This window comes from Mumia sp. zg.B21, assembly GCF_019550855.1.
Lineage (GTDB): Bacteria > Actinomycetota > Actinomycetes > Propionibacteriales > Nocardioidaceae > Mumia.
Genome location: NZ_JAHWCJ010000001.1, coordinates 1 through 107905 on the forward strand (window position 1 = coordinate 1; position 107905 = coordinate 107905).

General features: G+C 70.4%; 120 protein-coding genes, 1 tRNA gene, 1 other RNA gene, 1 pseudogene and 1 riboswitch (1 of these 124 cut by a window edge). Of the genes and pseudogenes, 72 read left to right on the forward strand and 51 right to left on the reverse strand.

Features of this window, described 5'->3' with window-relative positions; genetic code table 11:
• Nucleotides 1-106: 106 nt before the first annotated feature.
• The 6 genes from KV100_RS00005 to KV100_RS19960 all read left to right on the forward strand — a co-directional run bounded on the left by KV100_RS00005 (nt 107) and on the right by KV100_RS19960 (nt 7274).
• Nucleotides 107-1108, forward strand: a complete 1002-nt coding sequence (locus KV100_RS00005) for a tetratricopeptide repeat protein (RefSeq protein ID WP_255561085.1) — start codon at nt 107-109, stop codon at nt 1106-1108.
• 87 nt (nt 1109-1195) lie between these two features.
• Nucleotides 1196-2917, forward strand: coding sequence for a sulfatase-like hydrolase/transferase (locus KV100_RS00010; RefSeq protein WP_220340869.1), 1722 nt, complete (start codon nt 1196-1198; stop codon nt 2915-2917).
• A gap of 69 nt (nt 2918-2986) precedes the next feature.
• Entirely contained in the window at nt 2987-4102 is a 1116-nt protein-coding gene (prfB, locus tag KV100_RS00015) for a peptide chain release factor 2 (RefSeq protein ID WP_220340871.1), read from the forward strand.
• Between the two features lie 19 nt (nt 4103-4121).
• Complete coding sequence (gene ftsE, locus KV100_RS00020; protein ID WP_220340873.1) at nt 4122-4811, forward strand: cell division ATP-binding protein FtsE; 690 nt, start codon at nt 4122-4124, stop codon at nt 4809-4811.
• Nucleotides 4812-4820: 9 nt separating this feature from the next.
• Nucleotides 4821-5741, forward strand: a complete 921-nt coding sequence (gene ftsX / locus KV100_RS00025) for a permease-like cell division protein FtsX (protein ID WP_220340874.1) — start codon at nt 4821-4823, stop codon at nt 5739-5741.
• Nucleotides 5742-5858: 117 nt separating this feature from the next.
• On the forward strand, nt 5859-7274 hold the full coding sequence (locus tag KV100_RS19960; RefSeq protein ID WP_220340876.1) for a M23 family metallopeptidase: 1416 nt from the start codon (nt 5859-5861) through the stop codon (nt 7272-7274).
• Between the two features lie 19 nt (nt 7275-7293).
• Here KV100_RS19960 and KV100_RS00035 read toward each other — a convergent pair whose 3' ends face one another.
• Nucleotides 7294-8706 carry an MFS transporter gene (locus tag KV100_RS00035; protein WP_220340877.1) on the reverse strand — a complete coding sequence of 471 codons (1413 nt, stop codon included), beginning with the start codon at nt 8704-8706 and terminating at the stop codon, nt 7294-7296.
• An 88-nt stretch (nt 8707-8794) separates the two neighbouring features.
• Here KV100_RS00035 and smpB point away from each other — a divergent pair, with 88 nt between their 5' ends.
• From smpB to ssrA, 3 genes are all read left to right on the forward strand, one after another.
• Entirely contained in the window at nt 8795-9274 is a 480-nt protein-coding gene (smpB, locus tag KV100_RS00040) for an SsrA-binding protein SmpB (protein WP_220340878.1), read from the forward strand.
• A complete protein-coding gene (locus tag KV100_RS00045) occupies nt 9271-10176 on the forward strand; it encodes an amidohydrolase family protein (RefSeq protein WP_220340879.1) in 906 nt (301 codons plus the stop codon). The genes smpB and KV100_RS00045 overlap by 4 nt, the downstream gene beginning before the upstream one ends.
• A 109-nt stretch (nt 10177-10285) precedes the next feature.
• Nucleotides 10286-10657: a transfer-messenger RNA gene (gene ssrA / locus KV100_RS00050) on the forward strand.
• 121 nt (nt 10658-10778) lie between these two features.
• Here ssrA and KV100_RS00055 read toward each other — a convergent pair.
• From KV100_RS00055 to KV100_RS00075, 5 genes are all read right to left on the reverse strand, one after another.
• Nucleotides 10779-12419: an APC family permease gene (locus KV100_RS00055; RefSeq protein ID WP_220340880.1), complete on the reverse strand. Its 1641-nt coding sequence runs from the start codon at nt 12417-12419 to the stop codon at nt 10779-10781.
• A gap of 231 nt (nt 12420-12650) precedes the next feature.
• Nucleotides 12651-12821, reverse strand: a complete 171-nt coding sequence (locus KV100_RS00060; RefSeq protein WP_220340881.1) for a hypothetical protein — start codon at nt 12819-12821, stop codon at nt 12651-12653.
• Nucleotides 12822-12834: 13 nt separating this feature from the next.
• Complete coding sequence (locus tag KV100_RS00065; protein WP_220340882.1) at nt 12835-13131, reverse strand: WhiB family transcriptional regulator; 297 nt, start codon at nt 13129-13131, stop codon at nt 12835-12837.
• Nucleotides 13132-13201: 70 nt separating this feature from the next.
• Nucleotides 13202-13363 carry a hypothetical protein gene (locus KV100_RS00070; protein ID WP_220340883.1) on the reverse strand — a complete coding sequence of 54 codons (162 nt, stop codon included), beginning with the start codon at nt 13361-13363 and terminating at the stop codon, nt 13202-13204.
• Nucleotides 13360-13632 carry a hypothetical protein gene (locus KV100_RS00075; RefSeq protein WP_220340884.1) on the reverse strand — a complete coding sequence of 91 codons (273 nt, stop codon included), beginning with the start codon at nt 13630-13632 and terminating at the stop codon, nt 13360-13362. The genes KV100_RS00070 and KV100_RS00075 overlap by 4 nt, the downstream gene beginning before the upstream one ends.
• Nucleotides 13633-13855: 223 nt before the next feature.
• On the opposite strand from KV100_RS00075, the gene KV100_RS00080 reads away from it, so the two are divergent.
• Complete coding sequence (locus KV100_RS00080) at nt 13856-14776, forward strand: MerR family transcriptional regulator (protein ID WP_220340885.1); 921 nt, start codon at nt 13856-13858, stop codon at nt 14774-14776.
• 38 nt (nt 14777-14814) lie between these two features.
• Here the strand turns inward: KV100_RS00080 and KV100_RS00085 are convergent, their stop codons facing one another.
• On the reverse strand, nt 14815-16239 hold the full coding sequence (locus KV100_RS00085; protein WP_220340886.1) for an MFS transporter: 1425 nt from the start codon (nt 16237-16239) through the stop codon (nt 14815-14817).
• 116 nt (nt 16240-16355) lie between these two features.
• On the opposite strand from KV100_RS00085, the gene KV100_RS00090 reads away from it, so the two are divergent.
• Nucleotides 16356-16616, forward strand: coding sequence for a hypothetical protein (locus KV100_RS00090; RefSeq protein WP_220340887.1), 261 nt, complete (start codon nt 16356-16358; stop codon nt 16614-16616).
• Between the two features lies 1 nt (nt 16617).
• Here KV100_RS00090 and KV100_RS00095 read toward each other — a convergent pair whose 3' ends face one another.
• Nucleotides 16618-16944: a TraR/DksA C4-type zinc finger protein gene (locus tag KV100_RS00095; protein WP_301022589.1), complete on the reverse strand. Its 327-nt coding sequence runs from the start codon at nt 16942-16944 to the stop codon at nt 16618-16620.
• Nucleotides 16945-17049: 105 nt separating this feature from the next.
• Between KV100_RS00095 and poxB the strand changes: the two genes are divergently transcribed.
• Nucleotides 17050-18783, forward strand: a complete 1734-nt coding sequence (gene poxB / locus KV100_RS00100) for a ubiquinone-dependent pyruvate dehydrogenase (protein ID WP_220340888.1) — start codon at nt 17050-17052, stop codon at nt 18781-18783.
• A 16-nt stretch (nt 18784-18799) separates the two neighbouring features.
• Here poxB and KV100_RS00105 read toward each other — a convergent pair whose 3' ends face one another.
• Nucleotides 18800-20014 carry a glycoside hydrolase family 3 N-terminal domain-containing protein gene (locus tag KV100_RS00105; RefSeq protein ID WP_220340889.1) on the reverse strand — a complete coding sequence of 405 codons (1215 nt, stop codon included), beginning with the start codon at nt 20012-20014 and terminating at the stop codon, nt 18800-18802.
• Nucleotides 20015-20142: 128 nt separating this feature from the next.
• Between KV100_RS00105 and KV100_RS00110 the strand changes: the two genes are divergently transcribed.
• From KV100_RS00110 to KV100_RS00145, 8 genes are all read left to right on the forward strand, one after another.
• A complete protein-coding gene (locus KV100_RS00110; protein WP_220340890.1) occupies nt 20143-21711 on the forward strand; it encodes a diguanylate cyclase in 1569 nt (522 codons plus the stop codon).
• Nucleotides 21712-21823: 112 nt separating this feature from the next.
• Nucleotides 21824-22513 carry an NUDIX domain-containing protein gene (locus tag KV100_RS00115; protein WP_220340891.1) on the forward strand — a complete coding sequence of 230 codons (690 nt, stop codon included), beginning with the start codon at nt 21824-21826 and terminating at the stop codon, nt 22511-22513.
• Between the two features lie 68 nt (nt 22514-22581).
• Nucleotides 22582-23853 (forward strand): quinolinate synthase NadA, encoded by a 1272-nt coding sequence (nadA, locus tag KV100_RS00120; RefSeq protein ID WP_220340892.1) that lies wholly within the window; start codon nt 22582-22584, stop codon nt 23851-23853.
• A complete protein-coding gene (gene nadB / locus KV100_RS00125) occupies nt 23850-25430 on the forward strand; it encodes an L-aspartate oxidase (protein WP_220340893.1) in 1581 nt (526 codons plus the stop codon). Before nadA ends, nadB begins: the two co-directional genes overlap by 4 nt.
• Entirely contained in the window at nt 25424-26278 is an 855-nt protein-coding gene (gene nadC, locus KV100_RS00130; protein WP_220340894.1) for a carboxylating nicotinate-nucleotide diphosphorylase, read from the forward strand. Before nadB ends, nadC begins: the two co-directional genes overlap by 7 nt.
• Before the next feature lies 1 nt (nt 26279).
• Entirely contained in the window at nt 26280-27434 is a 1155-nt protein-coding gene (locus KV100_RS00135; RefSeq protein ID WP_220340895.1) for a cysteine desulfurase family protein, read from the forward strand.
• A 339-nt stretch (nt 27435-27773) separates the two neighbouring features.
• Nucleotides 27774-27929: riboswitch (cyclic di-AMP (ydaO/yuaA leader) on the forward strand.
• Entirely contained in the window at nt 27914-28504 is a 591-nt protein-coding gene (locus KV100_RS00140) for a C40 family peptidase (protein WP_220340896.1), read from the forward strand. (Overlaps the previous riboswitch by 16 nt.)
• Before the next feature lie 68 nt (nt 28505-28572).
• Nucleotides 28573-29610: a DUF3048 domain-containing protein gene (locus KV100_RS00145; RefSeq protein ID WP_220340897.1), complete on the forward strand. Its 1038-nt coding sequence runs from the start codon at nt 28573-28575 to the stop codon at nt 29608-29610.
• A gap of 154 nt (nt 29611-29764) precedes the next feature.
• Here the strand turns inward: KV100_RS00145 and KV100_RS00150 are convergent, their stop codons facing one another.
• A complete protein-coding gene (locus tag KV100_RS00150) occupies nt 29765-30532 on the reverse strand; it encodes a MerR family transcriptional regulator (protein WP_220340898.1) in 768 nt (255 codons plus the stop codon).
• 112 nt (nt 30533-30644) lie between these two features.
• Here KV100_RS00150 and KV100_RS00155 point away from each other — a divergent pair, with 112 nt between their 5' ends.
• From KV100_RS00155 to KV100_RS00175, 5 genes are read left to right on the forward strand one after another with little or no spacing between them, the layout of a single operon-like run.
• Nucleotides 30645-31235 (forward strand): YqgE/AlgH family protein, encoded by a 591-nt coding sequence (locus KV100_RS00155; RefSeq protein WP_220340899.1) that lies wholly within the window; start codon nt 30645-30647, stop codon nt 31233-31235.
• Between the two features lie 40 nt (nt 31236-31275).
• Nucleotides 31276-31539: a DUF3039 domain-containing protein gene (locus tag KV100_RS00160; RefSeq protein ID WP_220340900.1), complete on the forward strand. Its 264-nt coding sequence runs from the start codon at nt 31276-31278 to the stop codon at nt 31537-31539.
• Complete coding sequence (locus KV100_RS00165; protein ID WP_255565929.1) at nt 31532-32557, forward strand: zinc metalloprotease; 1026 nt, start codon at nt 31532-31534, stop codon at nt 32555-32557. Before KV100_RS00160 ends, KV100_RS00165 begins: the two co-directional genes overlap by 8 nt.
• Nucleotides 32557-34371, forward strand: coding sequence for a DEAD/DEAH box helicase (locus KV100_RS00170; protein WP_220340902.1), 1815 nt, complete (start codon nt 32557-32559; stop codon nt 34369-34371). Before KV100_RS00165 ends, KV100_RS00170 begins: the two co-directional genes overlap by 1 nt.
• A 17-nt stretch (nt 34372-34388) precedes the next feature.
• The gene (locus KV100_RS00175) at nt 34389-35849 is read left to right on the forward strand and encodes a M1 family metallopeptidase (protein WP_220340903.1); all 1461 of its coding nucleotides are present in this window, start codon (nt 34389-34391) and stop codon (nt 35847-35849) included.
• Here the strand turns inward: KV100_RS00175 and KV100_RS00180 are convergent.
• From KV100_RS00180 to KV100_RS00190, 3 genes are read right to left on the reverse strand one after another with little or no spacing between them, the layout of a single operon-like run.
• Nucleotides 35792-36403, reverse strand: coding sequence for a carboxymuconolactone decarboxylase family protein (locus tag KV100_RS00180; protein ID WP_220340904.1), 612 nt, complete (start codon nt 36401-36403; stop codon nt 35792-35794). The genes KV100_RS00175 and KV100_RS00180 overlap by 58 nt on opposite strands.
• Nucleotides 36400-37284 carry an SDR family NAD(P)-dependent oxidoreductase gene (locus tag KV100_RS00185; protein ID WP_220340905.1) on the reverse strand — a complete coding sequence of 295 codons (885 nt, stop codon included), beginning with the start codon at nt 37282-37284 and terminating at the stop codon, nt 36400-36402. The genes KV100_RS00180 and KV100_RS00185 overlap by 4 nt, the downstream gene beginning before the upstream one ends.
• 7 nt (nt 37285-37291) lie before the next feature.
• Nucleotides 37292-37789: an Lrp/AsnC family transcriptional regulator gene (locus KV100_RS00190; protein ID WP_220340906.1), complete on the reverse strand. Its 498-nt coding sequence runs from the start codon at nt 37787-37789 to the stop codon at nt 37292-37294.
• Between the two features lie 21 nt (nt 37790-37810).
• On the opposite strand from KV100_RS00190, the gene KV100_RS00195 reads away from it, so the two are divergent.
• Genes KV100_RS00195 through KV100_RS00205 form a run of 3 tightly spaced genes read left to right on the forward strand, consistent with a single transcriptional unit; the run spans nt 37811 to nt 40684 of the window.
• Entirely contained in the window at nt 37811-39187 is a 1377-nt protein-coding gene (locus tag KV100_RS00195; protein ID WP_220340907.1) for an FAD-binding oxidoreductase, read from the forward strand.
• A 10-nt stretch (nt 39188-39197) separates the two neighbouring features.
• Nucleotides 39198-40202, forward strand: coding sequence for an alpha/beta hydrolase (locus tag KV100_RS00200; RefSeq protein WP_220340908.1), 1005 nt, complete (start codon nt 39198-39200; stop codon nt 40200-40202).
• 35 nt (nt 40203-40237) lie between these two features.
• On the forward strand, nt 40238-40684 hold the full coding sequence (locus tag KV100_RS00205) for a hypothetical protein (protein WP_220340909.1): 447 nt from the start codon (nt 40238-40240) through the stop codon (nt 40682-40684).
• Here KV100_RS00205 and KV100_RS00210 read toward each other — a convergent pair.
• The gene (locus KV100_RS00210) at nt 40659-41549 is read right to left on the reverse strand and encodes a hypothetical protein (protein ID WP_220340910.1); all 891 of its coding nucleotides are present in this window, start codon (nt 41547-41549) and stop codon (nt 40659-40661) included. The genes KV100_RS00205 and KV100_RS00210 overlap by 26 nt on opposite strands.
• A 53-nt stretch (nt 41550-41602) precedes the next feature.
• Between KV100_RS00210 and KV100_RS00215 the strand changes: the two genes are divergently transcribed.
• Entirely contained in the window at nt 41603-42490 is an 888-nt protein-coding gene (locus tag KV100_RS00215) for an oxygenase MpaB family protein (RefSeq protein WP_220340911.1), read from the forward strand.
• Nucleotides 42483-43079, forward strand: coding sequence for a DapH/DapD/GlmU-related protein (locus KV100_RS00220; protein WP_220340912.1), 597 nt, complete (start codon nt 42483-42485; stop codon nt 43077-43079). Before KV100_RS00215 ends, KV100_RS00220 begins: the two co-directional genes overlap by 8 nt.
• 3 nt (nt 43080-43082) lie before the next feature.
• On the opposite strand, the gene KV100_RS00225 is transcribed toward KV100_RS00220, so the two are convergent.
• Entirely contained in the window at nt 43083-43634 is a 552-nt protein-coding gene (locus KV100_RS00225; RefSeq protein ID WP_220340913.1) for an isochorismatase family protein, read from the reverse strand.
• Nucleotides 43631-44950 (reverse strand): nicotinate phosphoribosyltransferase, encoded by a 1320-nt coding sequence (locus KV100_RS00230; RefSeq protein WP_220340914.1) that lies wholly within the window; start codon nt 44948-44950, stop codon nt 43631-43633. Before KV100_RS00230 ends, KV100_RS00225 begins: the two co-directional genes overlap by 4 nt.
• A gap of 81 nt (nt 44951-45031) precedes the next feature.
• Here KV100_RS00230 and clpS point away from each other — a divergent pair, with 81 nt between their 5' ends.
• The 6 genes from clpS (at nt 45032) to KV100_RS00260 (ending at nt 48262) form a co-directional block, all read left to right on the forward strand.
• Nucleotides 45032-45337 carry an ATP-dependent Clp protease adapter ClpS gene (gene clpS / locus KV100_RS00235; protein ID WP_220340915.1) on the forward strand — a complete coding sequence of 102 codons (306 nt, stop codon included), beginning with the start codon at nt 45032-45034 and terminating at the stop codon, nt 45335-45337.
• A 16-nt stretch (nt 45338-45353) separates the two neighbouring features.
• Nucleotides 45354-45935: a DUF2017 domain-containing protein gene (locus KV100_RS00240; RefSeq protein WP_220340916.1), complete on the forward strand. Its 582-nt coding sequence runs from the start codon at nt 45354-45356 to the stop codon at nt 45933-45935.
• Between the two features lie 33 nt (nt 45936-45968).
• Nucleotides 45969-46415, forward strand: coding sequence for a 2'-5' RNA ligase family protein (locus tag KV100_RS00245; RefSeq protein ID WP_220340917.1), 447 nt, complete (start codon nt 45969-45971; stop codon nt 46413-46415).
• A 93-nt stretch (nt 46416-46508) separates the two neighbouring features.
• Nucleotides 46509-47003 (forward strand): M67 family metallopeptidase, encoded by a 495-nt coding sequence (locus KV100_RS00250; RefSeq protein ID WP_308291312.1) that lies wholly within the window; start codon nt 46509-46511, stop codon nt 47001-47003.
• Nucleotides 47004-47009: 6 nt separating this feature from the next.
• Nucleotides 47010-47288: a MoaD/ThiS family protein gene (locus KV100_RS00255; RefSeq protein ID WP_220340919.1), complete on the forward strand. Its 279-nt coding sequence runs from the start codon at nt 47010-47012 to the stop codon at nt 47286-47288.
• A gap of 26 nt (nt 47289-47314) precedes the next feature.
• Nucleotides 47315-48262 carry a PLP-dependent cysteine synthase family protein gene (locus KV100_RS00260; protein ID WP_220340920.1) on the forward strand — a complete coding sequence of 316 codons (948 nt, stop codon included), beginning with the start codon at nt 47315-47317 and terminating at the stop codon, nt 48260-48262.
• Nucleotides 48263-48294: 32 nt separating this feature from the next.
• Here KV100_RS00260 and KV100_RS00265 read toward each other — a convergent pair whose 3' ends face one another.
• A complete protein-coding gene (locus KV100_RS00265) occupies nt 48295-48798 on the reverse strand; it encodes a DinB family protein (RefSeq protein WP_220340921.1) in 504 nt (167 codons plus the stop codon).
• Nucleotides 48799-48823: 25 nt separating this feature from the next.
• Nucleotides 48824-49195, reverse strand: a complete 372-nt coding sequence (locus tag KV100_RS00270) for a DUF4267 domain-containing protein (protein ID WP_220340922.1) — start codon at nt 49193-49195, stop codon at nt 48824-48826.
• A gap of 84 nt (nt 49196-49279) precedes the next feature.
• Between KV100_RS00270 and KV100_RS00275 the strand changes: the two genes are divergently transcribed.
• From KV100_RS00275 to rdgB, 5 genes are all read left to right on the forward strand, one after another.
• A complete protein-coding gene (locus KV100_RS00275) occupies nt 49280-49864 on the forward strand; it encodes a TetR/AcrR family transcriptional regulator (RefSeq protein WP_220340923.1) in 585 nt (194 codons plus the stop codon).
• An 86-nt stretch (nt 49865-49950) separates the two neighbouring features.
• A complete protein-coding gene (gene murI, locus KV100_RS00280; RefSeq protein ID WP_220340924.1) occupies nt 49951-50754 on the forward strand; it encodes a glutamate racemase in 804 nt (267 codons plus the stop codon).
• On the forward strand, nt 50751-51512 hold the full coding sequence (locus tag KV100_RS00285) for an MBL fold metallo-hydrolase (RefSeq protein WP_220340925.1): 762 nt from the start codon (nt 50751-50753) through the stop codon (nt 51510-51512). Before murI ends, KV100_RS00285 begins: the two co-directional genes overlap by 4 nt.
• An 18-nt stretch (nt 51513-51530) precedes the next feature.
• Nucleotides 51531-52268 (forward strand): ribonuclease PH, encoded by a 738-nt coding sequence (gene rph / locus KV100_RS00290; protein WP_220340926.1) that lies wholly within the window; start codon nt 51531-51533, stop codon nt 52266-52268.
• Nucleotides 52265-52888 carry an RdgB/HAM1 family non-canonical purine NTP pyrophosphatase gene (gene rdgB, locus KV100_RS00295; protein ID WP_220340927.1) on the forward strand — a complete coding sequence of 208 codons (624 nt, stop codon included), beginning with the start codon at nt 52265-52267 and terminating at the stop codon, nt 52886-52888. Before rph ends, rdgB begins: the two co-directional genes overlap by 4 nt.
• Before the next feature lie 45 nt (nt 52889-52933).
• On the opposite strand, the gene KV100_RS00300 is transcribed toward rdgB, so the two are convergent.
• The 5 genes from KV100_RS00300 to KV100_RS00320 all read right to left on the reverse strand — a co-directional run bounded on the left by KV100_RS00300 (nt 52934) and on the right by KV100_RS00320 (nt 58880).
• Nucleotides 52934-53893 carry an ABC transporter permease gene (locus KV100_RS00300; protein WP_220340928.1) on the reverse strand — a complete coding sequence of 320 codons (960 nt, stop codon included), beginning with the start codon at nt 53891-53893 and terminating at the stop codon, nt 52934-52936.
• The gene (locus KV100_RS00305; protein ID WP_220340929.1) at nt 53890-54834 is read right to left on the reverse strand and encodes an ABC transporter permease; all 945 of its coding nucleotides are present in this window, start codon (nt 54832-54834) and stop codon (nt 53890-53892) included. The genes KV100_RS00300 and KV100_RS00305 overlap by 4 nt, the downstream gene beginning before the upstream one ends.
• Nucleotides 54834-55973, reverse strand: coding sequence for an ABC transporter ATP-binding protein (locus KV100_RS00310; protein ID WP_220340930.1), 1140 nt, complete (start codon nt 55971-55973; stop codon nt 54834-54836). The genes KV100_RS00305 and KV100_RS00310 overlap by 1 nt, the downstream gene beginning before the upstream one ends.
• Nucleotides 55970-57001 carry an ABC transporter ATP-binding protein gene (locus KV100_RS00315; protein ID WP_220340931.1) on the reverse strand — a complete coding sequence of 344 codons (1032 nt, stop codon included), beginning with the start codon at nt 56999-57001 and terminating at the stop codon, nt 55970-55972. Before KV100_RS00315 ends, KV100_RS00310 begins: the two co-directional genes overlap by 4 nt.
• A gap of 85 nt (nt 57002-57086) precedes the next feature.
• The gene (locus KV100_RS00320) at nt 57087-58880 is read right to left on the reverse strand and encodes an ABC transporter substrate-binding protein (protein ID WP_220340932.1); all 1794 of its coding nucleotides are present in this window, start codon (nt 58878-58880) and stop codon (nt 57087-57089) included.
• 251 nt (nt 58881-59131) lie between these two features.
• Between KV100_RS00320 and KV100_RS00325 the strand changes: the two genes are divergently transcribed.
• The 3 genes from KV100_RS00325 to KV100_RS00335 are packed head-to-tail and all read left to right on the forward strand — an operon-like array spanning nt 59132 to nt 61782.
• Entirely contained in the window at nt 59132-59818 is a 687-nt protein-coding gene (locus KV100_RS00325; RefSeq protein WP_220340933.1) for a response regulator transcription factor, read from the forward strand.
• A 9-nt stretch (nt 59819-59827) separates the two neighbouring features.
• Nucleotides 59828-61228, forward strand: a complete 1401-nt coding sequence (locus tag KV100_RS00330) for a sensor histidine kinase KdpD (protein ID WP_220340934.1) — start codon at nt 59828-59830, stop codon at nt 61226-61228.
• On the forward strand, nt 61225-61782 hold the full coding sequence (locus KV100_RS00335; RefSeq protein ID WP_220340935.1) for a GerMN domain-containing protein: 558 nt from the start codon (nt 61225-61227) through the stop codon (nt 61780-61782). The genes KV100_RS00330 and KV100_RS00335 overlap by 4 nt, the downstream gene beginning before the upstream one ends.
• 19 nt (nt 61783-61801) lie before the next feature.
• Here the strand turns inward: KV100_RS00335 and KV100_RS00340 are convergent, their stop codons facing one another.
• Nucleotides 61802-62266: a tRNA (cytidine(34)-2'-O)-methyltransferase gene (locus KV100_RS00340; protein WP_220340936.1), complete on the reverse strand. Its 465-nt coding sequence runs from the start codon at nt 62264-62266 to the stop codon at nt 61802-61804.
• A 53-nt stretch (nt 62267-62319) separates the two neighbouring features.
• Between KV100_RS00340 and KV100_RS00345 the strand changes: the two genes are divergently transcribed.
• Both KV100_RS00345 and KV100_RS00350 read left to right on the forward strand, forming a co-directional pair.
• A complete protein-coding gene (locus KV100_RS00345) occupies nt 62320-63180 on the forward strand; it encodes a helix-turn-helix domain-containing protein (protein WP_220340937.1) in 861 nt (286 codons plus the stop codon).
• A gap of 5 nt (nt 63181-63185) precedes the next feature.
• Nucleotides 63186-63626, forward strand: coding sequence for a VOC family protein (locus KV100_RS00350; protein ID WP_220340938.1), 441 nt, complete (start codon nt 63186-63188; stop codon nt 63624-63626).
• Nucleotides 63627-63658: 32 nt separating this feature from the next.
• On the opposite strand, the gene KV100_RS00355 is transcribed toward KV100_RS00350, so the two are convergent.
• Nucleotides 63659-63740, reverse strand: a tRNA-Leu gene (locus tag KV100_RS00355).
• A 38-nt stretch (nt 63741-63778) separates the two neighbouring features.
• On the reverse strand, nt 63779-64249 hold the full coding sequence (bcp, locus tag KV100_RS00360; RefSeq protein ID WP_220340939.1) for a thioredoxin-dependent thiol peroxidase: 471 nt from the start codon (nt 64247-64249) through the stop codon (nt 63779-63781).
• A 64-nt stretch (nt 64250-64313) separates the two neighbouring features.
• On the opposite strand from bcp, the gene KV100_RS00365 reads away from it, so the two are divergent.
• The 3 genes from KV100_RS00365 to KV100_RS00375 all read left to right on the forward strand — a co-directional run bounded on the left by KV100_RS00365 (nt 64314) and on the right by KV100_RS00375 (nt 66057).
• A complete protein-coding gene (locus tag KV100_RS00365; protein WP_308291313.1) occupies nt 64314-64598 on the forward strand; it encodes a DUF3618 domain-containing protein in 285 nt (94 codons plus the stop codon).
• Entirely contained in the window at nt 64599-64919 is a 321-nt protein-coding gene (locus KV100_RS00370; protein WP_220340941.1) for a co-chaperone GroES, read from the forward strand.
• A gap of 112 nt (nt 64920-65031) precedes the next feature.
• Nucleotides 65032-66057 (forward strand): aromatic acid exporter family protein, encoded by a 1026-nt coding sequence (locus tag KV100_RS00375; protein ID WP_220340942.1) that lies wholly within the window; start codon nt 65032-65034, stop codon nt 66055-66057.
• On the opposite strand, the gene KV100_RS00380 is transcribed toward KV100_RS00375, so the two are convergent.
• Entirely contained in the window at nt 66058-67059 is a 1002-nt protein-coding gene (locus KV100_RS00380; protein WP_220340943.1) for an L-lactate dehydrogenase, read from the reverse strand. It abuts the gene before it with no gap.
• A gap of 95 nt (nt 67060-67154) precedes the next feature.
• On the opposite strand from KV100_RS00380, the gene KV100_RS00385 reads away from it, so the two are divergent.
• Entirely contained in the window at nt 67155-67373 is a 219-nt protein-coding gene (locus KV100_RS00385; RefSeq protein ID WP_220340944.1) for a hypothetical protein, read from the forward strand.
• Nucleotides 67374-67417: 44 nt separating this feature from the next.
• On the opposite strand, the gene KV100_RS00390 is transcribed toward KV100_RS00385, so the two are convergent.
• On the reverse strand, nt 67418-68275 hold the full coding sequence (locus KV100_RS00390) for a phosphotransferase family protein (protein WP_220340945.1): 858 nt from the start codon (nt 68273-68275) through the stop codon (nt 67418-67420).
• Nucleotides 68276-68462: 187 nt separating this feature from the next.
• Here KV100_RS00390 and KV100_RS00395 point away from each other — a divergent pair, with 187 nt between their 5' ends.
• Both KV100_RS00395 and KV100_RS00400 read left to right on the forward strand, forming a co-directional pair.
• Nucleotides 68463-69008: a YtxH domain-containing protein gene (locus KV100_RS00395; protein WP_220340946.1), complete on the forward strand. Its 546-nt coding sequence runs from the start codon at nt 68463-68465 to the stop codon at nt 69006-69008.
• Nucleotides 69005-70084, forward strand: a complete 1080-nt coding sequence (locus tag KV100_RS00400; RefSeq protein ID WP_220340947.1) for a YihY/virulence factor BrkB family protein — start codon at nt 69005-69007, stop codon at nt 70082-70084. Before KV100_RS00395 ends, KV100_RS00400 begins: the two co-directional genes overlap by 4 nt.
• A gap of 8 nt (nt 70085-70092) precedes the next feature.
• On the opposite strand, the gene KV100_RS00405 is transcribed toward KV100_RS00400, so the two are convergent.
• The gene (locus KV100_RS00405) at nt 70093-70770 is read right to left on the reverse strand and encodes a helix-turn-helix domain-containing protein (protein ID WP_220340948.1); all 678 of its coding nucleotides are present in this window, start codon (nt 70768-70770) and stop codon (nt 70093-70095) included.
• A 93-nt stretch (nt 70771-70863) separates the two neighbouring features.
• On the opposite strand from KV100_RS00405, the gene KV100_RS00410 reads away from it, so the two are divergent.
• On the forward strand, nt 70864-71703 hold the full coding sequence (locus KV100_RS00410; RefSeq protein WP_220340949.1) for a class I SAM-dependent methyltransferase: 840 nt from the start codon (nt 70864-70866) through the stop codon (nt 71701-71703).
• Between the two features lie 13 nt (nt 71704-71716).
• Here KV100_RS00410 and KV100_RS00415 read toward each other — a convergent pair whose 3' ends face one another.
• The 9 genes from KV100_RS00415 to KV100_RS00455 all read right to left on the reverse strand — a co-directional run bounded on the left by KV100_RS00415 (nt 71717) and on the right by KV100_RS00455 (nt 80103).
• Nucleotides 71717-72844: an endonuclease/exonuclease/phosphatase family protein gene (locus KV100_RS00415; RefSeq protein WP_220340950.1), complete on the reverse strand. Its 1128-nt coding sequence runs from the start codon at nt 72842-72844 to the stop codon at nt 71717-71719.
• A 63-nt stretch (nt 72845-72907) separates the two neighbouring features.
• On the reverse strand, nt 72908-74257 hold the full coding sequence (gene gdhA / locus KV100_RS00420) for an NADP-specific glutamate dehydrogenase (RefSeq protein ID WP_374106983.1): 1350 nt from the start codon (nt 74255-74257) through the stop codon (nt 72908-72910).
• A gap of 59 nt (nt 74258-74316) precedes the next feature.
• Nucleotides 74317-75294, reverse strand: a complete 978-nt coding sequence (locus KV100_RS00425) for an endonuclease/exonuclease/phosphatase family protein (protein WP_220340951.1) — start codon at nt 75292-75294, stop codon at nt 74317-74319.
• Between the two features lie 36 nt (nt 75295-75330).
• Nucleotides 75331-75921 (reverse strand): hypothetical protein, encoded by a 591-nt coding sequence (locus KV100_RS00430; RefSeq protein WP_255565876.1) that lies wholly within the window; start codon nt 75919-75921, stop codon nt 75331-75333.
• Nucleotides 75922-75934: 13 nt separating this feature from the next.
• A complete protein-coding gene (locus tag KV100_RS00435) occupies nt 75935-77083 on the reverse strand; it encodes a zinc-dependent alcohol dehydrogenase (RefSeq protein WP_220340952.1) in 1149 nt (382 codons plus the stop codon).
• A gap of 21 nt (nt 77084-77104) precedes the next feature.
• Nucleotides 77105-77584 carry a hypothetical protein gene (locus KV100_RS20300; protein WP_220340953.1) on the reverse strand — a complete coding sequence of 160 codons (480 nt, stop codon included), beginning with the start codon at nt 77582-77584 and terminating at the stop codon, nt 77105-77107.
• Between the two features lie 149 nt (nt 77585-77733).
• Entirely contained in the window at nt 77734-78222 is a 489-nt protein-coding gene (locus tag KV100_RS00445; RefSeq protein WP_220340954.1) for a GNAT family N-acetyltransferase, read from the reverse strand.
• 30 nt (nt 78223-78252) lie between these two features.
• Entirely contained in the window at nt 78253-78843 is a 591-nt protein-coding gene (gene mug / locus KV100_RS00450; protein ID WP_220340955.1) for a G/U mismatch-specific DNA glycosylase, read from the reverse strand.
• A 45-nt stretch (nt 78844-78888) separates the two neighbouring features.
• Nucleotides 78889-80103 (reverse strand): oxygenase MpaB family protein, encoded by a 1215-nt coding sequence (locus tag KV100_RS00455; RefSeq protein ID WP_220340956.1) that lies wholly within the window; start codon nt 80101-80103, stop codon nt 78889-78891.
• Between the two features lie 62 nt (nt 80104-80165).
• On the opposite strand from KV100_RS00455, the gene KV100_RS00460 reads away from it, so the two are divergent.
• Together KV100_RS00460 and KV100_RS00465 are read left to right on the forward strand one after the other, a co-directional pair.
• On the forward strand, nt 80166-80828 hold the full coding sequence (locus KV100_RS00460) for a TetR/AcrR family transcriptional regulator (protein ID WP_220340957.1): 663 nt from the start codon (nt 80166-80168) through the stop codon (nt 80826-80828).
• A gap of 53 nt (nt 80829-80881) precedes the next feature.
• Entirely contained in the window at nt 80882-81361 is a 480-nt protein-coding gene (locus tag KV100_RS00465) for a hypothetical protein (RefSeq protein ID WP_220340958.1), read from the forward strand.
• A 27-nt stretch (nt 81362-81388) separates the two neighbouring features.
• Here KV100_RS00465 and KV100_RS00470 read toward each other — a convergent pair whose 3' ends face one another.
• Complete coding sequence (locus KV100_RS00470; RefSeq protein ID WP_220340959.1) at nt 81389-83209, reverse strand: glycoside hydrolase family 15 protein; 1821 nt, start codon at nt 83207-83209, stop codon at nt 81389-81391.
• Between the two features lie 88 nt (nt 83210-83297).
• On the opposite strand from KV100_RS00470, the pseudogene KV100_RS19225 reads away from it, so the two are divergent.
• The 4 genes and pseudogenes from KV100_RS19225 to KV100_RS00485 form a co-directional block, all read left to right on the forward strand.
• Nucleotides 83298-83533, forward strand: a pseudogene (locus KV100_RS19225) (FAD-dependent monooxygenase); the annotation flags it as partial.
• A 118-nt stretch (nt 83534-83651) separates the two neighbouring features.
• Complete coding sequence (locus KV100_RS19230; RefSeq protein WP_255566101.1) at nt 83652-84119, forward strand: hypothetical protein; 468 nt, start codon at nt 83652-83654, stop codon at nt 84117-84119.
• A 4-nt stretch (nt 84120-84123) separates the two neighbouring features.
• On the forward strand, nt 84124-84603 hold the full coding sequence (locus tag KV100_RS00480; protein WP_301021995.1) for a GNAT family N-acetyltransferase: 480 nt from the start codon (nt 84124-84126) through the stop codon (nt 84601-84603).
• A gap of 58 nt (nt 84604-84661) precedes the next feature.
• On the forward strand, nt 84662-85642 hold the full coding sequence (locus tag KV100_RS00485; RefSeq protein WP_220340960.1) for a hypothetical protein: 981 nt from the start codon (nt 84662-84664) through the stop codon (nt 85640-85642).
• A 1-nt stretch (nt 85643) separates the two neighbouring features.
• On the opposite strand, the gene KV100_RS00490 is transcribed toward KV100_RS00485, so the two are convergent.
• Complete coding sequence (locus KV100_RS00490) at nt 85644-87431, reverse strand: thiamine pyrophosphate-requiring protein (RefSeq protein ID WP_220340961.1); 1788 nt, start codon at nt 87429-87431, stop codon at nt 85644-85646.
• A 143-nt stretch (nt 87432-87574) separates the two neighbouring features.
• On the opposite strand from KV100_RS00490, the gene KV100_RS00495 reads away from it, so the two are divergent.
• A complete protein-coding gene (locus tag KV100_RS00495) occupies nt 87575-88135 on the forward strand; it encodes a hemerythrin domain-containing protein (protein WP_220340962.1) in 561 nt (186 codons plus the stop codon).
• A gap of 27 nt (nt 88136-88162) precedes the next feature.
• Here KV100_RS00495 and KV100_RS00500 read toward each other — a convergent pair whose 3' ends face one another.
• The 6 genes from KV100_RS00500 to KV100_RS00525 form a co-directional block, all read right to left on the reverse strand.
• Entirely contained in the window at nt 88163-88654 is a 492-nt protein-coding gene (locus tag KV100_RS00500) for a DUF4383 domain-containing protein (protein WP_255565878.1), read from the reverse strand.
• 123 nt (nt 88655-88777) lie between these two features.
• On the reverse strand, nt 88778-89869 hold the full coding sequence (locus KV100_RS00505) for a phosphotriesterase (protein WP_220340963.1): 1092 nt from the start codon (nt 89867-89869) through the stop codon (nt 88778-88780).
• The gene (locus KV100_RS00510) at nt 89866-90885 is read right to left on the reverse strand and encodes a DctP family TRAP transporter solute-binding subunit (RefSeq protein WP_220340964.1); all 1020 of its coding nucleotides are present in this window, start codon (nt 90883-90885) and stop codon (nt 89866-89868) included. The genes KV100_RS00505 and KV100_RS00510 overlap by 4 nt, the downstream gene beginning before the upstream one ends.
• Nucleotides 90882-91823 (reverse strand): shikimate dehydrogenase, encoded by a 942-nt coding sequence (locus tag KV100_RS00515; protein WP_220340965.1) that lies wholly within the window; start codon nt 91821-91823, stop codon nt 90882-90884. The genes KV100_RS00510 and KV100_RS00515 overlap by 4 nt, the downstream gene beginning before the upstream one ends.
• Complete coding sequence (locus KV100_RS00520; RefSeq protein WP_220340966.1) at nt 91820-93094, reverse strand: TRAP transporter large permease; 1275 nt, start codon at nt 93092-93094, stop codon at nt 91820-91822. The genes KV100_RS00515 and KV100_RS00520 overlap by 4 nt, the downstream gene beginning before the upstream one ends.
• Entirely contained in the window at nt 93091-93666 is a 576-nt protein-coding gene (locus KV100_RS00525) for a TRAP transporter small permease (protein ID WP_220340967.1), read from the reverse strand. Before KV100_RS00525 ends, KV100_RS00520 begins: the two co-directional genes overlap by 4 nt.
• Nucleotides 93667-93743: 77 nt before the next feature.
• Between KV100_RS00525 and KV100_RS00530 the strand changes: the two genes are divergently transcribed.
• Complete coding sequence (locus tag KV100_RS00530) at nt 93744-94739, forward strand: LacI family DNA-binding transcriptional regulator (RefSeq protein ID WP_220340968.1); 996 nt, start codon at nt 93744-93746, stop codon at nt 94737-94739.
• A gap of 10 nt (nt 94740-94749) precedes the next feature.
• On the opposite strand, the gene KV100_RS00535 is transcribed toward KV100_RS00530, so the two are convergent.
• Entirely contained in the window at nt 94750-96549 is a 1800-nt protein-coding gene (locus KV100_RS00535) for a sugar phosphate isomerase/epimerase and 4-hydroxyphenylpyruvate domain-containing protein (RefSeq protein WP_220340969.1), read from the reverse strand.
• A 45-nt stretch (nt 96550-96594) separates the two neighbouring features.
• Here KV100_RS00535 and KV100_RS00540 point away from each other — a divergent pair, with 45 nt between their 5' ends.
• From KV100_RS00540 to KV100_RS00550, 3 genes are all read left to right on the forward strand, one after another.
• Nucleotides 96595-97242, forward strand: coding sequence for a TetR/AcrR family transcriptional regulator (locus tag KV100_RS00540; RefSeq protein ID WP_220340970.1), 648 nt, complete (start codon nt 96595-96597; stop codon nt 97240-97242).
• 108 nt (nt 97243-97350) lie between these two features.
• Nucleotides 97351-98334, forward strand: coding sequence for a TIGR03557 family F420-dependent LLM class oxidoreductase (locus KV100_RS00545; RefSeq protein WP_308291314.1), 984 nt, complete (start codon nt 97351-97353; stop codon nt 98332-98334).
• Nucleotides 98335-98535: 201 nt separating this feature from the next.
• The gene (locus KV100_RS00550) at nt 98536-99162 is read left to right on the forward strand and encodes a methyltransferase domain-containing protein (protein WP_220340971.1); all 627 of its coding nucleotides are present in this window, start codon (nt 98536-98538) and stop codon (nt 99160-99162) included.
• A 27-nt stretch (nt 99163-99189) separates the two neighbouring features.
• On the opposite strand, the gene KV100_RS00555 is transcribed toward KV100_RS00550, so the two are convergent.
• Together KV100_RS00555 and KV100_RS00560 are read right to left on the reverse strand one after the other, a co-directional pair.
• Nucleotides 99190-99618: an organic hydroperoxide resistance protein gene (locus KV100_RS00555; RefSeq protein ID WP_220342440.1), complete on the reverse strand. Its 429-nt coding sequence runs from the start codon at nt 99616-99618 to the stop codon at nt 99190-99192.
• Complete coding sequence (locus KV100_RS00560) at nt 99609-100055, reverse strand: MarR family winged helix-turn-helix transcriptional regulator (protein WP_220340972.1); 447 nt, start codon at nt 100053-100055, stop codon at nt 99609-99611. The genes KV100_RS00555 and KV100_RS00560 overlap by 10 nt, the downstream gene beginning before the upstream one ends.
• Before the next feature lie 114 nt (nt 100056-100169).
• Here KV100_RS00560 and KV100_RS00565 point away from each other — a divergent pair, with 114 nt between their 5' ends.
• The 4 genes from KV100_RS00565 to KV100_RS00580 all read left to right on the forward strand — a co-directional run bounded on the left by KV100_RS00565 (nt 100170) and on the right by KV100_RS00580 (nt 103807).
• On the forward strand, nt 100170-101756 hold the full coding sequence (locus KV100_RS00565) for a Na+/H+ antiporter (RefSeq protein ID WP_220340973.1): 1587 nt from the start codon (nt 100170-100172) through the stop codon (nt 101754-101756).
• Nucleotides 101757-101838: 82 nt separating this feature from the next.
• Nucleotides 101839-102396 carry a hypothetical protein gene (locus tag KV100_RS00570; protein WP_220340974.1) on the forward strand — a complete coding sequence of 186 codons (558 nt, stop codon included), beginning with the start codon at nt 101839-101841 and terminating at the stop codon, nt 102394-102396.
• 234 nt (nt 102397-102630) lie between these two features.
• Nucleotides 102631-103221 (forward strand): dienelactone hydrolase family protein, encoded by a 591-nt coding sequence (locus KV100_RS00575; RefSeq protein ID WP_220340975.1) that lies wholly within the window; start codon nt 102631-102633, stop codon nt 103219-103221.
• A 94-nt stretch (nt 103222-103315) separates the two neighbouring features.
• Nucleotides 103316-103807 carry an FBP domain-containing protein gene (locus KV100_RS00580; RefSeq protein ID WP_220340976.1) on the forward strand — a complete coding sequence of 164 codons (492 nt, stop codon included), beginning with the start codon at nt 103316-103318 and terminating at the stop codon, nt 103805-103807.
• On the opposite strand, the gene KV100_RS00585 is transcribed toward KV100_RS00580, so the two are convergent.
• The gene (locus KV100_RS00585) at nt 103804-104412 is read right to left on the reverse strand and encodes an MBL fold metallo-hydrolase (protein WP_220340977.1); all 609 of its coding nucleotides are present in this window, start codon (nt 104410-104412) and stop codon (nt 103804-103806) included. The genes KV100_RS00580 and KV100_RS00585 overlap by 4 nt on opposite strands.
• The gene (locus KV100_RS00590; protein ID WP_220340978.1) at nt 104412-105524 is read right to left on the reverse strand and encodes an S-(hydroxymethyl)mycothiol dehydrogenase; all 1113 of its coding nucleotides are present in this window, start codon (nt 105522-105524) and stop codon (nt 104412-104414) included. Before KV100_RS00590 ends, KV100_RS00585 begins: the two co-directional genes overlap by 1 nt.
• A gap of 126 nt (nt 105525-105650) precedes the next feature.
• On the opposite strand from KV100_RS00590, the gene KV100_RS00595 reads away from it, so the two are divergent.
• From KV100_RS00595 to KV100_RS00610, 4 genes are all read left to right on the forward strand, one after another.
• On the forward strand, nt 105651-105995 hold the full coding sequence (locus tag KV100_RS00595) for a helix-turn-helix transcriptional regulator (RefSeq protein WP_220340979.1): 345 nt from the start codon (nt 105651-105653) through the stop codon (nt 105993-105995).
• The gene (locus tag KV100_RS00600; RefSeq protein WP_220340980.1) at nt 105992-106456 is read left to right on the forward strand and encodes an SRPBCC domain-containing protein; all 465 of its coding nucleotides are present in this window, start codon (nt 105992-105994) and stop codon (nt 106454-106456) included. Before KV100_RS00595 ends, KV100_RS00600 begins: the two co-directional genes overlap by 4 nt.
• Nucleotides 106457-106505: 49 nt before the next feature.
• Nucleotides 106506-107258, forward strand: coding sequence for a DinB family protein (locus KV100_RS00605; protein WP_220340981.1), 753 nt, complete (start codon nt 106506-106508; stop codon nt 107256-107258).
• Nucleotides 107259-107328: 70 nt separating this feature from the next.
• A protein-coding gene (locus KV100_RS00610) for an SDR family NAD(P)-dependent oxidoreductase (protein ID WP_220340982.1) crosses the window boundary here: on the forward strand, nt 107329-107905 show its 5' portion. The gene runs 191 nt beyond the window's last position; only the first 577 of its 768 coding nucleotides appear in the window; its start codon is at nt 107329-107331; its stop codon lies beyond the right edge, outside the window.

Sequence of the window (107905 nt, forward strand, 5' to 3'; positions counted from 1 at the left end):
CCCCCCCCCCCCCCCACGACCCATTTGTGCGTCCGGAGCGCGGAGATCCCGCGCCCGGGTGCAGAGATGAGCGAGACTGAGCGCAGACAGCGCGGAAGGAATCACGATGAGCGAGCGTGGCAACCGGGGCGGTCAGGACCGAGGAGGCCAGGGGCGCAGCGGTCAGGGCCGCGGCGGCCAGGGCGGAAGCGGTCAGGGTGGCAGCGGCCGGGGCCGTGGCGGCCCGGGGAGCGACCAGAGCCGTGGCGGCGGTCAGGGCGACCGGCGGGGTGGCCCGTCGAGCCGTGGCACTGGTCCCCAGCGTTCGGGTGGGCGGCCGGGCGGATCTGCCGGCGGCTCTCGCGGACCGCGCCGTGACGACGACCGCTCACGTCCCCCTCGCGACGGCGACCGCTCGCGTCCGCGCCGTGACGACGACCGGCAGAGTGCTCCGCGCCGGGTCGAAGGCCCACCGATCCCGGACGGCGTCCACCCCGACCAGCTCGACAAGAGCATCCGTCGGCTCCTGACGTCGCTCACCCCTGGCAAGGCAGACTCGGTCGCGTCCCACCTCGTGGCCGCTGGCATCCTGATCGACGAGGATCCTGACCTGGCCTACAAGCATGCACGCGCTGCTCGTGAGCTCGCGCCCCGGATCGGCGTGATCCGCGAGGCTGCCGGCGAGACGGCGTACGCGGCCGGCCGGTGGGCCGACGCCCTCGCGGAGCTGCGCGCCGCGAAGCGGATGACGGGTGGCTACGACCACATCGCCCTCATCGCCGACGCCGAGCGTGCGCTTGGCCGTCCTGACCGGGCGCTACGGGTCATCGCCGATGCGCGCGAGAAGATCACGGACATCGACGTGCGGGTCGAGGCCGCGATCGTCGCCGCCGGTGCGCGTCGTGACCTGGGCCAGGTCGACGCGGCCATCGCCCTCCTGCAGCAGGAGCCGCTCCACAACTCGAGCCCCACGACGTGGCTGGCTCGCCTTCGCTACGCGTACGCGGATGCGCTCGCGGAAGCCGGCCGTACGCAGGACGCTCTGGAGTGGTTCCACCGTGCGCTCGGGGCTGATCCGCAGCACACCACGGACGCCCAGGAACGGATCGCGGCGCTCGAAAAGGCCTGACCTGGGGCGACACGCCGACCGGGGGGCACGCGGTCGGGCATCGTCGTACACTCGTGCCTCCGCCCTTTTGCTCGAGGAGGATCCTGCGTGCGTTTCACAGTCAGGCGTGTGGTCGTCGCCGCGGTTGCGGCGACGGTCGTGGTCGGCGCCGGTGTGGTCGGCGTCACCGCCGTCCACAACCCGCTCCCTGTCTCGGCCGACGCCGGAAAAGCCTCCGCCGCAGCCGGAGGCGCGGTGGGGTCCTCTGCCGGGACGACCGTCCCTGCGGGGACGGCGCGCTACCGGCCGAACGTCGTCGCGATCGTCGCCGATGACCTCGACTCCTCGCTCGTGAAGTACATGCCCAACGTCAAGAAGCTCCAGGCGCGTGGCGCCGACTTCAGGCGGCACTTCGTCGTCGACTCGTTGTGCTGCTCGTCGCGTGCTTCGTTCCTGACAGGGATGTACCCGCACAACTCGAAGGTCTTCAACAACGTGCCTGGCGGTGACCCGACCAACCCGGTCGGTGGCTATGCGGCCTGGGCGAAGGCCAAGAACGACACCAAGACGTTCGCCTACGCGATCACCCGACCGAACGCCGGCTATCGCACCGGGTTCTTCGGCAAGTACATCAATCGCTATCCGGGCACCCCCGGGACCGCGCCGCCACCGGGCTGGCACACGTTCAACGCGCTGACCGCCAACATGTACGCGATGTGGAACTACACGATGACCTCGGTGACCCGCAACCGCGCCGGCGACCGGGTCCTGACCAATCGCCGCTTCGGCACCAAGAACAGCGAGTACTCGACCGACGTCCTGCGTCGTATGGCGGTGCGACACCTGCAGGGCGCCGAGCGTCAGAACGCGCCGTTCTTCGTCGAGATCGCCCCGACGGGCGTGCACCACCGCAACGGCAATCCGGCGCGCAAGGGTGATGCCAAGTATCCGCCGGCGGCGCGTGACCTGCCCCGTACCGGCAAGAAGGCCAAGAAGAACCCGCGCCTGCGCCACGGCGACTGCGGTCCGGTCCGCTGCGACAGGATCGACGTCAGCAAGCACCCCAGCTTCAACGCCAGCCGTGGGACCTCACGCCCGCGCTACGCCGACGGCCGGATCGGGCCGTCCTTCGGCCAGACCAAGAAGCTCAACCGCAAGCAGGTCAAGAAGATGCGGAAGCACTACCGCAACCGCGTCCGGATGGCCCAGTCGGTCGACGACCTCGTGGGCGCCGTCATGCGGACGGTCGGCCCTGACACCTACATCGTCTTCACCAGCGACAACGGCTACCACCTCGGCCACCGGCGGCTCAACCCCGGCAAGTCGAGCGCGTACGACACCGACATCCGTGTCCCGCTCGTGATCGCCGGCCCGGGCGTCGTCCGTGGGCCTCGATACCAGGTCGTGCAGAACATCGACGTGGCGCCGACGTTGGAGCAGATCGCCGGGATCAAACCGTCGGCCGTCCGTGACGGGCGCTCGCTGATGTCGATCCTGCGCAATCCCCGTGCCACAGGGTCGCGGTACGCGTTCATCGAGCACACCCGGCCGCCCAAGACGGCCGACGACCCCGACGGTGAGGGCCTGACCGGGGCGATCCCGTCGTACATCGCCGTCCGGTCCGCCGATACCCTCCTGGTCCGCTACGACACGCAGGACGGCGCCGAGGCCGGCCACACGTACGAGTACTACCGCGGCCTCTCGCGCGCGGGTGCCTGGGAGCGGTTCAACCTGTTCCGGCCGAGCGATCCCGTGGTGCAGGAGCTCCAGCGGCGGCTCGAGGCGTACGAGGACTGCAAGGGCGCAGGCTGTGTCGCGCTGACACGCTGAGCCCTGCTTGGGCCCGCCGCGCTCGCCCTCGGATCATCGGGCCAGGGTCCGGCGGGTAGGCTCGTTGTCGTGGCAGGACGAGATCTCGACGCAGCAATCAAGTCCCTCGACGCGACGATGACGTCGATCGAGGCCGTTCTCGACCTCGACACGATGAGGGCAGAGATCGCCGAGCTCCAGGAGAAGGTGTCCGCACCCGACCTGTGGGACGACCAGGCGCACGCCCAAGAGGTCACCGGGCGGCTGTCGGTCCTGCAGGCCGAGACCGAGCGGGTCATCAGCCTCCGGCAGCGCATCGACGACGTGAGGGTGCTCGTCGAGCTCGGCCGCGAGGCTGACGACGCCGACGTCCTCTCCGAGGCCGACGTCGAGCTCGAGCGGATCGAGAAGGCTGTCGAGGCGCTCGAGGTCCGCACTCTGCTGTCGGGGGAGTACGACGCCCGCGACGCCCTCGTCACGATCCGCTCCGGCGCCGGTGGCGTCGACGCCGCCGACTTCGCCGAGATGCTGCAGCGGATGTACATCCGCTGGGCCGAGCGCCACAAGTACACCGTCCAGGTCTACGACACCTCGTACGCAGAGGAGGCGGGCCTCAAGTCCACGACCTTCGCTGTCAAGGCGCCGTACGCCTACGGGACGCTCTCGGTCGAGTCGGGCACGCACCGGCTCGTCCGGATCAGCCCCTTCGACAACCAGGGGCGACGTCAGACGTCCTTTGCCGCGGTCGAGGTCGTCCCCGTTCTCGAGCAGACCGACCAGATCGACATCCCCGAGGACGAGATCCGCGTCGACGTCTATCGCTCGTCGGGGCCCGGCGGCCAGAGCGTGAACACGACCGACTCCGCCGTCCGGCTGACCCACATCCCGACCGGCACGGTCGTGAGCTGCCAGAACGAGAAGAGCCAGCTCCAGAACAAGGCCAGCGCCATGGTCATCCTGAAGGCCAAGCTGCTCGCGCTCAAGAAGGCGGAGGAGCGCGCCCACCTCGACGAGCTGCGCGGTGACGTCCACGCCTCGTGGGGCGACCAGATGCGGTCGTACGTCCTCAACCCGTACCAGATGGTGAAGGATCTGCGGACCGACTACGAGACGGGCAACACCCAGGCGGTCTTCGACGGCGAGATCGACGGGTTCGTCGAGGCCGGTATCCGGTGGCGGCGTGGCGCTGAGGGAAGCACTCCGTAGCCTTGCGTACACTCGCACGGTGATCCGCTTCGAGAATGTCAGCAAGACCTATCCGGGGCAGCCGCGACCGGCCCTGGAGAAGATCAGCCTCGAGATCGAAAAGGGCGAGTTCGTCTTCCTCGTCGGCCAGTCGGGCTCGGGCAAGTCGACGTTCCTCCGCATGATCCTTCGCGAGACCCGTCCCTCGACCGGCCGCGTCTACGTCGCCGGCAAGGAGATCAACCGCCTCGCCAACTGGAAGGTCCCCAAGCTGCGGCGCCAGCTCGGCACCGTCTTCCAGGACTTCCGCCTGCTGCCCAACAAGACGGTCTCGGAGAACGTCGCGTTCGCGCTCCAGGTGATCGGCAAGCCCCGCTCGGAGATCCGGCGCGTCGTGCCGGAGACCCTGGAGCTCGTGGGCCTGGAGGGCAAGGGCGAGCGCATGCCCGACGAGCTGTCCGGCGGTGAGCAGCAGCGCGTCGCGATCGCGCGCGCGTTCGTGAACCGACCGATGATCCTGATCGCCGACGAGCCGACCGGCAACCTGGACCCGGTCACGTCGGTGGGCATCATGAAGCTGCTCGACCGGATCAACCGCACCGACACCACCGTCCTGATGGCGACGCACGACGCGGGGATCGTGGACCAGATGCGCAAGCGGGTCATCGAGCTCAGCGGTGGCGTGCTGGTCCGTGACCAGTCGCGCGGCGCCTACGACTACGAGAACTGACGAGGACCGATGGCACTGGGAAGCATCTTCTCCGAGCTCACGACAGGGCTGCGGCGCAACTTCTCGATGACGGTCTCGTTGGTCGTCACGATGAGCGTGTCGCTGGTCCTCGCCTCTCTGGGGCTCCTCCTGCAGGCGCAGGCCGACCGTACGGAGAAGTACTTCGGCGACCGGCTCCAGATCCAGGTCAACCTCTGCACGCAGAACTCCTCCGCGGAGACGTGCGTCGGCGGGCGGGCGACCGAGGAGCAGGAGCAGGCGGTCGCGGCTGCGCTCGACGGCAACCCCGAGGTGCGCTCCGTCGAGCGCTGGAGCCCCGAGCGCAACTACGAGCAGGCGCAGGAGTGGCTCGGCCAGAACGAGGAGGACCGCAAGCAGCTCGAGGCGCTGGGCCCGGAGTCGTTCGGCACGTCCTACATGGTGACGCTGCGCAACCCCAACCAGTTCGAAGGGGTCCAGAGCCAGATCAGCGGCATGGACGGCGTCAACTCGGTGGTCAGCATGCGCGACCTCCTCGCCCCGCTCTTCGAGGTGCTCTCCAAGCTCCGGTGGGCCGCGCTCGGGACGTCCTTGCTCCTGATCGTCGCCGCCGTCCTCCAGGTCTCCAACACGATCCGGATGACCGCGTACGCCCGTCGTCGCGAGATCGGCATCATGCGCCTCGTCGGTGCGTCGTCCTGGCACATCCAGCTGCCCTTCCTCCTGGAGTCGCTGGTCGCCGCGGTGATCTCGGCCGTGCTGGCGTGCGCCGGCCTGGCGGCGTTCATGCACTTCGTCGTGTACGGGTTCCTCCGTGACCGGCTCGCCGGTCTCACCACCTGGGTGCGCTGGGAGGAGGCGCTCACGGTCATGGGATACACGACCGTGCTGGCGCTGCTGCTGGCCCTGGTGCCGACGGTCGTGATGACGCGCCGCTACCTGAAGGTCTAACCGAGTCGTTGGTCTCGACCAACGGTTGCGGCACGCCCGGGCGCGTCGAAATGCGCGGAAGGTCCCGAATGACGGGCTAGCGTCACCCACGGAACTTCCCCGACCAGAGGCAGGCCCGTGGTGCGACTCGTCATTCCCCGGCGTGCCGGCACGCGCGTCCGCACCGCCCTCGTGCTCTGCCTGCTGATCGCGCTGACCGGAGCGGCTGCGAGCCCGACGCTGGGTGACGACAAGGACGACCTCAAGAACCGCCGCAACCAGGTCCAGTCGGAGATCTCGGGAGCCCAGGCCGAGCTCGACCAGTCGAGCGCCCAGCTCGCCGCCGCGACCCGGACGCTGCAGAGCTCTCAGGTGAGCCTGTCGTCGGCGCAGACGTCCCTGGCGACCACGCGGGTCCAGCTCGCGGCGGCCCAGGCACGTGATGCCGCGATGCAGGCAGCGCTCCTCAAGGCGCAGGCCGAGCTGGTCGTCGCCAAGAAGGACGCGAAGAGGGGACGCCGGAGCCAGCGCCGGGCCTCCCGTGTGGTCGAGCGGATGACCGTCGAGTCCCTGCAGGGAGGGTCGCCCAGCCTGCGGGCGTTCTCTGCCCTGGTCAACGGCGTCGATCCGGCGGCGTACGGCAAGCAGGTCAGCCTCGACCAGGCCGTCACCGACGCCCGCCTCGCCAAGGTTGACACGCTCGAGGCGACCAGCATCGTCCTCGACCTGCACCGCGAGAAGGTCCAGAAGCTTCGCGACGAGGTCAAGGTCAAGCGCGAGGAGGCAGCCGAGAACCTCGCGACGCAGCAGCGGCTCGAGAAGGATGCGCGCGAGCAGGAGGCCGAGGTCGCCCAGCTCGTCCGGGCCAACGCGGTCGCCCAGACCACCGCGCAGCAGGCCCGATCCTCTGACGCCGCCCAGCTCGCCGCCCTGGAGTCCGAACGCTCCTCGATCTCGGGGAGGCTGAAGGCGATCGCTGCCGCGGAGCGCGCCGCACTGGCCCGGGCGGAGGCGCGCGAGCGGGCGCGGCAGCGCAAGGAGGCACAGAAGAAGCGCGACGGCTCCGGCCGTGGTGGGAATGGCGGCGGCTCGGCGTCCGGCAACTCCGGCAACTCCGGTGGCGGCGGTGGCGGCGGCGGTGGTGGCGGCTCGTCCTCGGGCAACCCCCTCTCGTACCCCGTGAGCGCCCCCATCACGTCCTCGTACGGCATGCGCTTCCACCCGGTCCTGCACTACTGGAAGCTGCACGACGGGACCGACTTCGGCGCTGCCTGCGGGACGCCTGTGAGAGCGGCGGCCGCGGGGCGGGTCGTGGACCGCTACTTCAACGCCGGTTATGGCAACCGCGTGATCATCGCCCACGGTCAGAACCGCGGCTACAGCGTCGCCACGACGTACAACCACCTGTCGCGGTTCTCGGCGCGGCCCGGCGAGCGCGTCCAGCGTGGAGAGGTCATCGGCTATGTCGGGTCGACGGGCTACTCGACCGGGTGCCACCTGCACTTCATGGTGCTGCTGGACGGTGACACCACCAATCCCATGAAGTGGCTCTGACGGCGGGGGCGGTTCTCGATCAGCGCCGCCGGCGACGGTCGGTGAGCAGATCGACGAGCCCGAGGACCAGCGCGCCGACGACGAAGGCCACCGTGGTCCGCAGGGCGAGGGTCATCGACGCCACGTAGTCGCCGTCGGTGCTCTCGAGCTGGCTGAAGAACTGCGCGAGCACCAGCGCGACCCCGATCGCGCTGCCGACGCGCTGCGCCGTCTGGAGCATGCCGCCCCCGGCACCGGCGTGACGGACGTCGACCTCCGACAACGTGATCGTGACGTTGGGGGAGATCACCAGCCCACCGCCGAAGCCGGCGACGACCAGCGGCAGGGCCAGCCACAGGCCGACGCGGTCGTCGAGGTGGGGGACGAGCAGGTCGACGCCGACCAGCCCGACGATGACGAGGACGAGGCCGCTCACCACGAGCGCTCGGCCGTACTGGTTGACGAGCCGACCACCCAGCCACGCCGCCACCGCCGCGCCCAGCGCGAACGGCATCTGGGTGAGACCGGCCTCGAAGGCGGTGTAGCCGAGGCCGTTCTGCAGATACAGGGTGAGGACCAGGAAGATCGAGGTGAAGCCGGCGAAGTAGAGGGTGCCGAGCCCGAGACCGAGCATGTACGAACGGATCCGTACGAGCGAGAGGTCGACCAGCGTCGCCCGGCCGGAGCGGGCCCACCAGCGCTCCCACGCGGCGAACGCGACGAGCAGCGCGAGGGCGACGCCGACGATCCACCACGGGCGCGAGGAGAGCGCCTCGCCCCGCGCCCCGTCCACCAAAGGCAGCAGCACGAGGAAGGTGGCTCCGCCGAAGAGGAGGACACCGACCGGGTCGAGCGACTCCCGTGGCCCGGGCTCGGACCGGGGGAGCCAGCGCAGGGCGAGGACCAACGCCACGATGCCGACCGGGACGTTGACGAAGAACACGTACCGCCACCCGTGCTCGGCGCCGCCGAGGGTGACGAGCGCGCCGCCGAGAAGAGGGCCGACCGCGGTCGAGATGCCGACCGTCGCACCGAACAGTCCGAACGCGCGGGCCCGTTCGTCGCCGCGGAACATGGTCTGGATGAACCCCGAGACCTGCGGGTTGATCAGACCGCCCCCGACCCCCTGGAGGATCCGGGCCGCCGCCAACCACGCGGGATCGGACGCCGCTCCCGCCAGCGCGCTCGACGTGGTGAAGACGACCAGGCCGATGCAGAAGACCACCTTCCGGCTCAGTGCGTCACCCAACCGCCCCGCCGGGACGAGCACGATGCCGAACGCGAGCGAGTAGCCGGCGACGATCAGCTGGATCTGTGAGTCCGACGCCTCGAGCCCGCTGCGGATCGACGGCAGCGCGACGTTGACGATGCTGACATCGAGCAACGTCATGAATCCGGCGGTCAGGCACACCACGAGTGCGCCCCAGCGTGTGTCCCGAGGTGCGTCCGTCACCGTCCGAAGGTACGCCGTCACGGGCCGGTACGCGGATCGATCACCTCCCTCCCGTGAAACTGGTCGACGACGCTGGGAGAATGGTCAGATGGCCAAGGACACCGGCATCAAGCTGATCGCGCAGAACCGCAAGGCGCGGCACGACTACCACCTCGACGCCACGTACGAGGCGGGCATGGTCTTGTCCGGGACCGAGGTCAAGTCCTTGCGTGAGGGGCGGGCCAACCTCACCGACGGCTGGGCGGACATCGAGGGCGGCGAGGTGTGGCTCCACGGGGTGCACATCCCCGAGTACGCCCAGGGCACCTGGACCAACCACACCGCTCGCCGCAAGCGCAAGCTGTTGCTGCACCGCCGTGAGATCGAGAAGATCGAGAAGGCCGTGTCGACGCCGGGCGTGACGCTCGTGCCCCTCTCGCTCTACTTCTCCTCCGGGCGGGCCAAGGTCGAGATCGCGGTGGCACGGGGCAAGAAGGCGTGGGACAAGCGCCAGGCGATCGCCGAGCGCCAGGCCACGCGCGAGGTGCAGGCCGAGGTGGGGCGCCGGGTGAAGGGCATGCCGGGATGACCTTGGCGGGGATCGCCTCTGCCGGCGAAGACCTGCGGGACGAGAACCTGCCTGCTCTGGCGGAGGCACTGGGGATCCCGGGGTTCTTCGACGTGCACGTGCACTTCCTCCCGCCGCGGGTGATGGACAAGGTCTGGTCCTACTTCGACTCCGTCGGACCGCTGACCGGCCGGCCGTGGCCGATCCGCTACCGCCAGCCCGTCGACGAGCGCGTCGAGCAGCTCGGCCGGATGGGCGTCCTCCGCTACTCGGCTCTCCCGTACGCGCACAAGCCGGGGATCTCCGAGTTCCTGAACGACTGGGCCGCGGGCTTCGCCGACAACTTCGGCAACGCGCTGCGGTCCGCGACGTTCTATCCCGAGCCTGAGGCCGGGTCGTACGTCCGACGCTCGATCACCGACGGCGTCGAGATCTTCAAGACCCACCTGCAGGTCGGCGACTTCGACCCGACCGACCCGTACCTCGACCCGGTCTGGGGCGCGATCGCCGATGCTCAGGTGCCGGTCGTCGTGCACGCGGGATCCGGGCCGGCGCCTGGGACCTACACCGGGCCTGAGCTGATCGGCCGGGTCCTCGCCGCGTACCCCACCCTGCCGATGATCGTCGCCCACATGGGGATCCCCGAGTACGAGGACTTCCTCGGGCTGGCCGAGCGCTACGTCAACGTCCGTCTCGACACGACGATGGTGTTCACCGACTTCACCGAGGAGACCGCTCCGTACCCGCGTGACCTGCTGCCTCGGTTGCGCGATCTCCAGCCCAAGGTGCTGCTCGGGACCGACTTCCCGAACATCCCGTACGCCTATGCGCACCAGGTGGAGGCGCTCGCACGACTCGACCTGGGGGACGCGTGGCTGCGCGACGTCCTGTGGCACAACGGCCTGCGGCTGTTCGACGCCTGAGGTGACCTGTGGAATACCGGTCGTCGCTGCAAGGTTGGACCAGGTATCGTGGTCGTGCGCGAGCGGTTCAGAGCCGGTCGCGTGGCGTCACAGTTGACAACATCACAGCGGGGCTGATCGGTTTCGACTTTGGTCGTACGTAGCAGGAGAAGCGAGCCGAGAATCCAGGGTCATCTCGTAAACGTTCCTTGGAAACCAATAAGTGCCAATTCTAAGCGCACTGACTTCGCCCTCGCCGCCTGAGGCGAGCTAGGTGAAGGGTCGGCCTGGGAACGCCTCCGTCCCAGTCACCGGCCTCAGCTAGGAGGCTTGCTCTGTTAGTCCGGTCGCGGGACTGACAGGGGACATCAACAGCGACTGAGCCTGTCGACGACGCGTCTGCTCGAGCGTCGGGGCTGAGAAAACGACATAGCAGTCTGCGCTCGGAGAAGTCCTGGTTCTGCGCTGAAGGACGCGGGTTCGATTCCCGCCAGCTCCACCACATGCAGTCCCCGCACCACGAGGCGCTCCCGGCCACCGGCCGGGAGCGCCTCTGTGTTTTCTCTCAGGCTGTCTGCAGCGCGGCGTCATGTGTCCCCGCGGATCCCACCGCCCCCCATGCGTCATTCATGCAGACCAGCCGCGTCACGCCCCGAGTCTCCGGTCCGGACCTCGCGGACGGTGGCGACCGCTGCGGCTGCCTCGGCGGCGGGCAGCGCCGAGCGTACGCCCCACTCGAAGAACGCCAGCGCGAACAAGGCGACGGCGACCATGTCGACACCGGACGGCAGCAGCTCACGGCCCCCGCCGAACCTCCCGACGAAGGTCAGGGCCAGCAGCCCGACGTAGTAGGGACCGAGCCACACGAGCGAGCGCAGCGCCAGGGCTCGCCTCAGCTCGGGGTCCCGGACCATGCGCCACGCCAGCACGGCGATGCCGACCGCGATCGGGATCGTCACCTTGATCATCGTGTCCCACCCGGTCCAGTAGACGATCAGGCTGACCACGACGAAGGCGACGCGTGCGAGCACGGGCAGCCCGCGGAGGCGGAACGGCCGTACGCGGTCAGGCACCTGGCGACGCAGCGCGACGACGGTCACCGGGCCGAGCGACATCGACAGCACGATGGCGCCGGAGTTGAAGGCGAGCAGCTCCGACCAGCCGTCACGGAAGACGAGCAGCAGCAGGAGCCCGGCCGCGAGGTTGAGGACCATCGCACGCAGCGGGACGCCGTGACGCGAGAAGACCGACACGGTCCGTGGAAAGAGGCCGTTCTGTGCCACCGCCACTGCGAGCCGGCCGGTGGAAGCCGTGGAGACCAGACCTGCGCCGAACGGCCCGAGCACCGCGTCGGCCAGGACGAGCTTGGCGAGCACGGCCATGCCGAGGCCGGTGAGCAGTGCGGCGAGCGGGCCGTTCGCCCCACCGCTATCGAGGCCGGCCCAGCCACGATCGAGGTCCCCTGGGTCGACCGCGCCGACGAAGCCGACCTGGAGGGCGGTGAAGAGCGCGGTGCAGATGAGGATGCCTCCTACGAGTGCTACCGGGATGGTCCGCTGCGGCCGCCGTGCCTCGCCCGCGAGGTCGAGCGCGTGTCGGAAGCCGAGGAACGCAAAGACGACGCCACCCGTGGTGAGGGCCCCGAGGACTCCGGCCACGCCCTCGGGAGCGAAGCCGGTCTCGCGGATCGGCGCGGACGAGAACTGAGTGAGGAGAGCAACGGTGACGGCCACCGGGATGAGCAGCTTCACCCAGGTCAGCGCGGTGTTGACCCGGGTGAAGAGCGCCACCCCGTACGCGTTGAGGGCCGTGAAGGCCACCAGGACGACGGCTGCGGCCGCGATGCCCGGGAGGCTGAGCGGACTCTCGCCGCCCGAGGAGGTCTCAGCGACGAAGAGCCAGTCGAAGGCCGCCTCGTTGCTGGCGTACTCGAGCATCGCCTGGGTCTCGATCGGCGCCGCGGTCACGTACCCCACCCAAGCGACCCAACCGATCGCGATGCCGACGCCTTGTCCGTGACTGAAGGTGGGAAGGAGCCCGAGGCCCCCGACGACCGGCAGCATGGCAGAGACCTCGGCGAAGACGAGCACCACCGTGATCAGCATCAGGCTCGCGATCGGCCACGCGATGATGGAAGCGGGTCCGGCCTGCTGGGCAGCGAACAGCGGGGCGAACAGGATGCCGGATCCGACCACGCCGCCGACGACGACGAAGGTCAGGCCGAGCGGGCCGACGGAGCGGCTGGGAGCGTGCGGCGCAACCATCACAGTCGACGGTATCCATGGCCCGCCACCTCGGCACGCTCACTGTCGTGCCGCCGACCACGCTCGACGGGCCCGATTCGGTGAGGAAATCGGGAATCCTCGGCGGAAAACCCCGATCTCCTCACCGAATCGCGGGTGAGGGGGCGGGGCGGGGCGGGGCGGGGCGGGGGCCCCGGACGTACGAAAGTCTCCGACCGGATGGACGGAGACCCTTCGTACGGGGTGCTGCTCTTAGTCGGAGTCGGTCCCGTCCTGCGGGGGGACCGGGTCGATCCGCCAGGTGACACCGCTCGTCAGGGTGGTGACGACCTCGGTGACGGCGCGGTGCTCAGGATCGCGCGGTTGTCCTGAGGTCGAGGCCTTCACCTCGTCCTGAACGCCCTTGCTGCGGAAGACCCCCATGTGTCGGACGTTATCAGCTGGCGCGGCGCTCGGTGCCGGTCTCGACCAGGGCGTTGCGCTCGCCGGTGTTGAGGCCGCCCCACACACCGAAGGGCTCCCGGACGCGCAGTGCGTGGTTGAGGCACTCGTTGACCACCGGGCAGACGGCGCAGTACGCCTTGGCCTTGGCCTCACGGTCGTGGCGCTTCTTGCCACGCTCGTGCTCGGGGCTGAAGAAGATGGACGTGTCGGCGCCGTTGCATGCGCCCTGGAACTGCCACTCGTACTCGTCCATCAGGGGCATCGGGAGGCGGGAGATACTGCTGCTCATGTCTACTGCTCCTCAATCGTGCTGGTCTTATGTGGTGCCAAGTCGTGCGCGGTCGTGGTGACCGGATGTCTCATGTCGGGGTGGGTGCGAACCAGTCGTTGTTGATCGTTCGCACCGAGATCGTGCTGCGTGCGGCGTGCGCGGGGGAGAGGTCGGCCTCGGCGAACCGCCCGATCAGACGGTCGATCGTCAGGCGACCCTGGAGCCAGGGGCGGGACAGCGACGTGGTCATGCCGCGTCATCGATCAGGCCGGCGGCGGCGGCGAGCTCGTCGCGAGAGAGCCGCCCAACCTGCTCGATCCAGGTGGTGTCATCGGCGGCGTGCGTCCGTGCTGCGGCGCGATGCGTCGCACGGATGACACTGCCGGCGGATGCCACTCCGGTCATTCCCTGGAGGAGCTCCTCCTGCAGGGCGAGCAAGGACCGGTGTCGCGGCAGGGACAGCACCGTGGTGATGCTGCGACCACGGCGGACCCGTACGGTCTGCTCGTTCGTCCTCACGGTGACTCCTTGCTCTCGGCGGGAGCCAAAACGTAGCACGCGAAGTTGTTCACCTGTCAAATCCCTGAACCAATTTTCTTGGTCAGAATCGCTGTAGATCCAGCGATCGGCCTCCGAAGCGTCCACGTTCAACCAGTTCAAGCCTGACGAATCGTGAGCAGGTTTATACTCTGTCGCAGACGCCGCCCGACTAGAGAGGCACCGGATGGCACCCTCTGAAGGCATGAGCGTGCGCGATGTCGCCGTACGCCTCGGCGTGCCGGCGGCGACCCTGCGCACGTGGGAGCGCCGCTACGGACTTGCTCCCTCAGGCCGCAGCGCGGGTGGGCACCGTCGCTACTCCGAGGAGGACGTCGGCCGGCTGGCCGTCGTGGCGCGGCTGGTCGCGGACGGCATGTCCCCCCAGCTCGCGGTCGCGGCCGTACGCGCCGACCCGCACGTGTCTCCGATGGGCCTCGGTCGGGCGCAGGAGCAGATCAGCGGCGAGCTCGTGTCGGTCCTCCTGGCGGCGGCCGCCCGCGGTGACACCGCGGCGATCCGTCGGCACGTGTCGCGCGCGGTGACCCAGCGCGGGGTCGCGCGCGCGTGGGACGAGGTCCTCGTCCCACTGCTCCAGGCGGTGGGCGAGCGCTGGCGGGACCCGGCGTTCGGGATCGCCGGCGAGCACCTGACGACCGAGATCGTCATGACGACCCTGCACGGTGCGACTGCCCGGGCCGAGCAGCGCACTCGCGGGTCGGCCGATGGAGAAGTCCTTCTCGCCTGCGCTGAGGAGGAGCAGCACTCGCTGCCGGTCGCCGCCCTCGAGGCCGCGCTCGCCGAGGCGGGGACGGCGAGCCGATCGCTCGGGGGACGGGTTCCTCTCCCGGCGATGGTGGACGAGCTGGTCAGGTCCCGGCCCAAGGTCGCGTTCGTGTGGGCCTCGATGCGTCGTCCCGACCCCAGCCTCCTCCTCTCGCTCCAGGAGTCGGCGCTGTCGCCGGTCCTCGTCCTGATCGGCGGTCCGGGCTGGGCCAAGGTCACGCCGCCCGAGCCTCGGGGAGGTGTGGTCTTCGAGCCGGTCGCGGACCTCCCGAGCGCGGTCGAGAGGATCGTCGTCGCCGTCCGCTCGTGGCAGGGCGCGCTGGTCGACGACGAGATCTGACCCCGGGCGCATCAGACGTCGGGCACAGCAGACGTCGGCTACCTGATCGACGCGGTCGGCCGTGCCTCGACCCGCGAGGCGGCCGCCGCGCCGCACAGCGCGAGCGCGGCCGCAGTGGCGAGGATCCCGGCCAGGACCGCGCCGGGCAGGGGCGTCCCCACGATCGCGATCGCCGCCCCTGCGACCGCGATCAGCATCGACTGGGAGATCGTCGCCGCGAGCATGGACGCGGCCGTGAGCCGGCCCTGCTCGTCCTCCGGAGCGAGCGCGAGGAGATGGGTCGTGAGCGTCGGGGAGCCGACACCCATGCCGATGCCGGCAGCAGCCCACAGTGCGAGCCCTGCCCAGACGGGGAGCCGGTCGATCGCGACCATGGCCGGACCGAGGATGCCAAGGCAGATGAGCGCGAACGATGCCCGCACGCGTCCGGTCACGGTCGTCCGACGCTGGACCGCGGACGTGCCGTTCACCTGGGAGCCCAGGGCCCACGACAGCCCCGTGATCGTGAGGCTGCTCGCCGCGGCTGCCGGTCCCAGCCCGTGGACTGAGGTCAGCATGAGCGGGATGAAGGCGCCGGCGCCGGCGAAGGACGCCGCCCGAAGGCCCTGGCTCGCGACCATGGCGGGCAGTCCGGCGGCGAACCGGGCGGTGCCACGAGGGAGCACGCGCCGTGCGCCGATCAGGATCAGCGCGAGTCCCGCGCCCACGGCGACACCTCCGACGATCGCCGTCGACCCGCTGTGTGCGCTGTGTTCGAGGCCCGGGCCGCCCAGCGTCAGGGCAGCCAGACCGGCGGACACCACGGCAGCCGAGACCAGGATCTGACGCGTGTCCGGGGGTGCCGTCGACGGCTCCGCGGCGTCCGCACCTCGAAGTGTCCGCAAGGACGGCCGCAGGGCGAGTGCGGCCGGCACCGTGAGGGCGATCGCGACCAGGAAGACGGACCGCCATCCGACCAGGTCGGCGAGCACCCCGGCGATCAACGGCCCGATCAGCGAAGGGACGATCCACGCGGTCGCCATGGCCGCGAACATCTTCGGACGAAGGCTCCTCGGGAGCACGCGGGCGACCAGTACGGTGAGGGCGACGTCGAGGAGCGCCTCGGCCACCCCCGTGCCGACACGTCCGACGAGCAGCACGGTCATTCCCGGCGCGGCTCCCATCACGAGCTGGGAGAACGTGAAGACGAGCAGGCCGGTCGCCAGCGCGGGAGTCGGCCCGCGCCGATCGCACCAGAGGCCCGCAGCGACCGTCGCGACGACCGAGGAGATCAGTGGTGCAGCGGCAGCCGCGCCGAAGAGCGCCATCCCGTCGAGGTGGCCGGCCACGGTGGGCAGGATCGCGACCGTCGCGCGGTTCTCGAACGCGCCGAGAGTGACGAGCGCGAGCGCTCCGACGACGAACGGCAGGCAGCGGGGATCCCACAGGCTCGAGGGAGTGTCCGAGCGGACGGAGGCAGGCATGAGCGAGATCGTCACACCTCAAGTTCACTGGAGGTCAAGCCACGGGACCGAGGCACAGCCTTGTCACCCGTACGGGTCGTCGGTACGGTCACGTCGACCCCTACTCGAGGAGAAGCATGTCCAAGCTCGCCCCGCTCGCCGGAACGCTGATCGCCGCCACCGGCGCCGCCCACTTCGTCACCCCGCAGACCTTCGCGTCGATCAACGAGGCGGCGTTCCCGGAGAACACCGGCGAGTGGATCAAGCGCAACGGAGCCACCGAGGTGGCGCTCGGGCTCGGACTGCTCTCGCGCCGCACCCGCAAGCTCGCCACCGTCGGGCTGGTCGCCTACACGGCGTTCCTAGGCAGCCGCGTCGCCGCCCACCGCGCCGGCTGAGTCAGGCGCACCCGACGCACGTGCGTGCGGCCGGTCGTACGGCGAGCCGTTCGGCCGGGATCGGTCGCCCGCAGCGCTCGCACACCCCGTAGGTTCCGGCGGCGGCACGACCGAGTGCGGCGGTGAGCTGCTCACGCTCGGCCTCGTGACGAGCAATCAGCGCGGACATCTGCTCGCGTTCCCACGCGATCGTCGAGCCCTCGGGGTCGTGCTCGTCGTCGGCGTTGGAGGACTCCGAGGCCGCCACGATCGCCGCATGGTCACGGCGCAGCGCGGCCAGCAGCTCCTCCAGGCGCTCGAGACGCTCGACGATCGCGGTGGTGTCCACGAGCAAGCTCAACGACACCGGCAGGGTCGATCATTCCTGCCGGTCCACCCGGGCGATGTGACGATGGCCAGAGTCGGAGCACGGCCGCCGAACCGGGGAGTGACGATGCCGAGCACAGCAGAGGTGATGATCGAGACGGTCAAGGCCGCAGGTGTCAAGCGGGTGTACGGCCTGCCCGGCGACTCGCTCAACGCCTTCACCGACGCGCTGCGCAAGGACGGAACGCTCGAGTGGGTGCACGTCCGGCACGAGGAGGTGGCCGCGCTGGCTGCCGCTGCGGAGGCGCACCTGACCGACGAGGTCGCCGTCGTGGCCGCGAGCTGCGGGCCCGGCAACCTCCACCTCATCAACGGTCTGTACGACGCCCAGCGCAGCCGGGTGCCTGTCGTCGCCATCGCCTCCCACATCCCGAGCTCGGAGATCGGCAGCGGCTACTTCCAGGAGACCCATCCTCAGCAGCTTTTCCAGGAGTGCTCCGTCTACTGCGAGATGGCAGGGACGCCCGAGCAGCTGCCACGGATCCTCGAGATCGCGTTCCGTACAGCCGTGGCCGAGCGAGGCGTCGCGGTCGTCGTGGTGCCGAGCGACGTGATGCTGGCCGAGGCCTCAGGGCGCCGTCCTCCGTCGACGATCCAGGCGAGCCGCGCTGTCGTCGTCCCGGCCCATACCGACCTGCTGCGCGCTGTCGCCCTGCTCGACGCCGCCGAGCGGGTGACGATCCTCGCCGGCGCGGGGTGCGCCGGGGCTCACGGCGAGCTGGTCGGTGTCGCGGAGGTGCTCAAGGCTCCGATCGTGCACACGATGCGCGGCAAGGAGTACGTCGAGCACGACAACCCGTACGACGTCGGGATGACCGGGCTGCTGGGCTTCTCCTCCGGGTACCGCGCGATGGAGGCGTGCGACGTGCTGCTCATGCTCGGCACCGACTTCCCCTACCCGCAGTTCTTCCCCGAGCACGCGGCGGTGATCCAGGTCGACGTGCGCGGTGCACAGCTCGGGAAGCGGACGCCGATCGATCTCGGGCTGGTCGGCGACGTCGGTGAGACCCTGCGCGTGCTGACCCCGCTGCTCGACCCGCGCAGCGACGACGGCCACCTGATGAAGATGCTCGCGCACTATGCCCGGAGCCGCAAGGAACTCGACGAGCTCGCCGGCCCGGGGGGTGACGGGCCGTTGCACCCGCAGTACGTCGCGCGGACGGTCTCCGAGATGGCCAGCGCCGACGCGGTCTTCACCTGCGACGTCGGCACGCCGGTGATCTGGGCGGCGCGCTACCTGGAGATGAACGGGCAGCGGTCGATCGTCGGGTCGTTCACCCACGGGACCATGGCGAACGCCCTGGGGCACGCGATCGGCGCCCAGGCGGCGTACCCGGGCCGGCAGGTGGTCGCCCTCTGCGGTGACGGAGGGCTGTCGATGCTCCTGGGCGACCTGATCACGCTCGTCCAGCAGGAGCTCCCGGTGAAGATCGTGGTCCTCAACAACGCGTCCCTGGCCTTCGTGGAGCTGGAGATGAAGGCGGCCGGCATCGTGAACTTCGGCACCGGTCTCACCAACCCGAGCTTTGCCGCGATCGCGCGGGCGATGGGCATGCACGGCGAGCGGGTCGACCAGCCGAACCGGCTGCCGCACGCGATCTCCGAGGCGTTCGAAGCGCCCGGACCGGCCGTCGTGGAGGTGATGGTGGCCCGTCAGGAGCTGGCCATCCCCCCGACGGTCACCGCCTCGCAGGCGAAGGGCTTCACGCTCTACGCACTCAGGACCGTGCTCTCCGGTCGGGGTGACGAGGTGGTCGACCTGGCCCGGACGAACGTCTTCGGGCGGCGGCGCGACCGCTGAGCACCTGAGGGCGGCCTCAGCGGGCGGCGTGGTCGCGCTTGAGCGCGACCACCCTCGCGGCCGCCTCCTCGACCCGGGCCCGGAAGGCCGGGTCCTGGCGGGCCCGCGCGAGCACTGCCGCAGTCATCTCGGGCATCTGCGCCGGATCGATCGCGAGCACGAGGTCGCCACCGGCGCGGAGGAAGTCGACGGCGCGCTCGGCAGGCGTGCGGTCCTTGACCTGCTGCGCCGCGGAGAGGTCGTCGGACATCACCACGCCGTCGAACCCCATCCGCTCACGGAGCAGCCCGGTCACGATGGGTCGGGAGAACGCTGCCGGCTCGTGCGGGTCGATGCGGTCGAACGTCGCGGTCGCCATCATCACGACACGCGCTCCAGCGGCGATCGCGTCCTCGAACGGCCGCAGGTACGGGTCGGTCGCCGTCGTCTGCGAGTCGTGCACGTCGTCGCTGGTGTCGGTGTTGGCGGTCACCCGGCCGAGGCCGGGGAAGTGCTTCACGGTGCCGATCACGCCCGCGTCCTCCATCCCGCCGAGGAACGCGAGGCCCTTGCTGGAGACGGCCTGCGGCGTGAATCCGTACTGCCGGTCGAACGCGCCGATCGGAGCGTTCTTGGGGGCGAACGCAGCGCTCGGCACCGTGTCGAGGACGGGGGCGAGGTTGAGGTCCACGCCGGCTGCCCGCAGCTCGCGCCCCCAGGTCGTCGCCCGGCTCCGCAGGGTCGCTGCAGACCATCCGCCCTGCGAGACCGCACTCGGCAGGTCGGTGAACCCCCGACCGCGCAGCACCTGGACCTGGTCGCCCTCCTGGTCGGTCGCGACGAGGAGGGGCACCGAGCCCGTGCTGTCTGACCCGACTTCGTCGCGCAGCGTGCGTACCACGCGGGCGGTCGTCGCGACCCCGTCGTCGCTACGGCCGCGCAGCATGACGTTGCCCACGTGGTGGTCGCGGATCGAGTCGAGGGTGGCGCTCTCCGCATCCGACGGGGACGTGCCGGTCATGAAAACCTGCCCGACGACCTGAGGCAGGGTGAGTCCGGTCACGGCGGGCGGGCGGGGTGCCGACGGGCTGGGCGCCGACGGGCTGGGCTCGGAGGGTGCACTCGTGGCGGGCGTGGTCGTCGTCGCCGAGGCCTCGGCCGCGGGCCGGGGTGCCGACTCGCCGCACGCCGGAAGGATGAGGACCGCGGCCAGCGCGAGCGCGAGACGGCGCGTCACGAGGGTTGCGCTCATGCGGCCCAGGGTAGTCGGCCACGTCGTGCCGTCCGACCCGGCCGTGAACCCGCGATGCAGTTCACTGAAAGCAGGCATCGAATCGGACGATAGCGGCCATAATGGCGTGTACTCGGGGAAGGAGCGCGATGACCTCATCGATCACGTCGTCGCATGCGGCACGCCTCACCACCGCGCTGGGGGCGATCAGGGCCGGAGACAACGACTCCGCCGTCGCCGCGATGAAGACCCTGCTCCGTGACCTCGGGCACGATCCGTCTGAGCTGCGCGCAGCGGCGGAGTACGTGCTCGTGATCGCTGCCGTCGAGTCCGGGGCCTGCGGGCAGGCCTCGCGGGCGGCAGCCGCCTGCCAGGCTGTCGGTCTGGCGCTCGACGAGCCCGGCTGGGTGGCGATCGGCTGTGCCACGCGTGCGATCGCGGTGCTCCAGGACGACCGCCCCGCCGATGCGGTGAAGGACCTCGTACGTGCCGAGTACGAGTTGCGCGACTCGCGCCGGGACGACCTGCGCGGGTGGGCTCACACCCACCTCGGCCAGGCCTACGAGAAGTTCGGCCTGTTCGAGCTCGCGGTGCCGCACTACGAGGCGGCGATGGCCATCGAGGACCGCCTCCTCGACCTCGCGGGCTCCCGCGCGATCGACGCGCGCAACCTCGCCTCGGTGAACTACCACTGGGCCAAGGAGCTCGACATGCTGATGGAGCCCGACCTCGAGTCCGAGGTCGAGCGGCGTCGCGTGGAGGTCGTGCGTTGGGCCGAGCGCTCGCTGACGCTCGCCGACTCCGAGCACGTCGAGGGCTCGGTCTTCCCACTGGCCCGGTATCTGCGCGCGGCAGCCGGCTGGCCCACGGACCCCGCTCGGTGGATCGGTGAGCTCCACGTGTGCCGGAGCAACCTCAGCGAGGCCCACGTGGGCTTCGAGATGGAGGCGACGGCACTCCTGGCGGTGGCCTATGTCGAGGTGGGGGAGATCGCCCAGGCCCAGCGCGAGGCGCGCAGGGCGCTGATCCGGCTCGACGGGATCGACGACCTGAACGTTCAGCGCTACGTCCGGTGGGCGACGTTGCGGGTCGCCGACGCGATGGGCTATCCGTCCGCGGGGGCGGGTCTCGGTTATGGACGGAGCGTGTCGTGGGCGTGGCGCCAGCAGCACCGCAGCGACCTCGAGATGATGCGTGCGGCGATCGCCGGGTACGAACGCTCGCGGGCGCACGACGCCGCTGTGCAGGCAGCGCGCGAGGACGCGCTCACCGGTCTGGGCAACCGTCGTGCCTTCGACGAGTGGATCGCCGACGCGTCGGTGTCGAGCAGGGAGGTCTGCGTGGTTCTCGTCGACATCGACCGGCTCAAACAGCTCAACGACACCTACGGCCACGCCGTCGGTGACGACGCGCTCAAGACGGTGGGCGAGCTGATCCGTACCAACACCCGGAGCGAGGACCGGGCGGCCCGGCTGGGTGGTGACGAGTTTGCCATCGTGCTCTCCTCTCCCGATCCCGTCGAGGCCCAGCTGGTCATGGACCGTCTCCAGCTCGCCGCGCGGGTCGTCTCGCTGAAGCCATGGGTCGAACAGGCCGGCATCGGCCTGAGCATGGGCCTCGCGACGTGCAGCGAAGGGCTCTCCTCCGAGGCCCTGTACGCGGTGGCGGACGCGCGGATGTACGAGGACAAGCGTCGCCGTTCCGGCGCGGTCGCCTGAGCCGTTCCGGCGCGGTCACGCATGCCGGGGTAGCCAGTAAAGGTGATGATGACTATTATGTGTTCAGGTCACCCAGACCTTTACTGGTGACTCGACAGCGAGGGGGGACCGGATGTCCGGGATCGAGATCGCGGTCTCCACGGTGATCTTCGCGCTGCGGCACGATGACCGGACCGACCGCACCTCGTTGTGGATGCCTCTCGTGCGCCGCGTCAAAGATCCGTACAAGGGCAGCTGGGCGCTCCCCGGCGGTCCGGTCCACGAGGACGAGGACCTGTCCGACACCGCGCGCCGGACGCTGGTCGAGACGACGGCGCTCAGCCCGAAGTACCTCGAGCAGCTCTACACGTTCGGCCACGTCGCGCGCGCTCCGCAGCCGGTGCCCGGTCCCCGGGTCATCTCCGTCGTCTACTGGGCGCTCGTGCGTCCCGAGGAGGCGGAGCGCGGCATCGAGGACGACAACGTCTCGTGGCGACCCGCCGACGAGCCCCCCGAGCTCGCCTTCGACCACTCGACGATCGTCGAGTACGCGCTCTGGCGGCTGCGGACCAAGATGGAGTACTCACGGATCGCCCAGGCATTCCTCGGTGAGACGTTCACGCTGGCCGAGCTGCGCCACGTTTACGAGGTGGTGCTCCAGCGCACCCTCGACCCCGCCAACTTCCGCCGCCAGGTCGAGGCGAGCGGCGCCGTCGAGCCGACGGGGGACTACCTCGTCGGCGGCCGCCACCGACCCCCGAGGCTCTATCGACATCGCGAGGCGAGCGACCTCGCGGACAACGGACCCCTGACCCGGCCGTGACCACCACAGTCCCGTCGTACGACACCTCTCGCCGGCCGGTGCCGGCTCCTTCCAGGAAGGCCCCCACCATGTCCTCTGTCGACACCGTCGTCCGAAGCGCACCAGGCGCCACCTGCGACCCGAGCCTGGCCGACGGCCCGTGGACCGTGGACCTCGCACCACCCTCGTACGGGCCTGGCGCCTCCATGGGCGACGTGATCCCCGCGGCGGCGCCCCGCCAGGGCGTCCTCCCGGCGGCCTACACGCAGATGTCCGCCGACGAGCTCGACGCCCGCATCCGCGCCGCCAAGGACGCCCTCGGCGACCGGCTGGTCGTCCTCGGCCACTTCTACCAGCGTGACGAGGTCGTCCGGCACGCCGACTTCGTGGGCGACTCCTTCCAGCTCGCGAACGCCGCGCTGACCCGCCCCGACGCCGAGGCGATCGTGTTCTGCGGGGTCCACTTCATGGCCGAGACCGCCGACATCCTCTCCGGTCCGCAGCAGGCCGTGATCCTCCCGAACCTCGCGGCCGGGTGCTCGATGGCCGACATGGCCGACATCGACTCCGTCGAGCAGGCGTGGGCCGAGCTCGAGGCGGTCTACGGGACCGAGCCCGACGCCGACGGCAGGCTCCCGGTGATCCCGGTGACCTACATGAACTCCTCGGCGGCCCTCAAGGGCTTCTGCGGCGACCGCGGCGGCATCGTGTGCACGTCGTCCAACGCCGAGACCGTGCTGCGGTGGGCGTTCGAGCGAGCGCAGCGGGTGCTCTTCTTCCCCGACCAGCACCTCGGTCGCAACACGGCGAAGGCGATGGGCGTGAGCCTCGACGCCATGCCCATGTGGAACCCGCGCAAGCCGCTCGGCGGCAACGACGAGCAGACGCTGCGGGACGCGAAGGTTCTGCTGTGGCACGGCTTCTGCTCGGTGCACAAGCGGTTCACCGTCGCTCAGATCGAGAGTGCGCGCGCAGCGCACCCGGACGTCCGCGTGGTCGTGCACCCGGAGTGCCCCATGCCGGTCGTCGACGCCGCCGACGAGGCAGGCTCCACCGACTACATCCGCAAGGCGGTGGAGTCTGCGCCGGCTGGGACGACGTTCGCGATCGGGACGGAGATCAACCTCGTCCAGCGGCTCGCCGTCGAGCACCCCGAGCACACGATCTTCTGCCTCGACCCGGTCGTGTGCCCCTGCTCCACGATGTACCGGATCCACCCCGGCTACCTCGCCTGGGTGCTCGACGGGCTCCTCGAAGGACGGGTCGAGAACCAGATCCAGGTCGACCCGCAGGTCGCCGACGGTGCCCGCGTCGCGCTCGAGCGCATGCTGGCCGCCCGCCCGCCGGAGCGGGCAGCATGACGAGCCGTGCTCGGCCCCGACGCCTCCGGGTGGTCGTGGTCGGCAGCGGGATCGCGGGGATGACGACCGCCGTCGAGGCGAGCGTTCACCACGACGTCGTCCTTCTCACCAAGGGAGCGCTGGGCGAGGCGACGACCCGGTACGCGCAGGGCGGGATCGCGGTCGTCCTCGACGCTACGGCGCGAGCGGGCGTCGAGGACTCCGTCGCGGCGCACGTCGCGGACACGGTGACCGCAGGTGCCGGACTGGTCGACCGTGCGTCGGCCGAGGTGGTGTGCGGTGAGGGACCCGACGCGGTCGCGGCGCTCATCCGGTGGGGCACCCGGTTCGACCGGCAGGACGGGCGACTCGCGCTCGGCCTGGAGGCGGCACACTCGGCGCCGCGGATCCTGCACGCCGACGGCGACGCGACCGGGGCCGAGATCGTCCGTGCGCTGTCCGCGAAGGTGCAGACGGGCGCGCTCGCCGTGCACGACCACGCCATGGTCACCGACCTCAGCCTCCGCGACGGCGCGGTCGTGGGCCTCACCTGGGTCGGCGCCCCGAGCGGGCGCCCCCGGACGCTCGAGGCGGATGCCGTGGTCCTCGCGACCGGGGGAGCCGGACAGCTCTACGCGCACACCACCAACCCCGTCGGCTCCACCGGTGACGGCCTGGCCCTCGCCCTGCGTGCGGGAGCGGTGGCGACGGACGTGGAGATGTACCAGTTCCACCCGACCCGCCTGGCCGTGCCCGGCGGGGGACTGATCTCGGAGGCCGTCCGGGGGGAGGGAGCCGTGCTCCGCGATCAGGCGGGGCGGCGGTTCATGCGTGACGTCCACCGCGACGCCGAGCTGGCACCGCGCGACGTCGTGGCCCGTGAGATCGCTCGGGTCATGCACGAGCAGGGCGGTGAGCCGGTCCTGCTCGATGCCACCGCCCTCGGTGCGGAGTTCCTCGCCCGACGCTTCCCGGGCCTCGACGCGCGCTGCCGCGCCCATGGGCTGCGCTGGGACGAGGGACCGATCCCCGTCACGCCCGCCGCGCACTACTTCATGGGCGGCATCCGGGCCGACCTCGACGGGCGCACGAGCGTCCCCGGGTTGTACGCCGTCGGCGAGGCCGCGTGCACGGGCCTGCACGGCGCGAACCGTCTCGCCTCCAACTCGCTCCTCGAGGGCGCGGTGACCGCACGGCGTTGCGTGTCCGCGCTCCAGGAGCCCGGAGCGGCCGCGTGGGACGGTGAGCCCACCCCGTACGCCGCCGAGCCCGTCGGAGTGACGACCGGTGGGCCCACCGCAGGCGCCCTGAACCGGGACGAGCTGCAGACGACGATGTGGGCCGCCGCGGGACTCGTCCGCGACGGCGACACCCTCCAGGCGGCCGCCGACGCCATCGCCGGGTGGTCCCCGACCGTCGACGGGACCACGGCGGCGTACGAGGACGCCAACCTGCTGGAGGTTGCGCGGGTGGTGGTGACGGCGGCGCTGGCCCGGGAGGAGTCGCGCGGCGCCCACTTCCGGTCCGACCGTCCCGACCGTGACCCCGCCTTCGACCGCCACCTGTCGTGGGTGCGGAAGGGAACGCTCACATGCTGACCGACACGCTCATCAGGTCCGGGGTGCAGGCAGCACTCCAGGAGGACTCGCCGTGGGGAGACCTCACGGGGGAGGTGCTGGTCCCGGCGGAGGCGGTCGCCACCGCGCGCATGGTGGCCCGGGAGGCCGGAGTGCTCTCCGGCGGGCGGGTCGTCGACGTGGCCTTCACGACCGTCGACCCCGCCATCTCGGTCCGGCTCGAGCGGGCAGACGGTGACGCGCTCGAGCCGGGGACGGTCGTCGCGACCGTGGTAGGTCCCGCCCGGGGCGTCCTTCGCGCCGAGCGCGTCGCGCTGAACTTCGTCCAGCGGATGTCCGGCATCGCCACACAGACGCGCGCGTACGTCGAGGCCGTCGCCGGGACGGGTGTGCGCATCGTCGACACCCGCAAGACGACGCCGGGGCTTCGGGCGTTCGAGCGGTACGCCGTGCGGTGCGGCGGCGGGCACAACCACCGGTTCTCGCTGTCGGACGCCGTGATGGCCAAGGACAACCACCTCGCTGTCCTCGGCGACGACCCGGAGCGCATCACCTCGGCGCTGCGAGCCGCGCGAGAGGCGCTCCCGCACACGGTGCACCTCGAGGTCGAGGTCGACCGCCTGGACCAGCTCGATGCCGTCCTCGCGGCCGGTGTCGACACCGTGATGCTCGACAACTTCACGCTCGAGGACCTCCGTACCGGTGTCGAGAAGGTCGCCGGGCGGGCGCTGGTGGAGGCCAGCGGCGGCATCACGCTCCCTCGGGTCGGTGAGATCGCGCTGACCGGGGTCGACCTGATCTCGGTGGGGGCCCTCACGCACAGCGTCGCCGCGCTCGACCTGGGGCTCGACGTCGAGGTGGCGGTCTAGGGTGCGCTACCTCGACACGGCCGCGACCACGCCGGTTCGCCGCGAGGTGCTGGAGGCGATGTGGCCCTTCCTCACCGGCGAGTTCGGCAACCCGTCGAGCCGCCACGGTCTCGGAGACGTCGCGTCCCGGGCGCTGGAGCGCGCACGCGCGGACGTCGCCGCCGCGCTCGGTGCCCGGCCGGCGGAGATCGTGCTCACCTCCGGTGGGACGGAGGCCGACAACCTCGCGGTGAAGGGACTGGCACTGGCGAACCCGCGTGGGCGCCACCTCGTGACCACCCGGATCGAGCACCCTGCCGTGCTGGAGGCGTGCGACCACCTGGTCAGACTGCACGGGTTCCGGAGAGACCTGCTCGACGTCGACGGTGACGGCGTCGTCGACCTGACGCAGGCGGAACGACTGATCGGCGCCGAGACCACGCTGGTGTCGGTCATGCTCGCGAACAACGAGGTCGGGACGGTCCAGCCGGTCGCCGAGGTCGCCGCCCTGGCACGCGCACGGGGGGCGCTCGTGCACACCGATGCCGTCCAGGCCGTCGGGTCCGTCGTCGTGGATCCCGCGCAGCTCGGCGTCGACGCCCTCTCGCTCAGCGGCCACAAGGTGGGTGCGCCGAAGGGGAGCGGGGCCCTGTGGGTCCGCCGAGGCGTGCCCTTGGAGCCGCTGATCCACGGGGGCGGCCAGGAGCGTGGACTCCGGTCGGGCACCGAGAACGTCGCCGCCGCCGTCGGTCTCGCCGCGGCGATCACGTCGGCGGTGGGGTCCACGCCCGGGGGACCGCGTCCGCGAGGTCCGGTCGACGCCCTGGCCGCGGCCCGCGACGCGTTCGTGCGCGACGTGCTCTCCAATGTCGCGGGCGCCTTCCTCACCGGCCATCCGCGCCGTCGGCTTCCCGGTCACGCGTCGTTCTGCTTCCCGGGCACGTCGGGGGAGGCGGTGCTCCTGGGGCTGGAGCAGGATCACGGCATCGCGTGCTCCAGCGGCTCGGCGTGCGCCGCGGGCTCCGACGAGCCCTCGGAGGTCCTCTTGGCGCTCGGGATCGATCCCGAGGTGGCGCGTACGGCGGTGCGGTTCACGGCCGCGTCGCCGGCGGACTTCGAGGGTGCCGCCGGGGCCGTCGTCACCGCGGTGCGAGCCGTCCGGTCGCTCGCCGGCTGACCGTCGCCGGCGCGCCCGCGGGTGCGGTGGACCCTTGCATCCGCGCAGAGCCTTGTTATGGTCCTGGGACAAGACCGGTCAAAATATGACAAGGGTCACATAGCCCCTCTTCGATCACTGCGACGGCAGGGCAGGTGACCTGGACGAGCGTCCAAACCTCGTCCGTGGTGACGTCTGGTGTTTTGAGCGGGTCCATCGACGTGTCTATGGTGGCCCGCGGCCTGACAACAGGCCCCACAACCCCCCATAACGGGCATGACCGGGACGCGACCGGGTCCTGCCGGACAACTGAACATCGTGTGTGGGAAACGCCCAATCCTGCCCGCCTGCACACGCCCCCATCATCGACCGTCACCGACGGGCAGGAGCGGAGGAACCAACTCTGCACGAAGTCCTTCGGGTCATGCGTGCTCGGGGTGAAGCCCTAAGACAGGGCGGGGCCATCCTTCGGCCCTAATCCGACAGCTCACTTCGCAGGCGTGGAAGGGACCACGCTCATCATGCTCGCGACCCCCCGGACGCAGCGCCTCATGGCTCTGCCGATCGCTCTCTCCGCTGCCTTCGCGATGGTCGTCACGACCGCCAACGAGGCCAGCGCAGCCCCCGCCTCCACGTCCACGAGCACGGCCGCCGCGAAGACCGCGACCGCCCAGAAGCTCGCCGCCGCGAAGGCCACCAAGAAGGCCAAGCGCGTCGTCGCCAAGAAGCGTCGCGCCGGTCGCATCGTCAAGGCCTCCCGCGTCGCCGCGCGCCAGAAGGGTGACCCGTACCGCTACGGCGCGTCCGGCCCCCGCGCGTTCGACTGCTCCGGCCTCACCTCCTACTCGTTCCGCAAGGCAGGCATGAAGCTGCCGCGGACCGCGAACTCGCAGTACCGGCACGTCCGCAAGATCAAGAAGCGCAACATCCGCAAGGGCGACCTCGTCTTCTTCGGTGGGTCCCGCAAGTACCACGTGGGCATCTACTGGGGGAAGGGTCGCATCCTCCACGCGCCGTACTCCGGCAGCCGCGTGAAGGTCGAGCGGATCTGGACCCGCGGCTGGTCCGCAGGCACCATGCGTCTGCGCTGACAGCGACACCACCACGAAGAGCAGGGCCGGTGCCTCCTGAGGTACCGGCCCTGCTCCACCATGGGAGCATGCACGTGAGCCAGAAGCCCCGTACCGCGTTGCGCGCCACCCTCGTCGCGACCGCACTCGTCCTCGCGGCGGCGTGCTCGGGTGGTGACGAGCCGAAGACCCCGGAGAAGCCGACGCCGACCAGCGCCGACGCCGCGCGCAAGGCGGCGACCCTGAACCGCGCCAACCCGTTCACCGGCGAGGCGGCGGCCAAGGGTCTGCCCGATCACCCCGCCTTCCTGGTGAAGGTCGAGAACACCGCCGCCGGAGCCCCGCAGTACGGGTTGTCGCAGGCTGATCTCGTCGTCGAGGAGCTGGTCGAGGGTGGTCTGACGAGGCTGGCGGCGTTCTTCTACTCGCAGACGCCGACCAAGGTCGGGCACGTCCGCTCGACCCGGACCACCGACATCGCCCTCGTCAAGCCGACCGGTGGGCAGCTGATCGCCTCGGGCGGCGCGAAGGTGACCATCCGCAAGATCAAGGCCGCTGGTGTGAAGCTCTACAGCGAGGACACCGGCAACCTCACGCTCGCCATCGACCGGGGCAAGAAGGCCCCGTACGACCGGCTGCTGAACCTTGCCGCCTACGCCGACCAGCACCGGTCCGCGAAGGCCGCCGTGCCGCGGCCGTACCTGCCGTTCGGCGCGAGCCCGACGCCGGGCTCGACGAAGGCGACGTCGTTCGACGTCCGCTTCTCCCGCAGCTCCGCGACGCGGTGGCAGCTCGGTTCCGGCGGCGCGTACCGCCGGGTCAACGGCCACGCCCAGAAGGGCAAGGACTTCAAGCCGGACACCGTCCTCGTGCTCTTCACCCGACAGGTCGACGCGGGCTACCGCGACCCGGCCGGGTATCCCGTCCCCGAGACGGTGCTCAAGGGGGGCGGCCGGGCTGTCGTCCTCAACGGCGGCACGATGCTGAACGCCCGCTGGAGCAAGAAGAGCGCTGCGGCGCCGATCCAGCTGACTGCCGGGGGCAAGCCGGTCACGCTCGAGCGGGGCAAGGTCTTCGTCGAGCTCGTGCCGGCTGGCGCCGGTGGCGTGACGGTCCGGTCCCGCTGACGCGAGGAAGGTCACAGCAGGCGGCCTCGGTTCGGCGCGCGCGCTCCCCTACGATCGGCACCAGGGTTTCGGCCCCACCCGGCGGGTCCCTCCCTCCAGCGTCGGGTGGGGCCGTTCTCCGCCTCCGGGGGAGCCGTCTGTGGAGACGCCGGCGTCAGGCCTCGGGAGCGGGTCGCTGGTCGCCGAGCGCCGCGAGCTCCTCGCCCAGGGCGTCGTCGATCGCGTGCGCCAGCTCGTCGCGGAACACCGCGACGACCGCCTGCGCGGCGACCGGCAGCAGGTTGGCGATGGAGGTCACGACCTCCTGCCACTGGTCGTCGGGCATGCCGGCGCCGACGAACGGCTGCCAGATGTCGCGACGCACGCGGCCCACGAGGTCGTCGGCGACCGTGCGCAACGGCCCCGACAGCGCCGGGAGCAGCTCGAGCACCGTCTCCGGGGCCAGGCCGAGCGAGATGGCGGCGGCTCCGGCCCGCACCACCTCGGGACGGTTCACCTCGAGAGTGTCGTCGTCGACGATGGTGGCCAGGCCGCGGTCCACGAGCTTCTGGGCGAGGTCGGTGTCGCGGTCGATGCCTGCCATCGCCGAGAGCCGGTCGCGTGACATGAGCTCGCTCTCGGGCTCGCGGGCCAGCGGCGAGTCGAGCACCGTGATCAGGTCGAGTGCGTAGTCGGCCGTCGTGGAGGTCTTGTCCTGCAGCGCCTTCTCGACGGCCTGCAGCGTGTAACCGCGGTCGAGGAGGCTGCGGACGAGCTGGAGCTGCTTGACGTGGGAGCGCGTGTAGTAGCCGGTGCGTCCCTCCAGCCGCGGCGGTGCGAGCAGTCCACGACTGGCGTACGCGCGGACGTTGCGCACGGTCATCCCGACGCGTGCCGCGAGCTCGTCGACGGTGAGCTCGTCCTCGTTGGCGGTGTCGGCCATCTCGTCCTTCGTGTCGGGTTCGCGGTCCGGTCATCCTACGGCCTGGGTACCCGCGCGAGAGGGCGCCACGGCGTACGCTGAAAGCCGATGAGGCGCCGAGCGAGGAGGGGCGATGACCGACCAGGAACCCGCCGGCATCTCGCCGCGTCACCGGTCGTGCCGAGGCCGTCTTCTCGTGGCCACTCCGCTGCTCGTGGGCGGGCCGTTCTTCCGCGCGGTCGTCGCGGTGCTCGACCACGACGCCGGGGGAGCGCTCGGCGTGATCCTCAACCAGCCGCTGGACGCCACGGTCGCCGAGGTCCTGCCGGAGTGGTCGACACTCGTGTCCAGCCCGACCGCCCTCTTCTCCGGTGGTCCCGTCTCGCCCGACTCGGCCCTCGCGCTCGGCGTCCTGCGGTCGGGTGACCGGCCGCCGACCGGCTGGCGCGAGATGTACGACCGCGTGGGACTGATCGACCTCGACCTGCCGGCCCACGGCGTCGAGCCGGGGCTGCGTGGGATGCGGGTCTTCGCCGGGTACGCGGGGTGGAGCCCGGGGCAGGTGGAGGAGGAGATCGCCGAGGGTTCGTGGGTGGTGGTGGACGCGTTCGACGAGGACCTTCTCTCGTCCAATCCCGAGGCGTTGTGGCGTCAGGTGCTCCGCCGTCAACGCAGCGATCTCGCAATGCTCTCGACCTATCCGGACGATCCCCAGCTCAACTGACCGGCTAGGGGGACGGTTCTTTCTGGCATAGACTGAAGGGGTGTCGACCACCTTCAGTCCCGGATCCCAGACGTCGTCGGACGTGCGCACGCAGCCGCGCCTCGACGACGGCGATCACGAGCGCTACTCGCACTACGTGCCCAAGGGCAAGCTCACCGAGGCGATGATCGAGGGCACGCCCGTCGTCGCCCTGTGCGGCAAGGTGTGGGTGCCGAGCCGTGACCCGCAGCGCTTCCCCGTGTGCCCGGAGTGCAAGGAGATCTGGGAGTCCCTGAAGGCAGGCGGCTCCGGTGACGATGAGTGATCGGCCGCGGCGGCGGCCGCGCTCGTATGCCCTGGGGGCGGTGCTCATCGGCACCGCCCTCGTCGCGAGCATCGCGGCGCTGACGGGTGCCTCGGCGGTCGTGCCGGCATCCGCAGCGCCCGCCTCGGCACGGCCTGCGGCTGCCGCGACCGACTGCACTGCCGACGAGACGCTCGGCGCACGGACGCTCAACGGTCTCGACGGTGTCGTGCGGGCGCCCGAGCCCTCGCACGCGACGGTCGAGGCGTACGAGCGCGACCTCGCCCGTCGCGTCGGCGCGGTGGGCGCCGCGAGCGACCGGCGCAGCGCGCAGGGCGATGGCCCCCGGCGGATCAAGATCCGTGTGTACGCCCACGTCATCAAGCCGTCCTCCACGAGCAAGACCGTCAGCCGCGCCAAGGTGCGGCGCCAGATCAAGGTGATGAACCGCGCCTTCGCGGGCAAGCAGTGGCGCGACGCGCGCAGCACCCGCTTCCGGTTCGTGCTCAAGAAGACCGACTACACGGTCAACCGCGCGTGGTACAACGCCGGGCTCGGCTCGCGTGAGTCCCGGGCGATGCGCAAGGCGCTGCACCGCGGCAAGAAGCGCGATCTCAACCTCTACATCGCGGCGCCGACCGAGCGGGGCGACCTGCAGGTCCTCGGCTACGCGACGTTCCCGCAGCGCCCCAAGAGCAAGCTCGCGACCGACGGTGTCGTGATCCACCGTGACTCGATGCCGGGCGGACGCTTCCGCGGCTACAACAAGGGCGACACCGCCGTGCACGAGACCGGGCACTGGCTCGGGCTCTACCACACCTTCCAGGGCGGCTGCGGCAAAAAGAACGACCGCGTGCACGACACCCCTCGCGAGCGGATCCCGAGCTTCGAGTGCCCACGGGGACGCGACACCTGTCCGTCTCCGGGGGAGGATCCGATCCACAACTTCATGGACTACTCCTACGACCGGTGCATGCACCACTTCACGCCCGGTCAGATCGAACGCATGCGCAAGCTCTGGCGGGTGTATCGCCGCTGATGTCCGGGGCCGCGCATCTCTCACCGGCCTATCCCGACCGCGCAGCCTGGGGCACCGCTCCCAAGCTGCGCGCGTGGCAGGCCGACGCTCTCTCCCGCTACGCCGAACGCAACCCGCGTGACTTCCTGGCGGTCGCGACCCCGGGAGCCGGCAAGACGACCTTCGCGCTGACGGTCGCCGCCCAGCTCCTCGAGCGCCGCATCGTCGAACGCATCGTGGTCGTCGCGCCGACCGACCACCTCAAGACGCAGTGGGCGGAGGCCGGTGCACGCGCGGGCATCCCGCTCGACCCGTCGTTCAGCGGACGCGGTGGCGCGATGGCCTCCGACTTCAAGGGCTTCGCCCTCACCTACGCCGGGGTGGCGACCAACCCCACCGCGTACCGGCTGCGCACCGAGCGCTTCCGCACGTTGGTGATCCTCGACGAGGTGCACCACGCCGGCGACGCCCTCTCGTGGGGTGATGCGGTCCGGGAGGCGTTCGAGCCCGCGACGCGCCGGCTGGCGCTGACCGGCACCCCGTTCCGGTCCGACACCAACCCCATCCCGTTCGTCACCTACGCTCCCGGCGACGACGGCATCGGCCGGAGCGTGGCCGACTACTCGTACGGCTATGCGGAGGCGCTCGCCGACGGCGTGGTCCGCCCTGTCCTGTTCATGGCGTACTCCGGTGACCTTCGGTGGCGTACGCGCGCCGGCGACGAGGTCGCGGCGCGGATGGGCGAGCCGATGACGAAGGACCTCACCGCGCAGGCGCTCCGTACGGCGCTCGACCCGGCCGGCTCATGGATCCCGTCGGTGCTCGGCGCGGCAGACACCCGGCTGTCCGAGGTCCGGCGCCACGTGCCCGACGCAGGCGGGCTCGTGATCGCGAGCGACCAGAACACCGCACGGGCCTACGCCAAGATCCTCCGCGAGGTGACCGGTGACGGACCCGCTCTCGTGCTCTCGGACGAGAAGGAGGCCAGCGCGCGGATCAGCGCGTTCGCCGAGTCCGACGAGCGGTGGATGGTCGCGGTCCGGATGGTCAGCGAAGGCGTCGACGTGCCACGGCTGTCGGTCGGCGTCTATGCGACCAGGACGTCCACCCCGCTGTTCTTCGCCCAGGCGGTCGGTCGCTTCGTCCGTGCCCGCAAGCGGGGCGAGACGGCGACCGTGTTCGTCCCGAGCGTCCCCCGTGTCCTCGGGCTCGCCTCCGACCTCGAGGTGCAGCGCGACCACGTGCTCGGTCGCGCCGGCGGTGACGACGACGATCCGTTGGCTCTCGACGACGAGCTGATCGCGGCCGCCCAGGCGACCCAGTCCACCGCCGATCTCGAGCCGTTCGAGTTCAAGGCTCTCGGCAGCGAGGCGTCGTTCGACCGCGTGCTCTACGACGGTGGCGAGTTCGGACACGAAGGCGAGGTCGCGACCGGGTCGGAGGAGGAGATGGACTTCCTCGGGATCCCCGGCCTGCTCGAGCCCGACCAGGTGCGAGAGCTGCTTCGCCACGCGCGGACCCGGCGCACCCAACGGGGTGTCGCAGCCGCAGCCGAGCGGGGGGAGCCCGCCGACTCCCAGGCGGGGGCGACCGGCGCTCCTGGGCCGGCGACGCGGCCCGACGAGCCGAGCACGCACCAGATGCGTGCGCTGCTGCGGCGCGAGCTCAACGGACTCGTCGGCGCGTGGCACCACCGCACGGGTCAGCCCCACGGTGTCGTGCACAACCGGCTGCGCGAGGAGTGCGGGGGACCTACGGCAGCGAGCGCGTCGGTCGACGACCTGCGGGCGCGCATCGACAAGATCCGCGAATGGGCCGGTCGACCGACCTCTTGACGTCGTAGTGTCACAGCATGCGTCTCGCCGTCGCGATCGCCTCTGCCACCCTGCTCGCCGGGCTGCTGCCCGGTGCACCAGGTGCGGCCACCGCGGCTGAGGCGGGCGAGGCCGGCACCAACACCGCGGTGCGTGCGGGCATGGCGGCCGCACCGGGCGTCGGTCGGCCGGGAGCCGGCGACGCATACTTTCCGGGCCACGGCAACGGCGGCTACGACGTACGGCACTACCAGGTCACCGCCGCGTACCAGCCTGCCGAGAAGCGTCTCGTCGGACGCACCCGCCTGCGGGCGGTGGCGAGCCAGCGGCTCCGGCGCTTCAACCTCGATCTCGTCCTCGCCGCCTCGTCGGTACGGGTCGGCGGGCGCCCCGCGCGGTTCAGCCAGCGCGGCAGGGAGCTGGTCGTCACCCCGCGCCGGGCGATCCGCAAGGGCGATCGCTTCGTGGTGTCCGTCGCGTACGCCGGCCGGCCCGCGAGCATCAGCCGCCGCGGTGCCCGGCCTTTCGTCACGACGCGGGCGGGCGCGATCGTCGTCGGCCAGCCCGAGGCCGCCCCGTGGTGGTTCGCGAGCAACGACCACCCGAGCGACAAGGCGACGTACGACATCCGCCTCCGGGTCCCGCGCGGCCGGGAGGCGATCAGCGTCGGCAGGCTCGCGGGACGCAAGCGCGTCGGTGACCTCGTGCAGTGGCGGTGGGTGATGCGGCGGCCGATGGCGACCTACCTCGCGTTCGCGGCCTGGGGTGACTTCCGTGTCGTCCGCGGTCGGGCCGGTGGTGTCCGCTATCTCTACGCCTACGACCGTGCGCTCAGCGCCGGCGTGCGCCGGCGGGCGGTGCGCTCGCTGCGCCGTACGCCCGAGGTGACGCGGTTCCTCGCGCGCCACCTCGGCCCCTATCCGTACGGCGACCACGGTGGCGTAGTCACGAAGGCCGACCTCGGCTTCGCGCTGGAGACGCAGACCCGCCCCGTCTACGACGCCGCCTTCTTCCGCCGTGGGGCGGGCCTGCAGCCCGGCCAGAACACCTCGGTCGTCGCGCACGAGGTCGCTCACCAGTGGTTCGGCGACTCGGTCTCGCTGCGCCGGTGGCGTGACATCTGGCTCAACGAAGGGCTCGCGACCTACCTCGAGTGGATGTGGGACGAGTCGCAGGGACTCGGGTCGGTCCGGAGCGAGTTCGACTACTGGTACGACCATGGCGGCCGAGCGTTCTGGCGGCTGCCCGTCGGCAACCCGGGACGGGACCGGATGTTCGACAACCGGGTCTACGTGCGAGGCGCGATGACGATCCACGCGCTGCGGCGCGAGATCGGCGACGCGGCGTTCTTCGCGCTGCTGCGGCGGTGGGTCGGCGAGCGCCGTGACGGCCACGGGACCACTGCGCAGTTCGAGCGGCTCGCCGAGGACGTCAGCGGGCGTCAGCTCGACGGGGTCTTCGACGCCTGGTTGTTCCGGCGGTCGCGCCCGTTGCTCTGAGCGTGAGCCGGGGCGGCGGGCTCGTCCAAGGGCACGCGCAACGTGTGCAGCGTCGTCGCGAGCCCGTCGTACTGGCACACGAGCATGACGATCTCGACCAGGCTGCGGGGTGGGAAGCGCGCTGCCAAGGACTCCCACGTGCTGTCGTCGACGTCACGCGTGAGGACCAACGCGTCGGCGGTGTCGAGGAGCGCCTGGTCGGCAGCCGACCAGGGCCACGTCGTGGCCGGATCGGTGACCGCCTCGATCTCGTCCGTGCTCAGACCGGCCCGCGCACCGAGACGACGGTGGTGGTCGAGCTCGTAGGCAGACCGGCGCAGCGCGGCGACACGGAGGATCACGAGCTCGGCCTGCCGGCGAGGGAGCGTCCCGAACGGCATCAGGCGCCCCGAGTAGTGGAGCCAGCCTCGGAACAGGCCCCGCGTCCGGCCGAGGACGGAGAAGAGGTGCACGTCGCGGACCCCGACCACGCGGGAGGCGACACGGGCGAGCGCGGCGTTGACGAGGCCGAGGTCGCGCCGGTCACCCGGGGGGACGCGGGGGAGCTCGGTCACGCGGCATCCCGAGGACCGTCTGGCGCCGCTTCGGCGGTCGGCTGCGGTGTCGTCAGGCCCGCGCCCTCCCGGCGTGCGATCTCGAGCGCGTGGCGTACGCGCGAGCGACGCAGGGTGCGTTCGACGGCGCGCTGGACGGCGGCGCGAGCAGGGAGCGCGGCCCTGACGAAGCGCGGTGAGGTGACGACGCGGGCCCGGCGGGCGATGCCGCGCTCGAGCGCGGTGATCGCGTCCTCGAGCGGAGCGACGCGCCCGATCGGGGTGCCTCGCATCAGTATCGTGGCCGCCTCCGTGCCAAAACCTCGGCTCGTCATCTCGGTGTCGAGCTCGCCGAAGAAGGCGACGCCGACGCGGGCGCCGCTCGGCGCGAGCTCGAGGCGGAGCGCGTCGCCGAGCGCCTCGACGCCGGCCTTCGACGCGGAGTAGGCACCCAGCATCGGGAGGTGCACGGCAGCCGCGAGCGACGAGACCAGGAGGGCGTAGCCCTCGGGGTGGCTCACGTGAGGCCCGGCGAGACGCACCGTGTCGTACACGCCGGTGAGGTTGACCGCGAGCGTGCGGTCCCACACGTACGGGTCGCCACCGACGATCGGCAGCTGCGCCGCAACCCCGGCGTTGGCGACGACGACATCGAGGCCGCCGAGCGCGGACGCAGCCGCTTCGATGGACCTCTCGAGCCCTGACCGGTCGGTGACGTCGCAGGCGAACCACGGCGCGTCACCCGCACGGGCGGCCGTCGCCGCGAGGCCGTCGGGCTCGAGGCCGAGGAGGGCGAGACGGGCGCCGCTCTCGGCCAGACGGACCGCGAGCGCCGCGCCGATCCCACGGGCGGCGCCGGTCACGAGGACGCGTCGTCCGGCGAGTCCGGCTGCGGTGCTCACGCGCACACTATGGCGCGGGCGGCGCCGCGGTGTCGAGGCCCAGCGCGGCGTCGAGCAGGGGGGCGACCCGGGGCGCGAGCTCGGTCTGCAGCGCGATGACCGTGGCGACCCGCACGATCGACGGCTCCGAGACGACGGCGTCGAGGACCCGCTGGAGGTCGGTGTTGGAGCGGGCGACGACGCGGCACCAGAGGTCGCCGGCACCGGTGATGGTGCATGCCTCGAGGACCTCGGGGATGGAGGCCAGGTGGTCGGCGACGGGGGCCCGACCCTCGCCCTGGACGACCTCGAGCGTGAGGAAGGCGGTGACGGGATAGCCGAGCGCCGCCGGAGAGACCGTCGGTGACCAGGACGCGATCACGCCGCGCTCGGCGAGGCGGTCGAGCCGCGTCTGGACCGTGGCACGGGCGACCCCGAGTCGCCGCGAGGCCTCGAGGACCCCGATCTTGGGCTCGGCGAGGAACAGGCGGGCGATCTGGGCATCGAGGTCGTCGATCGCAGGCATCCGGTCAGCATAGGGTGAGGCATGGACACCGACGTCTTCGTCGCCGAGCTCGTCGCCGCTCTCGGGCCGGACGTGGTGGTCACCGATCCTGACCGCCTCGTCTCCTACCGGACCGACCGCGCGATGTTCTGCGAGGCGGGCACCCCGTGCGCGGTCGTGCTCGCCCGGGCGACAGGCGACGTCGCGACGGCGATGCGGCTCGCCTCCGCGCACGGGGTCCCGGTTGTGGCGCAGGGCGCCAGGAGCGGCCTCTCCGGTGCCGCCAACGCGATCGAGGGCGGGTTGGTGATCACGCTCGAACGGATGGACCAGGTCCTCGAGGTCGACACCGACGAGCGACTCGTCGTGACCCAGCCCGGCGTGCTCAACGCCGTCCTGTCGCGCACGGTGGCCGAGCATGGGCTGTTCTACCCACCGGACCCCAGCTCGTGGGAGTTCTGCACGATCGGCGGCAACCTCGCCACGAACTCCGGCGGCCTCTGCTGCGTGAAGTACGGCGTCACGACCGACTACGTCCTCGCGCTCGAGGTCGTCCTCGCGAGCGGAGAGGTGCTGCGGACGGGGCGGCGTACGGTCAAGGGCGTCGCCGGATACGACCTGGTGCGCCTGTTCGTCGGCTCGGAGGGGACGCTCGGCATCATCACCGAGGCGACGCTGCGGCTGCGGCCCGCCGCCCACCGCCCTCGGACGCTCGCGGCCACCTTCGGCACCGTGCACGCGGCCGCGGAGGGCATCGGCGCGATCGCCCGCTCGAGCGTGGTCCCCAACCTGCTCGAGCTGATGGACGCCACGAGCCTCCGGGCGGTCAACGACGCCTACCGTCTCGGATTCGACGCCGAGGTGGGGGCGCTCGTCCTCGCGCAGTCCGACGCGCCGGGTGCCGCCGGAGAGGAGGAGATCGCCGCCCTGGCGGCCCACCTGCGGGACGCGGGAGCGTACGACGTGGTGCTCGCCGCCGACGACGCGGAGGCCGCACTCCTGCTCACCGCTCGGCGCGAGGTGCTGACGGCCTTCGAGTCGATGGGGACGACGATGGTCGACGACGTCTGCGTCCCGCGGTCGAGGATCGCCGACCTCGTCGACGGGGTCGCCGCGATCGCTGCGAAGCGCGAAGTGGTGATCGGGGTCGTCGGGCACGCCGGTGACGGCAACTTCCACCCGTGCGTGATCTTCGACGGTGCCGACCTCGACGAGGCGGAACGGGCGCACGCGGCCTTCGACGACGTGATGCACCTGGGCCTCGACCTCGGCGGAACCATCACCGGGGAGCACGGGGTCGGCGTCTTGAAGCGGACACTGCTCGAGCGTGAGCTCGGGCCCGTCGGACTCGGGGTCCAACGCGCCGTGAAGCACGCGCTCGACCCTCACGGTCTGCTGAACCCCGGGAAGGTCATCTAGTCTGGCGGCCATGGCCGCCCCCTTGCCGATCCGCACCAGACTGTTCACGTTCGTCGAGCGCTTCCTCAACCGACCGATCGACGAGGTGCCGCGAGAGGAGCTCCCTGCTCGCCGTACGCAACGGGCCAAGCTGCTGGGCTCGCCGCTGGGACGCGCCGTGTCGGGCAGACCGCACCCCGACGCCCAGGTCACCGACCGCCTCGTCGAGCTCCAGCCGGTGACGGTCGGCGAGCTCCCGCAGGAGACTCAGCCAGTGACGCTGCGGCTGCGGATCTACCAGCCGCCGACACCGGGGCCCGAGCCGTCGCCGGTGGTGGTGCTCTTCCACGGCGGAGGCTGGGTCCTCGGTGATCCCGAGCAGGACGAGTGGTGGGCCAGCCATCTCGCGGTCGACACGCCGTGCGTCGTGGTCTCCGTGGCCTACCGGCTGGCTCCCGAGCATCCCTACCCTGCCGCCGTCCTCGACACCTGGGCCGCGCTGGACTGGGTCGTGACGCACGCCGACGAGCTCGCGGCCGACCCGGCGCGCATCGTCGTCGCCGGCGACAGCGCCGGCGGCAACCTGGCCGCCGTGGTCGCCGACCTGGCGGGTCAGGCGGGTGCACCGGCGCTCGCCGGTCAGGTCCTCGTCTATCCCGCGGTCGAGATGGAGGAGGTCTTCCCGTCCGAGCGCGAGCACGCGAACGCCCCCGTGCTCACCTCACGCCAGATGCGCGCCTTCTCGCGCCTCTACCTCGACGGCGCCGACCCGTCCGCGCCCACGGCGGCGCCCTTGCACGGGACGCTGTCCGGGGCGGCCGTGCCGGCGTTGATCCAGGTGGCGGGGCACGATCCGCTGCGTGACAACGGTGTCTTCTACGCCGAGGCGCTGCGCGGCAACGGCGGCGACGTCACGCTGACGGAGTACGCCGATGCCGTCCACGGCTACATCAGCCTGCCGGGGATCTCGCCGTCGGCACCGCGTGCGCTGGCCGAGATCGTCACCTTCGTCCGCCGGGTGACCTCCCGCGGGTGAGGTCGTACGTCCGATCGAGGCAGGTGGTGGGGGACATGACCGTCGAGGATCTGCCGCTGATCGACGAGCACGCGCTGACGATCGCGCGGCCGCGTCAGCAGGTGTGGACCGCGCTCGAGGCCTTCGTGCACAGGTCACTGCTCTCGGCGGCCGACGGGGCGATGGCTCGCCTCCTCGGCACCGACCCGCCCGGCGGCTTCGCCGTGGACGACGTCGTCACGGGGGAGCGGCTGGACCTCGCCGGGAGACACCGGTTCTCCGTCTACCGCCTGGTCTTCAGGCTGGCCGACGCACCTCTGGCCGAGGTGCCCGCGGCTGACGCTCCGGCGACGCGACTCTCCGCGCGCAGCTATGCGGTCTTCCCCGGTGTGCGTGGTGCTGTCTACGAGACGATGGTCATCAGGACGCGCTTCCACGTCCTCGCGACGCGGCGGATGCTCCGGCAGGTCCGGCGGATCAGTCTGTCGGACCCAGCAGGCTGAGTGCGCGGAGGTCGGCGAGCGAGGCGTCGACGTCCTCGGAGCCGACGCCGGTGAACCACCGCCGAGCCGACTCCAGCGAGGACTCGCCGATGACCCCGAGCTCGGTGACGACACGGTCCGAGGCGGTCAGGGCCAGGCGCTCGGCGACCGCGCCGACGTCACCCCCGTCGAGGCTCGCGCGGGTGGCGAGGAGCACGTTGAGGAACCCGTGGCGCACGCGACCCGTGTCGGGCTCGCGCCAGGCCACCGCGTGCGCCAGGTCGCCTCGGCACGAGAACGCGACCTCGCGGTCGAGCGCGTCGCCGACGGCACCCGCCAGGGTCTCGGCCGACGGCACCTCCTCCGGGTCGGCCCCGCCGGTCCGCAGCACGAGCCGCAGGTCCTGGGACGCCAACGTGTCGAGGGCGTGCTGCCAGCGCAGCGAGCCCTCGGTGCGGGCGTGCAGCGGGAGCCCGACCTGCACATCGACGTCCTCCAGCAGCCCTTCCGCCTCGAGCTGGCCGACCATCGCCACCACCCGGTGGGCGCCGCGGGCCAGGTCGTCGAGGTCGCGGACGGCCGCGGTGAGGCCGACCAGACGGAGGCGCTCCTGCCGCGTCGCCCACCGCACCGCCGGCTCGATGGCCCCCGCACCTCCGGTGACAGCGACGACGACATCGATCTCGTCGGCGCCGAGGGCGGCCACCGTGCCCTGGACCAGGGGAAGCTCCGTGTCGGGCACGACGAGCGGGCCGAGCACGTCACCGTGATCCTCGGCGGTCGAGCGGCGCGCGGCGTACGCCTCCACGCGCTCGCGCAGGCCGTGTGCCGCCGGTGCCTCGTACGACGTGTCGGCCACGAGATCTCGGAGGTACGGGGCGCTCATGTCTCCGAATCTAGTGCAGACGCCGACCGTCGGAGCACGGTAGCGTCCGGTGCATGACACGCGTCCTGCCCGCCGCTCCCCGGGGACGGGAGCGCTGGCGCCGCGATGCGTGGCAGCGGGTGATCGCGACCCTCGACCCGGAGACGGACTACGAGATCATCTCGGCGGTCGACACCCGATTCGAGTTCCCGTGGGACATCCAGCAGGCGCTCAGCTTCGCGCTGTTCCGGACGTTCGCGGTGCCGTCGATCGGGGTGCTGCTGCACGAGACGCAGGAGTTCACCGAGCGCACCCAGAAGCGCCACGACGACACGGTGCTCGTCCTCGACGCGATCGTCGAGGACGGCATGGAGTCGTCGCCCGGACGTGCTGCGGTGCGTCGGATGAACCAGATGCACGGTGCCTACGCCATCAGCAACGACGACCTGCGCTACGTCCTCGCGACGTTCGTCGTCACGCCCGTCCGGTGGCTCGCCGACTACGGGTGGCGGCCGCTCGGCCCCGCGGAGGTGGACGCGGCGACGCGGTCGTACCAGCGGATGGGCGAGCTGATGGGGATCAAGGACATCCCCGCCTCGTACGCGGAGTTCGAGACGCTCCTCGACGCCTACGAGCGCACCCACTTCGCCTACGACGACCGTTCGCGCGAGGTCGCCGACGCCACGCTGGCGCTGCTCTGCTCCTACTACCCTCGGCTGCTGCGGCCCGCGGTCGAGGTCTTCTCCCGGTCGGTGATGGACCCGCACGTGCGCGACGCGTTCGGGTACGCGACGCCGCCGCGCGCCGTCGTCGCCGTGTCGCGAGGACTCCTGCGGCTGCGCGGTCGCGCGCTCCGGCTCGCCCCTCCGCGGGTCGCACCGTCCCGGCCCGAGGACCGCGGCGCGATCCGCACCTACCTGCCGGGCGGCTATCGCATCGAGGATCTCGGGACGCATGTCTGACGAGCCGTCGACGTACGAGCTCGCGCGCGAGTGGTGGCGCAAGCAGCGCTGGTACGGCCGCGCCTACCGGCCTCTCAACCGGGCGCGGCTCAGCGTCGAGCTGGCGCGGCGGCGCGCGTACGCCCGCGGCGTGGTGCACGGCGACGTGCTCGAGATGCTGCGCGACGGGCGTCTCCACCTCGGGCCGCAGGTGTTCCTCGAGCCCGGGGTCTGGATCACCGGCGGACCGGACGCGCAGATCGTGATCGGTGAGGGCACGTTCCTCAACCTCGACGTGATGGTCTCCGCGTCGCACCGCGTCGAGATCGGCGCCCACTGCATGCTCGCGAACGGTTGCCTCGTGACCGACTCGGCGCACCGCTACGACGACCCGGACGTGCCCGTCCCGTGGCAGGGGTTCACGTCGAAGGGGCCGACGGTGATCGGCGACAACTGCTGGCTGGGCGCCAACGTCGTCGTCACCAGCGGCGTGACGATCGGGGAGCGGTGCGTCATCGGCGCGAACTCCGTCGTCACGCGTGACGTGCCTGCGTTCTCGGTCGCGGCAGGCTCGCCGGCGCAGGTGGTGCGGTCGGTGGCGTACGGGTGAGGCTCAGGCCACCGTGACCCCTGCGGCGTCGAAGTCGCTCCGGGTCTTGTCGAGGTTCGCCTCCGCGACCGGAGCGGTGAGATCCATGAGGACACGCGTGCCGAAACCGCGTGCCGCAGCATCGAGAGCCGTGGCCCGCACGCAGTAGTCGGTGGCGATGCCGACGATGTCGACCGTGTCCACGTCGCGCTCGCGCAGCCAGTCCTCGAGCCCGTCGCCGGTGGTGGCCTTGCCCTCGAAGCCGGAGTAGGCCGCGTCGAACTGGCCCTTCTCGAACACCGCCGCGAACATGTCCGCCGTCAGCGGCGCATGGAGCTCGTTGCCGTGGGTGCCGACGACGCAGTGCGGCGGCCACGAGTCCACGTAGTCGGGCTGGTCGCTGAAGTGGGCGCCCGGGTCGATGTGGTGGTCCTTGGTCGCCACCACCAGGTCGTAGCCGCCGTCGGCGACCAGGCGCGCCACGCGCTCGGCCACCGCGGCGCCTCCTGAGACGGCGAGCGAGCCGCCCTCGCAGAAGTCCTTCTGCACGTCGACGACCACCAGTGCCCTGCTCATCGTGCTCCTCCGCTCGTCACGTCCTCGAAGACCGTCGGGATCGCGGCCTCCCCCCGCGAGAGCTGCCGGGCCCGCAACGGTAGCTCAGCGAGCGAGTCCCGTAGCCGGTCGCGGGCGGTCTCCAGGGTCTCGTCGTGGACCCGTTCGCCGTTCTCGACGAGCGGGACGAGCAGCGGGCGGTCGTTGTCGTCGCTCTCCGGCGGCTCGCCGATGCCGATCACCTCGGCCGTGGCCGTGCCGCGACGGTCGAGGCGACGCAGCGCGTACTTGCGGCCGCCGATCGACACCTTGTCCACGCTCGTCTTCGCGACGGAGATCATCGCGGCGTCGGTCTCCAGACCGTCGGCCCGGGCGACGAGCTTGTAGACGAAGCCGCACGTCGGGTGCCCGGATCCGGTCACCAGCGACGTCCCGACGCCGTAGCCGTCCACGGGAGCGGCGGCGAGACCGGCGATCGCGTACTCGTCGAGGTCGCTGGTCACCGTGATCCTGGTGCCGGTCGCACCGAGCTCGTCGAGCTGGCGTCGGACCTGGCCCGCGAGGAGCGGGAGGTCGCCGGAGTCGAGGCGTACGGCGCCGAGTCCCGTGCCCGCGACGTCGATCGCGACGCGCACCGCCTCGGCGACGTCGTAGGTGTCGACGAGCAGCGTCGTCGCGGTGCCGAGCGACTCCACCTGGGCGGTGAACGCGTCACGCTCGGTGTCGTGCAGCAGGGTGAAGGAGTGGGCGGACGTGCCGGCGGTCGGGATGGCGTACCGGCGGCCGGCCTCGAGGTTCGACGTCGTCGCGAACCCGGCGACGTACGCGGCCCGGGCCGAGGCGACCGCCGCGAGCTCGTGCGTCCGCCGTGACCCCATCTCGATGCACGGACGGTCACCGGCGGCCACCGTCATCCGGGCCGCGGCGGAGGCGATCGCCGAGTCGTGGTTGAGGATCGACAGCAGCAGGGTCTCCAGCACGACGGCCTCGCCGAAGGTGCCTTCGACGATCAAGATGGGCGAGTTCGGGAAGTAGGTCTCGCCCTCGGGATAGCCCCACACGTTGCCGCGGAAGCGGTAGTCGGCGAGCCAGTCGAGCGTCGGCCCGTCCACGATCTCGTTCGCGCGCAGGAACGCGAGCTCGCCGTCGGTGAACCGGAAGTCGGCGATCGCATCGAGCACGCGGCCCGTCCCTGCGACGACGCCGTAGCGCCGGCCGTCGGGGAGCCGGCGTGCGAACAGCTCGAAGACCGAGCGCCGGTCGGCCGTGCCGTCTGCCAGCGACGCCTGGAGCATCGTCAGCTCGTAGTGGTCGGTGAGCAGCGCGGTGGAGGTCACGGCGTCAGCGTAGTGGCGGGCCGGCGGACCGTGGAACTCCACCGGGCAGGGGCGGGCCGGAGAGTTTGCGCGTACGCCACAATGGGCCGGGTGAGCACGCCAAGCCCGATCGAGGTCGACGAGCCGGCGACCGACGAGGTCACCGAGCTCGACCGACCCTGGGTCACCATCGTCTGGAACGACCCGGTCAACCTCATGTCCTACGTCGCGTACGTGTTCAAGTCCTACTTCGGCTACGACGACGCCACGGCGAACGACCTGATGATGAAGGTCCACCACGACGGGCGGGCCGTGGTCGCGACCGGGCCCCGCGAGGAGATGGAGCGGCACGTGCAGGCGATGCACGAGTACGGACTGTGGGCGACGTTGCAGCGGGACGACGCATGAGCGCGGAGAGCATCCGATGAGGGCGTTCGAGCGACGCAAGCGCGACCGGGTCCGCGCGGAGTTCGAGCGGGCCGAGGCCGAGCTGCTCGTCAACCTGCTGGGCCAGGTGATCGAGCTGCTGCGTGACCGCAACGCCCCCGAGGAGTCGTCGCCCGACCCGTTGTTCGGTCAGCTCGGCACGACCGCGTCCTCGCTGCCTCCGGAGGACCCGGTGCTCCGGAGGCTCCTGCCCGACGCCTATCGCGACGACGACGACTCGGCGGCCGACTTCCGTCGCTTCACCGAGCGGAGCCTGTCGACGGCCAAGGTCGAGAACGCTCAGGCGCTCGTCGCGTCGCTCGCGGCGGGCGGCTTCGACCTGGACGACCCGGAGCAGTCCGTGGACCCCATCGAGGTCGAGCTCGGTGAGCGCGGTGCTCAGGCGTGGCTGCGGTCGCTCACCGACGTACGGCTCGCCCTCGCGGTCAGGCTCGGCATCGAGTCCGAGGAGGATGCCGAGGCGGCCGCGGAGAGCGACGATCCCTCCGTGGCGGTGGTCGTCGACATCTACGAGTGGCTGGGCTTCGTCCAGGAGTCCCTCGTCCAGGCCCTCGACTGAGCCCATGAGGTTCTGCCCGTGAGGTTCTGCGTCGTGTCCTTCGTCGAGGACGCGCCGGAGGAGTTCGGACGTGAGGCGTGGCCGCTGCACGTCACCTGGGTGCCGCCGTTCGACGCTGACGAGGCCGAGGCCGTGGAGGCGTTCACCCGTGCTGCCGAGAGTCGTGCGCCCGCAGCCACCGAAGCGGCGGGGGAGGAGTGGTTCGGCAGCCGTCACGACGTGCGGGTGACCGAGCTGGCACGGACCGCTGATCTCGACGCGCTCCATCGGGCGCTGCTGGGCGCCCTCGCCGACGCGGGTGTCGACGTCGCTCGGATGCGGCACGTGCGTGACGCCTTCCGGCCGCACGTGTCGGCTCAGGCTGGCCGGGCTCTCAGGGTCGGGACGCGCGTGACGCTCGACGAGGTGTCGCTCGTCTCCCTGCGACCCGACGACGACCCTCGCCGGCGGCGCGTCGTCCTCACCCGCCCGCTCGGCTGACGCGGAGTGGCACGGAGTGGCGCGGCCCACACGGACGCCGTTCGGATGGCGGACCCACCCTCTGAGCCGGGTGCCACCCCGTACCTTGGAAGCGTGCTCACCATCGACCAGGCGACGTACGACGCGATCATCGCGCACGCTCGACGGGACCACCCGGACGAGGCGTGCGGCGTGGTCGCCGGACGGATCGGCTCGGACCTGCCGACGCGGTTCGTCCCGATGGTCAACGCGGCGATGTCGCCGACGTTCTACGAGTTCGACTCGACGGACCTGCTCCGGCTCTACCAGGAGATGGACGACAACGACGAGGAGCCCGTCGTCGTCTACCACTCCCACACCGCCACCGAGGCCTACCCGTCGCGCACCGACGTCAACCTCGCCGGCGAGCCGAACGCGCACTACGTCCTCGTGTCGACCCGCGACGGCGCCCACGCGCCCGGACCTGTCGACTTCCGCTCGTTCCGGATCGTCGACGGCGAGGTCAGCGAGGAAGAAGTCCGCGTCGTCGAGCGTTACGAGGAGGAGGGCCCGGGCGGCGACTCCGTCCAGGCTCCGAGCACTCATCCCACCGATCGACCAGGAAGCTGACGTCTGATGGCCATCGAGGTCCGTGTCCCCACCATCCTCCGTACCTACACCGACGGCGAGAAGAAGGTCTCCGCCGCCGGTGACTCGGTCAGCGCGCTGATCGAGGACCTGGAGGCTCACCACTCTGGCATCAAGGACCGCCTGGTCGAGGACGGCCAGCCGCGCCGATTCGTCAACATCTACGTCAACGACGAGGACATCCGCTTCTCGGGCGGCCTCGAGACGCCCCTGTCCGACGGCGACGTCGTCGTCATCCTGCCCGCCGTCGCGGGCGGGGCGCGCTGACCTCGCGTACGAGGCCGGACCCGTCCATGCGCTTCGACAACCTGATCGACTCCGTCGGCGGCACGCCGCTCGTCGGGCTCCCGAGGCTGTCCCCGTCCCCTGAGGTCCGGTTGTGGGCCAAGCTGGAGGACCGCAACCCGACCGGCTCGATCAAGGATCGCGCTGCGCTGGCGATGATCGAGCGCGCCGAGGCCGAGGGTGTCCTCCGACCGGGGTGCACGATCTTGGAGCCCACGTCGGGCAACACCGGCATCTCGCTCGCGATGGTCGCCAAGCTGCGCGGCTACCGCATCGTGTGCGTGATGCCGGAGAACACGTCCCAGGAGCGCCGGCAGCTGCTGCGCATGTGGGGTGCCGAGATCGTGTCGTCGCCCGCCGCCGGCGGCTCGAACGAAGCCGTCCGCGTCGCCAAGCGGGTCGCCGAGGAGCACCCCGACTGGGTGATGCTCTACCAGTACGGCAACGCCGCCAACGCCGACGCGCACTACCGCGGCACCGGCCCGGAGATCCTGGCCGACCTCCCCGAGGTGACGCACTTCGTCGGGGGCCTCGGCACGACCGGCACGCTCATGGGCGTCGGACGCTTCTTCCGCGAGGCCAAGCCGGAGGTCCGCATCGTCGCCGCCGAGCCACGCTACGGCGAGCTCGTCTACGGGCTGCGCAACCTCGATGAGGGGTTCGTACCCGAGCTGTACGACCCGCAGTACATCGACGCCCGCTTCTCGGTCGGACCTCGCGACGCCGTGCGACGGGTGCGCGACCTGCTCGAGTCGGAGGGCATCTTCGCCGGCATCTCCACCGGCGCGATCCTGCACGCCGCCCTCGCCCAGGCCTCGAAGGCCGTGAAGGCGGGGGAGCCCGCCGACATCGTCTTCGTGGTGGCAGACGGCGGCTGGAAGTATCTCTCGACGGGCGCGTACGAGGGCACCGTCGACGAGGCGGAGGAGCGGCTCGAGGGCCAGCTCTGGGCGTAGCCCGCTCGTCCGGGAGCGGCTCGCCCCGGCCATCAGGTCGGGTAGCCCTCGAACGGGCCGGTCGCCCCGTCGATCAGCTCGCGGAGGATGTCCGCGTGCCCGGCGTGACGGGCGTACTCCTCGACCATGTGGATCAGCACCCACCGGAGCGACACCGTCTGACCCCACCACGCGGTGCCGGTGTCAGTGAGGTCGAGGTCGTCGATCACCGCGTCGGCGGCCTTGCGGGCCATCGCGAAGTAGGCCAGCACACCCTCGGTGGTCTCCCACGGCTCGATGCGCCAGTCGGCGTCCCAGTCGTCCTCGTCGGCCGGGACCTCGAGCGACTCGCGGCCGAACGTCGAGCAGAACCAGGCGTAGTCGACGGACGCCAGGTGCTTGACCATCCCGAGGAGCGTCGTCCCCGACGGCACCATGGGCCGCCGGAGGTCCTCGTCCGAGAGTCCGTCGATCTTCCACAGGATGGCATCACGGTGGCGGTCGAGAGCCGTGTAGAGGCTCTCCTTCTCGTCGCCGGTGAAGGGCACTCGTCTCATCGAGACAGCATGCCCGACCGCGGTGTCAGACCGCGAAGAGCAGCGCGGCGCTGACGAGGACGATGACGGCCGTGGCGAAGTGGATGCCGAAGGCCACCGCCTTCGTTCCTCCGTTGCGGAGGACGACGAGCGTGTCGCCGAATGGCGCGAGCGAGACGGTGATCATGAACAACCCCGCTGCTCCGGGCGTCGAGAAGGCCAGCAGAGTCAGGCCGACGACGCCGAACGTGGAGTCACGGACTCCTTTGACCGTCAGGTACGCGCCGTCGCCGTCCGGCTTAGCCGGGACGCCGTAGCCGGCGGCTGCCGGGATCGGGTGAGTCAGGAACCGTACGCCGATGAACAGAACCATGAGGCAGAGGGCGGCGGCCAGGACGTACGCGACGGTGATGAGCACGAGAACTCCTTGTTAGCGATGCTAGAAACAAGTGCGACGCTATGCGAGCATGAGCCTGATGTCTAGCGGTGCTAGGATCTCTGCGTGGCGATCCACGAGCGCAGGGCACGCGAACGCGAAGCACGTGAGCGGTTGATCATCGACGTCGCGCGCGAGCTGGCCGAGGCCGAAGGGTGGGAGGCGGTCACGACGCGACGACTCGCGGAGCGCGTCGAGTACAGCCAGCCCGTGCTCTACAGCCACTTCGCCGGCATGGGCGCTCTGATGGCAGCGGTCGCGATGGAGGGCTTCACCGAGATTGCCGAGGCGCTGCTCAGAGCCGTCCGTACACCGGAGGTGTCTCCCTCGGAGCGCCTCGCCGACGTAGCCACGGCGTACCTCGACTTCGGTGCACGCCACCCGGCACTGTACGACGCGATGTTCAGCCGGGCCGTCGAGCTGAAGTTCGCACAGGAGTCCACCCCGGCGCCGATGCGCGAGGGATTCGGTGCGCTTCGCGAGGCGGTCCGCCCGTACGCCGGCGACGACGCCGACGCCGACGTGGACGCGCTCACCGAGGTCTTCTGGAGCTGCCTGCACGGTCTGGTGACGCTCGCCGCCACCGGACGGCTGAACCCTGCGCTGGTCGAGCTGCGGCTCACGGCCCTCGTGGAGCGCTTCAGCCGGTGACGCCGAGCCGCGTCCCACGCGACTCGCCCTGTGGCGTCGGACGCATTGTGTTTCGTGGGTGTGAATCGCACACTAGGCTCGCTCGGGTGAACGACGCGCCCATCGGCATCTTCGACTCCGGCTTCGGCGGTCTGACCGTCGCCCGAGCCGTCATCGATCAGCTGCCGAACGAGGCGGTCCTCTATCTCGGCGACACCGCCCGTCAGCCGTACGGGCCACAACCCATCGGCGACGTCCGCGAGTACGCGCTGGAGTGCCTCGACCACCTGGTCGACCGAGGCGTGAAGGCGCTCGTGATCGCCTGCAACTCCGCCAGCGCAGCGGTGCTCCGCGACGCGCGAGAGCGGTACGACGTGCCGGTGGTCGAGGTCATCGTGCCGGCGACCCGACGGGCCGTCGCCGCCACCCGCAACCACCGCGTCGGTGTCATCTGCACCCAGGCAACCAAGACATCGATGGCCTACGAGGACGCGTTCGCCGCGAACCCGTCGGTCCAGCTGACCGTCCGCGCCTGCCCCCGCTTCGTCGAGTTCGTCGAGGCCGGGGTGACCGCAGGTCCCGAGCTCCTGGAGGTGGCGCGGGACTACCTCGCGCCGCTGCAGGAGAGCGGGATCGACACGCTCGTGCTCGGCTGCACCCACTACCCGCTGCTCACGGGCGTGATCGCCTACGTGATGGGCGAGGAGGTGACGCTCGTCTCCAGCGCGGACGAGACCGCCAAGGACGTCTACGCGCTGCTCGTGCGCCACGGCCTCGAGCGGACGGTGACCACGCCGCCCGAGCACCACTTCCTGACCACGGGGCAGCCTGAGGAGTTCCGCACCCTCGGGCGCCGGTTTCTCGGTCCCGAGATCGACCACGTCGACCAGTTCTCGTGGGTGGGCGTATGAGGCTGACCGTCGTCGGCTGCGCGGGGTCGTACCCGGGCCCGGACTCCCCGGCCAGCTGCTATCTGCTGGAGGCGGCGCACCAGGGGCGCACCTACCGGCTCGTCATCGACCTCGGCAACGGTGCGCTGGGCGTGCTCCAGCAGTACGTCGCCCTCTCCGACATCGACGCGATCGCGATCTCACACCTCCACCCCGACCACTACATGGACATCTGCGGGATGTACGTCTACCGCAAGTACGTCCCCGGCGGTCCGCTCCCACGGATCCCGCTCTGGGGTCCGTCGGGCAGCGCCGACCGGTTCGCGGAGGCGTACGGACTCCCGATCGACCCCGGGATGACCGACGAGCTCGCGGTCCAGACGTGGGTCGAGGGCGAGCCGGTGACCCTCGGACCGTTCACGGTGACGCCGCGACTGGTCGACCATCCCGTGCAGTCGTACGCGTTGCGGATCGAGGCCGACGGCAGCGTCCTCACCTACTCCGGGGACACCGGGCCGACCTCGGCCCTCGTCGAGGCGGCGGACCGGGCGGACGTCTTCCTGTGCGAGGCGTCGTTCACCGACGACCCGGACAATCCGCCCCACCTCCACCTCACCGGCACCGATGCCGGGGCCGCGGCCACCGAGGCCCACGTCGGGCGGCTGCTGCTGACCCACGTCCCGACCTGGACCGATCACGAGCTCGTCGCGTCGGAGGCCAAGGCCGCCTTCGCCGGACCGAGCGAGCTCGTCGAGGCGGGCGGGGTCTACGAGGTCTAGGCCGTTAGGCTCGTCGGCATGCCCACCACCCGAGCGGACGGCCGCCCGAACGACGAGCTGCGTCCCGTCACCATCACCCGCAACTGGCTCGACCACGCCGAGGGATCGGTCCTGGTCGAGTTCGGCCGCACGCGCGTCCTCTGTGCGGCCAGCGTCACCCAGGGCGTCCCGCGCTGGCGGCGAGACTCGGGGCTCGGCTGGGTGACCGCCGAGTACGCGATGCTGCCGCGCGCCACGCACACGCGTTCCGACCGCGAGTCGGTGAAGGGGCGGATCGGCGGACGTACGCACGAGATCTCGCGCCTGATCGGCCGGTCGCTGCGTGCGGTGATCGATGACAAGGCCTTGGGCGAGAACACGATCGTCATCGACTGTGACGTGCTCCAGGCCGACGGAGGCACCCGGACCGCCGCCATCACGGGCGCGTACGTCGCGCTGGCCGACGCCGTCTCCTACCTCCGCGAGCGGGGTGCCCTGCTGTCGGAGCCGCTGACCGACTCGGTCGCCGCCGTCTCGGTCGGCATCATCGACGGCACCCCGATGCTCGATCTGCCCTATGACGAGGACGTCCGCGCCGAGACCGACATGAACGTCGTGATGACGGGCTCCGGGTCGTTCGTCGAGGTGCAGGGCACCGCCGAGGGTGCGCCGTTCGACCGGGCGGAGCTCGACGCGCTGCTCGCGCTCGCGGAGAAGGGGTGTGCCGACCTCACGGCGATCCAGGCCTCGGCGCTCCAGGACGGGCCCTCCGCATGAGTGCGCGACGAGTCGTCCTGGCCAGCCACAACCCCGGCAAGCTGGTCGAGCTGCGTCGCATCCTCGAGCCCGACGTGCCGGGGATCGAGGTCCTCGGTCTCGACGACATCGGCGACTTCGACGAGCCCGTCGAGGACCAGCCGACGTTCGAGGGCAATGCGCTGCTGAAGGCGCGCGCCGCCGCGAAGACCACCGGACTCCCGTCGCTGGCCGACGACTCCGGGTTGTGCGTGGACGCGCTCAACGGGATGCCCGGCGTCCTGTCGGCGCGGTGGAGTGGCAAGCCGCAGGGTGACAAGCGGTCCGCCGACACGCGCAACAACGCGCTGCTGCTCGACCAGCTGGCCGACGTGCCCGACGAGCGGCGTGGTGCCGAGTTCCGGTGCGCGATGGCGCTGGTGCTGCCGAGCGGGGCCGAGGTCGTCGAGCTGGGCGTGATGCGGGGTCGGATCCAGTGGGAGCCGACGGGTGACGGCGGGTTCGGCTACGACCCGCTGTTCGCCGCGGACGGCTACGACGTGTCGACCGCAGAGCTCACGCCCGCCGACAAGGACGCGATCAGCCACCGGGGCAAGGCCCTGCGGGCGATGGTCCCGCACCTCGTGGCCCTGCTCGCCTGAGCCCGTACGCACCGGCGCCTCCGAACCGGCACGGCGGCCACCCGCTCAGTTGAGGCGTACCCGAGGATCGAGGACCGCGTAGGCGATGTCGACGACGATGCTCGCGATCACCACCGCGGCTGAGGTCACCAGCACCACGCCGATGATCACCGGCAGGTCCTGGTTGTTGATCGCGTCCACGCTCGTCTTGCCCAGACCCGGCAGACCGAACACGGTCTCGGTGACGACGAGACCACCCACGACTGTGCCCAGGTCGATCCCGAGCTGGGTCACGACCGGGGTCAGTGCGCTCCGCAGACCGTGCCGCAGGACGACGCGGCGCTCGGTGATGCCCTTCGAGCGGGCGGTCCGGATGTAGTCCTCGCCGAGCGCGTCCAGCATCGCGCCTCGTGTCAGCCGGGTGTAGATCGCCGCGGACAGCATCGCCAGCGCGATCCACGGCAGCACCAGGTGCCGCGCCCACTCCCCGACCCCCGCCGACAACGGCGCGTAGCCCGCCGCGGGGAACCAGTCCAGTCCTGCGAGGGTGAACCGGTAGTAGAAGACCGTGAGCAGGAGCAGGCCGAGCAGGAACGACGGCATCGAGTAGAAGAACAGGGCGAAGAACGTCAGCCCGCGGTCCACGGCGGAGCCCGGGCGCACGGCCGAGACAACGCCGTTCGTCACTCCGAGGAGCGTCCAGATGACGGCGGCGCCCAGCGCGAGCGAGATCGACACCGGCGCGGCCGCAGCCAGCATCGAGGTGACCGACTGGCCGTGGTAGTAGTCGTAGCCGAGGTTCCCGTGCAGGGCGTTCCACAGGAAGTCCCCGTACTGCTCGAGCAGCGGACGGTCCAGCCCGAGACGGTGTGAGATGAGGGCGACCGTCTCAGGGGTCGCCTGCTTCCCGGCGAGCGTCTCAGCGACGTTGTTGGGCGCGATGAAGAACATCCCGAACACCAGCAGCGTGATCAGCCACATCACCACGGCGCCGAGCAGGGTGCGTCGCACCACGAACCGGATCATGACGGTCTCCCTGGTCTCATCGAGAGCGTCGGTCGGGCGCGGGGGTCGAAGGCATCACGGACACCGTCGCCGAACAGGTTGAACGCGAGCGTCGTGACCAGCAGCGCGAGGCCGGGGAAGAGGATGTACCACCACGCTGTCGTGTAGTAGTTCTGGGCCGTGGCGATCATCCCGCCCCAGTCGGCCGTCGGCGGGGGAATGCCGAGGCCGAGGAACGACAGCGTCGCCTGGGTGACGATGACGACGGGGATGAGCAGCGAGGTGTAGACGATCACCGGCGCGAGCACGTTCGGCAGGATGTCGATCACCATGATCCGCCAGCTCGACGCGCCGAGGGATCGTGCTGCTTCGACGAACTCCCGCTCGCGCACCGACAGCACCTGCCCCCGGACGATCCGCGCGACCGACGCCCAGCTGAACAACCCGATCACGAGGATCGAGATGCCGAGGCTCGGTCCCGTGATCGACACCAGCGAGATCGCGAACAGCAGGAACGGGAACGAGAGCACGACGTCGACGAAACGGGCGAGGATCGTGTCGATGACGCCACCGAAGAATCCGGCAGCCAGACCGACGACGACCCCCACCAGCACGGCGAGCGCGGTCGCGGCCACGCCGACCAGCAGCGAGACGCGGGCACCGTAGGCGATCCGGACCAGCAGGTCGCGCCCAAGGTCGTCGGTGCCGAGCCAGAACGTGCTGTTCGGACCGCGCGGCAACCCGTCCGGAGTGAGTCCAGCGCTGTGGTATTGCGTGTTCGGCGGATGACCGGTGACCGCCGCGACGACCGGGGCGAAGACCGCCATCAGGAGGATTGCGGCGATCACCGTCAACGAGAGCATCGCCACGCGGTCACGTCGGAGCCGATGCCACGACAGCGCCCATGGGCTGCGGCCCTTGATCTCACCGGCAGCAGCGGTCTCGGTGGCCTCCGGGCTCATCACGCACCTCCAGGATCGGTGACCCGCTCGGCGACGATCTCGCTGTCCTGGGCATCCAGGTCCGGCACCTGCCCCACCAGCTCCTCGCCGACGCGCAGCGGGTGGAGGCACGCGGCACGGTGCTCGGGTGGGTCGTCGAGCACCGGGACGAGGTCAGGGTCGACGGACACACAGTCGTGTCGTGCCTTCGGGCAGCGTGGGTGGAAACGGCAGCCGGACGGTGGCGCGACCGGCGACGGGAGGTCTCCGACCAGGACGATCCGCTCCCGAGCCTCGGCCTCCTGCGGATCGGCCACGGGGAGTGCGGAGAGCAACGCCTTCGAGTAGGGGTGCCGAGTCACCTCGAACAGCTCGTCGGCCGGGGCGGTCTCGACGATCCTCCCCAGATACATCACCGCGATCCGGTCGCTGATGTGCCGGACGACCGACAGGTCGTGGGTGATGAAGAGGTAGGTGAGGTGGAGGTCCTCCTGGAGGTCGATCAGCAGGTTGAGCATCTGAGCCTGGATCGACACGTCGAGCGCCGAGACCGGCTCGTCACAGATCAGGAGCCTCGGGCGCAGCGCGAGCGCGCGGGCAAGGCCGATGCGCTGGCGCTGACCTCCGGAGAAGTCGGCCGGAAACCTGTTGTAGTGCTCGGGGTTGAGGCCGACGAGCTCCATCAGGTCCTGGACCCGATGTGCGCGCTCCTTGGCCGACATCGACCGGCCGTCGGTGTCGCCGTGGATCGCCAGCGGGTCTCCGATGATGGAGCCGACTCGTCGCCTCGGGTTCAGCGAGCCGTACGGGTCCTGGAAGACCATCTGGATCTCCCGCCGCACAGGTCGGAGGCGGCGCCGGCTCGACGCCGTGATGTCGGTGCCGTCGAAGCTGATCGAACCTGACGTGACGTCGTAGAGCCGGGCGAGGCAGCGCGCGAGCGTCGACTTCCCGCAGCCGGTCTCGCCGACGAGCCCGAGGGTCTCCCCACGCCGGATCTCCAGGGAGACCCCGCTCACCGCGTGCACGACCTCGCGGCTGCGCCGCCACGGGCTTGAGGCGCCGACCGGGAACTCCTTCACGACGTCGGAGGCGACCAGGAGCGGTGCAGCGAGGTCATGCTCGCGCCTGCCCGAGGCGTCGACGGCAGCGGTGCTCATGCGGGTTGCTCGTGTGGTGAGGTGACGCGCGCCTCGCGTGAGGCGACACGCTCGTCGCGCGAGGCGATGTCGCTCGGCAGCCAGCAGGCCGACTCGTGGTCGGAGCGCCCGAAGACCGGTGCCAGCCACGGCGTCTGCGTGCAGCGGTCGAAGGCGTAGGCACATCGCGGTCGGAACGGGCAGCCCTCCGGCGGCGTGATCAGACTCGGCGGTGAGCCGGGGATCGGGGTCAGCCGCCCCCGGCCCGGTGCTCGCGAGGGGAGCGAGGCGAGCAGGCCCTCGGTGTAGGGGTGGTGGAACCGGTAGAAGAGCTCGTGGCGGTCGGCCCGCTCCATCACCTGGCCGGCATACATCACCACGATCTCGTCGGCTACTTCCGCAACCACCCCGAGGTCGTGGGTGATCAGGATGATGGCGGTGCCGAGCTCACGCTGCACGTCCTGCAGCACGGTGAGGATCTGCGCCTGCACGGTGACGTCGAGCGCCGTCGTCGGTTCGTCGGCGATCAGCAGCGCGGGGTCCAGGGCGATCGACATCGCGATCATCGCGCGCTGGCGCATGCCGCCCGAGAACTGGTGGGGGTAGTCGTCGACCCGCAGATCGGCCTGCGGGATGCCGACGAGTGCGAGAAGCTCGACGGCACGACGTCGGGCGGCTCGACGGGAGATGCCGCGGTCGTGCGCGCGGATCATCTCGACGATCTGCCAGCCGACCGTGTAGTACGGGTGGAGGCTTGTCAGCGGATCTTGGAAGATCATCCCGATCCTCGCCCCGCGCACTGCCTCGAGCTGCTTCGTCGTCGCGGTGAGCAGGTCCTCGCCGTCGAACACGGCGGACCCCGAGATCTGCGCTCCTCGGGTGAGGCCGGTGACGGTCTGGGTCGCAACGCTCTTGCCGGAGCCGGACTCGCCGACGACGGCGAGCGTTCGACCGGCCTCCACGGCGAACGAGACGCCGCGTACGGCGTGCACGACGCCGTCAGGAGTCGGGAAGCCTACGTGCAGGTCAGTGACCTCGAGCAGCGTCATCGGTGGCTCCTTCCAGGCAGAGGGGACGAGGCGGGGAGCGAGGTGGCGACCGCGCAGATCCGCGTGGCCGCCACCTCGCCCGAGATCACCCGCCCTGCTTGCCCTTCTCCAGCCAGACGTTGGCCGGGTCGAGGCTCTGCAGGACGGGGATGTAGACGCCGTGGTGCACCTGCGACGCCTTGTAGGTCGGCCACAGCGCATTCGTGATCGGATAGATCGGCGCGTCCTTCATCGTCTGCTTGTCCGCGGCCGCCCACAGCTTCTTCGCGTCCTCGTCGGTCGCCGCCTTCGAGGCCTCGTCGATGAGCACGTTGGTCGTCGGGTTGTCGTAGAACCCGAAGTTGCTGCCGACCGGCGGGAACGACGACTTGCCCGAGAACAGCGGCTTGAAGAAGGACAGAGCCGCGTTCCCGTACCAGTCCGAGCCCCAGCTGGACATCGCGATGTCCCACTCGCCGCGCTTGGCCACGGCAGGCACCTGGAGGTACTTCGTGTAGAAGTCGGCCTGCTGCGCCTGGAGCCCTTTCACGGTGATGCCGACCTCCTTCAGGTCGCCTTGGAGCGTCTGGAACACCTTGCTCTGACCTTCGCTCTTGTTGCGGTAGAGCACCGTCAGGGTCAGGCCGTTCGGGTAGCCCGCCTGCGCCAGCAGCTGCTTCGCCTTCGTGACGTCGTGGGGATACAGGTCGAACTCCTCCGACCCGAGCAGCGTCGACGGCAGGACGTGGGTCAGCGGCGGATTGACCTTCTCGCCGCCGAGCACCTGCACGAGGTGGCTGCGGTCGATCGCGTGCGACAAGGCCTGCCGCACCGCGACCTTGCTCAGTGCACGGGCGTTGTTCGGCGAGACCGTGTTGAAGATGACGTACGGGCCTGAGCTGCTGGTGACACCCAGGGTGAGGTTGGGGTCCTTGGCCGACACCAGCTTCGGGAGCTGCGCCGGCGGCACGGCGATGTCGAACTGCATGTCCGCGCTCGGCGTGCCCGTCTGCAGCTGCTGGAGGATCGAGTTCTGGTTGCCGCTCTCGCTGACGACGACCTTGTCGACGTACGCCTTGCGGACGGGGTCGCTCGAAGCCACCCAGGCAGGGTTTCGCGAGAGCGTGATCTCCTTCGTCGGCTGGTACGAGTCGATCTTGTACGGCCCGTCGGAGATCGTGTGCTGACCGAGCTCAGCGCTCGCGGGGGTGTACTCGAGGAACTCCTTCGGCGCGGGTGACATCGCCGTGAGGGTGAGGATGCCGGTGAAGTACGGCGCGGGATGGGCCAGCGTGAACACGACCGTCTTCTCGTCCTTGGCCGTCACACCGGCCACGTCGTTGCCGTCGATGTAGCTCGCTATCGCCTGCGGAGTGGGGTCGACCTTCTCGAACCCGCTGCAGAACTCCGCCAGCCCGACGATCAGGTCGACGTAGTTCGGCAGACCACCGAAGGGCTGGGCCGGGTTGCAGGTGCGCTTGACGCCCCGGACAACGTCGTCGGCGGTGACGGTGCGCTTCGGTGAGGTGTTCCACGCGGCGTCGGGCTGGATGCGGATCGTGTAGGTCTTGCCGTCCTCGCTGATCCCGCCGTTGTCGGTGGTCGGCATCTCGGTCGCGAGGTCCGGGACCTCCTCGGTCGTGCCGCCTTCGACCGCAGGATAGGTGAACAGCTGCCGGCTCCAGAGGCGGAGAACGGTGTAGCCCGCCGAGTAGTAGCTGATGTTGGGGTCCATGTAGTCGACGTCACCGACGCCGAGCATGTTGAGCGTGCCCCCCTTGACGGGCTCGCCCTCGTCGCCCGGCCCTGAGCCGGAGCCCTCTCCGCTGCCGCACGCGGTGACCACCAGTGCCGCCGCGACCGCTCCCGCCCCGGCGGCGAGCCATCGTCTCGTTCGCACCATCGTTCCTCCTGGTCCGTGCCCGCGGATCACGGGCTCCCTGCGCCGGAGCCCGGAAGGGCCTGGCACGACGCGACGCTAGGCTCCCGGCCAGTGGGCGGCCAGGCTCCGAGTCGGACCGACACGGGACTGCCATGGAGCTGTCACGGCGGTTGTCATCTCGTGACGCCTCCGTGGCAGGCCGATGACGAACGTCGGCGTGTCGTCCTCGCTGACTCCCGTCCGAGCAGCTGCCGGGCCATAGTGAACGCATGACGCGCAGCGTGCTGCTGGTGGAGGACGACCCGCGGGTACGTCGCTCGCTGCGCCTGGCGCTCGAGGACGAGGGATATGCCGTCGTGGAGGCGTCGACGGGCGCCAGTGCGCTGGACATGCTGCGAGAGCGCGGACCGGACGTCGTGCTGCTCGATCTGATGCTCCCCGACACCGATGGGTTCTCGGTCTGCCGCGAGCTCCGGCGGGAGAGTGCCGTCCCGGTGATCATGGTGACCGCCCGTACCGACTCCCACGACGTCGTGGCAGGGCTGGAGGCGGGCGCCGACGACTACGTGACAAAGCCGCTGGTGGCCAAAGAGCTGTCGGCGAGGATTCGCGCGCTGCTGCGTCGGGCCACCGCGGGGCCCTCGGCCGCGCCACGCGACGACCTCACACTGGGCGACCTGCGCATCGATCTCGGTGATGCGGTCGTGGTGCGTGACGGCGTCGAGCTGCCCCTGACACGAACCGAGTTCAAGCTGCTCGCCGAGCTCGTCCTCGCCGAGGGCAGGGTGTGCAGCCGCGAGCACCTCCTGGACAAGGTCTGGGGGTACGGCTACTTCGGCGACAGCCGCATCGTCGACGTGCACGTGCGGCGGCTCCGGATGAAGGTCGAGCACGACCCTGCGTCCCCCTGCCACCTGCTGACCGTGCGCGGGCTGGGCTACCGGTTGGCCGGCTGAGGATCCACCGTGGCCACGACCCGACGCCCGTCCGACCCCAGGAGGTGGAGGATGCGGCTCGGGGTCCGCGGACGTGTGACGCTGCTCTTCGGCCTGCTGGCGCTGGCGCTGTCACTGCTGCTCGCCGTGCTCAGCTGGTCGCTGGTCACGCACTTCCTGGTGGCACAGCGCGAGTCCAGCGCGGCTGCGGAGACGGCGGTCGACGCGGGACTGCTCCAGCGCGAGATCGACGCCCGGCCCGTCGACGTGTCTGGCGCTCTCGACACCGTGGGGTCGGGCGCCTCGGCGGCGGTTCTGCGCTACGACGACGCCTGGTACGCGACCTCACTCGACCCGACCCCGTCCGACCTGCCGGCCGCGCTGGTGGAACGGGTCGAGGCCGGGACGGCGAGCACCCAGCGGATCGAGATCGACGGGCGGCCGCTGCTCGCCGTGGGGATGCCGTTGCAACCGAGCGGCAACGCCTACTTCGCGGTCTACGACCTGACAGAGCTGAACCGAACCTTCCGGGTGCTGTCCGCGAGCCTGGCCGGTGCCGCGCTGCTCACGGTCGTCTGCGGTCTGGTCCTCGGCCGGTCGGCGAGCCGCCGGGCGCTCCGCCCGCTGACCGAGCTGAACGACGTCGCCTCCGCCGTCGCCTCCGGCAGGCTGACCGCACGGATGGACACCGGCGGCGACCCCGACCTCGCGCCGCTCGCCCGGTCGTTCAACGCGACCGTCGAGTCGCTGCAGCGGCGGGTTCGTGCGGACGCACGCTTCGCAGGCGACGTCAGCCACGAGCTGCGCACCCCGTTGACCACGATGCTGAACTCCGTGCAGGTGCTCCAGAACCGGCGCGCGAGGCTGCCTGAGGAGGTGCGCGAGCCGCTCGACCTGCTCGCGGAGGACCTCGAGCGGTTCCGGCGGATGGTGGTGGACCTGCTGGAGATCTCCCGCGCAGAGGACGAGTCCAGCGCCACGTCGGAGGCGGTGGCGATCGGTGAGCTTGTCGAGCGTGCCGCGGACGAGGCCGCCAAGCGTCCCGTCACGATGGTCGAGCCGGAGGCAGCGGACGTCATCATGCTGGCCGACAAGCGCCGGCTCGAGCGGGTGATCGCGAACCTGGTGGAGAACGCCGAGCGTCACGGCGGTGGCTGCACCGGAGTGACGGTCCGGCTGGGGTGTGACGGCTCGACGGTCGAGATCGCCGTCGATGACGCCGGTCCCGGTGTCCCCATCGACCGGCGGGAGCGGATCTTCGAGCGGTTCAACCGCGGTGATGAGGCAGAGGACTCCGGCGTCGGTCTCGGGTTGGCGATCGTCGCGCGCCACGTCGGACAGCACCACGGGCGGGTGGCAGCCGAGGACTCGCCGGTCGGCGGGGCACGATTCCTCGTCACGTTCCCGGTCGGTCGAGGGAGGGGCCGGTGAGCCGGGCTGCGCGGCTGGGGGCCGCGGCCGTGCTGGCTCTGAGCCTCGGCGCGTGCGCGATCGGTGCGGAGCCCGCACCTCGCGACGCCGCAGTCACCGCTCCGCGCCTGCCCGCGTACGGACCGACAGTCGGCCGGGAGCGTGCGATGGACGTCGAGGTGTGCCTGCTGGAACGCGGCCGGCTCCGCCGCGTGGGGCGGACTGCCGCGGCAGGTGGGGTGGCGAGCGCGCTGCGCTCGCTCGCCCGGGGGCCGACGGGCGGCGAGCGTCGCGCGGGGCTGACGACCGACGTGCCGCAGAGCGCAGAGGAGAGCCAGGTGACGGTGGCGTCCAGCGTCGCTCAGGTCGAGGTCCCGACCGGCTTCGCCCGCCTCACCGCGGAGCAGCAGATCCGGGCGATGGCCCAGATCGTGTGCTCGGTGACGAGCGGCGGCGTGATCCGCAGCGTACGGCTGGTCTCCGACGGCAAGGCCGTATTCGCACCCGTCGGGAGCGGTGCGCTCGTGGACCGGTCGGTCGGGCTCGGTGACTACCCGGCCTTCACACCGCGGTGAGCGTCGCCGTATCGGGGACTCAGGTGCCGCCGGCGTACCCCTGCTGGCGCCAGGCCTCGTAGACGACGATCGCGGTCGAGTTCGCGAGGTTGAGCGAGCGGCGGGCCGGCAGCATCGGGATGCGGAGCCGATCGGTGATGCGACGGTCGGCGAGCACGTGGTCGGGGAGACCGGTCGGTTCCGGACCGAACAGGAAGACGTCGCCGGGCTCGTAGGCGATGTCGGCGTAGGACGTGGTCGCCCGCGTCGTGAACGCGAACACGCGTGCGGGGTCGAGCGCCTTCCACGCCGCCTCGAGGTCACCGTGGACCGAGACGTCGGCGAGGTCGTGGTAGTCGAGCCCGGCCCGACGGAGCTGGGCGTCGGACAGGTCGAATCCGAGCGGCTCCACCAGGTGGAGCTGAGCCCCGGTGGCGGCCGAGAGCCTGATCGCGTTGCCCGTGTTGGGCGGGATGCGGGGTTCGTAGTAGAGGATCCGGAACATCGTCCGAGGCTATCGCTGATGACGACGGGCCCGGATCGGCGGATACTCGGGACGTGACCTCGACGGACTTCGTACGCGCGGACCCGCGTGGTCCGTACGCGGGCGCCGTCGCCTCGCTCGTCGGATACCGTCAGCGCGACATCGAGCAGCGCCTGCACCGCGGCCTCCCCTCGCCGTACCTCACCTTCGTCGTCTCGCTCGACAACCCGGTGGTCGTCGGGGAGCGTGAGGACGACCCGGAGCCGGTGTCCGCGTACGGCATGCTCGGCCCGCTCGCCGCGCGGCCCGCCTTCATCGACCAGCCCTCCGCGCAGGAGGGGGTGCAGCTGGCGATCCACCCGTTCGCCTCCCGATGGCTTTTCGGGGTCCCGGCGAGCCGGCTCACCGGTCTGGCCCTGGACGTCCGCGACGTCCTCGGCGCACCGGCCGACGCCCTGCGCGCACGGATCGGCGACACCGACGACTGGGGACAGCGGTTCGCAGCGGTCAGCGGCCTGCTCGCCGAGCGTGCGCGTACGGCGTCCGGCGCGGCGGCGGCGCGACCCCGCCCGGAGGTCGTGGAGGGCTGGCGCTGGATCGTCGCCCGCGGGGGCAACGGTCGCATCGACGACCTCGCAGCCCATGTCGCCCTGAGCCCACGGCGTCTGCGGACGGTGTTCGTCGACGAGCTCGGCTTCGGCCCCAAGGTCCTGAGCAGGCTCGTGCGCTTCGAGCGGGCGGTCGCGATGGTGCGGGACCAGACGGTCGCGCCGGAGACGGGGTCCTTGAGCGACGTCGCCGCGCGGGCGGGCTACGCCGACCACGCCCATCTCGTGCACGAGTTCCGGACGCTGTCGGGGACCACTCCGACGGGCTGGGTCGAGGAGGAGCGCCGAAACCTCCAAGCGGGAGGGCACCGCAACGGAGCATCGTGAGGTCCATGAGCACTGTTGAGAACCAGAACCAGAACCAGGACCAGAACCGCACGGCCGAGCCGCCGGCCCCCACCGTGTGGCCCGCGCTCGCCGCCCGCGACGCACTGGCGATGATCGACTTCCTCGAGCGCGCCTTCGGCTTCCGGCCCGTCGTCGTGATGGCGGAGGACGGGTTCGTGCAGCACGCCGAGCTCGCGTGGCCGGAGGGCGGCGGGATCATGATGGGCTCGGAGAAGCACGAAGGGAACTGGCAGCAGAAGCCCGGGACCTTCGGGGCGTACGTGGTGTGCTCCGACCCCGACGCCCTCTACGACCGGGCCAAGGCGGCAGGAGCGACGATCACGATGGAGCCGACGACGACCGACTACGGGAGCCGCGACTTCATCGCCGAGGACCCCGAGGGCAACTCGTGGTCGTTCGGCACGTATCGCGGGGAGCCGCACTGAGCACGAGACGACAGGCAGACGGCCGTCTCGGGTGCCGGTGACAGGACTCGAACCTGCACGTCTTGCGACACAGGAACCTAAATCCTGCGTGTCTACCAGTTCCACCACACCGGCCCGCCGGACAGTCTAGGCGGCGACCACCGCCGTACGGCTCAGGCCAGGTCGAGCTGACGGATCAGGCGCTCGACGTGACCGGTCGCCTTGATGTTGTACTGCGCGACCTCGATCTTGCCCTCCTCGTCCACGACGAACGTGGAGCGGATGACGCCCTCGATGACCTTCCCGTACAGCTTCTTCTCGCCGAAGGCGCCCCAGGCGCGGAGCACGCTGCGGTCGGGGTCGGACAGGAGCGTGATGTCGAGACCCTCCTTCTCGCGGAAGGAGGCCAGCTTGTCGGTGTTGTCCGGAGAGATGGCCAGCACGGTGTATCCCGACGCGTCGAACGTCTCACGCTCGGCGGTGAAGTCGCACGCCTCGCGGGTGCACCCCGGCGTCATCGCGGCGGGATAGAAGTAGACGATGACCTTCCCGCCGCGCAGGTCGGAGAGCGTGACCTCCTTGCCGTGGTCGTCGAGGAGCGTGAAGTCGGGCGCCTGATCACCTGGCTGCAGTCGCGTGGTCATGGTCCTATCCTTGCGTATCGGTACGGTGGTCACGACAGGTGACCGCGCCGAGCGAGGAGACAACGTGACGAACGATTTCAGGCCGGATGTCCCGACGACCATCACGGGCACACCTGACCAGCTCGTCACCCAGATCGACGAGGTTCGCAACCGTCTTGCCGCCAACGTCGACCAGCTCGTCTACCGTGCGAGCCCCAAGACGGTGGCACGACGCGGCCTCGCCGACGTCAAGGCCAGGTTCGTCACCCCTTCGGGCGAGCCGCGGATGGAGACCATCGTCCCGGTGGTGGGTGGCCTCGTCGCCTTCATCGGTCTCGTCGTCGTGATCCGCAAGATCGTGAGCGACTGAATGACCGACGGGCTTCCGATCCGGATGCTCCACGACCGCCTCCTGGTGTCGGTCGACCCGGACGACGGTGACCGCCGCTCGTCCGGCGGCATCGTGATCCCGGCCACCGCGCAGCTGGGCCGCCGGCTGTCGTGGGCCCGGGTCGAGGCCGTCGGCAGCACCGTCCGGACCGTCCAGGTCGGCGACCGGGTGCTCTTCGACCCCGACGAGCGGGCCGAGGTCGAGGTGCGCGGCAGGGACTACATCCTCCTGCGTGAGCGCGATCTGCACGCGGTCGCGGCCGAGCGGATCGACCACGACCAGACCGGGCTCTACCTGTAGGCCCCTGATGGTCAGCGGACAGGGTTTCCTGGATCGCATCAGCGGTGACGATGCGCGGGGTGTCCCGATGCCGGTGTCGTTGCACACCCGGGCGCAATGGGTGCGCGCGCAGATGACCAGCATCGTCCAGATCTCGGTCGGTGCGGCGCTGGCCTGGGTGATCGCGCACGACCTGGTCGGCCACCAGCAGCCGTTCTTCGCCCCCGTCGCCGCGATCCTCGTGATCTTCGCGGGCACCGGCGGGCGGCGGCGGATCACCGTCGAGCTCTTCATCGGCGTCTCGGTCGGCGTCCTCATCGGAGAGAGTCTCATCTCGGTGATCGGCCGCGGGTGGTGGCAGCTCGGCGTCATCGTCGCGCTGGCCGGGACCGCCGCGACGTTCCTCGGTCTGCGCGGTCTCGCCCGGAACCAGGCCGCGACCTCGGCCAGCCTGCTTGCCGCCATCGTCCCCGTGATGCCCGGCAACCCCGCCGTCGCGCGCTTCGTCGACGCCGTGATCGGCGGCCTCGTCGGGCTCGCCATGGCGCTGCTCATCCCCGGCAACCCGGTCCGACGTGTCAACCGTGGCATGCAGCCGGTGCTGACGACGCTCGGTCAGGCGCTGCGTCGCATCGAGCTGGCCCTGCGCCTGGAGGACGCCGGTCCCGCGTGGACGGCGCTGCAGCAGGTCCGCGGCCTGCAGCCGGCGATCGAGAGCCTCACGACGACCGTCTCCAACGCCGATGAGATCGCCCGCTACTCGCCGTTGCGGTGGCGACAGCGCGGCCACGTCGAGCGGTACGTGGTCGCGGTCCGCGACGTCGACAACGCGATCCGCGACACGCGCGTCCTCGCACGGCGGGTGCACACCATGCTGCGCCGTGGCGAGCACTCCTTCACCGGCATGCCCGAGGCCGTCCGGCTGCTGCGGGAGGCGGTCGAGGTCTTCGCCGACGACATCGCGGAGAAGGACGCGTACGACGAGGCGCGTCGCCAGCTCATCGAGGCGGCCAGGATGGCGACCAAGGCGCTGCCCGAGGCCGCCACGATCAACGACGCCGCGGTCGTCGCGCAGGTCCGCTCGATCGCCTCGGACCTCCTCTATGCCACCGGATGGACGGTGGCCCAGGTCGACCGAGCCTTGGCGACCGGGCGCTGATCAGAACACCGGTGACGCGAGGCCGAGACTGTCGATCTGCGAGCGCAGGGTCGCTGCGGAAGAGCGGAGTCCTGCCAGGTCGGTCTCGTCGAGGGGCAGCTCCGCCGGGCCTGCGACGCCGCTTGCGCTGACGACGCAGGGGGCGGAGAGACAGACGTCGTCGATGCCGTACTGCCCGGTGAAGAGGGTGGAGACCGGAAGGAACCGGTGCTCGTCGCGCAGCACGGCCGACATGATGTCTGCGGCAGCGAGACCGATGGCGAAGTTGGTCGCCCCCTTGCCTTCGATCACCTTGTACGCGGAGCGGGCGACGGTCTCGCGGATCGCGGCGTACTCGGAGGGGTCGAGCGAATGGCCCTCGAGGTCGTACTCGGCGATCGGGACGCCGCCGATGTTGGCCGACGACCACAAGACGATCTCGGAGTCGCCGTGCTCACCGGCGACGGCAGCGTGGACGCTCCGCGGAGACACGGCGAGGCGCCGCGACAGCAGGTAGCGCAGCCGTGCGGTGTCGAGGACGGTGCCGGACCCGAAGACCCGACCGGGCGGGAGGTCGAGGAAGCCGATCGCCGCGTAGGTCAGCACGTCACAGGGGTTGGTGACCAGCACGTAGACCGCGTCGGGCGCGACCTCGCGCACGGCGCCGAGGACGTCGCGCGTGATGCCGACGTTGACCCCTGCGAGGTCGAGCCGGGTCTGCCCGGGCTTCTGCCGGGCTCCTGCGGTCATCACCACCAGGTCTGCGCCGGCGCACGCGGCTGGGTCGTCGCTCCCGACGATGGTCGTCGGCGACGCGAACGCGGCACCGTCGTTGAGGTCGTGCGCCTGCGCCTCGACGAGCGTGGACGCGATGTCGTACAGCACGATCTCTCCGGCCAGCCCCCGCAGCAGCGCGGCGTACGCGACGGTGCTGCCCACCGAGCCCGCGCCGCACACCGCGATCTTGGCGCCCCTCCTGGACGTGCGCGGGCCGGCGGGAGGCCCGGGTCGTTCGTCGGCCATCGGCCCTCCTCGTACGGCTGCTGGAGCATGTCGTCGCCGCCCCGAGTTTCTCACTGAGAGGGTGCGACCGCGCGATCGGTACTACTCTCTCGGGCATGGCGATGGTGGTGACGTTCGGTGGACCGTTGGAGTACGCCAACCAGGTGTGGAGCGACGTCGAGCCCGACCAGGACGGCTACGTGCTGATCCTCGGTGGCGCGGCCGCGGGCCAGGAGGCGTGGTACGTCGTGGATCCGGAGGCGGAGCTGATCCCGACCGACCAGGGTGACGCGATGCCCGCGGAGTACGCGGGGGAGCGGAAGCCGGAGAGCTAGCTGTAGCTAGACGTCGTCGCCCGTACGCGGGCGTCCTCCGCGGCTCAGGTCCCCACGATGGCGTCCTGGAGCTGGAGCACACGATCTCGCTGCCGAGCGTGCAGCTCCGGGTCGTCGATCTCCTCCCTCGCCACGACCGTGAGCAGCGCTGCGGTGTCGAGCTCGTAGACGTCCAGGAGCGCCCGATCGGCCGGTGACCACTCTGTGCGTCCATAGCCGGCAAGGAACTCCTCGTCGAGGTAGCCGTAGCCGCGGATGCGGCCGAGTTCCAGAAGAGGGTCACCGACGACGCAGTTGGCGGCGTCGATGATCGCGACGATCCTGGTGCCCTGCACGCAGATATTGGCGCTCCGCAGATCCATGTGCAGCAAGCTCGTGGCCGCCGACGCCCGCCCCTCGAGCAAACCGGAGACGCCGGCGATGTCGGCGACGTCGAGCCCGTCGCAGTATGGCGCCGCAGCGCGAAGACGCTGCTCGAGTCGGCGCCAAAAAGTGTCTGCCCACGCCGCCGGAGGACTCAGCAGATCGCTCGTCGGCTGGATGTCGTGGATCAGCCGCGTCATCCGGCCGAGCTCACGCAGCGGGACCTCAGCAGACGTGTCGTCGTGGACCCGCTGCTGGAGCATCCACGAGGGACCATCGGCCGGTGCCGCGCGATGTACGGCCAGGACTTCCGGCACGGGCACGCCGCCCACAGCCATCAGCCTCAGCGCTTCGCCCTCGACCTCGAGGACGGCGCCGACGTCGACGACCCCCTCGTAGGAGGTCTCCAGCAACTCGTGCCGCGGCGAACGGAGGACTCCAAGCTCTCGACCGTCGACGATCAACAGGTCTGCCCAGAAGTCGACGCCAGACGTCCAGGGCTGCACCTCGACCTCTCGGTCACCGAAGCCGCGGCTCACGCTTCTTTTTAGTTGCGCGACGCGTTGTTCCTCACACGGCGGCATAGTCTGCCCGTTCTCGTGGCTCATCGTGGGGTGCGAAGGCCCCCGGATCCGACGGCGTGGCGAACAACTGGTCTCGCGATCTGTTGATCGTCCCAGGATCGGGTACCAATGGTGGACCGGTACTCGACGAAAGGAAACTCCCATGAAGGGAAAGCTGGCACTCCTCGGCGGCATGGCCGTCGGCTATGTCCTGGGCACGCGTGACGGTCGCGAGCGCTTCGAGCAGATCAAGGGCAAGGCGCAGAGCCTCTGGAACGACCCCACGGTGCAGCAGAAGGTGAGCGATGCCCAGGGCTTCGCCGCCGAGAAGGCACCCGAGGTCCAGGAGAAGGTCGTGCAGACGGCCAAGGACACCGTCGGCAAGGTGACGAACCGTGGTGAGGGTGGCGACCACGCCGCGCCGACCTCGGGCAGCAGCAGCACGGGCAGCAGCACCGGCAGCAGCACGTCCTCCGGCAGCGGCCTCGGCAGCTCCACCGGTGGCACGTCGACCAGCACCCCCGGCAGCCACGCCGGCAGCGGCTCCACCGGCAGCGGCTCCACCGGCAGCAGCTCCACCGGCAGCAGCTCCACCGGCAGCAGCTCCACCGGCAGCAGCTCGACCGGCAGCCGCTCGGCCGGCGGCAGCAGCAGCGCCGCCACCTCCGGCTCGCCCGCCTCGAGCCGCCCGTCGGGCCAGGCTGGATGACCGACGCCCGCCCCGGGCGTGCCCCGCACCCGGACGACCCCGCCAAGCCAGACTCTCCCACCGACATCACGAAGCCGTCGTGGGGGTACGTGGCGCGCAAGGCCGTACGCGAGTTCTCCGAGGACGAGTGCCTCGACCTCGCTGCTGCCCTGACGTACTACTCCGTGCTTGCGCTGTTCCCGATGATGATCGCGCTCCTCTCCCTGGTCGGCCTGTTCGGCCAGGGCCGCGAGACCGTGGACACGCTCCTCGGCGTCCTCCGTGACGTCGGTGCCAACTCCGCGGCCGACACGGTGGAGCCGACGCTGGTGCAGCTGAGCGAGGGTCGCGGTGCGGGACTGGCGTTCGTGGTCGGCCTGGCCGTGGCGCTGTGGTCGGCCTCGGGCTACGTCGGCGCGTTCGGGCGGGCGATGAACCGGGTCTACGAGATCGACGAGGGTCGTCCGATCTGGAAGCTCCGGCCGGTCATGCTGCTGGTCACGCTGATCACCGTGGTTCTGTGTGCCCTCGTGGCTCTGGCGCTGGTCCTCACCGGGCCGGCTGCTCAGGCCGTCGGGGACGCGATCGGGCTCGGTGAGACGGCGGTGACCGTCTGGAACATCGCCAAGTGGCCGGTGATGCTGATCGCCGTCATGTTCGTCGTGGCGATCCTGTACTACGCCACACCGAACGTCCGGCAGCCGAAGTTCCGGTGGCTGAGCGTCGGTGCGGTCGTCGCGATCCTGACCTGGATCGTGGCTTCGGCCGCGTTCGGGTTCTACGTCGCGAACTTCTCGAACTACAACCGCACGTACGGCTCGCTGGCCGGCGTGGTCGTGTTCTTGCTGTGGCTCTGGATCACGAACCTCGCGCTGCTGTTCGGCGCGGAGCTCGACGCCGAGCTCGAACGCGGGCGTCAGCTCCAGGGCGGGATCCCCGCCGAGGAGAAGATCCAGCTGCCACCGCGCGACACGAAGAAGAGCGACAAGGCGGCCGCGAAGCACGACAAGGACGTCGAGCGCGGGCGGCGCCTGCGCCAGAGCAGGGGTCAGACGACGAGTCAGGACGAGCCGGAGCAGGACTCGGGCTCTCGCTGAGAGTCTCCTCAGCCTGGGCGTACGACGCGGGCCAGCCCCGTCGGCGCGAACCAGGTGGGCACGGCGCGGCGCGCTGCGGAGGGTCCGTCCACAGTGACGGTGCCCGCCCGCAGCGCGCCGGCCCACGTCGTATCGCCTCTCCAGACCTGGGTGAGGGCGCGGAGCCCTGCGGTCACCGTGACCGAGACGGGGCGCTCCGGGTCGATGTCGCACACGTCGGCGTCGTCGCGCTCGATCACGATCCACCACTGCCGCGCCGCCCCGGTGACGTCGTCGAAGACGAAGCTGACGACCTCGGGCGGGTCGTCCACCGCGGAGTGGTCGATGTTGCGGTGCATGTCCCACATCAGGAGCTTGGGGTCGAGGTCCTCGTCGCCGAGCGTTCCCATCCACCGCACGCCCCAGGTGCCGACGGACTCGACGACCGTCCGCAGCTCCCTGCCGGCCGGAGTCAGGACGTAACGCACCTCGGCACCGTGGACCTCCTTGTCGACGATCCCGGCGCGCACGAGCTGCTGGAGGCGCTTGGACAGCAGGGTCGGCGACATCCGTGGTAGCCCTCGTCGCAGGTCGTTGAAGTGCTGGCTGCCCGTCACCAGCTCCCGGACCAGCAGCATCGTCCATCGCTCGTCGAGCAGCTCCATGGCTTTCGCGACCGGGCAGAACTGGCGGTACGGCGCCCCCATCCGTGCAGCGTACGCCCGGTACAGATCTCGTACTAGGCCCGTTGTCTCTGCATCTCTAGCGTCGAGAGCACGCACAACGAAGGGACACTCATCATGACGAGCGAGACGACAGCAGCACCGGTCACGGTGGACGACGGCGTGATCAAGGCCAAGCACCGGGCGATGTGGGCGATGGGGGACTACCCAGCCGTGGCCACGGAGGTGGTGGCCGACCTGGGACCGGTCCTCGTGGACGCCTGCCGAGTCGGAAGCGGGACGACCGTCCTCGACGTAGGCGCCGGCTCCGGCAACGCCGCGATCCCCGCTGCGCGAACCGGAGCGACGGTGACGGCGAGCGATCTCACGCCCGAGCTCCTCGACGTCGGCCGCGCGGCGGCCGCGGACGAAGGGCTCACACTCGGGTGGCGTGAGGACGACGTCGAGCACCTGGGGCTCGAGGACGCCTCGTACGACGTGGTCATGTCCTGCATCGGAGCGATGTTCGCGCCGCACCACCAGGAGACCGCCGACGAGATCGCGCGCGTCTGCGCGCGCGGCGGCACGATCGGGCTGCTGAGCTGGACGCCCCAGGGCTTCATCGGGCAGATGTTCGCCACGATGAAGCCGTACGCGCCGCCGCCACCGCCCGGCGCGCAACCACCGCCGTTGTGGGGGGACGTCGAGCACGTCCGGGCACTCTTCGGCGACCGAGTCACCGACGTCGAGGCCACGACGCAGACGCTCGCGGTGGACCGCTTCGTCGACGGGGAGGACTTCCGGGACTTCTTCAAGGCGACGTACGGTCCGATGATCGCGGTCTACGCGGCGATCGCTGACGATCCTGACAAGGTCGCCGCGCTCGACGGCGCACTGGCAGACCTGGCGGACCGGTTCGGTGTCCGGGACGGCGCCATGCAGTGGGAGTACCTGCTCGTCACCGCTCGCCGGGCCTGACGGCGCGGGACGCTCAGACCCCGGTCAGGTCGGCGTACAGGAGGGCGTGGTCGGACGCCTCCTCCACCTTCGACGTCAGAGTGGGAAGGATCTCCCAGGGGTCCTTGGTCCGAGGGCCCCGCCAGACGCCCTTGCGGAAGACCCCACCCCCCTGCGCGTGGGAGAACAACGCCGGCGAGAGCAGGATGTAGTCGATCTTGGCGGTCTCGTTGCCCGACCCGTACGTCCCCTTGCGGTGGTTCCAGTCGAAGTCCGGGTGCGCACTGATGTCGACGAGGGTGCCGTCCTCGAGCAGCGGAGCCAGTGCGTCACTGGTCGGGTCGTCGTTGAGGTCCCCGGTCACCGCGAACATCTCGACGCCCTCGTCACGCAGCGCCGCCACGATGCGTGCGACCCGCTCTGCCTGACGGCGACGGCGTCTGCCGCCGAGCGGGTCACCTGGCGAGCTGTAGCCCTTGGACTTGAAGTGGTTCGCGAGCACCACGACGCGGTTCCCGAGAGGGGTGTCGAGGTGGTATTCGCAGCAGTCCCGCGAGAAGACGGTCCCAGAACCGTCGGTGTCGAAGATGTGGGTGCGCATCTGCACCAGCCGGTAGTCGGCGCGCGCCATCAGCCCGACGTCGATCCCGCGCTCGTCGTTGCCCTCGACCACCATCACCTGCTCGTACGGGGTGCCGCCGACCGCCGGCAGCAGCGACTCCGAGAAGAGCTGGAGCCCGGGACGGTCGTCCGCCTCGACGACGGTGACGACGTCGGCGCCGACCTCGTCGAGGACCCGCGCGATGTTCTCGGTCGCCGTGACGTTGACCGCGACGGTCTTGAGCTCCAGCCATCCGACCCAGTCGGGACGCCCGGCAGCCGCGAGGACGACCGGTCCGCTGCGCGGGCGCTTCAGGAGATGACGGCCGCGCATCGTGCGCATCCGCACGTACGGTGCGTCGTCGGAGCGCAGCAGGCCGAGCGTGTCGAGGAGCCCGAGGATGTCGGCCTCGCGGCCGGCGTAGCTGGGCCGGTCGAGGAGTGCGGAGAGTCGTGCGTGAGCCGCGAGCACCTTCTTGCGCGTGGCCGCGTCACCCTGCTCCTCCGCCATGGCCTTCGGCCGGGCGAACAGGTTCTCGACGTTGAACGATGCGATCCTCATGGCGTCCCCCTCTCGCCAGTGTGCGCCGACGCCGGTTCACCTCGTGGGGGATTGAGCCACTGCTCAGATGACGCCGAGTGCGAGCATCGCGTCGGCGACGCGGACGAAACCCGCGATGTTGGCCCCGGCGACGTAGTTGCCGGGGCTGCCGAACTCGTCGGCGGTCTCGGCGCACCGGTCGTGGATGCTGCGCATGATCTCGGCCAGGCGCTCTTCGGTGTGCTCGAAGGTCCAGGAGTCGCGCGAGGCGTTCTGCTGCATCTCCAGTGCACTGGTCGCGACGCCGCCCGCGTTGGCCGCCTTGCCCGGGGCGAAGCGGACGCCCGCCTCGTCGAAGACGGCGATGGCCTCGGGGGTTGCCGGCATGTTGGCGCCCTCCGCGACGATGGTCACGCCGTTCTTGACGAGGGTGACCGCGTCGGCGCCGTTGAGCTCGTTCTGGGTCGCCGACGGCAGCGCGATGTCGCACGGCACGTCCCAGATGGACCCGGCCTGCCCGAGCCGGACGTCTCCGCCACGCAGCTCGGCGTAGTCGGCGATGCGCCCGCGGCGCACCTCCTTGACCTCCTTGAGGATGTCCACGTCGATGCCGTCCTCGTCGACGACGTAGCCGCTGGAGTCCGAGCACGCGACGACGGTGCCGCCGAGCTCGTGCACCTTCTCGATCGCGTACGTCGCGACGTTGCCGGAGCCGGAGACGACGACGCGCTTGCCGTCGAACGACTCGCCCGCGGCCTGGAGCATCTCGGAGACGAAGAAGACGGTGCCGTAGCCGGTCGCCTCCTTGCGGACCTGGGAGCCGCCCCAGGTGAGGCCTTTGCCGGTGAGGACGCCGGACTCGTACCGTGTGGTGATCCGCTTGTACTGACCGAAGAGGTAGCCGATCTCGCGACCGCCCACGCCGATGTCGCCGGCGGGGACGTCGGTGTACTCGCCGATGTCGCGGATCAGCTCGGTCATGAACGACTGGCAGAACCGCATGACCTCGGCGTCGGAGTGGCCCTTGGGGTCGAAGTCGGAGCCGCCCTTCGCGCCGCCGATGGGCAGACCGGTCAAGGAGTTCTTGAAGATCTGCTCGAAGCCGAGGAACTTCACGATGCCGAGGTAGACGCTCGGATGGAAGCGCAAGCCACCCTTGAACGGGCCGAGCGCGGAGTTGAACTGCACCCGGAACCCGCGGTTGATCTGGACGCGACCGGCGTCGTCGACCCACGGCACGCGGAAGATGATCTGGCGTTCGGGCTCGCAGATGCGACGGATGACCGCGGCGTCGACGTACTCCGGCCGCTTCGACACGACCGGACCGAGGCTCACCAGGACCTCACGGACGGCCTGGTGGAACTCGGCCTCTCCGGGATTGCGACGAAGGACCTCGTCGTACACGTCCTGCAACTTCTCGTCGATGCTCGACACCTCGTGCGCCCTCCTGTTCGCCGCCCCTCTCGAGGCTATCCGGGGCCCGATCCCAGCTCTCAGTAGGGGATGCGCAGCGTCGCGCGGACCGGGTTGTGGTCCGAGGCGAAGGGCGTCCGGTACAGCTTCCCCTTCAGGCGCACGATGACCCGGAACTGGCGTACTCCGATCCCCGGTGAGACATAGACGTGGTCGACGTGGTGGTGCGTGCGCCACGGCCGCCGCCGCAGCTGGTTGGCGCTGTTGTAGCTGCCGAACTTGCGGGTCCGGGCCACGGCGAACGCGTCGCGAGCACCGGCCGCCTGGCGCATCGCGCGGCGAGGCGCGTCGAAGGTGTACTTGCGGGACGCGGACGAGTTGTAGTCGCCGGCCCACACGATCGGCCAGGACGCGCCGTGCGCTCGGCGCACCGCGAGAGTGTCGGCGATGAGATTGCGGGTCTGGCGGTAGCGCTTGCGGTCCTTCGCGACGCCAGGGCCGTTGACGAGATGAGCCGAGGCGACAAGGAACCGCGCACCCGTGGCCTTCTCCGTGAGCAGCTGGTAGCACCCGTAGTCGGCGCTCACCGAGTAGGAGCGGTCCAGCCGGATGCGACCCGAGATCGCGCGCGACCCCGAGAAGCGCGTGCGGTCGTAGAGGATGCGCGAGCGGGCGTCACGAACGGCGGTGCCCTTGATCTTGGCGCACCGGGCGGTGGAGGCGAAGCGGTGCTTCACCTTCCGGTAGAGCGACGGGAAGTTCGTGTTGCCGTTGGCCTCCTGGAGGCCGACGACGTCGAAGCCGCTGCGCAGGACCTGGGACGCGACCCGGTTGCGCCGCTTCGCCGTCCACGGGAGCGGCTTGGCGTCCTTGTGGATGTTGTACGAGCCGACGCGGACCGTGGTGGCGCCGGCGGCCCGGGCCTGCGCAGCCGGCTGGACGGTGGAGGACGAAGCCGAGGGGGGCGCCGAGGGGGCGAGGGCGGTCGGCGTCGCGAGTGCCACAGCGACGGCTGTGGCAGTCGCGACGCCTATCGAGAACCGGGACAAGAAGGTCATACCGCCATGCGATACCCGGAGTGAGTCAGGTGCAACTCAGCCCAGGACGCGCTTCGCGGCTCGGTAGGCGAGCCAGCCTCCCAGCACCCAGGGGCCGGCGACGATGACCGGGTCGAGCGCCTGGTGGACGACGTCGGTGCGGTGGCGCCCGAACCGGGACTTCGCACCGTGCCGCTTCAGCTCGCTGCTGATGCCGGTCTGGGTGATGGGGTTGTCGGGGCGGAGGGTGACGAACGATCGCAGCATCGCCTCCTTCACGTCGATCCGGTCGGCCGCCATCAGCAGGAGCCAGTGCGCCGCCCGCCCCTCGCTGTAGCGGGCGTAGGCCAGGCGCCGCACCTTGCCGGAGAGTCCACGCGGCGGGCAGGAGGTCCCGAAGACCGGCGTGAGGAACGCGTGCTCGATCGAGCGCTCCCGCGGATAGGTCTCGGGCTGCCGGTCCGGGAACGACCAGTGGGCGCCGGAGTGGTCCGGCTGAGGCACTTCGCGGGGGAAGGACGGGCGGTCCGCCGGGTCGAGGTCCGCACCCCATCCCGGGATGGTCGCGCGGATCTCGTCGAGAGGCCGGGGGAGTGGCGGCTTCGCCTCGGTGTACGTCGGGATGTCGGACGGGGTGGTGGCAGTCATGGTGGTGCCCTCCTCAGGCGGCATCAGGAATGATGAGCGGCTTGATGCAGCCGTCGAGCTTGGCCGAGAACATGTGGTAGGCCTCGTTGATGTGCTCGAGCGGGAGGCGGTGGGTGACGATCTCGCTCGGCTTGAGGTGGCCGTTGCGGATGTGCTCGAGCAGGCGAGGCCACTGGCGCTTCACGTGAGCCTGGTTCATGCGGAGCGTCAGACCCTTGTTCATGGCGTCACCGAACTTGACGGCGCTGAAGATCGGGCCGTACGCCCCCATCACCGACACCGTGCCACCCTTGCGCACGCCGTCGATCGCCCAGTTCAGCGCGACCGGCGACCCGCCCTGCAGCTTGAGCTTCGCCGCCGTGACGTGCTGCAGCAGGTTGCCGTCGGCCTCGGCACCGACCGCGTCGATCGCGACGTCCGCTCCGAGGTGGTCGGTGATCTTCTTGAGGTGGACGATGATGTCGTCGTACTCGACGAAGTTGTACGTCTCCGCGAACGCGAACGTCCGCGCCTTCTCGAGCCGGTTCTCCAGGTGGTCGATCACGATCACCCGGCCGGCGCCCATCAGCCAGGCCGATCTCGCGGCGATGAGCCCGATCGGGCCGGCGCCGAACACGACCACGACGTCGCCCTCGTGGATGTCTCCGAGCTGGGCTCCGAAGTAGCCGGTCGCCGCGGCGTCGGTGAGCAGGACCGCGTCCTCGTCGGCCAGCCACTCGGGGATCCGGGAGGGGCCGACGTCGGCGAACGGCACCCTGACGTACTCGGCCTGACCACCGTCGTACCCGCCGGTCGTGTGCGAGTAGCCGTAGATGCCCCCGACCGCGGTCGCGTTCGGGTTGACGTTGTGGCAGTTGGCGAACAGGCCGCGCGCGCAGAAGAAGCAGGTGCCGCAGAAGATGTTGAACGGCACCATCACCCGGTCACCGACCTGGAGGTTCTCCACCGAGGGGCCGATCTCGTCGACGATGCCGATGAACTCGTGGCCAAAGGTGTGGCCGACCCGCGTGTCGGGCATCATCCCGTGGTACAGGTGCAGGTCGGAGCCGCAGATCGCGGCCATCGTCACCTTGACGATCGCGTCGTTCGGATGCTCGATCTTGGGGCGGTCCTTCTCTTCGACGCGGATCCTGTACGGCCCGCGATACACCATCGCTCGCATGAGGCTTCCTTTCGCTGGTCGTCAGTCACGGAGGTACCCGCCATGACCCGTCGTCACTCCTCCGTCTTCGTCGCTCGGCTCGGCCTGGGTGGGCGGTAGACGTAAGCCAGAGCGGGGAGGACGAGCAGGACGGCCAGCACGACCAGCAGGACGAGCGAGATCCCGGCTGCCCGCCCACCGATCAGCGCTCTCGCGGGTACGACGTTGGCGGCGTGCCGAACTCCGTGCCTCGCTCAGAGCACGAGGGGCCCGACCTTCTGGCAAGGATCTGACAGCCCGGTTGCCGACCGCCATGGCAAGGACCATGACCACGAGGAAGCCGACATAGCCGGCCACCATGACGACCACGGGAGCCACGCGACTGGCGTCCGCGGTGTTGGCCAAGATGACCCCCGTCACGCTCAGGACCGCCGTGACGATGGCCAGCAGGCACGCCACCAGCGTGAAGGGAAGTGCGGCACGATGAGCGGACTCCCACGCCTGTTGCGACGACTTCGTCAACTTGGTCCGGATGCCGACGGCTGAGTTGACCTCGATGCCACCAGGCAGCGCCTCGCACTAATCGGAGAAGCCCCTGACGGCTGCAACCGTGATGCTCGGGGCGCCGCTCCCAGCGCACGCCGGGCGCGACGAGCACCGATCCCGGGTGGTCAGGCGAAGTCGTAGCGATAGACCGAAACCGGGTTCCACGGCGTCTGGTCGGACCGCTCGAACCGGAACCCCAGCCGCTTGGCCAGGCGGATACTTGCTGCGTTACCGGGCTGAATGACGGCGGTTAGCGCTTGCGCAACCCCCTCCCGGCGACCCCACTCCAGCCAGGCTCGAGCAGCCTCATGAGCGAGGCCGCGGCCCTGGTAGCAGCGCGCCAGCACCCAACCGAGCTCGACCTCGCCCCATTCTTCCCACGGATGCAGGCCTACCCGGCCCATGACCGTGCCGGTGAAGCGATCGCACACGATGCTCTGCCCGTAACCCCGCTGATCCCAGACAGATGCGAATTTCTGCGCCTGGCGCTCCGCAGCAACCCGATCAAGTCCGTCACCACCGATGTGGCGGGCAACTTCTGGGTCTGAGTACAACTCGGCGAGCAGCGAACCATCTCCCGCATCGAGTGCCCGCAGCGCGAGCCGCTCCGTCATCATGATTCTCGGCTCAAACGACACGTCGGGTCATTCGCTTTCGTCCGGTCTGTCTCTCTCGACGGCCTCGCGGAGCCGCGCGAACTCCTCGGCCAACCGCGGCAACGTGTAGTGGGCATTGAGCCCGCTCGGGTTGGGCAGCACCCACACGCGGGACGGCCCGAGGCGGCGATCCTGCGGGCCGACCGTCGTCCGTGGATCGTCGAACGCAGCACGGTAGCCGGTGATGCCGAGGACGGCGACCCACGCCGGACGCCAGCGGTCTGCCTTCTCGGTGAGCGTCCGGCCACCCGCCACCAGCTCCTCGCGGGACAGCTCGGCAGCGCGTGCCGAGGCCCGTGCGACCAGGTTGGTGATGCCGAGGCGACGTGCGAGGAGCGCCTCGTGCTCCCACGGCTCGAGCCGACGGTCGGTGAACCCGGAGAGGTGGAGAGCCGGCCAGAAGCGGTTGCCGGGGCGAGCGAAGTGGAGCCCCGTCGCCCCGGAGTAGAGGCCCGGGTTCAACCCGACGAAGAGCACGCGGAGGTCCGGCCGGACCCAGTCCGGGATCGTCCGTCCGTCGGCGGCCGCGACCTCCGCCGGGTCAGGGCGAGGCGGCCGATCTCCTCGTGCAGCGTCCACCGTGCCGTTCTATCGCGTGCCCCTGCGTCGTCGCTCGGGCGGGCCTCAGCGCAGAGCGCCGAGCTCGTGTTCGGCGTCTGCGCCGTAGTAGTCACGGAGGAGGCCGACCGCGACACGATCTCCCCAGCGCTCGAGGCGACGGTGGCCGCGCTCGCCGCGGCCGAGCAGCCGGTACCGGACGGTGTTGGCGGCGATGGTCGTAGCCGTCGCCCACGGGGGACGGACGGGGAGACCGAGCTCGCGCATGCTGCGGACGCCGAGGAACGTGGTGAGCATCGACAGCGTGCGCTCGCGTCGGAAGGCGCCGTTCGGCAGGTCGCGGAGAGCCCCACTGATCGCCTGCGCGAGCTGCGGCCCGGCCTCGGAGATGTCGGCCTGCGCGCGTACGAGGTGGTAGTTCAGCCGGTGACGCTCGCGCTCGTCGTCGACGAGCCAGGCCTCGTCGACGCCCATGAGCCAACCGACGTACTTCCACAGGTGCATGACGGCGTGCGCCTCGTCCCGTGTCACCGGGACTCCGAGCGCTCTCACGCCGATCAGGAGGACACCGTCGAACAGGCCGAGCGTGGCCGCCTGATCGGTCATGTTGATCGGCAGGCCCCAGCGAGGGACGTCCCAGGTGGGCTCGAACGTGTGGTTGACCAGGGCGTGCATCGCACGGACGTGCACGGTGAGGCGCCAGCCCTCCCCGTAGGGAAGGAGTGCGTCGGGCTGCGCCAGGGCGACGGCCCACTTCTGAGTCTCCGCGAGCCGGCGCCGGGTCATCTCGCCGGTCAGTCCGCCCGTGGCGACCAGCAGGTCGGTCGGCCCTCCGAAGCGGTAGCCGCCGATGAGCGAGAGCTGAAGGAGGACGTCGGCGGCGTTGCGGCCGAAACGCCGCTGCAGCCGCCCGGCCCGCGCGATCAGCTCATGATCGACCCATTCCGGCGTCGCCTCGACGCACGAGAAGAAGTCCGTCATCGCCTCAGGAGCACCGGGCACGGCAGAAGGGTCGCGGAGACGGGCGTGGAAGTCGCTCATCGACACCCGTCGTGGATCACCCGCTCGCATCCGCATCGCTTCGGCCAGCCGCTGACCGACCTCGTCGCGCTCGAGGAATCCCGCGCCGATCCGGGTCATCAGCGCCTCGTCGACGGCCGCCACCCGTCCGAACAGTCGCAAGGGTCGCGCGATGCGGGCCCCGCGCTCCTCCGCCTCACGGAAGCGGCTGGGGAACGTGGGGGAGTCGGGACCCGCGGCGGTGCTCTCGAGCGTCGTCATGCTCCCATCGTGACGCGAGTTACAACTCGCATACCAGTCGCGTCAGCGCCTACGATGCGGGCATGGCTGCCTCCGGACCTCCGGCGTACGGATCCGCCGACGCGGTGCTCCAGGCGCGCAAGCAGCCGCGTCAGGCGCGATCTCGCGCCACCGTCGACAGGATCCTCGCCTCCGGTCGGGCGGTGCTCCTGCGCGACGGGTACGACGCCTTCTCGACCAACCGTGTCGCCGACGCGGCGGGCATCAGCCCGGGCTCGCTCTACCAGTACTTCCCGAACAAGCACGCCATCGTCGCCGCCATCGTCGAGCGCTACGCCGACGAGGTCTCGGACCAGGTGGCCGCCGCGCTGGCGGACCGGCTCGGCGAGGTCGGTCCGTCGATGGTGCGTGCGTGCGCCGACGCTCTGCTGACCGCCCTCGAGGAGAACGCCGAGCTGCTGAGGCTGGTGTTCGAGGAGCTGCCGGCGAGGCAGAACGCCGCACGACGCACCACGCTCGAGCGACGCGTGCAGGATCTCGTCGGTGCGTACCTGGCCGCACGTGCGGGCCCGGCTCTCGACCGACGACCGACCGTCGTGGCATGGGTGCTCGTGCTGGCTCTGGAGAACCTCGCCGTCCGGTGGGTGCTCGACCGCCCGCCGATCCCTCGGGAGGCGCTCCTCGACGAGCTGGTGCGGCTCTGTCTCGGCTACCTCGGCGCCCCGCCGGCTCCGGATGCACGATGACGTGCCGTCGGCGAGGCTAGGGGTCCTGCACAGCACGACGCTCAGGAGGCTCCATGTCCATGTCTCGCGCCGTTGCCGCGGCGTCCGCCGTACTCGTCCTTCTCGCGACCGCCGCGTGCAGCGACGACGACGACGATCCTGACGACCAGGCCCAGCCCACGGCGACCGCGACGGACACGACGGAGCCGTCCCCGGGCGCGACCGCGACCGCGACCCTCGAGTCGGAGGACGAGGCCGGAGAGTTCGAGCTCGACACCACTGACGACTCCGTCGACGTCGATGGTCGGGCCTCGGAGTGCCAGAGCCCCGACGACGCGACGCTGAAGGTGACGTTCACCGACGAGGGCACCACGGTGACCGCCGACATCAGCGGCGGTACGGGCACGGTCAAGGTCACCGGCGGCATCGAGTTCGAGGGCGACGTCGCGTCGGTGCAGGTCTCGGACAATGGCACGCTGAACGCGTTCGGACAGGGAAGTCTCTCGCGCCCCGGCGCCGAGAAGACCGCCTTCACCCTCGTCGGCAGGTGCTGAGCGACAGGGTGGGCCTCGGCCCTGCCGTCAGAGGTCGCCGAACGGACCCGCCGCGCCCGACGAAAGGTTGGCGGCAGAGACGACGAGACCGAGGTGGGAGAACGCCTGCGGGAAGTTGCCGAGCATCCGCTCCGCCTTGGGGTCGTACTCCTCCGACAGGAGACCGACGTCGTTGCGCAGGTCGAGCAGCCGCTCGAAGAGCGCCCGAGCCTCCTCGTGCCGACCGACCAGCGCGAGGGCGTCGACGAGCCAGAACGTCGTCATGAGGAACGCCCCCTCGCCCGGCGGCAGCCCGTCGACGGTGTCGGCGGCTCGGGTCGGGTAGCGAAGCAGCACTCCGTCGACGAGCAGGTCCGCCTGGATGGCGTCGATGGTCCCGAGGATCCGCGGGTCGTCGGGAGGGAGGAACCCGACACGCGGCAGCATCAGGAGGGATGCGTCCACGACGTCCGCGCCGTAGAACTGCACGAAGCTGTTCTTGTCGGCGTTCCATCCTTTGTTGCAGATGTCGGCGTGCACGGTGTCGCGGAGCTCGGTCCACCGCTCGAGCGGGACGGCGTCGCCGAGCATGAGGTGCTCGGCGATACGGACCGCCCGGTCGAACGCCACCCACACCATGACCTTGGAGTGGACGAACTGACGGCGTGGCCCTCTGATCTCCCAGATGCCGTCGTCGGGGTCCTCCCACACCCGCTCGAGGTGTTCCATCAGGGCAGGAAGGATCGCGTCCTGCCGGTGCCCCAGCACGGGGAGGTCCTCGGCATGGGTCACGAGGTTGGCCTGGACCGCCGTCCAGGTGGCGTCGAGAACCTCGCCGTAGACGTCGAGCTGGACCTGCGAGCTCGCGGCGTTGCCGACCCGGACCGGACGTGACCCTTCGTAGCCCGGCAGCCAGTCGAGCTCGATCTCGGTGAGCCGGCGCTCTCCTGCGACGCCGTACATGATCTGGAAGTCGCCCGGGCTGCCGGCGACAGCACGGCGCAGCCACCGGTACCACGCCTGTGCCTCCTCGGCGTACCCGCTGAGCACGAGGGCCTGCAGTGCGAAGGAGGCGTCGCGCAACCACGAGTAGCGGTAGTCCCAGTTGCGGACGCCGCCGACGAGCTCGGGCAGCGACGTGGTGGCGGCCGCCGCGATCGCGCCCGACGGTGAGTACGAGAGGGCCTTGAGCGTGAGGAGCGAACGAAGCACCTCGTCGCCCCACTCGCCGTCGTACGTGCAGCGACCCGCCCACTCGCGCCACCAGCTCTCGGCCCGAGCACGCGCGGCATGGGCGTCGAGGGGGAGCGGAGGCGAGGTCTGCGCGTCGTAGCTGGCGAGAGAGAACCCGACCTGCTGGTCCGCACGGCACGAGAAGGAAGCGACCGTCTTCATGTCCTCGCCCTCGACCGACACTCCGGCGTGGAACCGCAGACCGTCGCTCCCCGCTACGAGCGTCTGCCCGCCGGGCACGTGGTTGACCCACGGGACGATCGACCCGTAGTCGAAGCGCACGACGAGCTCCATCCTCATCGGCACCGTGCCGTCACGCCCTTCGACGATGCGAAAGATCCGGGACTGCTCGTCGTACGGGGCCATGAAGTCGACGACTGCGACCGTCCCGCTCGCAGTCTCGAACTCGGTCTCGAGGACGAGGGTGTCGTGGCGATACCAGCGCCGGACGGAGACGATCTCCTCGTCCGGGCAGAGCAACCACCGCCCGTTGCTCTCGTCACCGAGAAGAGCGGCGAAACACGCCCCGGAGTCGATCCGCGGCACGCACCACCAGTCGATCGACCCGCCACGCTCCACCAGGGCGACCGTCTTCGTGTCGGCGATGATCGCGTAGTCCTCGATCCGTCCGGCCATCGGTCCACTCCGCTCCGTCGCGTGGAGTCGTCAGCCTAGCGACGAACAAGGTTGCGGCACGCCGACCTGACGGACCTAGTCTCGAGCCATGAGCGATCCCGAGCCGGGCTCTGACGTCGACGTGGCCGTCGTCGTCCGCGACCCGGCCTGGCTCACCGACGTCTCGATCTCGGAGCGCTGCGTCGACCGCCTGCGCCACGGTCGGGTCCTGCTCGCGGGCGATGCGGCGCACATCCAGAGCCCGGCGGGGGTCAGGGCATGAACACCGGGATCCAGGACGCGGTGAACCTCGGCTGGAAGCTGGCGCTCGTGTGCCGGGGGGAGGCAGGCGAGGCGCTCTTGGACTCCTACGCCGACGAGCGCCTCCCGGTCGCCGCGGTGTGCTGCGAACGACAGGCCGCGCCTTCCGTCTTGCGACCTCCTCGAGGCTCCGGTGCGCGCCTTGCGGCCACGTGTCGCGACGGCGGTGCTGCCACTGCTGACCAGGGTCCCGGCGATCCGTCGAGCGGCGTTCCGGGCGCTTGCCGAGCTCGACGTGGGTTATCGCAACGGTCCGCTGCCGGACGGCCCTGTGGTCGTGGACGGTCGGCCCCTCCGCCTCCAGCAGAGCCTGTCGCCGACGGCCTTCACGCTCCTCCTGTGCGGGCCTGGGGACCATTGGGCCACGCCTGCGGTGCGGGCACTGGAGAGTCGCTGGCCAGGGATGGTCCGCGCTCGTCAGCTGAATGTCTCGGAGGGCCTGCGCCAAGGCATGGGTCTCGATCCGAGGCGGAGCACGCAGCTGCTCGTCCGCCCCGACGGCTACCTCGGTCACCGGGTCGACGCGGCGGACCTGAGCGCGGTCGACGACTACCTCCGGACGGTGCTCGGCGGGAGTTCACGCGACGGAAACATCGGCGTACGAGCATGAGCCGGTGACGACGCAGATCCATCGTGCGGACTTCGCCGACCCCGGCCTCTCCGCCTTCCTCCAGGCGCACCTCGACGACCTTGCACCGACCGCCCCTGCGTGCAGCCGGCACGCCCTCGACCTCGACGGTCTGAGGCGGCCGTCGGTGCGGATGTGGGTGGCGTGCGACGGAGACCAGATCGTCGGGACGGCAGCGCTCGCGGAGCTCGAGCCCGAGCACGAGGAGCTCAAGAGCATGCGGACCGACCCCCGCCACCGCGGCCGGGGAGTGGCCCGCGGTCTCCTCACGCACCTCCTCGCCGACGCGCGTGACCGGGGGGTCCGACGGATCTCGCTGGAGACGGGGAGCATGGAGTTCTTCGCGCCTGCCCGCGCGCTGTACGCCTCGTCCGGCTTCGTCGTGTGCGACCCCTTCGGCTCCTACCGCGAGGACCCGAACAGCACGTTCATGACGCGCGTGATCGCCGCGACAGCGGCCGTCTGACCCGGTTGCGATCCCGGCAAGCAGACGCTGCCGGGTCGGCTCGTGCCATGGTGGCGGAGTGAACGTCGACGAGGTGGCGCAGGCACTGTACGTGACGCTGCCCGCCGACTTCGTGGGCGCTCGCACGGCGTACGCGAAGGAGGCCCGGGCCGACGGCGACGCCTCGTCGGCTCGCCGCATCGGGCGGCTGCGCAAACCGACGAAGTCGGCGTGGGCGACCAACCTGCTCGTCCGTGCCGATCCCGGACGGCTCGACGCGCTGCAGGCCCTGGGCGCGGAGCTCAGGTCCGCGCAGGACCGTCTGGCCGGCGCGGAGCTGCGGGCCCTCGCCTCGCGCCGGCGTGATCTGGTGGCCGACCTGGTGGCCGAGGCACGCCGTCTCGCGGACGAGGCGGGCGACCCACTCGGAGGTCCGGGGGCGGACGAGGTCGCACAGACCTTGAACGCCGCGCTCACCGACGCCGCCGCCGCGGCGGCGCTGGACACCGGCCTGCTGGTCGACGCGCTCGTGGCGACCGGGCTCGAGCCGGTGGAGCTCGACGGCAAGGTGGCGTTGCCGGAATCGGTCGGAGAGGTCGCCGAGCGCCCACGTCGCGCGCCGTCGCCGACGCAGCCCGCGCCGATCAGGAAGGCCAGGCCGAGGAAGGCGCCGCCGGAGAAGAAGAAGCCGGCCCGGCGCGAGGAACCGGAGGAGAGGGTCGAGGAGACGGCGGCGGAGAAGGCTGCAGCCAAGGCCGAGGAGAAGGCAGCCGCGAGGGCGGCGGAGGAGCGACGTCGAGCCGAGCGCAGGAGGTCGGACGCCGAGGACCGCCTGGTGGCTGCTCGCCGGGCGATCGAGCAGGCCGAGCAACAGACGACATCGGCCCGCGGAGCGCTCGACGACCTCGAGCAGCGGCGTACGGCGCTGCAGGACGAGCTCGCTCGGCTGGAGCACGACATCGCCGCCGCCCAGCGCGACGTGAGAGAGGCGCGTCAGGCCCGGACCTCGGCCGAACGCGCCGAGGCGAAGGCGCAGCGGGCGATCGACCGCCTCCCGTAGGTCACTCCTCGTCCGCCACCTGCTGCTCCAGGAGCTCCCGGGCGTGACGACCGGACTCGCCCTCCGCGTGGAGACCGCGCCGGAAGCTGTCCAGCTTCTCACGACCACCAGGGAACGGAGGCAGCAGCGGCTGGTCGCGGTCGACCATCGCCTCGATGACGACGGGCCGGTCTGCGGCAAGAGCGCGCTCCCACGCGGCGTCGATCTCGTCGGGCGAGGTGAGGTGGATGCCCTCCAGCCCGAGGAGTTCCGCGTAGGCGGCGTACGGGAAGTTGGGGAGCGACTGGCTGGCCTCGTACCGAGGCTCGCCCTCGGTCTCGCGCTGCTCCCACGTGACCTCGGCCAGATCCCCGTTGTGCAGGACCAGCACGACGAACCGCGGATCATCCCACTCCGGCCAGGACCGAGCCACGGTGACGAGCTCGTTGATCCCGTTCATCTGCATCGCGCCGTCACCGACGAGAGCGACGACCGGTCGTCCTGGCTGGTCCAGCTTGGCGGCGAGGCCGTACGGGAGACCCGATCCCATGCTCGCGAGGGTGGAGGAGAGATGGGCCGGGACGCCGTGGGGCAACATCAGGTGGCGGGCGTACCAGTACGTCACCGACCCGACGTCGACGCTGACGAGGGCGTCGCCGGGAAGGTGCGCACTGAGGTGGTGGACGACCGCCTCGGGGTTGAGCGGGTCGGCCGGACGGGCCGCACGACGCTGCCGGATGTCGTGCCAGCGGGTGACCTGCTCGGCGACGCTGCTCCGCCACGGATCGTCGCCCGCACGGCCCTCGAGCATCGGGAGGAGACGCCGCAGCGTCTCTGCCGCGTCGCCCCGCACACCCACCTCGACGGGATAGCGGTGGCCGAGGTTCCGGCCGTCGATGTCGACCTGCACGGCTCGGGCGGCGCCGGGCGGGGGATAGAACTCGCTCCAGGGATCGTCCGAGCCGATGATCACCAGCGTGTCGCACTGCTCCATCAGCCATCCCGAGGCGGTGGTGCCCAGGTGTCCCATCACGCCACAGCTGTACGGGAGGGTCTCGTCCCACCACGGCTTGCCCAGGAGGCTGGTCGTCACTCCCGCTCCGAGGTGCTCGGCGAGGGCGCGGACCTCGTCACCGGCGTCGCGGGCACCTTGGCCGACGAGCAGCGCGACCCGTGCTCCGGCGTTGAGGACCTCCGCCGCGGCCGCGAGCTGCACATCCTCAGGGACGACGCGGGCGGGCGACCAGCGGGGTGCGCTCACGACAATTCCGTGCTCCTGCGGCGGCTCGGCAGGAAGCATGCCGGTCTGGACGTCGTGGGGGAGGATCACCACGCACGGCGACCGTCGCTCGAGTGCCGTGCGGAACGCCCGGTCCACGACGACCGGCACCTGCTCCGGCGACATGACGGTCTGGACGAAGTCGCGCGCGACCTCGGTGAAGAGCACCTGGAGGTCGATCTCCTGCTGGTACTCCGATCCGAGGACGGTCGTCTGCTGCTGTCCTACCAGCGCCACGACGGGCACGTGGTCGAGCTTGGCGTCGTACAGGCCGTTGAGGAGATGGACGGCCCCGGGGCCCTGTGTGCTCGTGACGACGCCGACGCCGCCGGCGTACTTCGCGTGGCCGACGGCCATCAGCGCGGCGTTTTCCTCGTGCCGCGCCTGGACGAACGCAGGGTCTCCCGCCGCCCGTCGCAGCGCACCCATGAACGGGTTGATGCCGTCCCCCGAGTAGCCGAACACGCGAGGCACCCGCCATGCGCGCAACCGCTCCACAAGGAAGTCGGCCACCAACGTCTCGTCGCTCATTGGGCATCTCCTCGGCTCGGCAGTCGATGGCGTTCCCGGGCCCGGTACCCAGGGCAGCGGGACAGAATCGCCCGACACGCGGCCCGCGCATGACCACGGGCACGAGGGGAACCGGAGGGTCCCACCGAGACGAGGAGGACGCCATGGCCGCCGAGGAGACCGAGCTGGACGTCGTCGACCTGCTGCTGGCGCAGCACGATCGGATCCGCGTGCTCTTCCGTGAGGTCGAGGTCTCGGGCGACGGCACGCGCAAGGAGCGGTTCGACGAGCTGCGGGCGTTCCTCGCCGTTCACGAGACCGCCGAGGAGATGATCGTCCACCCGCTCGCCAAGCGGCAGAGCGATGAGGGCGAGACCGTTGCTCGCGATCGCCTCGCGGAGGAGAGGGAGTCGAAGGAGCTGTTGGCACGGCTCGACGACATGGACGTGACAGACCCCGAGTTCCGGGTCAGGTTCGCGATGCTGCACGAGATGGTGCTGCACCACGCCGGCAACGAGGAACGCAAGGAGTTTCCGCTGCTGCGGCGGCACGTGGAGCCTGACGAGCTGCGCCGCATGGCGGGGGCGGTCCGGGCTGCCGAGAAGATCGCCCCCACCCGGCCGCACCCGGGAGTCGAGTCGCCGGCGGCGCACGTTGTCACCGGCCCGCTCGCGTCCCTCGTCGATCGGACGCGGGACGCGGTGCGTTCGGCCCTGCGTGACTGACCGCAGGGTCGAACGCACCGCGACGAGTCACCGGCCGGTGGTGCGAGGGCTCGTTCCCCTGTGGCTGTCGAGCGCGCGTCGCCCGTAGAGCCCCAGAGCCACCATCCCGACGCCGAGGACGAGGTGGAGCCAGTTGTCGGCGTCATTGACGGGGATGAAGTTCGCGCTGTCGTCGTGGTCGATGACCAACCCGTAGATCCAGAGCAGAAGGTAGATGACGCCGCCGGCGATGAGGTACAGGACCGCGGTCCGCGCGGCACGCGCCGCCCAGAGCCCCACGACGCCGAACAGCAGGTGAACGATGTTGTGCAGGATCGAGACCTCGAAGATGCCCAGGAGCTTCGCGTTGCTCTCGTGCCCGGCGAAGGTCATCGTGTCGTAGTTCGTCGTGATCCCCGGGATGAAGCCGAGAATGCCGATGAGTAGGAAGACAGCAGCGACGACCATCGTCAGCGTGCGGATGGTCTTGGCGTCGGAGTCGCCGTCATGGGCGCGGTTGCCTGCCGGTTGGTTCGTCATGATCTTCCTCTTCCGTTTGTCGTGCTCTCTGTACGCACCCACTACCCCCCGTTCCGTCCTTGACACCTCACGGGGTGCGACCAGGAGCGCGGCTCCGCAGACCGACGCCTCCGCGCCATGGCGTCACGCTCTGCGCTGGTCGCCTGCGTCCTCACGACCGTGCCTGCCCTCCTCGTCGAGGGCCTGATGCTCCTGCTCGCGTGACCGCCCGTGAGACGGTCGCCTGGCGGGAAGGCGGGGGCCGGTTGCCAGCAGCCGGGCGGGGTTGGTGACGAGGATCTGGTGCAGGTCCTCGTCGCTCGCCCCGCCCGAACGCAGCATCGGGAGGATCCGCCGAGGAAGGTTCTCCATGTGCCAGTTCGGCACGTGCCGCGCTCTCCAGCTCGGCGGTGTCACGCGGCTGAAGAACGCGGCGTCGTGCGACAGCACGAGACGGTCGGCGTAGCCGCGCTCCAGCAGCGCCAGGACCGTCCGGACACGACGCTCGTCCTCCAGCACGTGCTCCATCCCGAACCGGTCCATCCCGAGGGTGGCGCCCGTGTCGGCAAGCTCGCGGAGGTAGCCGAGGTCCTCGGAGTCCCCGCAGTGGCCGACGATCACCCGTTCCGGAGCGACCCCGTGCCGAGAGAGCAGAGCCAGCTGCTCACGGCCGTTCTGCGACGCGGCGTTGGTGTGGGTGGTGACGGGCACTCCCGTCTGCTGGTGCGCCACTGCGGCGGCGGTGATCACCCGGGTCACGTCCGGCGTCAGCCCCGGGCGGTCGGTCACCACCTTGAGCATGCCCGCCCGGATCCCGGTGCCGGCGATCCCCTCCTCGATGTCGCGCACGAACATCTCCACGAGCGGATCGGGCCCGCCGACGAGCAGGCCGGGACCGTGGGTGTGGAAGAAGGGTGGCAGGGCGTCCGAGGTGTAGTAGCCCGTCGACGCGACCAGGTTCACCGGCGTCCGCGCAGCCACCGCGGCGACCCGTGCCACGTCGCGTCCGAGACCGAGCACGGTGAGATCCACCACCGTCCGTACCCCGAGGTCCCAGAGCCGGTCGAAGCCCGCGACGGCGACCTCGACCGACCTGGCCTCGTCCCACTCGGGGTGGGGGAAGTTCAGGTCCAGCTCCGGGTGACCCACGAAGACGTGCTCGTGGATCAGCGTGACACCGAGGTCCTCCACCGCCACAGGGCCCGCGAACGTCTGAACCTCCCCCTCGCCCGTCATCCAGCCGTGCCCCTGATCGCCTCGTACACGGCGAGCTGCTCGTCGTCGAAGTTGTCGCGGAGGTAGGCGTCGGCCTTCGTACGGAACGCGTCGACATCCACGTCCTCCACGACCTTGAGCGAACCGCTCTCCTTCCACTCGGCGAGCTTCTTCTGCTCGTCCTCCTCGACGCACCCGGGTACCTGCTCGACCGCGGCGTCGACCGCCGACTCGAGCGCCTCCTGCTGCTCGTCGGACAGCTCGTCCCACCGCTGACCAACGATCACCAGGTTCGAGTTGGCCTGGTGCGACGACATGCTCAGGTAGTCCTGCACCTCGTCCAGGCTGACCGCGTCGATGTTGACGATGGGGTTCTCCTGTCCGTCGACGGTGCCCTGCTGCAGGGCGAGGAACAGCTCCTCGTATGCCACCTCGGTCGCGTTCGCCCCGAGCGCCTTCGCGTTCATCAGGAACTGCGGGGACGCGGGAAAGCGCATGCGCAGACCCTCGAGGTCGTCGGGTGTGCGGATCGGCTCGTTGGCGGTGAACTGGCGCATCCCGGCCGACCAGGCGCCGAGCGTCGACACGCCCGTCTCCTCCTTGAAGCCGTCGAGAACGTCCCCGGACGCGTCGCTCTCGAAGAACGTCGCCAGGTGGTCGGCGTCGTCGAAGGCGTAGGCAGCGTCGAGCACCGCGATCGGCTCGTACACCGCCCCGAGTGCCGATGCGCCCTGGATGTCGATGTCGATGTCTCCCGAGACGACCGAGCTGATCCGGTCCGCGTCACCGCCGAGCTCGCTGTTGGGGTGCAGCGCGATCGTGAGGCCGACGTCCGACTTCTCGACCTCGTCGGCGATCACCTGCGCACCGCAACGGTGTTGTGGCTGGTTCTCGGTGTAGCTGTGGGCGAGCGTGAGCTCGACGTCACCGCCGCCCTCGTCCCCGTCTCCACCGCAGGCGGTGAGAGCGAGGACGGGGACGACGGCCCAGACGGCGAGTGCCGTGGTTCGGCGGAGCTTCTCTGCGGACATGGTCATGGGTTCCTTTCTCCGGAGGTCTCCCGAGACGGTGGGACGGGGGTGTCGACGTCGGCGACCTCGGACGAGACCATCTCGTCGAAGTCGCGGAACATCTCCTCCCGGTGAGCGGGTCTGCCGGTGAGGAGCTCGAAGGTGTCGGCGGCCTGGTTGACCGCCATCCCGGCACCGCTGAGGGTGGGGCAGCCGCGTGCTCGCGCAGTACGGAGCAGCTCGGTCGTGAGGGGGCGGTAGACGATGTCGGCCACCCACAGCCGCGGGGTGAGCAACGTGTCCGGCACGGGCGAGCCGGGGTGGTGGGCCATTCCGACGGGCGTGGCGTTGACGACTCCCGATGTGGTGGTCAGCACCGACTCCAACGCGCCGGGATCCGACGTCCGCACGTCGACACCGCTGCCCGCCGCGGTCAGCGACGCCCGCAGACCGTCGGCGCGAGCAAGGTCCGGGTCGACGACGTGCAGTGTGATGGCGCCGAGGTCCGAGAGGGCGTGCGCGACCGCCGTCCCTGCTCCGCCCGCTCCGAGCAGCACCACGTCGGTCAGGTCGGCGTCCGGGAGCCCCTCGCGGAACGCGCGGGTGAACCCGGTGAGGTCGGTGTTGTGGGCGACGGTGCGGCCGTCGCGCACCAGGACGGTGTTGAGGGCGCCGATGCGCTCGACCTCGGGCCCGAGCTCGTCGACCAGTGGCATCATCGTGTGCTTGATCGGATGGGTGACGTTCAGACCGTCGAAGCCGAGCTCGACCGCGGCGTCGAGCAGCTGCCTCAGGTGGTCGGCGCCCACCTGCCGGTCGTCGAGGTCGACCACTTTGTAGACGTAGCGCAGTCCGTGCCGGTCGGCCTCGCGCTCGTGCATCGGTGGTGTCAGCGACGGACCGACCCCTTGGCCAAGGAGCGCGACGAGGACCGACTCGCGGCCATCAGCCGCACGAGACCTCACAGCCCCAGCCTCTGAGGGAGGTAGAGGATCGCGTCAGGCCAGAAGATGATGGCGACGCAGAGAAGGAGCAGCGGCACCATGAACGGCAGCGCGCCCCAGAAGACCTCCGACATGCGGGCCTTCGCGATCGCCTGGAGGACGAAGATGACCGTGCCCACCGGCGGAGTGAGCAGCCCGATCATCTGCGACAGGATCATCAGGACTCCGAGCGCGATCGGGTCCACCTCGTACACCGCGGCGATCGGGAGAAGGATCGGGACGGCGAGCGTGAGGACGGCGATGGCGTCGAGCGCCGTACCGAGGATGAGCGAGAGCAGCAGGACGAGCAGCAGGAAGACCGTCGGGCTCGAGGTGAGGTCGAGGACCCAGGCCGAGAGGTCCTTCGCGACCCCCTCGCGGGCGAAGATGTAACCGAGCAGGTTGGCCGAGGCGACGATGAGCATGATCGCGCCGCTGGTCAGGACGGCCTCGGTGAGCACCTTCGGCAGGTCCCGCACCGTGAGGGTGCGGTAGGCGAAGCCGAGGGCCGCCATGTAGGCGACGCCGACGGCGGCGGCCTCGGTCGGGGTGAAGACGCCGCCAAGGATGCCGCCGAGGATGATGACCGGCGCGCCGAGCGGAGCGATGACGCGCTTGCCCGTCTCCCACACGCGCGCCCCACTGAACTGTGTGCGCTCGATGTTGGGGTCACGACGAACCCAGAGGAACACGACGACACACAACCCGACGGCCATCAGGAGCGCCGGCACCACCGATGCCGCGAAGAGTGCACCGGTGGAGACTGCGGCGAGCCCGGCGTAGACGACGGCAGGGATGCTCGGCGGCATCACGGGCGCGATCAGCGACGCGGCGCCGGTGACACCCAGCGCGAACTTCCTGGAGTAGCCGGCGCGCAGCATCGCCGGGATCTGGACCTTGCCGAGCGCAGCGGCGTCCGCCACGGCCGATCCGCTCATCCAGGAGAAGCCCACGCTCACCCCGACGCTGACGTAACCGAGGCTGCCGCGGACCCGGCCGAGCAGGGCGAGCGCGAAGTCGAAGAGGCGATCGGCGATCCCTGCGTGGTTGGCCAGTGTCCCGAGCAGGATGAACAGCGGCACCGCCAGAAGCGGGAAGCTTGCCGTGGACTGGGCGACGAGGCGCAGCGCGAGGCCGACCGACAGGTCGTTGGTGAGCAGATAGAGCATCGACGGGCCGATGAACGCGAAGGCGATCGGGACCCGGATCACGAGCAGGAGCGTGATCAGGAGGCCGAGGACCAGCAGGCTCATGCGACCGGTGCCTCCGTCTGCGTCTCGTCCTGGGGGACGCCGACGACGGCGTACTGGACCGCCGCCACCGTGGCACGCACCGTCATGCTGACGAAGCCGACGAGCGAGACCGCGTACAACCACGACATCGGCATCCGCATCGCGGGGGACTTGAGGATGCCCTGGCTCTCGATCAGCGACCACGCCTCGACGGTGAGGCCGATCCCGACCGCGGCCACGACGAGGCACGAGATGACGCGAACCAGCCGACGTACGACCTCGTTGCCAACCGCGTCGACCATCTCGATCGCGATGTGCGAGTCGGTCGTGACGAGGACGCCCGCGACGACGAAGGTCAGCCACACGAGACAGAAGCGGGCGAGCTCGCCGGTCCAGGGCCAGCCGTCGACGGGCAGGTAGCGCTGGGCGGCCTGCGCCATGACGAGGAAGAAGATCAGCAGCAGGGCCGCGATGCCGATCGCGAGCTCGATGGCGGTGGCGGCGCGGATCGTGCGGGCGAGCCATCGCGGCGGGGCGTCGAAGAACGCCTTCCCCCGTCCCCAGCCCTGCGGCTGCGGTGTGACTTCGGTCATAGCAGGCGAACTTAGGGAGAACGGCAACCGGATGGCAAGGGGTTGCCATCCGGTTGCCATCCGGCTTGAGTGGGCGGGTGCCCGTACCGACGATCTACGACGTCGCTGCCGTCGCCGGAGTGGCGACCTCGACCGTCTCGCGCGCCTTCTCGACCCCGGGCCGGGTCAACGCGTCCACCCGCGAGCACGTCCTCGCGGTGGCCGCCGAGCTCGGCTATCGGCCAAACCCGCATGCGCGAGCGTTGTTGTCCGGGCGTCACCACACTGTCGCGATGGTCGTCTCCGACATCACCAACCCGCACTACTTCGAGCTGATCCGTGGCGCCGAGCTACGAGCCAAGGCGTCGGAGTACACGCTCGTGCTGGTCAATGCCGAGGAGTCGCCGAGGATCGAGTACGACCAGATCCAGCGCCTGGTCAGCTCGGTCGACGGCTTCGTCCTCGCCGCGAGCCGACTTCCCGACGAGAACCTCGAGCAGATCGCGGCCCAGCGCCCGGTGGTGCTCATGAACCGCGAGCTCACCGGGCTCCCCAGTGTCGTGCTCGATCACGTGCAAGGGTGCCGTCAGATCGTGGAGCACCTGGTCTCGCTCGGGCACCGGCGTCTGGTCTACCTCGCCGGTCCCCGCAACTCGTGGATGGCATCGATGCGCTGGTCGGCTCTGCGGACGGCAGCCGACGACCTCGGCGTCGACGCCCAGCGCGTCGGGCCGTTCACGCCGAAGGTGACACAGGGTGGCGCCGCGGCCGACAGCGCTCTGACCACCGGCGCGAGCGCGGTCGTCGCGCACAACGACCTCCTGGCGATCGGCGTCGTCCAGCGCTTGGCGCAGCGCGGAGTGCGCGTCCCCGAGGAGGTGAGCGTGGTCGGGTTCGACGACATCTTCGCCTCCGACCTCTGCACCCCGAGCCTGACCACGCTGGGCGGCCCGCACGTCGAGGTCGGACGCGCCGCGGTGGAGCTCCTGCTCGACCGGACGAGCCCCAGCGGCTCGAGGCGCACACCGCCTCGGTTGGTGGTGCCGGCCGGGCTGGTGCTGCGCGGCTCGACGGGCCCCGTCGCCCCGCGGTGAGGCGACGCGCTCAGGTGCCGGGGTGCTGGGCCGTGGCGCGCTGTGCGGCGAGCCGGACCGGCGCGTCGGCCGCGGCGCCGTAGCCGTCGTACGCGTCGCGGCGCTCGACGAACTCGAAGAACAGGTCGCCGAGGGTCCGCGTGTAGAAGTGCACGAACCCGCCGTCGGGGTCCTCGTCGTACAGCAGGTCGTGCTCTCGCAGCTGCGCGACGAACGCGTCGTCGAGAGCGAAGCGGGCGCGGAGGTCGTCGTAGTAGTTGTCCGGCACCGGGAGGAACGCCAGCCCTCGCCGGCGGGCGGCGCGGGCGAGACCGACGACGTCGGTGGAGGAGAACGCCACGTGCTGCGTACGCTGCTCTGCCTGCGGCTCGACGTTCAGCGGGAGCCGTACACAGCCGTCGGGCGTGCGCATGACCTGGCTCCGGACCAGCCCCCGCGGGCTCGCCACCTCGCGTGCCGGCTCGGCCTCCAGACCCAGCACACTCTGGTAGAACAGCACGGCCTCGTCGAAGTCCTGCCAGCGCTGGGTGATGTTGACGTGGTCGATCGAGCGAGCCACGTCGTCGTTCTCGGGATCGCCGTAGGTGAACTCCGCGAGCCAGCGGGGGTCCGGCCCGTTGTCGTTGAAGAGGATCTGCATGCCGTCGGGCGCCGCCGTCGCCGGCAGGTCCTGCTCACCGGCGTGGGTCTGGCGGAATACCGGCGGAGCGGCCAGCTCGCGCGCGCGTGCCAGCGCCGCGTCGGCGTCGGCGACCTCAAGACCGAAGGCGGCCAGGTGGGCGGGTCGGTCGTTGTCGCGCTGCTCGTTGAGGATCACCCGGGCGCGACCGGAGGACCAGAGCCGCACCGGCTTCGTCCTGTGCCGTCCGCGGAAGGTGAAGCCGAGCTGCTCGAGCACCAGGTCTACCTCGTCCAGGCCCGAGCCGCGCAGCTCGACGAAGTCGAAGGCCTGCGGGGGAGAGACGGAGGTCAGGGGGCGCAGCGGCTCCGGGGCGTCCAGGCGCCGGACCTGATCCTCGAGCCACACCAGCGAGCGGTGCGCGTGCGCAGCCGTACGGCGGACGTCGGTCTGGCGGAAGACGTCGTTGAACACCTCGAGAGACAACGGCCCTGTGTATCCCGCGGCGAGGACGTGACCGAGGAAGCCGCTGAGGTCGAAGCTGCCCTCACCCGGGAACAGCCGGTGGTGGCGGCTCCACGACAGGACGTCCATGTCGAGGGCTGGAGCGTCGGCGAGCTGCAGGAAGAAGATCTTGTCGCCGGGGATCTTCTCGATGTCGCTGGGGTCGTGGCCGCGCGACAGGATGTGGAAGGAGTCGAGGCACACGCCGACGTTCGGGTGGTCGGCGCGTTCGACGATTCGCCAGGCCCGCCGGTAGTCGTCGACGTACTTTCCCCAGGCCAGTGCCTCGAAGGCGACGCGCACCCCGTATGCCGCGGCGAGGTCGCCGAGCGCGCGCAGCTGCTCGGCCGACACCTCGTCCGAGTCGATCGTCGCGGTGGCGACGTTGCTGCACACGAGCATGAGGTCCATGCCGAGGCGGTTCATCAGCCGGAACTTGCTCTCCGCGCGCCGCAGGTTGTCGGCGAACACCACCTCGTCGACGCCTTCGACGTCACGGAACGGCTGGTAGAGGTCGAGCGAGAGCCCGAGCCGGTCTGCGAGCGTCCTGATCTCCTCCGGCGACTCGTACGCCGTGACGAGGTCGGGCTCGAATATCTCGACCCCGTCGAACCCGGCCTCGGCGCAGGCGTGGAGCTTGGGGACGAGGCTTCCGCTGATGCAGACGGTGGCGATCGAGGTGCGCACCGTCAGAACGTACCAGTTCGTACATAGCCTGGCGAGGGTAAGTTGATGGCCGTGAACGACACCGTCCCGAGACAACGCGACCCCGAGCGCACGAAGGCCGAGATCCTTGAGGTGGCCACCCGGACGTTCGCCGAGGACGGTTATTCGGGGGCGCGCGTCGACGACATCGCGGAGCGCACCCGCACGACGAAGCGGATGATCTACTACTACTTCGGCGGCAAGCAGCAGCTCTATCTCGCCGTCCTCGAGCATGCCTACCGCGGCATCCGCGACGCGGAGGAGCACCTCGAGGTCGGAGACCTCGGGCCTGTGGACGCGATCCGTCGTCTTGCCGAGCTGACGTACGACCACCACGTGGAGCACCAGGACTTCATGCGCCTGGTCGCGATCGAGAACATCCACCGCGGTGACGGGATCCGTCGGCTCGAGGTGCTGCGCGACCTGGGCAAGCCGGCGATGGAGGTACTCGAGACGATCCTCTCGCGCGGTATGGCGGACGGGAGCTTCCGTGAGGACGTCGACGCCCTCGACGTCCATCTCCTCATCAGCGCCTACTGCGTGTTCCAGGTCGCGAACCAGTACACGTTCGGCTACCTCTTCGACGTCGACCTCCTGGCCGACAGCACCCGACCGAGGCTGCGTTCGATGATCGGGGACGTCGTCGTCGCGTGGCTCTCGACGCCGGCGCGCTGAGGGGCGGCGTCGGGCCGGCGTGGTTTTGACCCACACCGCCTCGGGTACCGGCGTCTTCACGGCGGCGCGCTGCCTCGAGGCGCCTCATCGGACCACCAGGAGGATCTCGTGCAGTTCGGCTACACCTTGATGACGGAGCAGTCCGGACCGAAGGCACTGGTCGACTACGCGGTGAGGGCGGAGAGGGTCGGCTTCGACTTCGAGGTGGCCAGCGACCACTACTTCCCGTGGCTCGACACGCAGGGGCACGCCTCGTACGCGTGGAGCATGCTCGGGGCGGTCGCCCACGCGACGGAGTGGGTCGGGCTCATGACGTACGTGACCTGCCCAACCGTCCGCTACCACCCCGCGGTGGTCGCGCAGAAGGCCGCGACCCTGGGCCTGCTCTCCGACGGGCGCTTCACGCTCGGCCTCGGTGCCGGAGAGAACCTGAACGAGCACGTGGTCGGCGAACGCTGGCCCGCGACGCGCGAACGTCACGCCATGCTGTACGAGGCGGTCGAGATCATCACGGAACTGTTCAGCGGTGAGCTGGTCGACTACGACGGGCAGCACTTCCAGGTCGACTCCGCCCGCGTGTGGGATCTTCCCTCCGACCCGGTGGAGATCGGTGTGGCCGTGTCGGGGTCGAAGTCGATCGAGCAGTTCGCTCCGGTGGCCGACCACCTGATCTCCACCGAGCCCAAGAGCGAGATCATCGAGCGGTGGAACGGAGCGCGCTCGGGAACGCCGTTGCCGGACTCGCGGAAGATCGGCCAGATCCCGATCTCCTGGGACACCGACCGCGACGCCGCGATCGAGCGGGCTCACGAGCAGTTCCGGTGGTTCGGTCTGGGCTGGCCGGTCAACGCGAACCTCCCGACGACTCAGGCGTTCGAGTCGGCGAGCGCGTTCGTGACACCGGACGACGTGGCGGCGTCGATCCCGTGCGGGCCGGACCTGGATGCCGTGGTCGAGGCGGTGTCGGCGTACTGGGAGGCCGGCTTCACCGACGTCGCGCTGGTGCAGATCGGTGACGAGAAGCAGGAGGAGTTCCTCCACTCGGCCGCTGGCGAGCTGCTGGACAAGTTGCGTGCTGCGGCGCCCTCCTGACCGGACGGCCACCGGCATCCCTGTGCGGGACGTCGGGTCATCCCGTGACGTCGGGTCGAGCCGCGCTCACCGGAGTCGCCGAGGTCGGCAGCGTCTGGATTGGCGCGGCAGCAGAGGCGGCGGCGTCCAAGAGCGTGCCGCGAGCCGTTGTCTCGGGCAGGGCCGATCGGTGGGGCGGGATCGGCTCACGGAGAATGAGGCGTGACCCCACGACGTGTTGAGACGACTCCGTTCGGCCACCTGACGATCGCCTTCGACGACTCGGTCCTGCGTCCGCGCCCCTGGACCGCACGTCAGTCCGAGCTCGCGGTCGAGCTCGCCTCACGGTCCCCGGAGGGCTCTGTGCTGGAGATCTTCTCCGGCGCCGGACAGATCGGTCTGCTCGCGGCATCGATGATGGAGCGCCACCTCGTCCAGGTCGACCTGAGTGAGCGCGCCTGCGCCTTCGCCCGGTCGAACGCGGACGCCGCGGGGGCTCGCGTCGACATCCGGTGCGGCTCCCCGGAGGCGGTCCTCGACGAGGACGAGCGGTTCGCCGTGGTGATCGCGGACCCGCCGTGGGTCCCGACCGACGAGATCGGCGAGTTCCCGGAGGACCCGCCCCTGGCGATCGACGGCGGGGTCGACGGACTCGGTCTCGCGCGGCACAGCATCGCGCTGATCGGGCACCACCTCTTGGACGGCGGCCACGCCGTGGTCCAGGTGGGTCCGGGCGCCCAGGCCGAGTCGCTCGTCGACGCTGCGGCGAGCGACGCGGGCCTCGAGTGCGTCGCCGTCGAACGGTTCGACCGCGGCGTGCTCGTCGGGCTCCGGAAGAACCTCGGCTGAGCGACGCACTCGAGGACGTGCGGTCGGTCAGTCGTCGCTGACCACGAGCGTGACGTCGATGTTGCCGCGGGTGGCGTTGGAGTACGGGCAGACCTGGTGGGCCTTCTCCGTGAGCGTCTCGGCGGTTGCGGCGTCCACGTGGGGGAGCGTGATCTCGAGCTCCACGGCCAGGCCGAAACCACCGTCTCCGTTGGAGCCGAGCGACACCCGGGCACCGACTGCGGAGTCCGAGATGTCGGCCTTCTCCTGGCGTGCCACCTGACGGAGGGCGGAGTGGAAGCATGCGGCGTACCCGACGGCGAAGAGCTGCTCGGGGTTGGTTCCCTCGCCGCTCCCTCCCATCTCTGCGGGGATGGCGAGCTCGACGTCGAGCCGGCCGTCGGAGCTGCTGGCGTGGCCGTCGCGTCCGTCGCCGGTGGACAGGGCCTCTGCGGTGTAGAGCGTCTTCACTCGGATTCCTTCCGTCGTGATGCATTGAGGGCCTCGCTGAGACGGCGGACCGCCTCGCGCAGGTCCGCGGTCTCGTGTGCGGTCATGCCGGTCGCCGAGAACGCCTGTCTCGGAACGCCGCTCGCCTGGCGTTCGAGGTCGGAGCCCGCCGGAGTGAGGACCACCTCGACGACCCGCTCGTCGCTCGTCGAGCGCTGGCGGCGGAGGTATCCGTGCGCCTCCAGTCGCTTCAGCAGCGGCGAGAGAGTCCCCGAGTCGAGCTGCAGCTGCTCGCCCAGCCCACCCACCGTGGTCCGGCCCTCTTCCCAGAGAGCCATCATCACGAGGTACTGCGGATAGGTGAGTCCGAGCCCCTTCAGCAGCGGTCGGTACGTCGCCGTCATCGCGCGCGACGCCGAATAGAGCGCGAAGCAGAGCTGCTCGTCGAGGGTCGGCATGGCCATGCCTCATGTCTAGCGCGACATTGAGTTGTGCACAACCGATTGGTAGGAGTCCTGCCCAGCAGGCGGGACGTGAGATGACGCGCGCACGCGAGCCGAGCCTGACATCGTGGGGCGATGGGCGATTTCGAGATCCTCATCCTCGGTCTGCTCGTCGCCGTCGCGGGTCTGGGAGCGCTCGCGAACCGGATCTCCGTGCCGTACCCGATCGTGCTCGTGGTCGGGGGTGCCCTCGTCGGGTTCGTGCCCGGCCTGCCGGAGGTGCGCCTCGACCCCGAGGTCGTGCTGGTGATCTTCCTGCCGCCGCTGCTGTACAAGTCCGCGATCTACGCCAACTTCGGTGACTTCCGCGCCAACATGCGCGCGCTCACGTTCAGCACCGTCGCCCTCGTCCTCGTGACGATGTGTGCGGTGGCCTGGGTGGCGCACGCGGTGGTCCCCGACCTGCCCTGGAGCGCCGCCTTCGTCCTCGGCGCCATCGTGTCGCCCACCGATCCCGTGGCCGCGGCCACGATCATGCGTCGGCTCTCGGCGCCGCGACGCCTGGTCAGCGCTGTCGAGGGCGAAGGGCTCTTCAACGACGCCACGGCTCTCGTCGCGTACCGGGTCGCCGTCGCGGCGGTCGTGGTCGGCACGTTCTCCCTGGGGCAGGCCGGTGCGGAGTTTGTGCTCGGTGCCCTCGGTGGGGTGCTCATCGGGCTCGCGATCGGGTGGGTCGCCACCCAGATCCGTGCCCGGATCTCCGATGCGCAGGTGAGCGTGACGATCTCCCTGCTGACCGGCTACGCGGCCTTCGTCCCGGCCGATGCCCTCGGCGCCTCGGGTGTGCTGGCGACGGTCACCGCAGGTCTCTACATGGGCATCCGTGCACCGGGCATCCTCCCCGAGTCGAGGACGAGGCTCCAGGGGTTCTTCGTGTGGGACCTGCTCGACTTCCTCGTCAACGCGCTGCTGTTCGTACTCATCGGCCTGCAGCTCCCGACGGTGGTGGAATCGCTGGGGGACTACTCCGCCGCGGCCCTGACCGGCTATGCACTCGCCGTGGCGGGCGCAGTCGTCGGCGTACGGCTCGTGTGGTTCTTCACCGTGCCCTACCTGATCCGGGTGGTGGACCGCCGGCCGTCCCAACGTGCCCGACGGGTGGGCCCACGCCTCCGTCTGGTGCTGGCATGGAGCGGCATGCGCGGAGCCGTCTCCTTGGCGGTGGCGCTCGCGATCCCGCTGACCACCGACACCGGCGACGCCTTCCCGAGCCGTGACCTCATCGTGTTCCTCACGTTCACCGTCATCCTGGTGACGCTCGTCGTGCAGGGCCTGACGCTACCCACGCTGATCCGCCGCCTCGGCATCACCTCGGCGGGGGAGGAGGAGGCGGAGGAGGTCCGAGGCCGTCTTGCGGCGGCGAGGGCGGCGCTGGCCGAGATGGACCGTCTCGAGGACCAGGACTGGACCCGCCCCGACTCGGTGGAACGGATGCGAGCGATGTACCGCTACCGCGAGGCCCGCTTCGCCGCCCGAGCGGGAAGGCGGGAGGACGAGGGGTACGAGGACCGGTCGCAGTCCTATCAGCGGATGGTTCGAGCCGTCCTGGACGCTCAGCGCCTCGCGCTGCTGCGCCTCCGAGGGGACGGAGAGATCTCGAACGAGGTCGCGAACCGCATCCTGCAGGACCTCGATCTGGAAGATTCTCGCCTGGAGATCTGATCCTTGGCATCCGTACGCCGCTGTCGGGCGAAGTACTAGTGAAGGGCCGGGTGACCGGCACACTCGACAGAGAGGCAGACTCATGAAGAGGAACCGGTTGGTCGGAGCGCTCGTCGCTCTCCTGACAGGCTTCGGGCTCGTCGCCGTGGCAACAGCGCCCGCCGAGGCCCAGACCCGGCCGCGGACCGGCTACACCCAGGTGGTCGTCGCGCCGGAGGTCTACTCCTTGATCGCCGGAGCGGGGATCACGCCGGCGCCGATCGAGGGCGCCAAGGCTGCTCCGTTCAGGGACACGCTCTCGGCGTCCTTCCCCATCACCGGCTACACCCTCGGCAAGCTGCGGATCAGGCACAGCGGCGGCCTCAGCCTCACTGCCGGGTCGTCGACCATCGCGCTGAAGAACTTCAACATCGACCTCGGTCGCCTGCGCGTGAGCGCTGAGGTCTCGGGGACCATCGGCAACGTCGGCCGCGCCGACCTGTTCACCATCGGATTCTCCAACCGTCTTCGGTACGGAGCTGTCCGTCTGCGGCTGACGGCGACGGCCGCAGGTGCACTGAACTCGACGTTCGGTGTCGACGCGTTCAGCGCCGGCGACACCTTCGGGTACGCCACGCCCAAGCCGTTCTCGCGGTTCTGATCTCCGCGGACCGGCGGGAGGGCATAGCACCCGGGGATCTCCCGCCGGTCCACGGTCAGCTCGTCGCCCGCTGCGCACGCAGCGGGCGAACGTGGGTACCGGACGGCCTGACCACCACGAGCTCGACACCGCCCGGCGTCTCGTGCCCTTCCTCGTCCGAGAGGGGCCGTTGACCGGCCCCTCTCGCCGCCCTAGAGTCGTCGGCGCCGACATCCGCGGCGAGAGGAGCACATCGTGACCGACGTCGTCCTGTTCCACCACGTGCAGGGACTGACCGACGGGGTGCGAGCCTTCGCCGACCAGCTCGCCGAAGGCGGGCGCACCGTGCACATCCCCGACCTGTTCGACGGGGAGACGCCCGCGAGTCTCGAGGAGGGGATGGCGTTCGCCCAGTCGATCGACGACGACGTCGTCCGGGAGCGGGTCGATGCGGCCTTGAGCGGCCTGCCGCCCGAGCTCGTCTTCGCCGGCATCTCCTTCGGCATCATGGAGGCTCAGCGCCTCGCGCAGACCCGGCCCGGTGCTCGGGGAGCTCTGCTGTACGAGGGGTGCCTCCCCATCACGGGGGAGTGGGCGTTCGGACCCTGGCCCGACGGGGTGCCGGTGCAGATCCACGGCAAGGACGACGACGCGATCTTCGCGCACGAGGGCGACGTGGAGGCCGCGCGCGGGATCGTCGACACCGTCGGGCCCGACCTCGCCGAGCTGTTCCTCTATCCCGGCAACACGCACCTCTTCCTCGACAGCACCCTGCCCACCTACGACGCCGAGGCGACCGCGCTCGCCGTACAACGCTCGCGTGCGCTGCTCGACCGTGTGGGTTGAGCCGGAGACGGAGCCGACGAAACGGGTTTGATCTGACGGCCGGGCCGACGCACGATCGTGTGTGGTCCCCCGCCCCCAGCCGTGAGAGTCCGTCATGCATCCCGTCACCGAGTCCGAGATCCGCTCATCGTTCGTGAACGCCTCGCGTCGAGAGGCGACCCAGGCGCCTGTGCCTCCGTCCCTCGACCAGGTGGACTGGGACTCCCGCGACTTCCTCGGCTGGGTCGATCCCAAGGCGCCACGGCGCGCCTACGCCGTCGTCCCCACCGCCGAGGGTCTCGTCGGCCTGTTGCTCCGGACGGCCCAGACGACCGGGCATCGGCCTGCCATCTGCACGTGGTGCGAGGACGTCAAGGCGACCGAGGACGTCGTGCTCTACGTCGCCAAGCGGTCGGGGTCGTCGGGTCGCAACGGCAACACCGTCGGCACGCTCGTGCATGCCGACCTCTCCTGCTCCGGGCACGCGAGGCGTCGGCCGACCCGCGCCGAGGGAGCCGGCGACCCGGACGCGTTCGTCGCTCGCCGGGTCGCCGGTCTCCGCGAGCGCACGGTCCGCTTCGCCGAGCGGGTGCGCGACGCGACCTAGTCGGTCATCCCTGCCTTCTCGGCGGCGATCGTCGTGTCGTCACCGTGGCCGGTGTGCACGACGGTGTCCTCCGGGAGGGTGAACAACGTGGACCGGATCGACTCGCGGATGACGTCGGCGTCGGAGTACGACCGTCCGGTCGCGCCGGGGCCGCCCTGGAAGAGCGTGTCGCCGGTGAAGACGCAGCCGATGTCCTCGGCGTAGAGGCAGACGGCGCCGGGTGCGTGTCCCGGCGTGTGCAGGACGCGCAGCTCGGTCCCGCCGACCGTGATCGTGTCGCCGTCGGCGAGATCGACGTCCCACGTGGTGTCGGGATGGGTGAGCTCCCAGAGCGGCCGGTCGGCCGGGTGCAGCATGATCGGGGCGCCCACCCGCTCGCGGAGGGCGGGGGCCACCCGGACGTGGTCGTCGTGAGCGTGGGTGCACACGATCGCGGTCACCGTCCGGTCACCGACGACGGCGAGGATGTCCTCCACGGAGTGTGGGGCGTCGATCACCACGCACTCCCGATCGTCCCCGACCACCCAGATGTTGTTGTCGACCTCGAAGGTCTCCCCGTCCAGGCTGAAGGTGCCGGACGAGACGGCGTGGTCCACGCGGGCCATCAGAGGATCACCACCGAGCGGAGCACGTCGCCGTCGTGCATGCGGGCGAAGGCGGCCTCGACGTCGCCGATCCCGATCTCCTCGGTGACGAACGCGTCGAGGTCGAGCCGGCCCTGCCGATAGAGGTCGACCAGCATCGGGAAGTCGCGCGACGGCAGGCAGTCGCCGTACCAGCTCGACTTCAGCGCGCCGCCGCGACTGAACATCTCCACCAGCGGGATGTCAGGAAGCGTCATGTCGGGCGTGGGCACGCCCACCAGGACGACGGTGCCGGCGAGGTCGCGAGCGTAGAACGCCTGCTTCCACGTCTCGGGACGACCGACGGCCTCGATCACGAGGTCGGCTCCCTCGGCACCCTCGTACACCTCGCCGACGATCTCGCGGATCGCCTCGACCGGATCGGTCGTCGAGGAGTCCACGGTGTGGGTCGCGCCGAGCCTGCGGGCAGCCTCCAGCTTCTTGGCGTCGATGTCGACGGCGATGACGGGCGATGCGCCGGCGAGCGCCGCACCGGCGATCGCGGCGACGCCGACACCTCCGCACCCGATGACGGCCACCGAGCGGCCCCGCGTGGCACCTCCGGTGTTGATGGCGGCACCGATGCCGGCCATCACCCCACATCCCAGGAGGCCCACGGCGGCAGGACGAGCCGACGGGTCGACCTTGGTGCACTGGCCGGCGGCGACGAGGGTCTTCTCCGCGAACGCGCCGATGCCGAGCGCGGGGGTCAGCTCCGTGCCCGCGTCGGGGCCCTCGGCAAGCGTCATCTTCTGGGTGGCGTTGTGCGTGTCGAAGCAGTACTGGAGGTCGCCGCGCTTGCACGCACGGCACTCGCCGCAGACGGCCCGCCAGTTGAGGACCACGAAGTCTCCGGGGGCCACGCTCGTCACGTCAGGTCCGACCGCCTCGACGACGCCGGCCGCCTCGTGGCCCAGCAGGAAGGGGAACTCGTCGTTGATCCCGCCCTCCCGGTAGTGGAGGTCGGTGTGGCAGACGCCGCAGGCCTGGACGGCGACCACCGCCTCGCCGGGTCCGGGATCGGGGACGTTGATCGTCGTCACCTCGACCGGCTCGCCCTTGGCGCGTGCGATCACTGCCTTCACCTGCTGCATGTCTCTTCCTTCGCTTGCCGAACCATCCCCTCTCGAAGATCTCATGCGGGTCCACGCCGTACCGAGCGAGGCGGCTCGCCGGCCCAGGCTTGACATGTGACCATTTGGTCACATAACGTCGGAAGCGTGAGAGACGACGACATCGACGAGGTGGTGTTCCGGGCCCTGGCCGACGGCACGCGTCGGCGCCTGCTGGACCTGCTCTTCGCGCGGGACGGGCGCACGCTGACGGAGCTGGAGGAAGAGTTCGAGATGACCCGGTTCGGTGTGATGAAGCATCTCAAGGTGCTCGTGGAGGCCGGCCTGGTCGTCACGCGCAAGGAGGGACGCTCCACCCTTCACTTCCTCAACCCGGTGCCGATCCGGTTGGTCCACGACCGCTGGATCGACAAGTTCACCGAGCAACGGGTCGCCGCTCTCTCAGACCTCAAGGCCAGGCTCGAAGACAACCGTTCGCAGGAGGGCACATGAGCACCATCGGCAACACGCAGGACGCGCAGGCGACGACCGTGCAGGTCTATCAGATCCTCGTCAAGACGACCCCCGAGAAGCTCTGGGAGGCGCTCGTCTCGCCCCAGTTCACCGCGCAGTACTTCTACGGCGCCCGCATCTCCGTGACGCCGGAGGGCTACGAGGCCTACGGCTCCGACGGTTCGTCGTGGGGTGACACCGAGGTGATGGTGTTCGATCCGCCACGACGTCTCGTCCACGGCTGGACGTCGGCGTACGACCCGGAGCTCGCGTCGGAGCCGCTCAGTCGCGTCACGTGGGAGATCGAGCCACGAGACTCCGGAGTGTGCCTGCTGACGGTGGTCCACGACCAGCTGGAGCAGTCGCCGGGCACCGCGAGGAGTGTGGCCGGGGTCGGTTGGATGACCGTCCTGTCCGGGCTCAAGACGCTGCTCGAGACGGGGGAGCCCCTCCAGTCGTAGCCCGCATCGCGCCTTGTGGAACGGAAGACCGTTGCGCAAGACTTGCTCGGTGGCTGCTGAGTACGAGAAGAGCGACCAGTTCCGTGGCGCCCGGATCTCCGAGTCCGACCTCTCCGGTCTGGAGGTCCGCGACTGCGCGGTCGATGGGCTGAAGATCGTCGACTGCTACGGGGAGGACGTCTATGTCGGCGGTCAGTTCACACGCATCGTCGTCAACGACGTCGACGTCGCCGCGTACGTCCAGGGCGAGCTTGACGAGCGGCAGCCCGAGCGGGTCCTCGCCCGGGGCGCCGTCACTCCGGCCGACTACCAGGCCGCCTGGGACGCCATCGAGGCGATGTGGGCTGTGACGGTCGATCGCGCCAGGCTGATGCCGCAGTCGGCGTTGCACGAGCGCGTCGATGGTGAGTGGTCGTTCGTCGAGACTCAGCGCCACCTGCTGTTCGCCACGGATGCCTGGCTCGGCAACGCCGTGCTCGAGCAGGAGGCGCCGTACCATCCGCTGGGGCTTCCTTCCAGCGGGATGCCGGCCGATGTCGCATCCGCGCTGGGGCTGACGCTCGACGCCACGCCGTCGCTCGACCAGGTGCTCGCTGCGCGGTCCGAGCGCATGGCTTCGGTGCGGCGCCTCGTCGACGGGCTGACCGAGGCCGAGCTGGACCGGGTCTGCCGGCGCAAGCCCGCGGACCCGTACCCCGACGGCGAGTACGTCGTACGGCGCTGCCTCGGAGTGGTGCTCGGCGAAGAGGCCGAGCACCACCGCTATGCAGCGCGCGACCTCGACACCCTCGCCCGCTCCTGATCACCGCTCCACGAACGTCTCCACGTCCGCGACGGTTGCCGTTCTGACCACGACCCGACAGGGTGCCGTCATGACACATGCGATCGTGACAGGTGCGGCAAGCGACATCGGACAGGCCATCGCCCGGACCCTGGCGGCCGAAGGCGCGCACGTCGTGCTGGCCGACCGTGACCTCGACACGGTCCAGGCGGTGGCTGACGACCTCGACGGCGCGGAGGCCGTCGGTCTGGACCTGCGGTCCGCCGACGAGGTCCGCCAGGTCACCTCCGACCTGGTCCGGCGCCTCGGGCCTCCTGACCGCCTCGTCAACGGAGCGGCTACCTGCAGCGGCGAGCCTTTCGAGACCATCGACGAGGCGACCTGGTCACAGGACCTCGACGTCGTCCTCGGAGGGACGTTCCGACTCTGCCAGGCACTGCTCCCGGCGATGCGCGAGGCCGGTCGTGGCTCGGTCGTCAACATCGCCTCGGTGAACGGGCACGCCTATTTCGGCACCGACATCTACAGCGCAGCCAAGGCCGGGGTGCTCAACCTCACCCGTACCCTCGCCGTCCAGTACGGGCCGCACGGTGTCCGCGTCAACTCGGTGTCACCCGGGACGGTCATCAACGCCGCACGCCGGAGGCAGCTGGCGGCCGATCCCCACG

What these genes read in the sequence shown, in the direction of transcription:
- KV100_RS00005 (WP_255561085.1), top strand. Translation starts at nt 107, where the DNA reads ATGAGCGAGCGTGGCAACCGGGGCGGTCAGGACCGAGGAGGCCAGGGG.
- ftsX (WP_220340874.1), top strand. Translation starts at nt 4,821, where the DNA reads ATGGCACTGGGAAGCATCTTCTCCGAGCTCACGACAGGGCTGCGGCGC.
- smpB (WP_220340878.1), top strand. Translation starts at nt 8,795, where the DNA reads ATGGCCAAGGACACCGGCATCAAGCTGATCGCGCAGAACCGCAAGGCG.
- KV100_RS00045 (WP_220340879.1), top strand. Translation starts at nt 9,271, where the DNA reads ATGACCTTGGCGGGGATCGCCTCTGCCGGCGAAGACCTGCGGGACGAG.
- KV100_RS00055 (WP_220340880.1), bottom strand. Translation starts at nt 12,419, where the DNA reads ATGGTTGCGCCGCACGCTCCCAGCCGCTCCGTCGGCCCGCTCGGCCTG.
- KV100_RS00060 (WP_220340881.1), bottom strand. Translation starts at nt 12,821, where the DNA reads ATGGGGGTCTTCCGCAGCAAGGGCGTTCAGGACGAGGTGAAGGCCTCG.
- KV100_RS00065 (WP_220340882.1), bottom strand. Translation starts at nt 13,131, where the DNA reads ATGAGCAGCAGTATCTCCCGCCTCCCGATGCCCCTGATGGACGAGTAC.
- KV100_RS00070 (WP_220340883.1), bottom strand. Translation starts at nt 13,363, where the DNA reads ATGACCACGTCGCTGTCCCGCCCCTGGCTCCAGGGTCGCCTGACGATC.
- KV100_RS00080 (WP_220340885.1), top strand. Translation starts at nt 13,856, where the DNA reads ATGAGCGTGCGCGATGTCGCCGTACGCCTCGGCGTGCCGGCGGCGACC.
- KV100_RS00085 (WP_220340886.1), bottom strand. Translation starts at nt 16,239, where the DNA reads ATGCCTGCCTCCGTCCGCTCGGACACTCCCTCGAGCCTGTGGGATCCC.
- KV100_RS00090 (WP_220340887.1), top strand. Translation starts at nt 16,356, where the DNA reads ATGTCCAAGCTCGCCCCGCTCGCCGGAACGCTGATCGCCGCCACCGGC.
- poxB (WP_220340888.1), top strand. Translation starts at nt 17,050, where the DNA reads ATGCCGAGCACAGCAGAGGTGATGATCGAGACGGTCAAGGCCGCAGGT.
- KV100_RS00105 (WP_220340889.1), bottom strand. Translation starts at nt 20,014, where the DNA reads ATGAGCGCAACCCTCGTGACGCGCCGTCTCGCGCTCGCGCTGGCCGCG.
- KV100_RS00110 (WP_220340890.1), top strand. Translation starts at nt 20,143, where the DNA reads ATGACCTCATCGATCACGTCGTCGCATGCGGCACGCCTCACCACCGCG.
- KV100_RS00115 (WP_220340891.1), top strand. Translation starts at nt 21,824, where the DNA reads ATGTCCGGGATCGAGATCGCGGTCTCCACGGTGATCTTCGCGCTGCGG.
- nadA (WP_220340892.1), top strand. Translation starts at nt 22,582, where the DNA reads ATGTCCTCTGTCGACACCGTCGTCCGAAGCGCACCAGGCGCCACCTGC.
- nadB (WP_220340893.1), top strand. Translation starts at nt 23,850, where the DNA reads ATGACGAGCCGTGCTCGGCCCCGACGCCTCCGGGTGGTCGTGGTCGGC.
- nadC (WP_220340894.1), top strand. Translation starts at nt 25,424, where the DNA reads ATGCTGACCGACACGCTCATCAGGTCCGGGGTGCAGGCAGCACTCCAG.
- KV100_RS00145 (WP_220340897.1), top strand. Translation starts at nt 28,573, where the DNA reads ATGCACGTGAGCCAGAAGCCCCGTACCGCGTTGCGCGCCACCCTCGTC.
- KV100_RS00150 (WP_220340898.1), bottom strand. Translation starts at nt 30,532, where the DNA reads ATGGCCGACACCGCCAACGAGGACGAGCTCACCGTCGACGAGCTCGCG.
- KV100_RS00155 (WP_220340899.1), top strand. Translation starts at nt 30,645, where the DNA reads ATGACCGACCAGGAACCCGCCGGCATCTCGCCGCGTCACCGGTCGTGC.
- KV100_RS00165 (WP_255565929.1), top strand. Translation starts at nt 31,532, where the DNA reads ATGAGTGATCGGCCGCGGCGGCGGCCGCGCTCGTATGCCCTGGGGGCG.
- KV100_RS00170 (WP_220340902.1), top strand. Translation starts at nt 32,557, where the DNA reads ATGTCCGGGGCCGCGCATCTCTCACCGGCCTATCCCGACCGCGCAGCC.
- KV100_RS00175 (WP_220340903.1), top strand. Translation starts at nt 34,389, where the DNA reads ATGCGTCTCGCCGTCGCGATCGCCTCTGCCACCCTGCTCGCCGGGCTG.
- KV100_RS00190 (WP_220340906.1), bottom strand. Translation starts at nt 37,789, where the DNA reads ATGCCTGCGATCGACGACCTCGATGCCCAGATCGCCCGCCTGTTCCTC.
- KV100_RS00195 (WP_220340907.1), top strand. Translation starts at nt 37,811, where the DNA reads ATGGACACCGACGTCTTCGTCGCCGAGCTCGTCGCCGCTCTCGGGCCG.
- KV100_RS00200 (WP_220340908.1), top strand. Translation starts at nt 39,198, where the DNA reads ATGGCCGCCCCCTTGCCGATCCGCACCAGACTGTTCACGTTCGTCGAG.
- KV100_RS00205 (WP_220340909.1), top strand. Translation starts at nt 40,238, where the DNA reads ATGACCGTCGAGGATCTGCCGCTGATCGACGAGCACGCGCTGACGATC.
- KV100_RS00210 (WP_220340910.1), bottom strand. Translation starts at nt 41,549, where the DNA reads ATGAGCGCCCCGTACCTCCGAGATCTCGTGGCCGACACGTCGTACGAG.
- KV100_RS00215 (WP_220340911.1), top strand. Translation starts at nt 41,603, where the DNA reads ATGACACGCGTCCTGCCCGCCGCTCCCCGGGGACGGGAGCGCTGGCGC.
- KV100_RS00220 (WP_220340912.1), top strand. Translation starts at nt 42,483, where the DNA reads ATGTCTGACGAGCCGTCGACGTACGAGCTCGCGCGCGAGTGGTGGCGC.
- KV100_RS00225 (WP_220340913.1), bottom strand. Translation starts at nt 43,634, where the DNA reads ATGAGCAGGGCACTGGTGGTCGTCGACGTGCAGAAGGACTTCTGCGAG.
- clpS (WP_220340915.1), top strand. Translation starts at nt 45,032, where the DNA reads ATGGGCCGGGTGAGCACGCCAAGCCCGATCGAGGTCGACGAGCCGGCG.
- KV100_RS00240 (WP_220340916.1), top strand. Translation starts at nt 45,354, where the DNA reads ATGAGGGCGTTCGAGCGACGCAAGCGCGACCGGGTCCGCGCGGAGTTC.
- KV100_RS00255 (WP_220340919.1), top strand. Translation starts at nt 47,010, where the DNA reads ATGGCCATCGAGGTCCGTGTCCCCACCATCCTCCGTACCTACACCGAC.
- KV100_RS00260 (WP_220340920.1), top strand. Translation starts at nt 47,315, where the DNA reads ATGCGCTTCGACAACCTGATCGACTCCGTCGGCGGCACGCCGCTCGTC.
- KV100_RS00265 (WP_220340921.1), bottom strand. Translation starts at nt 48,798, where the DNA reads ATGAGACGAGTGCCCTTCACCGGCGACGAGAAGGAGAGCCTCTACACG.
- KV100_RS00285 (WP_220340925.1), top strand. Translation starts at nt 50,751, where the DNA reads ATGAGGCTGACCGTCGTCGGCTGCGCGGGGTCGTACCCGGGCCCGGAC.
- rph (WP_220340926.1), top strand. Translation starts at nt 51,531, where the DNA reads ATGCCCACCACCCGAGCGGACGGCCGCCCGAACGACGAGCTGCGTCCC.
- rdgB (WP_220340927.1), top strand. Translation starts at nt 52,265, where the DNA reads ATGAGTGCGCGACGAGTCGTCCTGGCCAGCCACAACCCCGGCAAGCTG.
- KV100_RS00300 (WP_220340928.1), bottom strand. Translation starts at nt 53,893, where the DNA reads ATGATCCGGTTCGTGGTGCGACGCACCCTGCTCGGCGCCGTGGTGATG.
- KV100_RS00305 (WP_220340929.1), bottom strand. Translation starts at nt 54,834, where the DNA reads ATGAGCCCGGAGGCCACCGAGACCGCTGCTGCCGGTGAGATCAAGGGC.
- KV100_RS00310 (WP_220340930.1), bottom strand. Translation starts at nt 55,973, where the DNA reads ATGAGCACCGCTGCCGTCGACGCCTCGGGCAGGCGCGAGCATGACCTC.
- KV100_RS00315 (WP_220340931.1), bottom strand. Translation starts at nt 57,001, where the DNA reads ATGACGCTGCTCGAGGTCACTGACCTGCACGTAGGCTTCCCGACTCCT.
- KV100_RS00325 (WP_220340933.1), top strand. Translation starts at nt 59,132, where the DNA reads ATGACGCGCAGCGTGCTGCTGGTGGAGGACGACCCGCGGGTACGTCGC.
- KV100_RS00340 (WP_220340936.1), bottom strand. Translation starts at nt 62,266, where the DNA reads ATGTTCCGGATCCTCTACTACGAACCCCGCATCCCGCCCAACACGGGC.
- KV100_RS00350 (WP_220340938.1), top strand. Translation starts at nt 63,186, where the DNA reads ATGAGCACTGTTGAGAACCAGAACCAGAACCAGGACCAGAACCGCACG.
- bcp (WP_220340939.1), bottom strand. Translation starts at nt 64,249, where the DNA reads ATGACCACGCGACTGCAGCCAGGTGATCAGGCGCCCGACTTCACGCTC.
- KV100_RS00370 (WP_220340941.1), top strand. Translation starts at nt 64,599, where the DNA reads ATGACCGACGGGCTTCCGATCCGGATGCTCCACGACCGCCTCCTGGTG.
- KV100_RS00375 (WP_220340942.1), top strand. Translation starts at nt 65,032, where the DNA reads ATGACCAGCATCGTCCAGATCTCGGTCGGTGCGGCGCTGGCCTGGGTG.
- KV100_RS00380 (WP_220340943.1), bottom strand. Translation starts at nt 67,059, where the DNA reads ATGGCCGACGAACGACCCGGGCCTCCCGCCGGCCCGCGCACGTCCAGG.
- KV100_RS00385 (WP_220340944.1), top strand. Translation starts at nt 67,155, where the DNA reads ATGGCGATGGTGGTGACGTTCGGTGGACCGTTGGAGTACGCCAACCAG.
- KV100_RS00395 (WP_220340946.1), top strand. Translation starts at nt 68,463, where the DNA reads ATGAAGGGAAAGCTGGCACTCCTCGGCGGCATGGCCGTCGGCTATGTC.
- KV100_RS00400 (WP_220340947.1), top strand. Translation starts at nt 69,005, where the DNA reads ATGACCGACGCCCGCCCCGGGCGTGCCCCGCACCCGGACGACCCCGCC.
- KV100_RS00405 (WP_220340948.1), bottom strand. Translation starts at nt 70,770, where the DNA reads ATGGGGGCGCCGTACCGCCAGTTCTGCCCGGTCGCGAAAGCCATGGAG.
- KV100_RS00410 (WP_220340949.1), top strand. Translation starts at nt 70,864, where the DNA reads ATGACGAGCGAGACGACAGCAGCACCGGTCACGGTGGACGACGGCGTG.
- KV100_RS00415 (WP_220340950.1), bottom strand. Translation starts at nt 72,844, where the DNA reads ATGAGGATCGCATCGTTCAACGTCGAGAACCTGTTCGCCCGGCCGAAG.
- KV100_RS00425 (WP_220340951.1), bottom strand. Translation starts at nt 75,294, where the DNA reads ATGACCTTCTTGTCCCGGTTCTCGATAGGCGTCGCGACTGCCACAGCC.
- KV100_RS00430 (WP_255565876.1), bottom strand. Translation starts at nt 75,921, where the DNA reads ATGACTGCCACCACCCCGTCCGACATCCCGACGTACACCGAGGCGAAG.
- KV100_RS00435 (WP_220340952.1), bottom strand. Translation starts at nt 77,083, where the DNA reads ATGCGAGCGATGGTGTATCGCGGGCCGTACAGGATCCGCGTCGAAGAG.
- KV100_RS00445 (WP_220340954.1), bottom strand. Translation starts at nt 78,222, where the DNA reads ATGACGGAGCGGCTCGCGCTGCGGGCACTCGATGCGGGAGATGGTTCG.
- KV100_RS00455 (WP_220340956.1), bottom strand. Translation starts at nt 80,103, where the DNA reads ATGACGACGCTCGAGAGCACCGCCGCGGGTCCCGACTCCCCCACGTTC.
- KV100_RS00460 (WP_220340957.1), top strand. Translation starts at nt 80,166, where the DNA reads ATGGCTGCCTCCGGACCTCCGGCGTACGGATCCGCCGACGCGGTGCTC.
- KV100_RS00465 (WP_220340958.1), top strand. Translation starts at nt 80,882, where the DNA reads ATGTCCATGTCTCGCGCCGTTGCCGCGGCGTCCGCCGTACTCGTCCTT.
- KV100_RS00470 (WP_220340959.1), bottom strand. Translation starts at nt 83,209, where the DNA reads ATGGCCGGACGGATCGAGGACTACGCGATCATCGCCGACACGAAGACG.
- KV100_RS00490 (WP_220340961.1), bottom strand. Translation starts at nt 87,431, where the DNA reads ATGAGCGACGAGACGTTGGTGGCCGACTTCCTTGTGGAGCGGTTGCGC.
- KV100_RS00495 (WP_220340962.1), top strand. Translation starts at nt 87,575, where the DNA reads ATGGCCGCCGAGGAGACCGAGCTGGACGTCGTCGACCTGCTGCTGGCG.
- KV100_RS00500 (WP_255565878.1), bottom strand. Translation starts at nt 88,654, where the DNA reads ATGACGAACCAACCGGCAGGCAACCGCGCCCATGACGGCGACTCCGAC.
- KV100_RS00505 (WP_220340963.1), bottom strand. Translation starts at nt 89,869, where the DNA reads ATGACGGGCGAGGGGGAGGTTCAGACGTTCGCGGGCCCTGTGGCGGTG.
- KV100_RS00510 (WP_220340964.1), bottom strand. Translation starts at nt 90,885, where the DNA reads ATGACCATGTCCGCAGAGAAGCTCCGCCGAACCACGGCACTCGCCGTC.
- KV100_RS00520 (WP_220340966.1), bottom strand. Translation starts at nt 93,094, where the DNA reads ATGAGCCTGCTGGTCCTCGGCCTCCTGATCACGCTCCTGCTCGTGATC.
- KV100_RS00525 (WP_220340967.1), bottom strand. Translation starts at nt 93,666, where the DNA reads ATGACCGAAGTCACACCGCAGCCGCAGGGCTGGGGACGGGGGAAGGCG.
- KV100_RS00540 (WP_220340970.1), top strand. Translation starts at nt 96,595, where the DNA reads ATGGCCGTGAACGACACCGTCCCGAGACAACGCGACCCCGAGCGCACG.
- KV100_RS00560 (WP_220340972.1), bottom strand. Translation starts at nt 100,055, where the DNA reads ATGGCCATGCCGACCCTCGACGAGCAGCTCTGCTTCGCGCTCTATTCG.
- KV100_RS00565 (WP_220340973.1), top strand. Translation starts at nt 100,170, where the DNA reads ATGGGCGATTTCGAGATCCTCATCCTCGGTCTGCTCGTCGCCGTCGCG.
- KV100_RS00570 (WP_220340974.1), top strand. Translation starts at nt 101,839, where the DNA reads ATGAAGAGGAACCGGTTGGTCGGAGCGCTCGTCGCTCTCCTGACAGGC.
- KV100_RS00580 (WP_220340976.1), top strand. Translation starts at nt 103,316, where the DNA reads ATGCATCCCGTCACCGAGTCCGAGATCCGCTCATCGTTCGTGAACGCC.
- KV100_RS00585 (WP_220340977.1), bottom strand. Translation starts at nt 104,412, where the DNA reads ATGGCCCGCGTGGACCACGCCGTCTCGTCCGGCACCTTCAGCCTGGAC.
- KV100_RS00590 (WP_220340978.1), bottom strand. Translation starts at nt 105,524, where the DNA reads ATGCAGCAGGTGAAGGCAGTGATCGCACGCGCCAAGGGCGAGCCGGTC.
- KV100_RS00600 (WP_220340980.1), top strand. Translation starts at nt 105,992, where the DNA reads ATGAGCACCATCGGCAACACGCAGGACGCGCAGGCGACGACCGTGCAG.